84 protein-coding genes and 4 pseudogenes are annotated in these 89,323 nt (G+C 43.8%); 41 read left to right on the plus strand and 47 right to left on the minus strand.

The features are described 5' to 3' along the window. Positions 1-542: 542 nt before the first annotated feature. The 7 genes from AB4185_RS08345 (at position 543) to AB4185_RS08375 (ending at position 6,511) form a co-directional block, all read left to right on the plus strand. Positions 543-1,706 carry a threonine/serine exporter family protein gene (locus AB4185_RS08345; protein ID WP_004731486.1) on the plus strand — a complete coding sequence of 388 codons (1,164 nt, stop codon included), beginning with the start codon at positions 543-545 and terminating at the stop codon, positions 1,704-1,706. Positions 1,707-1,885: 179 nt separating this feature from the next. Continuing rightward, a complete protein-coding gene (locus AB4185_RS08350) occupies positions 1,886-2,224 on the plus strand; it encodes a zinc ribbon domain-containing protein YjdM (protein ID WP_108093111.1) in 339 nt (112 codons plus the stop codon). A 100-nt stretch (positions 2,225-2,324) separates the two neighbouring features. Beyond that, the gene (locus tag AB4185_RS08355; RefSeq protein WP_102441332.1) at positions 2,325-2,747 is read left to right on the plus strand and encodes an N-acetyltransferase; all 423 of its coding nucleotides are present in this window, start codon (positions 2,325-2,327) and stop codon (positions 2,745-2,747) included. A 47-nt stretch (positions 2,748-2,794) separates the two neighbouring features. Continuing rightward, entirely contained in the window at positions 2,795-3,289 is a 495-nt protein-coding gene (locus tag AB4185_RS08360; protein ID WP_108093110.1) for a GNAT family N-acetyltransferase, read from the plus strand. A 92-nt stretch (positions 3,290-3,381) separates the two neighbouring features. After that, positions 3,382-3,813 (plus strand): GNAT family N-acetyltransferase, encoded by a 432-nt coding sequence (locus tag AB4185_RS08365; RefSeq protein WP_372135326.1) that lies wholly within the window; start codon positions 3,382-3,384, stop codon positions 3,811-3,813. A 140-nt stretch (positions 3,814-3,953) separates the two neighbouring features. Continuing rightward, the gene (locus AB4185_RS08370; protein WP_372135327.1) at positions 3,954-5,315 is read left to right on the plus strand and encodes a DUF1800 family protein; all 1,362 of its coding nucleotides are present in this window, start codon (positions 3,954-3,956) and stop codon (positions 5,313-5,315) included. Positions 5,316-5,323: 8 nt separating this feature from the next. Beyond that, positions 5,324-6,511: a DUF1501 domain-containing protein gene (locus AB4185_RS08375; protein ID WP_017062670.1), complete on the plus strand. Its 1,188-nt coding sequence runs from the start codon at positions 5,324-5,326 to the stop codon at positions 6,509-6,511. A gap of 68 nt (positions 6,512-6,579) precedes the next feature. On the opposite strand, the gene AB4185_RS08380 is transcribed toward AB4185_RS08375, so the two are convergent. After that, the gene (locus tag AB4185_RS08380) at positions 6,580-7,191 is read right to left on the minus strand and encodes a LysE family translocator (protein WP_372135328.1); all 612 of its coding nucleotides are present in this window, start codon (positions 7,189-7,191) and stop codon (positions 6,580-6,582) included. Between the two features lie 102 nt (positions 7,192-7,293). Between AB4185_RS08380 and AB4185_RS08385 the strand changes: the two genes are divergently transcribed. After that, positions 7,294-8,175 (plus strand): LysR family transcriptional regulator, encoded by an 882-nt coding sequence (locus tag AB4185_RS08385; protein WP_372135329.1) that lies wholly within the window; start codon positions 7,294-7,296, stop codon positions 8,173-8,175. A gap of 63 nt (positions 8,176-8,238) precedes the next feature. Here AB4185_RS08385 and AB4185_RS08390 read toward each other — a convergent pair whose 3' ends face one another. The 6 genes from AB4185_RS08390 to AB4185_RS08415 all read right to left on the minus strand — a co-directional run bounded on the left by AB4185_RS08390 (position 8,239) and on the right by AB4185_RS08415 (position 14,170). Then, positions 8,239-9,183: an ADP-ribosylglycohydrolase family protein gene (locus AB4185_RS08390; protein WP_372135330.1), complete on the minus strand. Its 945-nt coding sequence runs from the start codon at positions 9,181-9,183 to the stop codon at positions 8,239-8,241. Positions 9,184-9,375: 192 nt separating this feature from the next. Next, the gene (locus tag AB4185_RS08395) at positions 9,376-10,302 is read right to left on the minus strand and encodes an amino acid ABC transporter permease (protein ID WP_372135331.1); all 927 of its coding nucleotides are present in this window, start codon (positions 10,300-10,302) and stop codon (positions 9,376-9,378) included. 128 nt (positions 10,303-10,430) lie between these two features. After that, complete coding sequence (locus AB4185_RS08400; RefSeq protein WP_017067595.1) at positions 10,431-11,240, minus strand: transporter substrate-binding domain-containing protein; 810 nt, start codon at positions 11,238-11,240, stop codon at positions 10,431-10,433. 12 nt (positions 11,241-11,252) lie between these two features. Further along, entirely contained in the window at positions 11,253-12,050 is a 798-nt protein-coding gene (locus AB4185_RS08405; RefSeq protein WP_009845515.1) for an amino acid ABC transporter permease, read from the minus strand. After that, entirely contained in the window at positions 12,050-12,796 is a 747-nt protein-coding gene (locus tag AB4185_RS08410) for an amino acid ABC transporter ATP-binding protein (protein ID WP_029224268.1), read from the minus strand. The genes AB4185_RS08405 and AB4185_RS08410 overlap by 1 nt, the downstream gene beginning before the upstream one ends. A 225-nt stretch (positions 12,797-13,021) precedes the next feature. Beyond that, positions 13,022-14,170 (minus strand): iron-containing alcohol dehydrogenase, encoded by a 1,149-nt coding sequence (locus AB4185_RS08415; protein ID WP_372135332.1) that lies wholly within the window; start codon positions 14,168-14,170, stop codon positions 13,022-13,024. Between the two features lie 193 nt (positions 14,171-14,363). On the opposite strand from AB4185_RS08415, the gene AB4185_RS08420 reads away from it, so the two are divergent. The 6 genes from AB4185_RS08420 to AB4185_RS08445 all read left to right on the plus strand — a co-directional run bounded on the left by AB4185_RS08420 (position 14,364) and on the right by AB4185_RS08445 (position 19,050). After that, entirely contained in the window at positions 14,364-15,248 is an 885-nt protein-coding gene (locus tag AB4185_RS08420; RefSeq protein ID WP_017062661.1) for an AraC family transcriptional regulator, read from the plus strand. Positions 15,249-15,817: 569 nt separating this feature from the next. After that, positions 15,818-17,065: a RidA family protein gene (locus AB4185_RS08425; RefSeq protein WP_372135333.1), complete on the plus strand. Its 1,248-nt coding sequence runs from the start codon at positions 15,818-15,820 to the stop codon at positions 17,063-17,065. A 213-nt stretch (positions 17,066-17,278) separates the two neighbouring features. After that, positions 17,279-17,635, plus strand: a complete 357-nt coding sequence (locus AB4185_RS08430; RefSeq protein ID WP_017062659.1) for a hypothetical protein — start codon at positions 17,279-17,281, stop codon at positions 17,633-17,635. Between the two features lie 94 nt (positions 17,636-17,729). Further along, positions 17,730-17,879 (plus strand): hypothetical protein, encoded by a 150-nt coding sequence (locus tag AB4185_RS08435; protein ID WP_017062658.1) that lies wholly within the window; start codon positions 17,730-17,732, stop codon positions 17,877-17,879. Between the two features lie 118 nt (positions 17,880-17,997). After that, entirely contained in the window at positions 17,998-18,462 is a 465-nt protein-coding gene (locus tag AB4185_RS08440) for an acyltransferase (RefSeq protein ID WP_372135334.1), read from the plus strand. Positions 18,463-18,531: 69 nt separating this feature from the next. Then, on the plus strand, positions 18,532-19,050 hold the full coding sequence (locus AB4185_RS08445; protein ID WP_017062656.1) for a GNAT family N-acetyltransferase: 519 nt from the start codon (positions 18,532-18,534) through the stop codon (positions 19,048-19,050). Positions 19,051-19,165: 115 nt separating this feature from the next. On the opposite strand, the gene AB4185_RS08450 is transcribed toward AB4185_RS08445, so the two are convergent. Next, complete coding sequence (locus tag AB4185_RS08450; RefSeq protein ID WP_017062655.1) at positions 19,166-19,612, minus strand: DUF417 family protein; 447 nt, start codon at positions 19,610-19,612, stop codon at positions 19,166-19,168. A 281-nt stretch (positions 19,613-19,893) separates the two neighbouring features. Here AB4185_RS08450 and AB4185_RS08455 point away from each other — a divergent pair, with 281 nt between their 5' ends. Next, on the plus strand, positions 19,894-20,256 hold the full coding sequence (locus tag AB4185_RS08455; protein WP_372135335.1) for a RidA family protein: 363 nt from the start codon (positions 19,894-19,896) through the stop codon (positions 20,254-20,256). A gap of 128 nt (positions 20,257-20,384) precedes the next feature. Here the strand turns inward: AB4185_RS08455 and AB4185_RS08460 are convergent, their stop codons facing one another. Then, the gene (locus AB4185_RS08460) at positions 20,385-21,971 is read right to left on the minus strand and encodes a BCCT family transporter (RefSeq protein ID WP_372135336.1); all 1,587 of its coding nucleotides are present in this window, start codon (positions 21,969-21,971) and stop codon (positions 20,385-20,387) included. A 476-nt stretch (positions 21,972-22,447) separates the two neighbouring features. On the opposite strand from AB4185_RS08460, the gene AB4185_RS08465 reads away from it, so the two are divergent. Next, positions 22,448-25,606, plus strand: coding sequence for a chitinase C-terminal domain-containing protein (locus AB4185_RS08465; protein ID WP_372135337.1), 3,159 nt, complete (start codon positions 22,448-22,450; stop codon positions 25,604-25,606). A gap of 257 nt (positions 25,607-25,863) precedes the next feature. Here AB4185_RS08465 and AB4185_RS08470 read toward each other — a convergent pair whose 3' ends face one another. Continuing rightward, complete coding sequence (locus tag AB4185_RS08470) at positions 25,864-26,118, minus strand: YgjV family protein (protein WP_010430226.1); 255 nt, start codon at positions 26,116-26,118, stop codon at positions 25,864-25,866. Positions 26,119-26,386: 268 nt separating this feature from the next. On the opposite strand from AB4185_RS08470, the gene AB4185_RS08475 reads away from it, so the two are divergent. From AB4185_RS08475 to AB4185_RS08485, 3 genes are all read left to right on the plus strand, one after another. Further along, on the plus strand, positions 26,387-26,977 hold the full coding sequence (locus AB4185_RS08475; RefSeq protein ID WP_372135338.1) for a DUF4136 domain-containing protein: 591 nt from the start codon (positions 26,387-26,389) through the stop codon (positions 26,975-26,977). A gap of 178 nt (positions 26,978-27,155) precedes the next feature. Then, positions 27,156-28,340: a D-alanyl-D-alanine carboxypeptidase family protein gene (locus AB4185_RS08480; protein WP_017091846.1), complete on the plus strand. Its 1,185-nt coding sequence runs from the start codon at positions 27,156-27,158 to the stop codon at positions 28,338-28,340. A 167-nt stretch (positions 28,341-28,507) separates the two neighbouring features. Continuing rightward, positions 28,508-28,801 carry a YkgJ family cysteine cluster protein gene (locus tag AB4185_RS08485; protein WP_017076090.1) on the plus strand — a complete coding sequence of 98 codons (294 nt, stop codon included), beginning with the start codon at positions 28,508-28,510 and terminating at the stop codon, positions 28,799-28,801. Between the two features lie 266 nt (positions 28,802-29,067). On the opposite strand, the gene AB4185_RS08490 is transcribed toward AB4185_RS08485, so the two are convergent. The 6 genes from AB4185_RS08490 to AB4185_RS08515 all read right to left on the minus strand — a co-directional run bounded on the left by AB4185_RS08490 (position 29,068) and on the right by AB4185_RS08515 (position 34,677). Next, entirely contained in the window at positions 29,068-30,750 is a 1,683-nt protein-coding gene (locus AB4185_RS08490) for a pseudouridine synthase (RefSeq protein WP_372135339.1), read from the minus strand. A 151-nt stretch (positions 30,751-30,901) separates the two neighbouring features. Next, complete coding sequence (locus tag AB4185_RS08495; RefSeq protein WP_004731417.1) at positions 30,902-31,522, minus strand: glutathione S-transferase family protein; 621 nt, start codon at positions 31,520-31,522, stop codon at positions 30,902-30,904. Between the two features lie 37 nt (positions 31,523-31,559). Continuing rightward, positions 31,560-32,591, minus strand: a complete 1,032-nt coding sequence (locus AB4185_RS08500) for an NADP-dependent oxidoreductase (protein ID WP_017078296.1) — start codon at positions 32,589-32,591, stop codon at positions 31,560-31,562. Positions 32,592-32,729: 138 nt separating this feature from the next. Continuing rightward, positions 32,730-33,320, minus strand: coding sequence for a TetR/AcrR family transcriptional regulator (locus AB4185_RS08505; protein WP_029405009.1), 591 nt, complete (start codon positions 33,318-33,320; stop codon positions 32,730-32,732). Between the two features lie 180 nt (positions 33,321-33,500). Then, complete coding sequence (locus AB4185_RS08510) at positions 33,501-33,974, minus strand: FKBP-type peptidyl-prolyl cis-trans isomerase (protein WP_017062642.1); 474 nt, start codon at positions 33,972-33,974, stop codon at positions 33,501-33,503. Between the two features lie 76 nt (positions 33,975-34,050). Continuing rightward, complete coding sequence (locus AB4185_RS08515; protein WP_017062641.1) at positions 34,051-34,677, minus strand: thioredoxin domain-containing protein; 627 nt, start codon at positions 34,675-34,677, stop codon at positions 34,051-34,053. 258 nt (positions 34,678-34,935) lie between these two features. On the opposite strand from AB4185_RS08515, the gene AB4185_RS08520 reads away from it, so the two are divergent. Then, entirely contained in the window at positions 34,936-35,571 is a 636-nt protein-coding gene (locus tag AB4185_RS08520) for an OmpA family protein (RefSeq protein ID WP_029235219.1), read from the plus strand. A 109-nt stretch (positions 35,572-35,680) separates the two neighbouring features. On the opposite strand, the gene AB4185_RS08525 is transcribed toward AB4185_RS08520, so the two are convergent. Next, positions 35,681-36,040, minus strand: coding sequence for a glutaredoxin (locus tag AB4185_RS08525; protein WP_017062638.1), 360 nt, complete (start codon positions 36,038-36,040; stop codon positions 35,681-35,683). Between the two features lie 89 nt (positions 36,041-36,129). Further along, positions 36,130-37,722, minus strand: coding sequence for a nitric oxide reductase transcriptional regulator NorR (gene norR, locus AB4185_RS08530; protein ID WP_017062637.1), 1,593 nt, complete (start codon positions 37,720-37,722; stop codon positions 36,130-36,132). 368 nt (positions 37,723-38,090) lie between these two features. Here norR and hmpA point away from each other — a divergent pair, with 368 nt between their 5' ends. Further along, positions 38,091-39,287 carry an NO-inducible flavohemoprotein gene (gene hmpA, locus AB4185_RS08535; protein WP_065583915.1) on the plus strand — a complete coding sequence of 399 codons (1,197 nt, stop codon included), beginning with the start codon at positions 38,091-38,093 and terminating at the stop codon, positions 39,285-39,287. Between the two features lie 158 nt (positions 39,288-39,445). Here the strand turns inward: hmpA and AB4185_RS08540 are convergent, their stop codons facing one another. Next, entirely contained in the window at positions 39,446-40,393 is a 948-nt protein-coding gene (locus AB4185_RS08540) for a TDT family transporter (RefSeq protein WP_017062635.1), read from the minus strand. A gap of 239 nt (positions 40,394-40,632) precedes the next feature. Beyond that, positions 40,633-42,039 (minus strand): H(+)/Cl(-) exchange transporter ClcA, encoded by a 1,407-nt coding sequence (gene clcA, locus AB4185_RS08545; RefSeq protein WP_017064484.1) that lies wholly within the window; start codon positions 42,037-42,039, stop codon positions 40,633-40,635. A 542-nt stretch (positions 42,040-42,581) separates the two neighbouring features. Between clcA and AB4185_RS08550 the strand changes: the two genes are divergently transcribed. The 3 genes from AB4185_RS08550 (at position 42,582) to AB4185_RS08560 (ending at position 45,819) form a co-directional block, all read left to right on the plus strand. Next, complete coding sequence (locus tag AB4185_RS08550) at positions 42,582-43,565, plus strand: GTP-binding protein (protein ID WP_372135340.1); 984 nt, start codon at positions 42,582-42,584, stop codon at positions 43,563-43,565. A 182-nt stretch (positions 43,566-43,747) separates the two neighbouring features. Further along, positions 43,748-45,034 carry a DEAD/DEAH box helicase gene (locus AB4185_RS08555; protein WP_372135341.1) on the plus strand — a complete coding sequence of 429 codons (1,287 nt, stop codon included), beginning with the start codon at positions 43,748-43,750 and terminating at the stop codon, positions 45,032-45,034. A 164-nt stretch (positions 45,035-45,198) separates the two neighbouring features. After that, positions 45,199-45,819, plus strand: a complete 621-nt coding sequence (locus AB4185_RS08560; RefSeq protein ID WP_017062631.1) for a LysE family translocator — start codon at positions 45,199-45,201, stop codon at positions 45,817-45,819. Positions 45,820-46,073: 254 nt separating this feature from the next. On the opposite strand, the gene AB4185_RS08565 is transcribed toward AB4185_RS08560, so the two are convergent. Then, entirely contained in the window at positions 46,074-48,101 is a 2,028-nt protein-coding gene (locus tag AB4185_RS08565; protein WP_372135342.1) for a PhoX family phosphatase, read from the minus strand. 254 nt (positions 48,102-48,355) lie between these two features. Between AB4185_RS08565 and AB4185_RS08570 the strand changes: the two genes are divergently transcribed. From AB4185_RS08570 to AB4185_RS08595, 6 genes are all read left to right on the plus strand, one after another. Continuing rightward, a complete protein-coding gene (locus tag AB4185_RS08570; protein WP_057623238.1) occupies positions 48,356-48,697 on the plus strand; it encodes a YggL family protein in 342 nt (113 codons plus the stop codon). Between the two features lie 266 nt (positions 48,698-48,963). Continuing rightward, positions 48,964-49,104 carry a hypothetical protein gene (locus AB4185_RS08575; protein WP_017067451.1) on the plus strand — a complete coding sequence of 47 codons (141 nt, stop codon included), beginning with the start codon at positions 48,964-48,966 and terminating at the stop codon, positions 49,102-49,104. Next, entirely contained in the window at positions 49,097-49,780 is a 684-nt protein-coding gene (locus AB4185_RS08580) for a spondin domain-containing protein (RefSeq protein WP_372135343.1), read from the plus strand. Before AB4185_RS08575 ends, AB4185_RS08580 begins: the two co-directional genes overlap by 8 nt. Before the next feature lie 9 nt (positions 49,781-49,789). Next, positions 49,790-50,470 (plus strand): spondin domain-containing protein, encoded by a 681-nt coding sequence (locus AB4185_RS08585; protein WP_102333497.1) that lies wholly within the window; start codon positions 49,790-49,792, stop codon positions 50,468-50,470. Positions 50,471-50,551: 81 nt separating this feature from the next. Continuing rightward, positions 50,552-51,283 carry a response regulator transcription factor gene (locus tag AB4185_RS08590; RefSeq protein ID WP_017067448.1) on the plus strand — a complete coding sequence of 244 codons (732 nt, stop codon included), beginning with the start codon at positions 50,552-50,554 and terminating at the stop codon, positions 51,281-51,283. 66 nt (positions 51,284-51,349) lie between these two features. Beyond that, positions 51,350-52,723, plus strand: a complete 1,374-nt coding sequence (locus AB4185_RS08595) for a HAMP domain-containing sensor histidine kinase (RefSeq protein WP_102333498.1) — start codon at positions 51,350-51,352, stop codon at positions 52,721-52,723. Between the two features lie 48 nt (positions 52,724-52,771). On the opposite strand, the gene AB4185_RS08600 is transcribed toward AB4185_RS08595, so the two are convergent. Beyond that, a complete protein-coding gene (locus tag AB4185_RS08600; protein ID WP_102333499.1) occupies positions 52,772-53,245 on the minus strand; it encodes an exoribonuclease R in 474 nt (157 codons plus the stop codon). A gap of 158 nt (positions 53,246-53,403) precedes the next feature. After that, the gene (locus AB4185_RS08605) at positions 53,404-54,333 is read right to left on the minus strand and encodes a DMT family transporter (protein WP_017064490.1); all 930 of its coding nucleotides are present in this window, start codon (positions 54,331-54,333) and stop codon (positions 53,404-53,406) included. A gap of 149 nt (positions 54,334-54,482) precedes the next feature. Here AB4185_RS08605 and AB4185_RS08610 point away from each other — a divergent pair, with 149 nt between their 5' ends. Next, positions 54,483-54,941, plus strand: a complete 459-nt coding sequence (locus tag AB4185_RS08610) for an Lrp/AsnC family transcriptional regulator (RefSeq protein WP_017062622.1) — start codon at positions 54,483-54,485, stop codon at positions 54,939-54,941. 169 nt (positions 54,942-55,110) lie between these two features. Here the strand turns inward: AB4185_RS08610 and AB4185_RS08615 are convergent, their stop codons facing one another. Then, positions 55,111-55,353, minus strand: a complete 243-nt coding sequence (locus AB4185_RS08615) for a hypothetical protein (protein WP_017062621.1) — start codon at positions 55,351-55,353, stop codon at positions 55,111-55,113. 269 nt (positions 55,354-55,622) lie between these two features. Beyond that, positions 55,623-56,198: a hypothetical protein gene (locus tag AB4185_RS08620; protein ID WP_372135344.1), complete on the minus strand. Its 576-nt coding sequence runs from the start codon at positions 56,196-56,198 to the stop codon at positions 55,623-55,625. Between the two features lie 96 nt (positions 56,199-56,294). Between AB4185_RS08620 and AB4185_RS08625 the strand changes: the two genes are divergently transcribed. Further along, entirely contained in the window at positions 56,295-56,978 is a 684-nt protein-coding gene (locus AB4185_RS08625) for an SH3 domain-containing protein (protein ID WP_372135345.1), read from the plus strand. Between the two features lie 436 nt (positions 56,979-57,414). On the opposite strand, the gene AB4185_RS08630 is transcribed toward AB4185_RS08625, so the two are convergent. The 6 genes from AB4185_RS08630 to napF form a co-directional block, all read right to left on the minus strand. Then, positions 57,415-57,552, minus strand: coding sequence for a TIGR02808 family protein (locus AB4185_RS08630; RefSeq protein WP_010430103.1), 138 nt, complete (start codon positions 57,550-57,552; stop codon positions 57,415-57,417). An 11-nt stretch (positions 57,553-57,563) separates the two neighbouring features. Then, on the minus strand, positions 57,564-58,145 hold the full coding sequence (locus AB4185_RS08635; RefSeq protein ID WP_009845456.1) for a NapC/NirT family cytochrome c: 582 nt from the start codon (positions 58,143-58,145) through the stop codon (positions 57,564-57,566). Positions 58,146-58,174: 29 nt separating this feature from the next. After that, entirely contained in the window at positions 58,175-58,636 is a 462-nt protein-coding gene (locus AB4185_RS08640) for a nitrate reductase cytochrome c-type subunit (RefSeq protein ID WP_017062614.1), read from the minus strand. Between the two features lie 125 nt (positions 58,637-58,761). Next, positions 58,762-61,251: a periplasmic nitrate reductase subunit alpha gene (gene napA, locus AB4185_RS08645; RefSeq protein WP_108186245.1), complete on the minus strand. Its 2,490-nt coding sequence runs from the start codon at positions 61,249-61,251 to the stop codon at positions 58,762-58,764. Next, the gene (locus AB4185_RS08650; RefSeq protein ID WP_019824440.1) at positions 61,248-61,553 is read right to left on the minus strand and encodes a chaperone NapD; all 306 of its coding nucleotides are present in this window, start codon (positions 61,551-61,553) and stop codon (positions 61,248-61,250) included. The genes napA and AB4185_RS08650 overlap by 4 nt, the downstream gene beginning before the upstream one ends. 23 nt (positions 61,554-61,576) lie before the next feature. Continuing rightward, positions 61,577-62,056, minus strand: coding sequence for a ferredoxin-type protein NapF (gene napF, locus AB4185_RS08655; RefSeq protein ID WP_017062611.1), 480 nt, complete (start codon positions 62,054-62,056; stop codon positions 61,577-61,579). 253 nt (positions 62,057-62,309) lie between these two features. Between napF and narQ the strand changes: the two genes are divergently transcribed. Then, the gene (narQ, locus tag AB4185_RS08660; RefSeq protein WP_017062610.1) at positions 62,310-64,040 is read left to right on the plus strand and encodes a nitrate/nitrite two-component system sensor histidine kinase NarQ; all 1,731 of its coding nucleotides are present in this window, start codon (positions 62,310-62,312) and stop codon (positions 64,038-64,040) included. After that, the gene (locus AB4185_RS08665) at positions 64,027-64,659 is read left to right on the plus strand and encodes a response regulator (RefSeq protein WP_017062609.1); all 633 of its coding nucleotides are present in this window, start codon (positions 64,027-64,029) and stop codon (positions 64,657-64,659) included. The genes narQ and AB4185_RS08665 overlap by 14 nt, the downstream gene beginning before the upstream one ends. Before the next feature lie 169 nt (positions 64,660-64,828). Here the strand turns inward: AB4185_RS08665 and dcuC are convergent, their stop codons facing one another. From dcuC to AB4185_RS08680, 3 genes and pseudogenes are all read right to left on the minus strand, one after another. Next, complete coding sequence (dcuC, locus tag AB4185_RS08670; RefSeq protein WP_016788598.1) at positions 64,829-66,196, minus strand: anaerobic C4-dicarboxylate transporter DcuC; 1,368 nt, start codon at positions 66,194-66,196, stop codon at positions 64,829-64,831. Positions 66,197-66,661: 465 nt separating this feature from the next. Continuing rightward, a complete protein-coding gene (locus AB4185_RS08675; protein ID WP_372135346.1) occupies positions 66,662-67,108 on the minus strand; it encodes a hypothetical protein in 447 nt (148 codons plus the stop codon). Between the two features lie 52 nt (positions 67,109-67,160). Further along, positions 67,161-67,855, minus strand: a pseudogene (locus tag AB4185_RS08680) (transcriptional regulator). 356 nt (positions 67,856-68,211) lie between these two features. On the opposite strand from AB4185_RS08680, the pseudogene AB4185_RS08685 reads away from it, so the two are divergent. From AB4185_RS08685 to AB4185_RS08705, 5 genes and pseudogenes are all read left to right on the plus strand, one after another. Further along, positions 68,212-68,745, plus strand: a pseudogene (locus AB4185_RS08685) (lipase); the annotation flags it as partial. Positions 68,746-68,804: 59 nt separating this feature from the next. Next, the gene (locus AB4185_RS08690; RefSeq protein ID WP_372135347.1) at positions 68,805-68,996 is read left to right on the plus strand and encodes a hypothetical protein; all 192 of its coding nucleotides are present in this window, start codon (positions 68,805-68,807) and stop codon (positions 68,994-68,996) included. Beyond that, positions 68,986-70,179, plus strand: a complete 1,194-nt coding sequence (locus tag AB4185_RS08695) for an outer membrane protein transport protein (RefSeq protein WP_372135348.1) — start codon at positions 68,986-68,988, stop codon at positions 70,177-70,179. Before AB4185_RS08690 ends, AB4185_RS08695 begins: the two co-directional genes overlap by 11 nt. 194 nt (positions 70,180-70,373) lie before the next feature. Beyond that, complete coding sequence (locus AB4185_RS08700) at positions 70,374-71,711, plus strand: efflux RND transporter periplasmic adaptor subunit (RefSeq protein ID WP_372135349.1); 1,338 nt, start codon at positions 70,374-70,376, stop codon at positions 71,709-71,711. Next, positions 71,698-74,775 carry an efflux RND transporter permease subunit gene (locus AB4185_RS08705; RefSeq protein ID WP_102333513.1) on the plus strand — a complete coding sequence of 1,026 codons (3,078 nt, stop codon included), beginning with the start codon at positions 71,698-71,700 and terminating at the stop codon, positions 74,773-74,775. Before AB4185_RS08700 ends, AB4185_RS08705 begins: the two co-directional genes overlap by 14 nt. Before the next feature lie 88 nt (positions 74,776-74,863). Here the strand turns inward: AB4185_RS08705 and AB4185_RS08710 are convergent. The 5 genes and pseudogenes from AB4185_RS08710 to AB4185_RS08730 form a co-directional block, all read right to left on the minus strand. Then, a pseudogene (locus AB4185_RS08710) lies at positions 74,864-75,615 on the minus strand (DUF481 domain-containing protein). Between the two features lie 191 nt (positions 75,616-75,806). Then, positions 75,807-76,708: pseudogene (locus AB4185_RS08715) on the minus strand (hypothetical protein). A gap of 275 nt (positions 76,709-76,983) precedes the next feature. Beyond that, positions 76,984-77,274, minus strand: coding sequence for a putative quinol monooxygenase (locus tag AB4185_RS08720; RefSeq protein ID WP_065584768.1), 291 nt, complete (start codon positions 77,272-77,274; stop codon positions 76,984-76,986). Between the two features lie 192 nt (positions 77,275-77,466). Beyond that, a complete protein-coding gene (locus AB4185_RS08725; protein WP_065584769.1) occupies positions 77,467-78,837 on the minus strand; it encodes an endonuclease/exonuclease/phosphatase family protein in 1,371 nt (456 codons plus the stop codon). Positions 78,838-79,116: 279 nt separating this feature from the next. After that, the gene (locus AB4185_RS08730) at positions 79,117-80,259 is read right to left on the minus strand and encodes a fatty acid desaturase (RefSeq protein WP_137002044.1); all 1,143 of its coding nucleotides are present in this window, start codon (positions 80,257-80,259) and stop codon (positions 79,117-79,119) included. Positions 80,260-80,425: 166 nt separating this feature from the next. On the opposite strand from AB4185_RS08730, the gene AB4185_RS08735 reads away from it, so the two are divergent. Further along, complete coding sequence (locus AB4185_RS08735) at positions 80,426-80,971, plus strand: N-acetyltransferase (protein WP_017062600.1); 546 nt, start codon at positions 80,426-80,428, stop codon at positions 80,969-80,971. 169 nt (positions 80,972-81,140) lie between these two features. On the opposite strand, the gene AB4185_RS08740 is transcribed toward AB4185_RS08735, so the two are convergent. From AB4185_RS08740 to AB4185_RS08750, 3 genes are all read right to left on the minus strand, one after another. Then, positions 81,141-82,166 carry a GGDEF domain-containing protein gene (locus AB4185_RS08740; RefSeq protein ID WP_017070587.1) on the minus strand — a complete coding sequence of 342 codons (1,026 nt, stop codon included), beginning with the start codon at positions 82,164-82,166 and terminating at the stop codon, positions 81,141-81,143. Between the two features lie 282 nt (positions 82,167-82,448). Next, a complete protein-coding gene (gene ylqF / locus AB4185_RS08745; RefSeq protein ID WP_372135350.1) occupies positions 82,449-83,393 on the minus strand; it encodes a ribosome biogenesis GTPase YlqF in 945 nt (314 codons plus the stop codon). Positions 83,394-84,289: 896 nt separating this feature from the next. Next, a complete protein-coding gene (locus AB4185_RS08750) occupies positions 84,290-85,288 on the minus strand; it encodes a hypothetical protein (RefSeq protein WP_133154074.1) in 999 nt (332 codons plus the stop codon). Between the two features lie 393 nt (positions 85,289-85,681). On the opposite strand from AB4185_RS08750, the gene AB4185_RS08755 reads away from it, so the two are divergent. Beyond that, positions 85,682-86,338, plus strand: coding sequence for an inovirus Gp2 family protein (locus tag AB4185_RS08755; RefSeq protein WP_086714178.1), 657 nt, complete (start codon positions 85,682-85,684; stop codon positions 86,336-86,338). A gap of 37 nt (positions 86,339-86,375) precedes the next feature. Here AB4185_RS08755 and AB4185_RS08760 read toward each other — a convergent pair whose 3' ends face one another. The 5 genes from AB4185_RS08760 to radC all read right to left on the minus strand — a co-directional run bounded on the left by AB4185_RS08760 (position 86,376) and on the right by radC (position 89,104). Then, positions 86,376-86,876, minus strand: coding sequence for a lecithin retinol acyltransferase family protein (locus AB4185_RS08760; RefSeq protein ID WP_102333512.1), 501 nt, complete (start codon positions 86,874-86,876; stop codon positions 86,376-86,378). Between the two features lie 102 nt (positions 86,877-86,978). Next, entirely contained in the window at positions 86,979-87,539 is a 561-nt protein-coding gene (locus AB4185_RS08765; protein WP_102333511.1) for a tyrosine-type recombinase/integrase, read from the minus strand. A gap of 211 nt (positions 87,540-87,750) precedes the next feature. Beyond that, positions 87,751-88,179, minus strand: coding sequence for a DUF2787 family protein (locus AB4185_RS08770; protein WP_017102422.1), 429 nt, complete (start codon positions 88,177-88,179; stop codon positions 87,751-87,753). Between the two features lie 26 nt (positions 88,180-88,205). Then, entirely contained in the window at positions 88,206-88,631 is a 426-nt protein-coding gene (locus AB4185_RS08775) for a DUF2787 family protein (RefSeq protein ID WP_102333510.1), read from the minus strand. Then, positions 88,628-89,104 (minus strand): DNA repair protein RadC, encoded by a 477-nt coding sequence (gene radC, locus AB4185_RS08780; protein ID WP_102333509.1) that lies wholly within the window; start codon positions 89,102-89,104, stop codon positions 88,628-88,630. The genes AB4185_RS08775 and radC overlap by 4 nt, the downstream gene beginning before the upstream one ends. Between the last annotated feature and the right edge of the window lie 219 nt (positions 89,105-89,323).

Below are 89,323 nucleotides of genomic sequence, written 5' to 3' on the forward strand. Positions count from 1 at the left end.
CATTATACGATGCACGCACATCGTCTTAACGAGTTTGATAATGCCACATCTAACTGAAAACGAAACCTTTTTCTTTCATTTTTATTCTAAGTGCTCGCATAACCACCACTCCGCTAGTTTTTCCATCATGTTCGGCGTTTTCAGAGTGAATAAAATGTGACTAAAATCTCTAAAAAAGGAGGGCGAGAAATAATAGTAAATGTCATGTTGCTTTTTGCGATAAATCCGCCTTAATTTATAAACCTGTTTCAGTGGTGCTTGGTTGTCATAAATCTCCTGAAAATTAAGGAATTTGGAGTGTTAACATAAACTGATTTTTATTCGTGTTTTAGCATCCGATAATAACAATCTGAATGCATAAATTTAACTTATCAGCCTGTCAAAACATTCAGTAAACTAATCCCAAATGAGTAGAGTTATAGACACTTATAAGCCTTTGCAGAAAAAAGTAACGAGTTCAGTTGATAATTCACGCAAAAGTCTCGTCATTCCGTCTATCGTTTGGTACATTTGCCGCACATTTTGTCTCCCCTAAAATACCCATGCCTTCTCAGTTCCGAATTAACAAAATTGTTGAAATTGGTGACACTCTTCACCGCAGTGGCTGTGCTCCTTACAAGCTAGAGAAATACACTCAATTCTATGCAAAAAAGCATGGTGTGGATGTGATGATCCAAGCAACGCCAACTGCGATTAACTATCAATTTCCAGACGATAACAACGCCGTTATTCTTAAGCGTCTAAAGCCTGCGTCAATTAACCTGAGTTTGTTGGCCAATACGATCATTCGTATTAACCAGCCAAGCAGTGAGCCTGTACCAGAACCTGTCGGTTACTCAAAATTTGTGACTGCACTTGCCAATATGGGTATTCCGCCTGCTTATTTGATGCTGGTGGGCAGTACGTTGGAAGCGGTGGGCTTTTCTGCGTTATTGGGTTTGATGGTGTGGGTATGTCAGCAAGTTCTTCATTCACGTCGTGCTATCGCGGTTGAGTTCATCTCGGCACTGCTAACCGGTATCTTCGTGGCGTTTTTGGCGAGCACAGGGTTGCCGATTCCGGTGTGGGCGTTGTGTATCGCCTCGATTGTCTTGTTTGTCCCCGGGTTATCCATAGCTAACGCATTAGAATGTTTGGCGTTTAATGACTTGGTTTCTGGTACCAGCTTGCTAGGGCAGAGCGCCTTAACCCTGATTAAGCTGTTTGTCGGGATTATCATGGGGCTCAACATCGGTGAAGCGATATGGGGACAAGCGGTCTCCATCGACTATACCAACGCGGTACCGATGTGGATGCACATATCTGGCTTGGTGCTGATCTCTGTGTCTATCGGTGTGATGTTCAATGCTCGCCCTAAAGACATCTTACTTGGTTTGCCAGTTGCCGTTCTCGGTATGTGGGGCCCATTCTATCTAGGTTTTGATAGTGGTTGGGTTGTCGGCACTTGGGTGACGACGGTTCTTATTACTTTGTACGGAACTTGGATTGCCAAGAAGATGGAGCTCACGGGTTCTATTTATATCGTGCAAGGGATCATCATCTTGGTTCCGGGTAGCCGAGTATTAGTGAGTGCCAGCCAGTCGGTGTTTGAACAATCGATTTTGCCTATCCCGAGTATTGGTTTATCGGCGTTATTCATGTTCTCGGCAATCGTGGCAGGGCAAATTACCGCTTACTCGATTTACTCACCAAAAGTCGAACGTTAAGCCGTTCCGCTTTTCAAACCTTTAAACAAACACAGCTTAGCGGCTGTGTTTGTTCGTTTTAGGTGCTGCTCTTTTTTGAAGACAATTAGCTCTCCGTAAAACTTGTTAGATTTATGCTCGCTAAGCCTGACAAGAGCCATTAAAATGGAACAAATTCTATTTAAATTAAGTATTAACGTATGTCTCTACCTCCTTGCCCGCAATGCCAATCTGAATATGTCTATCAAGACCAAAACAACCTAATCTGCCCTGAGTGTGCCTATGAATGGAATCCGGAAGAAGAACGTTTAGAAAGAGAAGCTGCGCGTGTTAAGGACGTGAATGGCGTTGTATTGGAAAGTGGCGATAAAGTTACCTTCATTAAAGATCTAAAAATTAAAGGCAGTTCTAGCGTACTGAAAATTGGTACTAAAGCGGTAATCAGACGAATTAATGAAGGCAAAGATCACCAGTTAGATTGCAAACTGGATGGTGGCGGTGAAATGCTCGTTACCGCGAAGTTCGTTAAAAAGCAATAACCATTGTTTCAAATAATTGTCGTAAATCTTCAATAAGTTTAAGTGGCTTCTCGGCCATACTGATTCGCATATTAAACCGCAATAATTTCAGAGAATTAATATGATCAGAGAATACCGCCCAGCCGATATTGAATCCGTTTTAGACATTTGGTTAACCGCCTCGATCAAGGCGCATGATTTTGTGGCTCCTGAGTTCTGGGAGTCGCAAGTTGGTAATATGCGCGACCTATATATTCCTGCATCACAGACCTATGTGTATCAAGTCAATGGTGAGGTTCGTGGCTTCTATTCACTTTACGAAGAGATACTAGCGGCGATCTTTGTCAGTACAGAGCATCAAGGCAGTGGTATTGGTAAGCAACTAATCCAACACGCGAAGCTTGAATGTCCGAACTTGTCTTTAAATGTATATAAAGAAAACCAAGCGACGATTCAGTTCTATTTGTCCCAAGGTTTTTCTATTGTGAGCGAACAATCTGATGAGCATACCGGACACCAAGAATACACCATGCACTTAGCTTAGGCTTGATAGCTAACCCCGGAAGAAAAGTAACTAGGAATCAACATTATATGGATATGGTTAAAGCTGCTCTTTCACATTCAACTGCCTTTCATCACTATGTGAATGCCTGTACCGAAGATGGGTTAGATATTTACACGGGCATTTCTGATGGCAGTGATGCCTATTTGGAAAGACGAATTGCTTATTCAAAAGGTGAGGGTTTGCCAGAAGGGTGGACGCCTGCTTCTACTTATTTTTGTTTCGAGTCTGGACGTATTCTTGGAGTGATAAGAGTTCGTCATGGCACCAGTCCGTACATTCACGATGTCATTGGACATATCGGGTATGAGACCCTGCCGCAAACCAGAGGACGGGGTATCGCAAGTCATATGTTGTCTTGGGTTCAACGGCACGTATTGCCCGAAAGCGCTATTATTACGTGTGATAGGGGCAATATTGCTTCGCAAAAGGTCATTGAGAAGTGCGGTGGACAATTCCTGAGTACCTTTTATTCAGAGCAAGATAAACACGAAGTCTTACGTTACCAACTAGAACCAAAATGAACATTTAAGCGTGGCATTTTTGGTTGTGTCGGGGGCTCCGAATTCCGGCTTAAACGAAAATGAAACCATAGCCAATTATTGTTGGAGGTATTTTGAAGTATTCAACAAGACCGGCTCAGTCATCAGATTATGAATTTCTGTTTGAGCTCAAGAAAGCCGCTGAGTTTGAACCGATCAAGGCCGTATTTGGCTGGGATGACCAAATTCAACGAGACATACACGCCGAAGAGTGGGCAGAGGAAAGGCCTGAAATCATTGAGTATCAGGGCAAAGCGATTGGCAGTGTGTTGCTGCAAGATAAAGGTGACCACTTCTACTTTTGCCGATTTTTCTTGCTGCCTGAATATCATGGTAAGGGTATTGGAAGCCAAGTTTTGACTGATTGTTTAGCTCACGCAGACAAGCTCAGTAAGCCAGTAGAGCTGTGTTATTTGCAAGGTAATCGAGTTGGGGAGTTGTATCTCCGATTTGGTTTTGAAATCACCTCGCAAAACGATCAGTTTGTGTGTATGTGGCGCAAGTAGATATACATTTAAAATGATCACACCGTGTCTGTAACTTGATAGGCACCTGACACTTATCTAACGTAAAACCTTGTAAAGCTCCCTATGCTTGATGACTAAGCGATTACACTTAGAAAAGATCGAGCGTAAGGGAGTGTGCAATGAATTATTACCCGACTTCAAAAATCGTGGGTGAACAAAGGTTTGGCTTTGGGCCAAAACTAGGTCAAACAACCTATTATTCTCCTGTAGAACAGTTGGATAAAAAGCCATTCGTTCACCAAGCTATACAAGACTTACCGAGTACTGAATCTACTCTGATTAAAGTAGGAGAGAATCGTGTACAACGAATGAAGGCCAAGGGTGACGAACAACAGATGCAAGCCACGAAGAAAGAAGCGCAGTCTTTTCTTCGAACGCAGTATCGACAACAAGCTCAAGCTCGCCACCTACAAAGTGTTGAAACTCCTTATGGTTTTCAAGAGCGCATCATTCAGTTTTGGAGCAATCACTTCGCCATCTCGGTCGATAATCGAAAACTGATGCCCTTGGCCGCCAGCATTGAAAACGATGTGGTTCGCCAGCATTGGAATGGTAACTTTGGCGAGATGCTGATGGCTTCTTCTAAACATCCTGCGATGCTTCTGTATCTCGATAATCAACTCTCGATTGGTCCCAATTCAAAAGTCGGAAAGCGCCGTAATAAGGGGCTCAATGAGAACCTCGCTCGTGAGATCTTAGAACTCCACACTCTTGGCGTTGACGGTTCTTATACTCAGCAAGATGTTATTGCTTTAGCAAAAGGCATTTCAGGCTGGGGCATTAAATTCAAATCTCCTGATGCTGGTTTTCGATTCGCTAATAATCTGCATGAGCCAGGAAGTATCACACTGCTTGGAAAGTCCTATTCTCAATCCGGGGTCTCGCAAGGAGAGTCGTGTTTAAAAACCTTAGCGACCCACAAAGACACTGCTGCGCACTTGGTTGATAAGCTTTGCCAGCATTTCATTGGCGACATATCTAAAGAACTCTCAGAGCAAATGGTTGCTGAATATCTGAAAGGCGAGGGAGATTTACTGCCTGTTTATCGCTTGTTATTGAACAGTGCTGAGGCGAGTAAACCTAACCCTAATCGTTTTAGACCGCCGAAGGAGTGGCTGTTTGCCGTTCTTCGTAGTGCCGATATTTCTTTAAACGAGAAACAGGCATTCAATGCACTCAACAATTTAGGGCAGCCTCCTTTTAAACCGGGTTCACCTGCAGGCTGGTCGGATCAAGACAGAGACTACAATAGCCCTTCGGCGTTGACTCAACGTATGCAAGTTGCGAATAGGCTTGCGTCTGCTGCAATAAAATCGGCTAAAGCGTCAGGAGTTAAGCCGAAAGCGGTAGTGGATAAAGTGATCGCGGGTTTATATGGCGATGCTATTGATGAACACACCCAAATTGTATTGAACAAAGCCGACAGCGCTGCAATGCAACTTTCCCTGTTGTGGCTAAGTCCGCAGTTTCAATATCGTTAGGAGTGGGTATGAAAAAGTCAGATTGTTCTCAGAATAAAGCGCCACATAGTATTAACCGCCGCCAGTTCATGGGTATTGCGGCGGCTGTTGGCGTCAGTGCGATGCTGCCATTTCCAAGCTTTGCCAAAACAGGTTCAGACAATATCTTCATTTGGGTATCACTGCGTGGCGCGATGGATGGTTTAAATGTTGTAGTGCCGCATGCCGATCCGGATTACTCTAATTTGAGACCCAACATCGGATTAAAACCTGAACAGCTAGTGAAGTTGGATGATTTCTTTGGGCTTCATCCATCTCTAAAGCAGTGCCATCAATGGTATGAGAGTAACGAACTCAGCTTTGTACACGCTTGTTCAACCGCTTATCGCGAGCGCTCACATTTTGATGGACAGAAGATATTGGAGAATGGCACTTCCGACCCGTTTAACACCGTAGGGTGGATTAACCGTTTACTCACGTTGAGCTCAGAAAAATACGATGGAATAGCGATTGATTCGGGCTTACCACTCATCATGCAGGGCGAATCGACCGTTGCAAGTTGGTACCCAAACCGCTTAAAAACACGTGATAAACAAACGGAACTGCTGGAAGAGTTGTTTCAAAGTGACCAAATGCTGTCTTCAAACTTTGAAAGTGTCATGAAGATAGATCAACTGGTAGGCGACCAAGGTGTCGGCAAACAGTTTAAATCATTGATGGGTAAAACAGGCGACATATTGTCGGCTGATAACGGACCAAACATCGCAGCGTTAGAACTCGGTGGATGGGACACTCACGCCAATCAAGGTAACGTAAATGGACGGTTGAGTAATCAGCTTAAAACTTTGGATGTTGGGTTAGCGGCTCTCAAGGCTTCACTTGGTGATCGTTGGCAGAAGACAGTGATCATCGCAGCCAGTGAATTTGGTCGAACAGCAAAAGAAAATGGCACTAAAGGAACCGACCATGGCACCGGCAACGTCATGTTTGTTGCAGGTGGCACGATGCCATCGTTGAAAGGAGCGGGTGGTAAGGTTATTGCCAATTGGCCGGGCTTGAGCCAAAGCCAACTATATGAAGGCCGAGATCTTAATCCAACGATTGATATGCGTTCGGTTATCAAGGGTGTGCTCAACCGACATTTATCGATAGAAGTGAAACAACTCAACGCTATCTTCCCTGATAGTGCCGATATTAGACCGATGAATCTTGTTTAGAGTTTTACCAAGACCCAGTTAGATGCGATTCAGTCGTTTGAATCGCTTTCTATTTCTGACTCGCTTGTTTACGATTTAATCGCCAACAGTGCTCCGAACGTCACTAAGCCAACCCCACACGCTTGATTGAGTCTTTTCTTGGCTCTCAATAAGTGCTTTTGTAACGTCTTCGAAGTGAAAAGCATGGCGACAACTCCAAACCATAATCCGTGAAGAAAAATCATATAAAGTCCATAGCCGAGTGCGACATGCTGGTTCTCTGCATCAGGTGAGATGACTTGAGTGAAGATGCTCAAGAAGAACAACATGGTTTTTGGGTTGAGCACGTTACACAAAAAGCCCTGGGCTAAATAGCGCCAAACACTGGTGCTTTGCTTCGTATCTTCCATCGGTGCAAGTTTGTTGTTTGCGCTCAGGATACCTTTTAGCCCTAGATAAATAAGGTAGGTTGCACCTGCGTATCTAATCATGTCAAACAGCTGCTCATTCTGTGAGATTAAGTAACTGATCCCAAGCATTGAATAACTGATGTGAACACAAATCGCTAAACTCACACCGATTGCAGTCCAAATCCCTGCTTGTCTTCCTTGATTGACACTGTTTTTCAAAACTAAAACGAAATCAGCGCCTGGGCTGATAACAATCAATAGTCCCAATACTGCTAGGATTAACCACTCCATAATGACTCCAACTCTTTATATTTGATGAGCCAGCATTGTATGGTTTTTTATTGCTGCCTATAATCGAAATGAATTTCATCTATCTGTGAGAAAAAATCACACATGAGACATTTGAAAGCATTTCATATTTTCCACGTAGCAGCGCATTCGAGCAGTTACAGTGATGCGGCGGATAAACTCAATATCACACATGGCGCAGTGAGTAAGCAGATCAAGGTATTGGAAAATCACTTATCTCACGCCTTGTTCTATAAACAGGGCAGGAATGTGTGTCTCACCAAAGAGGGGGAATTACTCAAAGGTTACACAGAGCAAGCGTTCCAAGCCTTGGAAACTGGAGTCCATAAGCTTAATCAGCTGAATCATCAAGCGTTGGAGGTTTCATGCGAACCCACATTGACCATGCGCTGGTTAATGCCTCGACTCGGTGATTTCTATAACGAATCCGGAATTGATGTTCGATTGTCGACTGCTGGTGGGCCTGTGAACTTGAATGCGACAGGGCTCGATATGGCGATTCGCCGAGATGACTTTAAATTAACCGAGCGTTACGAACAGATACCGCTAGTTGAAGAGTGGGTAGGCCCTGTGTGTTCCCCGGGTTATTGGCAGCAGGTAAAAGATAACTTAGATGATGTGAAATTACTGCACAGCAGTACACGGCCAGATGCTTGGAGTCATTGGGGTGCTATCACTATAGATAAAGTTAATGGTGGAGAGTGGTCAAAAGCTCGAGCGAACCAAACATTTGCACACTTCTACTTTTGCTTTCAGGCGGCTGTCGATGGGTTAGGCATAGCGCTTGGGTCTTATCCACTTGTCGCCGACGATCTTGAAAGAGGTAACTTGATCGCGCCGTTTGGCTTCGTACCTTCTGGTCACCAGTACATATTGCTCACGCAAGATAGCAACCATGAAGAGCCAGAAAGCCCGTTTGTTGTTTGGCTGAAGAATGAGTTATCGCAGTGTGTTCCAACTTTATAGGAACGACATCCGACCTAGAAGTGTGCTTGTCTTATGTCAGGCTCTAGTTCGTTGTTGTGGAAATCACTCAATAGGCAAAGACAGCACGCCACCATTGAGTTCGACTTGTTTTAGCCATTCGGTTGGAATTTCGCCATCTCCTTCGTAGAAACACGCCGCTAATACCGCGCCAATTACAATCGCACGACCGCAGCTGTCACCACCACATAAGATGTTGTCGCGAATGCCTTGTTGATAACTCTGAGCACCTGCAATGATGCGAATCAGCAAGGGGAACGCGGCACTCAGTTCACAATGCAATCCAAACTTCTTCGCGGCATCTGTAATCGAAAGCTCAGGATCAGCCAGTGCTTCGTCGATTTGATCGTGTATGAACTTGCTACAAGTTTGTCGCACCATTTCTACCGATTGCAGTGGAGAGTTGCCTTGAATTGCCGCTTGAACCAATAAGGTGATGGCTTGTGCCCATTCCACGGCTTTGTCGTTGTTGTTGGTCACTCGTACCGCACTCTCTACCATTGCTGGTAAGGTGTGAGAAGTATAAGTACATGCGATTAATGGAATGATCTTTGAGACTGTGGGGAGCTGCGTATCGTCTGCGCCACAGGCAGTAATCGGGGCGTCCTCTAGTTCTAATTGATGGATGTTCAACAAGCTCATACGCGTCGCTTTATCAATGTAACCTTGCCAACTGCCACCAAAATCAAACCAGAAACGGAAGTGCTTAATGTAACTCGCTTCATCGTATTTTTGGTTGTCGACTAAGCTATCGACCATCGCTAATAGCTGAGCACCATATTGCGATTGCTCGCCTGCGGTTTTTCCTTGGTGCGCAAAGTAGCCCTTGTCTTGATAATCGAACTGATTCGGTGAGCGAAATTCTGGCTCAAAACCCGCTACGTGTAAGATCCTCTCTTGGTCATACAGCCAGTGCAGCCCCATTGAAGCGGCGTCTCCAACCAATGCGCCGACAACGGCGTAAAAAGCTCTTTCTTTATGATTGTCCATGTTGAGCGATGTCCTTGAGAAGAATCAACGTAGTTCGATACGTTAAGTATAGTGATTAGACGAGTATTTTGCTGTGTTTCTAAGAATAAATATGAAGGAATAAATCCTGATTGGTCAATAACTTAAACCAATCAGGTGAAATGGATAAGGGCGATGAATAGTCTGGTGAATTCGTATTTTTGATTGGTGGTGTTATTGATGGTTGAGATAGGCACTAGAGCGTTGTTCAATGACTTTGAAAATACGTGAAAGGGTGAAACATAACGCGAAGTAAACCGCACCAACAATCAGCCAGATCTCGAAGATCAAACCGGAAGAGTTCGCCATTTCAGTGCCAACAAATGTCATCTCTTGAATCGAAATCAGGGATACAATCGACGTGTCTTTAACCAAGGAGATTGCTTGGCCAGCCAATGGCGGTGTGATGGCCGTTAATACTTGCGGGCCAACCACAAATCGATACTTAGACAATGCCGATAAGCCGAGTGAATCGGCCGCTTCCCATTGGCCTTTTGGAATACTTTCTAAGCCAGCTCGAATCACTTCTGCGATGTAAGCCGAAGAGAGCAAACCGATACAGATAACACCAGACGCCAAGTTTTCCCAAAGGTTAGCAGGACCAAACAGAAAGGCTTGAACAGCGTTAATATCGCCGTTGTGTTCACGCAAGATACTTTCTAAACCAAGTAATGGAATCAGTTGGTTTGAAACGAAAAAATAGAATATGAAGACAAACACCAGCGGCGGAATATTTCGAACCAACTGGATAAAAATCAGTGCAGGGGTACGAAAGAAAGTGATTTTAGAGTGCCTTGCAACGCCAAGTAATGTACCAAAAGAGAGTGCTAACACCATACTCCAAACACTCAAGCGCAGTGTCGCGATCAAGCCTTGGAAAAAGTAAGGAATATTGCCTTGAGAAGGCGGAATGAAAATCAGGGTAAACGCATCTTCCCAGCGCCACTGGTAGTTAATACCAACAGCGGAACGATAATAAAGCCAGCCTGCAAACACACAAATGACAGCTAGTAACACGCCATCTAAAAGGTTAAGGCGTTGATACCAAGGCTTCATATGAACGTTGGGCTTAGGTGTTGTTAATGCGCTAGTACTACTCACGTCATTCCTGTTTAAACGATAATAATTGATGTGTTGTGAGAGGTGGCTATGAGGTCATAGCTATCTCGTTGTTTTTAACAAGGCAGCGCTAACAATGCACTGCCTCGATTCACTAGCAAAAGTTCTGATTACTGACCTTGAGCAATCTGGTCTTGCCAATCTAGAGTAGAGAACCAGTACTCGTAACGCTCTTTCAACCAACCGTCTTCAGTACGTGCTTTGATCCACTCGTTGAAGAATTCTGTCTTGTCAGTTTCACCTAGGCGAACTGCAAATGCTTCATTACCTTTTGATAAGCGTTCTTCGAATGGAATAAATAGCGTGTCTGCGTTTTTAATCGCTTCGTGTTCTGGTTTCGGGCTAGACGCGATAACCGCGTGTGCGTTGCCGTTTAATACTTCTTGGAATGCTTGAGCATCGTCATCGAACTGTAGAACTTTCGCTTTAGGGAAGGTTTCACGAGCTACTTGCACTGTGAATGCACCACGACGCGCTGCAATTTTTACACGGCGAGAATCAAAATCAGAGATTTGTGTAAAACCTTCTGCTAGCTCTTTATTCGCTGCCAGTTGAACGCCAGAGTGCGAGTAAGGTTCAGTGAACAATACGCTTTTAGCGCGAGCTTCAGTGATAGACATACCGCCAATGATTACATCAAACTTGTTCGAAAGTAGAGAAGGAATAATGCCATCCCATGCCGTCGGTACGAATTCAACTTTCCAGCCAGAATCTTCAGCAAGACGTTTTGCTACATCGATTTCAAAGCCAACAAGATCGCCTTGTTTGTTACGCATCGCCCAAGGAACAAATGTCGACATACCAACGCGTAGAGAGCCACGTTCGTTTATTTTGTCTAGGTTAGGCGTTTCAGAAGCAAGTGCAGGCAAACTGACGGCAAGCGCAAGTAGGGCTGTAATTGCGGTTTTAAATAGCTTCATGCTGATAAATCCTTATTGTGTTCGCCAGTTAGCTCCGAGCTTATGCTCAAGCCAAGCTGCAACGGCAGAAAGTGAAAGTGTAAGTGCAAGGTAAATGATCGCCACAGAGAACCAAATCTCAAATGGCATCGCGGTTTCAGAAACTATGTTTCTGGCTTCGGTTGTTAGGTCAAAGATAGCCATGACACTCACAATCGAAGAGTTTTTGATAAGAGAGATCACTTCATTAGTCAAAGGTGGCAAGGTGCGTTGCACCACCTGAGGAAGAATCACATCCCAGTAAGTATAGGTCTTTGATAAACCCAAAGATTGAGCTGCTTCAAATTGTCCTCTCGCAATACCATTTAAACCAGCACGGAAGATTTCGGCGGTGTAAGCGCCTTGGAAAAGTGCTAAGGCTAAAACGGCAGTACTAAAGCGATCGAGCCCTAATACGGGGCCAAATACAAAATAGAGCAAATAAATTTGTACTAATAACGGCGTGTTACGAATCAACTCAACATAGCTGGTGGCTAAGGTGCGTCCAACCACAGAATTTGAGTTTCTCAATAGTGCTGTCGTTAAACCAATGATCAGTGTGGCAACCAAAGAAATCAAAGAGATATTGATGGTAACCAGTAGCCCTTCAACTAATTCTGCAGGCCACCATTCACCATCTTCATAGAAAGCAATATAGTCCGGCACACGCTCCCATTGCCAGCTGTATCCCATGGTTTGTGCACCAGAGTCGAGAATCCAAACAACAGCAGCCACCAGTACAACAATCTGTACCAAAGCAGATAGGGCGGGTTTAATAATTCGAATCAACATTAATAAGTCAGGATCTGATTTAGGAACGCTTGAGTACGTTCATGTTGAGGGTTTTCAAAGAGCGCTTGTGGCGTATTCGATTCCACAATTTGTCCTTCATCCATGAAGATAACGCGGTCGGCCACTTGTTTCGCAAAGCCCATTTCGTGGGTCACACACACCATGGTGATACCTTCGCTCGCCAGTTCAACCATCACGTCGAGCACTTCGTTGATCATCTCCGGATCAAGCGCTGAAGTGGGTTCATCGAACAAGAGTAATTCCGGCTTCATACACAGAGAACGGGCGATAGCCACACGTTGTTGCTGGCCGCCAGAAAGTTGCACTGGGTATTTGTTGGCTTGTTCTGCAATGTGCACACGCTCGAGATAGTGCATTGCTATCTTTTCGGCTTCTTGTTTGCTTTTTTTAAGCGTACGAATTGGAGAAAGAGTAAGGTTCTCAAGCACGGTAAGATGGGGGAATAAATGAAAGTGCTGAAACACCATTCCGACTTGGCCCGGTGTGTTGAACTTACTCGGGAGCACTTGTTCTAGCACGGAAAGTTCGCCACTTTCGAAAGGTTCTAGCTGATTGATGCAACGGATCAAGGTTGATTTACCCGAACCAGACGGCCCGCAAATCACCACTATCTCTCCTTGTTCAATATTTAAATCGATACCCTTTAGGGCATGAAAATCACCATACCACTTGTTAAGTGACTTAAACTTAACCATTTCCTTGAGATTGTTCAAATCGTTGTTCATACCTAGTAAAGAGACAGGTTTACCTTAACAATATAGAAATATGATTGCACATAAAATTAGGGACTTATGAGAATTTAATAGCATCTTGTAGGGCAAATTAAAAAGCAGCGCTCAAAATGAACGCTGCTTCTGTTGTACGAAAGAAAAAAGCAATGGGTTCAGTCAGATGTGAAAATTCATCGTTGTATGACCACTATCTTTACTTTCTCTCTATTTTCCAGATTCTTAGTGAATCGCAGACTCTAGAATCTCACGTGTTTTCTCTGGCGTGATTGCTTGATTCTCACCAAGTTGTAGGTAGCCGTGTGATTCAAGTTGAGCGACAACATTGTCAATCGCCGTTGCTTTGTTTGTTTCGTAGCCGTCAAACATGGTTGCTACGTCTAGGCTGTGGTAGAACGCTTCGATTGCAGCGATTGTGCGTTCTGCTAAATCAGCACCCGCTTCTAAGCCAAATACGTTACGACCCATTTGCTCTAGCTTGCCACGTTTCGCTTCGATTTGGTTACGAAGTAGTGAAGGTTGAACAATCGCAAGTGAGCGTGCGTGGTCTACGTGCCATAGTGCTGTGAACTCGTGGCCAATCATGTGTGTTGCCCAATCTTGAGGAACACCCGTACCAATCAGGCCGTTAAGCGCTTGGTTTGCTGTCCACATTAGGTTGGCACGCCATGCGTCGTTGTCACGCTCGTCGTATTGCTTACCCAGTACAAGTAGGTTTTTCAGCAGAGTTTCTGCGTAACCGTCTTGAACCATCGCGTCTGTTGGCATTGTGATGTATTGCTCACATACGTGTACCCAAGCATCAACTAAACCATTAACTAGTTGGCGTTCAGGCAGAGACTTCATTACATCTGGGTCCATTACTGCAAACTTAGGCTGCACCGCAGGGTTCATGAATGCCAGTTTTTCTTGAGTTGCTTTACGAGTGATTACTGCACCCATGTTAGATTCAGACCCTGTAGCAGGAAGCGTCAGCACTGCGCCGATTGGCGTCGCTTCTGTTACTTGGTGTTTGCCCGCTAGGATGTCCCAACCGTCACCGTCGTATTTAGCCGCTGCAGCAACATACTTAGAACCATCGATTACCGAACCACCGCCAACAGCGATAATGAACTCTGCGTTTTCTTCTTTAACAAGAGCGACTGCTTTGTCTAGCGTCTCTTTGGTAGGGTTTGCTTCAACGCCAGAGAACTCGATCCAAGAGTGATCTTTCAAAGATTCTACAACTTGGTCGTAAACACCGTTGCTCTTGATTGAACCGCCACCATAGATGACCAGTACTTTCTTCGAAGTATCAACCGCTTGGCTGATAGCGTTGATTTGGCCTTGGCCGAAATGGATAACAGTAGGGTTAACGTAAGTAAATTGCATCAGAGATTCCTTGTGTAAAGCGAAATTTGTTATTTTGGTTTATTGCTCAATTTCTATATTTGCATATTAGTACAGTAATCTAGGTCAATGAAGAGCTGTTCCTCCAAATAAATTGCCTATTTCTACAAACTTGATATTCTTCCTCTGCTTTAGCTTACTTACTCTTAGCACTTGGAATGGAAAGTCGCCACTTATGAAAACACTCGCTCAGTTGTTACAGTCATATGTAGAACACAAAGGTTGGGATGATCTCGAAGGGATCAGAGAAACTGAAATTAGCGGCGTGTGGTTGTATAGAAGCAGTGGAGGGAATCAGCGTCAGCCATTTACTTACCAGTCTGGCATTATCATGCTCGGACAGGGTAAAAAGAACATCTACATTGGCGAAAGGCCAGTGACTTACGCTGCAGGTGATTATCTTGTGGTGGGTGTGCCAATGCCGTTAGAGTGCGAAGCCTTGCCTGTTAATGGTGAACCATTGCTTGGCTTGTCGATTAGCATTGATTCTCAACGCTTGCATAGCTTAGTCAAAAAGCTCGAAGATCAAGGCTTCTTAGAGAGCTACTGCAACAAGCACAAACAGAACTCGAGTGGCTTAGAATCGACGCCAATGGAAGAGCAAATGCTAGAGAGCTTTACCCGATTGGTGAAAACGCTGCATTGCGACATTGAGGCCAACATATTGGGCGATGCCATGGTAACGGAGATTGTCTACCGCGCATTAACCGGTTCAGAAGGGCGTGTGCTGTTTGATTTAGCTCATCATGATGGCCATTACGCACGTGTCGCTAAAGCGCTGTCTAAAGTGCATGAAGAATACGACCAAACCATCACTGTTCAATCGCTCGCTGACGAAGCCAACATGAGCGTGTCTGCCTTCCACTATGCATTCCGTAATGTCACTTTTGAATCACCACTGCAATATTTGAAGAAGGTTAGGCTCAACAAAGCGAAAGAGCTGATTCAACTAGAAGGCCTGCGAATCAGCGATGCTGCACGTCGAGTCGGTTATTCTAGCCCATCCCAATTCAGCCGAGAATTTAAGCGCCACTTCAATACTACTCCAAGAGCGGTTTAGTTCTTCTTTCAACGAAACTATGTGTTGAGAGCTATAATGCCAAAAGCTATGGCGACGATTGCTCATATTTGTTGAATTATATGAGTAAATGTATCTAATCATAGGCATTGTCAGATTGTAGGTATTTGATTCTCGAATATATTATTAACGTACTTATATAAAATAAGCTCTCGAAAATAATTAATTAAATAGCCTAAGAGTTTATGCACAGGTATAGGGGAGAAACTCACTAACTTAGCTATTAACGAAGTTTTAGTGTGAACAACCTATCAAATATTATCTAAAATTCTGGAATTACTCACCGTACTATCAGAGAGAGTATTCAGGATTATTGAATAGACTTAAAATTAAAGATAATTTAGCAGTTGATAAAGCCTAGCACGACGGATAATTAGTCGTTTGATGACTAATTATTCTGTAACTTGCTGATTTATAGTCACCTTAGAGTCTGACGGGTATCACGTTTACCCTAAAATAATTCACTTAACATGGCGCTACTTTAATCATTCTTCCAAATACGATTGTTAAATATAAATACGTATACCTATTTTATTAAAAGGACAATACCGATGAGTAGCGATATCATTAAAATTTCAAGAAACACTGAAAACGCGCCAATTAATTCTGTATCTACACAAACGGTCGCTTTTTCTCATTATAATAACTTTTCTGCTCAACTTCCGATTGACCCTAAAACGGGTGAAATAGTCATCGGTGATATTAAAGATCAAGCAGCACAATGTTTGAATAATATTAAAGCGATTGTTGAAAGCATCGACCATGTTATGGATGATGTCGTGAAGATTCATGTTTTCGTTAAGAATATTTCTGATATCGATGCTATTGATGAAGTTTACAAAAGCTTCTTCTACAACAGTCTGCCAACACGCACTGTCGTGGGTGTCGCTGCACTGACAAACAGCGATGCGCTGGTTCAAATGGATGCTCTCATTTCTAACGGTGAAGGCACTAAACCACAAGCACCTTGCGCTCTAATTAAGGTATCAAGAAATACGGATAATGCACCTCAAAGTACTGTGTCCACGCAGACTGCTGCCTTTTCTCACTACAACAATCTTTCAGCTCAGTTGCCTATAGATGTAGCCACAGGTGAGTTGGTTGATGGTGGTATCGAAGCGCAAACAGCACAATGTCTATCAAACATCAAAGCTATTCTAGAAAGTATCGGTCATGTCATGAATGATGTGGTTAAAACGACTATCTACCTAAAAAATATCGCAGATGCGGAAGTGGTAAATGAAGTATGTGCTAAATTCTTCCCAAGCTACGTTCCTGCTCGTACTGTTGTTAACGCAGCTGAATTACCAATGGGTGCTTTAATTCAAATTGATACATCCATTTCACATGGCGACGGTACACCGCCGCAATTACCAGAAGACACTCGCTTACTGGTTATTGAAACCAATAATACTGTTTCTGCACCATTCATGCCTTATTCGCATACTGTTGCTTTCTCTCACTACAATCATATTTCAGCCCAATTACCTTTAGATCCGAAAACAAATGAAATCGTTGCTGGCGGGGTAAAAGAACAAGCGGAACAATGTTTAAACAATATTAAGGCGATAATTGAAAGCGTTGACCATAGCATGGACGATACGGTGAAAATTAATATTCAACTTAAGGATATTTCAGATATTGATGTGGTAAACGAAGTCTACACCACATTCTTTAATGCTGAGCTGCCTGCAAGAACGGTAGTAGGGGTTTCAGAAATCCCAATGAATGCTTTAGTACAAATTGATGCTGTCGTTTCTAACTGTGAAGGGACACCTCCACAAGACGTTGTTGCATAAATCAATTGAACCCTTCTCGATAATATCGATCAGATCTCGGTTTAGCTTCCAAATAGGGAGCAAACTCAACAGGCCGAGATCTGATCCGTTCACTTCATTACTCAAGTCCATCGAAGCGACACACCTAAGCTTATCCCGTAAACATGGTATTTATAAGGTTGAAGTGTTTTAATATGAAAAACGGACGCTTAACGTAATAAAGAAAACCAGTTTATGCAATTTCGAGCCATTTTACTGCTATGCCTTACCCTAATAGGGTGTTCGTCCAATCAAGAGTTGGTACCCGACCCAACAACCATCACGCTATTTTATGGTGATACATCCATCGCCGCAGGTGTTTTAGAGGATAAAACATTCAATTCAGTCCTTGCCGATAGGGTTGAAAGCGTTACGTTTTCGGGCTCAATATCAAAGAAAGACTCTGGCTATTTTGTCGATATGTTAGTGATTCGAGAAACAAAAGAGCCACGTTCAACACGACAGCTTAACACCTCGCTTCTAATGAAACCGGGAGAGTTAGTAGATGTTGGCGGCGTGAATAACGATGTGTTCAGGGTAATCCTCGAGTAACAAAAATAAGGTGTTCAATTAATCTGATTTTTTGCTTTACCTCAACCTAACTTCAAGTCTTAAGCTTCTCTTACTGATTAAGAAGGAGCTTATTATGCAAAATAACTACGTAAAAGAACTCGCCGTTAAAACTTACCAAGAAGACCTTCAAAAAGAGTACGTTAGATCTAAAGCTCAGCCATTCCACGCCCCAAGTTTTATCGGTGGGGTGCTGTTGTCAGTTGTGCTGGTGGGACTGTTTTAATTTATGCAGAATTTCTGATCCATTGCCAACTCTCAACATATCTATTTGCTGCACTTTAATGCTTACGGCACAATCTCTTAGGTTGAATTGTGACGCTAATGTCGAGAGGAAGTGAAGTATGGCAAGTCCAAGAGTATTAAAGTCACAGATTACTGATATTACCTGTGGCGAGAATGTCACTATCATCGAGCCAAGTAACGTTTATGGCTGTGAGCTTAAAGATGATGTGTGCGTTGGCCCCTTTGTTGAGATTCAAAAGAACACCGTGATAGGTGCGAGAAGCAAGATTCAATCTCACACCTTTATCTGTGAGTATGTGACCATTGGAAGTGACTGCTTTGTTGGTCACGGAGTCATGTTTGCCAACGACTTATTCAAAGAGGGCAAGCCAGATCCTAATCCTGAAAGTTGGGGGCGTACCTTGATAGCTGACAACGTCACGATCGGTTCTAACGCTACGGTTCTGTCTGTCAGCATTTGCGAAGGTGCAGTAATCGGCGCGGGCAGTGTGGTAACGAAAGACATCACCGAAAAAGGTATCTACGCAGGTAACCCAGCCAAGAAATTGAGAGGTTTACCGTAACCGTATTAATAAGCCGTGGTTCATGAATCATAAGGTGCGGCTTTTTAGGGAAACATTAGAGTATTTGTCATGGATGTATTTTTACACTTACTTCAACCGAATGACGCGAGTGCGCTTTTGGATTTTGAGGTCGAAAATCGAGAGTGGTTTGAGCAATTTATTCCAGTTAGGGGTGATAGCTTCTATTCAAATGCAGGTGTGACCGAGCAAATCACCAGCTTTCTAACTGAATACGAGAATGGTGAGATGATTCCTATGTTGATCAAAGACGCCAATGGCACTGTCTGTGGAAGAATCAACATCCGCGATATCGACCAGATCGCCCATAGTGGAGAGCTAGGGTATCGAGTAGGTCGTTCCTTTGCTTCAAAAGGCATTGCGTCTAACGCAGTAAAGCAGTTTCTACTCTATTTGGAGGAACAGACCAACCTTAAATATGTTGATGCCTATGCGTTAGTGGGCAATATCGGTTCCAACAAAATCTTATCCAATACCGGTTTTGAATTGGTCGAGTATGTTGAGAGCTACGCGGTGTTTAAAGGAGAACATCAAGATGCTAATTTTTATCGTAAGGTTTTAGCTGACTAGGTGACTATCAGTGCCTTATACATTAGAAGCTGGCAGCGTCCTTCTAGCCAGCTTCGAGTATTTTTATTTAAAGGTTTAAGGTTACTTCTAGGTTTGGCCACTTCTAGATTTACGGTTACTTCTGAGGTTTGTTATGTTCGATTACGCTAATCGCGATAGCCAAAAACAGGATATCTTTCACTAGGAAGAAGTTAGTGACTAAGATGCCATCCGATACTTTCCAAGCGTTTGGCGTTGTAACCAGGAAGCTAAGTGTCACAACAAAGATAGCCGATGCAGCAATGCCTGAGTAGAAAGCTACTGTCGGCTTCTTAAATCCAACGATCAATCCAATCGCGACGATGATCTCCGCGCCACCCACCATGTTAGACACAGCTTGTACTGAGAACAGATTGTAAAGCCAGTTCATTGCAGGATGGTTTGCGATTAAAGGCTCGATAAGCATTGCTTCGGTTGGCGTAAACTTGTAAATACCAATCCAAGCTAACACCAACGCTACGCCAATCACGCCTAGGTTATATCCCACATTACTCTGTTTTAAATCATAGGTTTGAACATGCATAAAAGTACTCAATTTAATAAACTCCCTGAATATGACCGCAATAGCTCAGATTAAATTTCGCATTGAGAATAATAATTAATATATTTATCTAAAAACTTAATAGGTAGCGACTTATTGTCTCGATAGGAACTCAAAGGCTAGTGATGTTGAGAACCAAAGCAATGGGTAGGCGATAGTGCTGTTCAAAAGGTAACGCGAGCTTTCTAATTTTTGTTTTCAATATTCATGATTTGGATTAGATTACGCTGATGTTCACCCTAATTATAAGAAGAGTATAACCAGTGAAAATTCATAGAATTAACCCGACCAAACGTTGGTCTGATGTAACTGTTTTTAACGGTATTGCAAGCTTTGTGGAAGTGGCAGAGACGGATACAACAGCAGGAATTAAGAGTCAGGTTCAGCAAATCTTCGAACAAGCCGAAGAAATGATGAATTTGGTAGACAGCGACAAATCTCGCGTATTGTCAGTGACTATTTATCTCACGGATTTCGCTAACTTTGATGCACTCAATGAAGTTTGGGAAGCGTGGTTCCCTGAAGGCTGCGCGCCAAGCCGTGCATGCGTGAAAGCAGAACTTGCTAATCCTGAGCTACTGGTTGAGATGTCGTTTATGGTTGCTGCGGGTGAAAAGTTTCAATAAGCCGAACTATCGATTGAAATAAGCTTCGTAGATAGAAGTAACGAACAGATAAAACAAAGCCACTCAGGTGAATCACTTGAGTGGCTTTTTAGTGTTCTACGCTACCCGAAACTAAATCGGGTCAGGTATTAAGCGATACCTTGATCTCTTGCCATCTGCTTCGCGATCTTCGGCGCGTGCCATAGACACGGGAGCAAGATAAACGATACCGGAACCGCTGTGATTACAATGAACGACTGTAGAGCGGAGATGCCGCCTGAACCCATCGAGATAAGTGTGATCGCTACCGCACCCATGATGATACCCCAGAAGGTACGTACCGCTGCGTTTGGCTCTGTCGTACCCGTCATTACCACACTGATGGTGTAAGTCATTGAGTCACCTGTTGTCACGATGAACGTGGTCGTCAGGATCAGGAACAGAATTGCAATCAGAGTTGGGAACGGCAGTTGCGCGGTAATTGCTAGAAGAACCGCCGGAAGGTTGAAGCCTTCGAACGCACTAGAAATCACACCTGGGCTCTCTAATTCAAACGCTAGACCACTACCACCAACGATGCTGAACCAGAAACACGTTACAAGCGGTGCAACGATGCTAATAGAAACGATCATTTGGCGAATAGTACGGCCACGTGAGATACGAGCAATGAAGATCGCCATCATTGGGCCATAACCTAAGAACCAACCCCAGAAGAACACAGTCCAGCCACCTAGCCATGCTGTATCTTGGCGGTATAGCGCCATTGGGATGAAGTTATCAACCATTTCGCCCATACCCTGCAGGTAGCCATCAACGATGAAGCTCGTTGGGCCAACAAGAAGGATGTAGCCGATTAGACACACAGACAAGATGATGTTGTAACGGCTTACCAGTTGGATACCTTTGTTCACGCCGCTCAAAGCAGAAAGCGTGTACATTGCGATAGCAAAGATAATAACAACACTTTGAGTTGCAAAGCTGTCTGAAATGCCAAATAGTTCGCTCAGTGCGTAGCTGATTTGTAGGCCAAGGAAGCCGATAGGGCCGATAGTACCTGCGGCTACAGCCACGATGCTGCATGCGTCGACAACGTTACCAACCCAACTGTTAATCGCTTTGTCGCCAAGTACTGGGTAAAGCAGAGTGCGAGGCTTAAGAGGAAGGCCTTTGTCGTAATGCAAGTGCATTAACACGATGGAAGACAAACCACCTAAGATTGCCCATGCAAGGAAACCCCAGTGCATGAAAGATTGTGATAGAGCATTGAACGCCATCGCTTGAGGATCTGCGTTGCCATACAGTGGCGGAGCTGAAACAAAGTGAGCGATAGGCTCTGCGGCTGCCCAGAACACACCACCGCCGGCTAGCAGCGTACATAGGACGATAGACATCCATTTAAAGGTGGTCATTTCAGGTAGGGCAAGCGTTCCTAAGCGAACGTGGCCGGTGCGACCTAGTGCAAGCACTAAACCGATAATGAAGTTGAGAAGTAGTAGGACTTGCCAGAAAGCACCGAACCACTTAGTTGAATAACTAAAGCCGATGTTTACAAGTTCGGACAACACGGAGGTGTTGGTGAAGGCTAGGATGACAAAGAGGGTTAAAAAACTGCCACTAAGCCAAAAGACTGGGTTTCCGAGTTCCAGTTTTTCACCCAAAGATTGAGCTTTATTGAAATCGATAGAAGTAGATTCTGCGTTGATGTTTTCGTTGGCGACTTGCGTCAAGTTGGACATTATTTCTTCGCTATATTTGGCTCTTTCGAGCCTATGTATTTCTCCCACACTTGCATTGGAAATGTGAGATTCGTCAAAAAAATCCGCGATACTACCACAATTGTTAAGAAAAAGTGGGCAAATTTAGAAAAGAAATCAGTTCTACGGCGAAATCAATCCCTTTTGGTTAGTTTTAAAACGAAATTTCAGAACGAACAAATAAAGCAGATATGAATAGAGTTTTGTAATTAAGGATACGAATTAGGCGATATTTTTTAGCGTACCGAAATAAATTTAATATTAGTTGTTCGTGCAAAATAAGTGTCGACTCATTGCATGCTATAAACAAATTAATGCGAGTCATTTTATAAATATCGAATATTTTAGGTGTTAAATTGGCACTGTTACCTACAGTTGTTTTGCGAAGAGATTTAAGTGATGAGAAATATGACACTTAAATTAAGCATCTTGAAACAATAACTTAAGGGACAGCTAACATGCACCTAAACCAAGGAAGAGTGGCCAAGAAGGTTTTTACACTCAGTACTCTCACCGCGTCATGCTTAATGGCGTTCAACAGCTACGCGGCTGTGGATTGTTCAACGTTAGAAGCGTGGGATTCCGCCACGGTGTACACCGGTGGTGATCAGGTTTCACATGACGGCAGCGCGTACTCAGCGAATTACTGGAATCAAAATAACAACCCGAGCCAATTTGAGGGTGACTATGCACAATGGAAAAAGATTGATGTGTGTAGTGGTGGCGGTACGCCAAATGAAGTACCAACGGCTTCATTAACGGCACCCTCTGCTTCTGACGTGATTACTGAAGGCGATAATGTTGTATTGAGTGCAACAGCACTAGATTCTGATGGCAGTGTGGCTTCGGTTGAGTTCTTTGTTGATGGCGCATCTGTTGCGGTAGTCACAGCGGCACCTTTCGAAGCGACTTGGGCTGCAACGTCGGGTAATCATCAGGTTTCTGTTGTTGCAACGGATAATGAAGGCGCAGCAAGTGTTGCAAGTGCGGTTTCTGTTTCTGTTGATTCAGCACAACCAGGGAATGAAGCACCGACAGTTTCAGTTGCACTTTCAGTGACATCTGTTGATGTTGGTGGTGTAGTCACACTGACAGCAACGGCAGCAGATAGCGATGGCACGGTTGATAAGGTTGATTTCTACGTAGCGGGTGCTCTTGTGGGCACTGCTGCAACGAGCCCTTACACGTTAGATTACACAACAACTCAAGCGGGTTCTTTAGCGGTTTACGCGAAAGCAACAGACGACCAAGGTGCGACTGCAGATTCTGCGTTGGCATCTTTGACCGTGAACGGCGCTCCAACAGTGAGCACATGTCGCCCTGATGGCTTATATCAAACTCAAGGTGTCGATGTTCCTTACTGTACAATTTACGATGATGAAGGCCGTGAGAAAATGGGCGCAGACCATCCCCGTCGTGTCATTGGTTACTTCACAAGTTGGCGTGCAGGGGATGACCCACAAGCTGCTTACCTAGTAAATGATATTCCTTGGGAACAACTCACACACATTAACTACGCTTTCGTGAGCATCGGTTCAGATGGCAAAGTAAACGTCGGTGATGTAAACGATCCAAATAACGCAGCGGTTGGTAAAGAGTGGCCGGGTGTGGAAGTTGATCCGGCATTAGGCTTCAAAGGTCACTTCGGTGCATTAGCGACAGCGAAGAAAAAACACGGCGTGAAAACGTTAATCTCAATCGGTGGTTGGGCTGAAACAGGTGGTCACTTCGCGACTGATGGCAGCCGTGTGGCTGATGGTGGTTTCTACACCATGACGACCAATGCTGATGGTTCTATCAACCATCAAGGTATCGAAACATTCGCGACTTCAGCGGTCGAAATGCTGCGTAAGTACCAGTTCGATGGTCTAGATATCGATTACGAATACCCAACCTCAATGGCGGGTGCCGGTAATCCATACGACAAAGACTTCATGGAACCACGTCGTCAATACCTGTGGGCTTCGTACCAAGTGTTGATGAAAGTGCTACGTGAGAAGCTCGATGCGGCGTCTGCGCAAGATGGCAATCACTACATGTTAACGATCGCAGCGCCTTCTTCTGGTTACCTATTACGCGGTATGGAAACATTCGATGTAACCAAGTACCTCGATTACGTAAACATCATGTCTTACGACCTTCACGGTGCGTGGAACGATCACGTAGGTCATAACGCAGCCTTGTTTGATACGGGTAAAGATTCAGAGCTAGCGCAGTGGAACGTATACGACACGGCGGCTTACGGTGGTATTGGTTATCTGAACACGGATTGGGCTTACCATTACTTCCGTGGTTCTATGCCAGCAGGCCGTATTAACATCGGTGTGCCTTACTACACTCGTGGTTGGCAAGGCGTAACGGGTGGTGAGAATGGTCTTTGGGGCCGAGCAGCACTGCCAAACCAATCTGAATGTTCAGCGGGTACGGGTGAAGGCGAGAAAAACAACTGTGGCCATGGCGCTATTGGTATCGACAACATGTGGCACGATACCGATCCAAAAGGTAACGAAATGGGCGCGGGTTCTAACCCTATGTGGCACGCGAAGAACCTAGAGAAGGGTATTTGGGGCTCTTACGCTGAAGCTTACAAGCTTGATCCTGTGAATGATCCTTCAGATGTTCTAACGGGCACTTACACGAGAAACTACGACAGTGTGGCGGTTGCCCCTTGGTTGTGGAACGCAGAGAAGGGCGTATTCCTTTCAACAGAAGATAAACAGTCTATCGACGTGAAAGCGGACTACGTTATCGACAAAGAGATCGGCGGCATTATGTTCTGGGAACTAGCAGGGGATTATAACTGTTATGTTCTCGATGCGAATGGCAACCGAAGCTCTATCGATACGACTGAGCAAGCGTGTAACAGCGGTAACGGTGAGTTCCACATGGGTAACACCATGACGAAAGCTATCTACGATAAGTTTAAGTCTGCAACACCATATGGAAACAAAGTAGCGACGGGTGCTATTCCAACAGAAGCGCTAGATATCGCGGTATCGGTTGGTGGCTTCAAAGTCGGTGACCAAAACTACCCAATCAACCCTAAGATCACGTTCACGAACAACACAGGGCAAGCTCTTCCGGGTGGAACTGAGTTCCAATTCGATATCCCAGTATCTGCACCTGATAACGCGAAAGATCAATCGGGTGGTGGTTTGACCGTGATTGCTTCAGGTCATACTCGCGCGGATAACATCGGTGGACTAGATGGAACCATGCACCGAGTGGCGTTTACGTTGCCTACATGGGAAGAGCTTCCAGCTGGTGGTGTGTATGAGCTAGATATGGTGTATTACTTGCCAATCTCAGGCCCTGCTAACTATGCAGTAAGCGTGAATGGTGTCGATTATGCCTTTAGCTTTGAGCAACCAGACCTACCATTAGGTGATATCAGTTCGGGTGGCGGTAACCCTGGCGATGGTGGCACAAACCCAGGTACATGTGATACAGCTGGTTTAGCGGTTTACCCAGACTTACCTCAGAAAGATTGGGCGGGTAATCCAAGCCATGCAAACACAGGTGACCAAGTGGTTCACAACGGCAGTATTTACCAAGCAAACTGGTGGACAAGTTCTGAGCCGGGCAGTGACGGTAGCTGGACCAAAGTGTGTTCATAGTATTGATTTGTTGATAGAGGTGAGAGCTTTCTATCCCCACCTCCTTAAACAAACCACTTAACGTAGAGTCAAACGCCGAACTCAATCCTGTTCGGCGTTTTTTATTCATGGTCTTACTATGTTTTACGCCCGCTATGTCCGAACGGTGAAAAAGTAGAAGGTAGTGAGCGTGTAGAGGAATAACAGATATAAAAAAGCCCAAATAGATCCGCTCTATTTGGGCTTTTTCAGAAATATTTGAAATGCTAATCGCTAATTTAAGCTTTCGCTGCTTTCATCGCTTCCGTTTTTTTTTCCTTTTGCATTTTTGCAAGGAAGTAGATGTTTACACAAGCGATGAAACCGTTGGTCGCGACCACTGGCCATGCGTCAATCATAACGCCGTATGCTGTAAAGAGAGTACAGCCAATAAAGTTAAGGACACGCAGACGAACGATATCTTTCATTGTTAATGAAATTGCGACCATAATAGATGCCGCGTAACCTAAAATTTCAACCATATTGAATTCCATTGTTTGACCCTCTTAAATTTGCCGATACTTTGTCGGTACCAATTCTTCTCTTCATGAGATGATTGAGGAAGCTCCGTGCCTCGAATGGTCTGGTTATGTTTAACGAGGTAGACTATACCAACTCTGTTTTTGTGATTAAACCCCCAAAACGGGCAGAAGTGAAGGTTAGCGATTACGCAAACGTTTAATGACCTTTCTATTAACATAATTACTATTTATGTTGGGAGGTTAATTGATATTTATTCTTATATAGGTAAGGAAGCCGCGAATGATAAAACGATCCATTTGTGCAACAAAAAGCATAAAAAAAACAGCGTTGTTGGCTTTGATAGCGATTGGACTGACAGCATGTACCACACAAGAAATGCCGCCAACGCACAATTATGGTGTGGTCACCAGCGGTGATTTTGAGTTCATGGAAAACGGAGTAACGACGTACTCGTGGCACCCTGAATCAGAGCAGGTTTACCTTTCTCAAAAATACGATGAGACCGTAGTAACCGATCTAGTGCGTGATGCGATTGAAGATCAACTCGCTACGAAAGGTTATCAACTGAATCAAAATGGTGCAGTTGGTGATGTTGTTGTCGGTTTTGGATTGGCCGAAGAATCAGAGTTAAATGATGACTCGATTTTCGATGCGATTAAGCTTTCAACGGGGGTGCCATTTTATGATGGTGACGGAAAGGTCGCCGAGAAAGGATCGCTGTACATTGCTTTTTTCGTACCTAACTCTCAGGTCGTACAATGGCAAGCATTAGCACAGTCTGGCATTCAACCTGATTTAGAGCCAAGCGAGAGCAAACAGCGTATTACTGGCTTTGTTGAAATGTTATTTAGACGCATGCCTGAGCGATAGAATTAGGCGTTGGATGCATTCGTTGAGTCAATATTAGTTGTTGAAAATATGGTCAGATCGCAGATTATACTTTTTTATTTGTAACGAATGGTACAAATACGTAAAGCAACGTAAAGTTCGCGCTTCTTTTGCTAGCATTTGTCTATACTGCTCAAAACGTTAACTTAGGTTTGATTCAATGAAACTGTTTTCCAAATACTCTCTCCCTCTATTAAGTATATTCATTGTAAGTAACGCAGCGATGGTAAGTAATGCAGCTATCGCAGCACCTTCTATAGTACCAAGCCCACCTAGCCTAGGCGCAAAAGGGTATGTGTTAATTGATTTTAATTCTGGTGATGTGCTGGTAGAAAAAAACGCACACACTAAGTTAAACCCTGCGAGTTTGACCAAACTGATGACTAGCTATGTGGCTGGGCAAGAGATGCAGCGAGGCAACATCTCTGCTGACGATCAGGTACGAATCAGCGAGAACGCGTGGGCGAAGAACTTCCCTGACTCTTCAAAAATGTTCATCGAAGTGAACACCGATGTAGCAATGATGGACCTTTACCGCGGACTGATTATTCAATCAGGTAACGATGCGAGTGTAGCGATTGCGGAACACGTTGCGGGCTCACAAGATGCATTTGTGGATCTTATGAACTCTTGGGCCACGTCTCTGAAATTAGAAAACACCCATTTTGCGAACGCGCATGGTTTAGACGCTGACGATCTTTATTCGACTCCTTACGATATTGCACTACTAGGTCGTGCGATTATTCGTGATTTACCGGATGTTTATGGCTTATACAGCGAACGCTCTTTCAGTTACAACGGCATCACACAACACAACCGTAATGGCTTACTGCGTGATAGAAGCTTGACGGTTGATGGCATGAAGACGGGCTATACCTCTGGCGCTGGCTACAGTTTAGCGAGTTCGGCGACACAAGGTGAGATGAGACTTATCGCGGTTGTTATGGGCGCATCAAGCGTTAAGAGCCGTGAGTCAGACAGCAAACAGTTGTTGAGCTATGGCTTCCGTTTCTTCGATACTCTAAACCCGCATCAGGGTGGAGATGAAGTCGCTGAAGAGAAGGTATGGTTTGGTGCTAAAGATACATTGAAGCTGGGTGTTGCAGAAGACACGTTTATCACACTACCTAAGTCAGACAGTAAAAAGCTAACGGCATCGATTGAACTTGATTCTGAGTTGAAGGCACCGATTGCAGAAGGTCAAACACTAGGTGTGGTTCATTACACAGTCGATGGTGAAGATGTGCAAACTCAGCCATTGATTGCGCTAGAGGCTGTTGAACAAGGTGGAATATTCAAACGTCTGATGGATTACGTTAAGTTGTTTTTCGCGAGCCTATTCTAAATAGGGTCGTTATTCAGCTAAAACGAGAAAACTTAATGGGCGTTGTGAGCAAATCACAACGCCCATTGTTATTTCTACATCCATGAAAACACCGTCATCTACTTTCTTTATTAGCCGTAGCGGACGGTTTCGATTACTATACGCAAAATTTAGCAGTGTAGTCACTTATGACCATAGAGATAAAGAACGTAACCGAACCTGAAGTAACTTGTGCCAATTGTCAGGCATGCTGTTGTCGTTTAGAGGTTATGATCATCACAGATACCGGCGTTCCTGAAGAGCATATTGCTTATGACGAGTGGGGCGGCGAAACCATGCTGCGCTTAGATGACGGTTGGTGCTCTGCGGTAGATAGAGAAACACTGATGTGTACTATTTACGAAAACCGACCTTGGATCTGCCGTGAGTTCGAAATGGGCTCTTACGAGTGTGTGGAACAACGCACAGATGTTATGGGGTAGGCGTCTGCAACATTGAAGCTAGTAACGAAAGTACGCTACCGGCCTGTGATAAGCACATAAAAAATTAAACTTCAGGGTTCTATATCTCAAGCAGATTTAGAACCCTGATGCGTTTAATGAGATAAAAACTCAACGAAACAATAAGTTAAACGAAATAAGAGCTTTAACGAGAAAAAGTTTTAATGGGACAAAAATTTTAGCGCGGTAATAGTTTCATAGCGGTAATCGTTTTATCGCGCTAATAGTTTTAGCACGATAAGAACAGCTTAAAACTCAGAAGGCACTTCAAATTCCATCCATTCACCGGTTGTTGGGTGAATCAGTTTTAAGTAGCCAGCATGAAGGTGAAGTCGTTCGCGTTTGTATCCGTATAAGTCGTCACCACGAATCGGTACACCAAGCCCTAATGGGTGAGCACAATGCACACGCAGCTGATGGGTACGGCCTGTTTTCGGATACAGATGAACCTTGGTTTTGCCATTATGAGTGCCAATAGCTTGCCAATAGGTGTCTGCGTTTCGGCCGTGTTCATGGCAAACCAGTTGTCTTGGTCTGTCTGTTATGTCACCGCGCAAAGGCAGGCTGATATCGCCAGATTTACCGTCGATTTCACCATCTAACAGAGCGGTGTATCGTTTCTCGACGGTTCTATCAATGAATTGCTTCTGAATGTGCTTGTTTGACTCCGCCGTGAGCGCCAAGATCAACAAGCCTGACGTCGACATGTCTAATCTATGGATGATCAAAGGCCCTGTCGCATTCGGGTAACGCGCTTTAATGCGTGTATAAACCGAGTCTTCGATAAACTTACCAGGAACCGACAAGAACTCCTCGGGTTTATTCACCACCACGATCTCGTCGTCTTCATAGACAATATCAAAAGACTTACCTACAGCAGGATTCACGATAAGCGGATTATCCTCTAATTCAATATCACTTAGCTGGTGGTCGAGGATCTCGAAGCTTTTGCTTTGGCAAACAGGGTATAGGTTTCCGTGCTGGCGAATGACAGCTGTTGGAGGTAATCCCCACCAAAACTCAGACAAAGCTAATGGCTTAAACCCGTGTTCAAAAGCAAAGTTAAGCAGCTTGGGCAGGGAACAGTCGCCAGAGCCTTCAAGAGCGTCTTTGCCATCTAACAATTCAAGTAGGCTCTTTGATTCGAGAGCTTGATTGATAAAGCGATAGTGAGAGAGACGTTGAGTTTCCAACTGTTCTGAAATGGCTTGGTGGTCTTGCTTACGGTTTTTCAGTTCGCTTTCGATCAAATCAACTTGTGATTGGCGCTCTGCGATCTTTTGCTTCCATTCGATACGAAGCGCTTTTAGGTCGCGTTTCTCTTGGCTACTTTGATTGCCCAGTTGTTTGAGCAAATTCGCCGCTGACTCTAGATTCCCCAATGCCTTTTCTTGATTGGCTTGCTCTCTGAGTTCGCTACGTTGAGCTTTATTCGCGGTCATCGCCAACTGAAAGGCTTCGATAGCTTGTGCTGATTCGACTGTTAACTCTTCAAGCTCAGCCACTAATACGTCTAGGTTGTGCGATTGTTGTAGCTTCTTAATGTCATCCGCTAGTTGTGATTGGTGAGCGAGGTTTGCACTATTGTGAGATTGAAACTGTTCTGAATCGAAGGCTGGTAGAACAAAGTTAATGTTGTTTAACTGAGAGGCCAAAGACGGATCTAACTGCAAACCTGAAAATGCAGAAAGGTACCCTAGCTCTTGAGTTGTTGGATCCTGAACAAGAAGAACAGCGTAGAGATTACCTTGCGAGGTTTCGTTTACACCACAGTCGGTGAGCGACTGTTGAAGCTGCAGCATAGCTAATTCACACGTAGGGTGCGGGGTATAGTAATACGGAAACGTAAATCGAGTGGGTAGCGATAAATCTTGGTTCGCTGATTGGTTTAAAGCGTGCAGTGGTGTGTATTGAGCAAGGTTTGCTGACATGAAGATCAAACTCTATGGCTGTTCAGTTAGAGTTCGGTATTGTTGTCGAAATGAAGGCAAATGAGAAGCCAAAGCGAAAGATAAATCGGCTTTGGCTTCATTTAGTTGCTTGTGCTTATCCTAAGTGCGTCCTAGCTTGATTGAAACTCGATCAGTTCGAGTGTTCTAGCTCTACTTGCTCTGCTTTTTGGTAAGCAGGGTGGTCAGCCAAAAGCTTACCGTATTTAGCAATGTTAGGGTAAAGCGCAGTTGCACCAAAGTTACCAACGATTTCTACGATGAACGACATCATGAAATCGGCACCTGTTAGTGTGTCTGCAACCAAGTAGGTTTTACCTTCAAGTGCATTATTCACGTAAGTTAAGATCTTTTGGTTTTCATCGTCAGCGTAGCCGCCAAGGAAATTAGTCTCACAACCGTCTTTCATCACAAAGATTTTAAGCAGCATCGGCAAAATACCTGAACTCTCAGCAAAATGTAGCCACTGTGAATATTCTACGTAGTCAGCTGTGCCGCGTGTTGGTGCGAACTTACCCTGACCGTATTTGTCGATTAGGTATTCCGTGATAGCGCCTGATTCAGTGATCACGATGCCATCGTCTTCAATGACAGGAGATTTACCCAATGGGTGAACGGACTTAAGCTCTGGTGGTGCAAGAAAAGTGACACTGTCTCGTTGGTATGGTTTGATCTGGTAATCTACCCCAAGCTCTTCCAACAGCCAGATGATGCGCTTTGAGCGTGATTTATTCAGGTGATGTAAAGTAATCATGATTCTACCTAGTTAACTAGCGGGTTCAGTTTTGAATTTATTTAGCTTCGTTTGTTTTGATAACAAGCTTACCGAAGTTTTGGCCTTCTAATAGACCCATGAATGCTTGTGGCGCCTCGTCTAGACCTTCAATTAGGTGCTCACGATAGTGCATCTTGCCTTGAGACAACCATTCGGTCATTTGAACAGCAAACTCGTTATAACGGTGCGCGTAGTCATCAAAGATAATGAAGCCTTGCATCTTAATACGCTTGACCAGCAGCGTACCCATCAGGCTAGATATGCGATCCGGGCCTTCAGGCAGTGATGTCGCATTGTATTGAGAGATAAGGCCACATACAGGAATACGAGCACCGGTGTTAAGCAATGGCATTACGGCATCGAAAACCTTGCCGCCAACGTTTTCAAAATAAACGTCGATGCCGTTGTCACATGCTTTAGCCAGTTGCTCCGCGAAGTCGTCAGCTTTGTGGTCGATACATTCGTCAAAGCCAAGCACGTCTTTCGCGTACTGACACTTCTCTTGACCACCAGCAACGCCGATAACACGACAGCCTTTTAGTTTGCCGATTTGTCCAACGGTTGCGCCTACTGCACCTGTTGCTGCTGCAACGACTAGCGTGTCGCCTTCTTTAGGTTGGCCGATATCAAGCAAGCCCATGTAAGCGGTAAAGCCAGGCATACCCATGATGCCAAGCGCGTAAGAAGGGTGCGTTGGTTCTTTTCCGAGTTTGATTAGGCCTTCACCGTTAGACACACCAAGATCTTGCCAACCTGTGTAAGCCAGTACCCATTCGCCAACTTCGTAATCAGCGTGGTTTGATTCTTCAACCTGACATACGGTTGCACCAACCATCACTTCATCAATCGCAACTGGGTCTGCGTAAGATTTAGCATCGCTCATACGACCACGCATGTATGGGTCTAGAGAAAGATAAACTGAGCGAAGTAACATCTCGCCGTCTTTAATTGTTGGTGCGGCTACTGACTCTAAACGGAAGTTATCTTGAGTCGGTGCGCCAATTGGGCGAGAAGCCAATACGATGCGGCGATTGTCTTGTTGAGTCATTGGATATCCTTAATTTTATATTATGTTCATTTGGAATTAGACCAGTCGTCTAGTCTTGTTATCTAAAAATCCCGCCGTCATCAAATTGATAAGAGGGCGGGTTATCTGTCGTCAATAAAGACTAAACACAGTACGTGGTTAGTTTTTACCTTTTAAAATCTGTTGGGTTAGGTTTAAAGCTGATTCTAAGCTGCTTGAGCTCTGGCTTAGTTTGCTTAACAAACTTGCGCCCAACCACATAGAATATAGATTTTGAGCGGTTTCATGGCTGTCTTCAACTTTAATGGAGCCATCTTCAATACCACCAGCAACACAGTGTTGTATCGTAGAGGTCACTTTTTCAGCTCCTTTTAGTAAGGCTTGACGCATAGGATCAGAAAGATCAGAAACTTCAGCACTGAGCTTAACGACTAAGCATTTATGAGCGTTACAGGTACCGTTTTCAATCTGTGACCATCGAGTGAAATAACTGATAATTCGCTGGTAATGGTTGCCTTCACCATGAACCAAAATAGTTTCAACCCTGCTGATGTAGGTCTCAAAATAGTGTTGGATCAGAGCCTCGCCAAATTGCTCTTTCGATTTAAAGTAGTGGTAAAACGACCCTTTCGGCACGTCCGCTTCTTTAAGCAATTGTGATAAGCCAACGCCGTTAAAGCCGTTGTTCACTATTAATTGGTAGCCAACATCTAAAACATGCAGGCGTGTGTCATTCGTTTTTTCGTTCATGGGCAGTACTATAAATTAAATTAGACCAGTCGTCTAGTGATCGGTTTTCGAGGGTATATTTGGTCGTTGTTACAGTAGCTAAATAGCTAAATAGCTAAATATCTAAAGAGGCTTCAAATGTTCAGATATAAAAAAGCCCCGACATAGCGCGTATGTTGGGGCTTAAATCAGTAACTTCGATTATTTGATAGAGATGAGTTCTACATCAAAAATCAGAGTCGATGATGGTGGGATAGGGCCTGAACCGCCTTTACCGTAAGCTAGAGTGCTTGGAATAAATAGACGAACTTTTTGGCCTTCAACCATGTAAGTCAAACCTTCTTGCCAGCCTTTAATTACTTGCTTAAGAGCAAATGAGATTGGCTCGCCGCGCTCAACAGAGCTGTCGAAAACAGTGCCGTCGATTAGCGTACCGTGGTAGTGAACCGTTACTTTGCTGTTCTTAGTTGGGTGCTCTGTGCCTGTACCTTCTTCAAGAACAAGGTATTGAAGACCGCTTTCAGTCGTAATCACGCCTTCTTTAGTGCCGTTTTCAATTAGAAATTGTTGGCCTTGTTCGAAGTTTTCTCCGCCAGACTTATGATTCGTCCAAGTACGGTAAATCATGAAACCCGCCAAAAGAAAGACAATGACCGGGATGACAAATTTAGACATAGTAAAACCTATTTATATTGAGTGCTGAATTTCGTAGTTAATACAAAATGTGTTAATCAGTTGACTAAAGCCGTGATTATGGTTGAGTCAAAAGGTAGTTGATCGTTTTTGCAATGCCAGCAACGTCTTGGTGACCTGCTGTTAGTACTTGGTATTTACCGTTGATGATAAAGGTTGGTACTGAGTTGATCTGACCTTTTACTGAGATCTCTTCTGCTTGCTTAACGTAGTCGAAAAGAGCGACTTGCTGTTCTTTATTCAGCTGGTATGGGCTAACCAAACCACGAGAAGTAAACGCTGTCTCTAGTGCTTGTTGACGCTGCTCAGGTGTTGCATCTGCACCCATTTGAACGGCACCAAATAGGTCGTCCATGAATGCGTGGTCAGGCGTCGCATCAAGCTGCATCACTGCTGTGTAGTAGATCATTGCGCTGATTTGAGCGCTTTCGTTGAACGTCACGTGCATCTTGCCAATAGTTTGGTCTGTTAGAGATTCAATCTCTGGAATGGCACTTTCCATTTGACGGCAGTGACCACAGTTAAGAGAGAAGATTTCAGTGATCGGAGACAAGTTAAATTCTGTTAGAGCAGTAGGAAGCGCTTCGTATTGAACGCCTTTTTGTGGCTCGTCTGTTTCACTACAACCCGCGATAATGAGTACGGCAGCGAGTGCTGTGATGAATTTAGTAAATGGTTTAAACATAATGTTTGCTCTAGCGTTGAGAAGTCGTGAGATTCTAACTATTTAGTACGAATTGGAAAACAATTATAAGGTAAATAAATGCAAACAGTTCGAACTAGCGGCTGAAGACAAGCTAGTAGACGGTTAACTGTGATCAACAGCACTTTTTGGGGTTCTGCTTTCTTTTCGTCTAAAGTTTTTCCCTCGGTGCCGATATAGACATTAGTGAATGGTTTATCTGCATGAGTGGTTGGTGAAGTAATGAGATATTTAGCGATAATGTTAAGCATAGCTTTGGCTGGGTGTGAAGCCACGTCACCAACTGACTTACTTGGCGGTGACATGCTAGAGACTGCACCACAAACCGATTACGACTTGATGCATCCTGAATGGGGTGTGGTTCAAACGACTCATGTAGCAAGCAATCGTGGGTACTCTATCCAGAGTAGCACTCATCAACACAGAACCATCACGACCAACTACGGACGTGGCGTTTCGACTAACGACCCACTGGAAGTCTTTTTAAGACAAAACCGCATCGATTTTGAAGTGTTGCCGGGTAACCATGTGATGGTAAAGCTTGAGCAGCACGTGAACTTTAAAACAGGTTCAGCATTCCCTGAGCCAGCGTATAATCAATGGCTAGATACGCTAGGCAGCTACCTTGCTCAACGCCAAGATATTGATGTGGTGATTGAAGGGCACACCGATAACACGGGCACAGATCGAATCAATGATCCGCTTTCAGAGCAGCGAGCAAAAGAAGTGAAGGCTCGATTAGAGAGTAACTACGTATCAAGTCGTTCCATCTATACTCGTGGCTTCGGTGAGTATGTTCCAGCTTGCACCAACGCTTCTGCGCAAGGCAAGGCGTGTAACCGCCGTGTTGAATTGATGCTGATTGTCACGAAGTAGTCGTTTGAACTTTCGCGCCCAATTTGAAGCGATTAACGCCAAATAACAGACATAAAAAATCCCTCACATTCGAGGGATTTTTTGTATCTGACTTTTGTTGCTTTATTGCTTATGCAAACTGCTTTTCTAAGTAAGTCACGATATCTGAAGATTCGTACATCCACTCAGTTTTACCGTCTTTTTCGATACGTAGACAAGGCACTTTCACACGACCGCCGCCAGCTTCAAGCTCAGCACGGTGTTGCTCGTTGTTTTTTGCATCACGAAGTTCAAATTGAACCGACTGACGTTTCATCGCGCGGCGCACTTTCACACAAAATGGGCACGCTTCGAATTGGTATAACGTGTGCGTTTTTGCTTGCTCATTTACTTTGCTTTGTTCTTCTTGAGAACGCTTCACACCACGTGGGCTGAAAACAAAATTCAATAACAAGATGACACGACCTAAGAACCAACGGATAAACTTCATAACTCTCTCTACATATTTAAAATTAGCGTTACAATTTGCAGCATTATATACACAAGTTTTGTCAGATGCTCGCAACAAACCGCTAATATCTATTTTGTCCGTTCGATCGTATGAGACTTAGCCACATTTAGCCCTAAACGCTTAGACAGTCGAGTCAGATTTGCTCGGTCTGTTTTCAGAACTCGCCCTGCTTGTGCCCAGTTAAAGTTGGCATCTTCCAACACCTCAGTAATGATACTGCGTTGAAAATCGTCCGTTGCACCACGTAGCCCTGCAGAAAGGTCGATCGTTGGTGTCGATAATGGTGTGTTTTTCACCTGAGTCGTCGCAATTGGCTGATCTTGGTCTAGAGGACCACAATCTTCCTTGGTGATTGTCACCAGGTTTTTATTGGTGCTGCGCGCTAACGCTTTCAATGCGGAACGACTGATCACATGCTCAAGTTCACGCACGTTACCCGGCCAACCATAACGGTTTAGGAAAGAAAGAACGTCGGAGCGGAACTTAACTTGGTTGATACCAAGCTTACGACGAGCTTGTTCTAAGAAGAAACCCGCTAATAGGCTGATGTCGTCACCACGATCTTTCAGTGCTGGCACCGCGATAGGATACACACTCAATCGGTGGTACAAATCGGCTCTGAATCGACCGTCTTCAACTTCTTGTTTTAGATCTCGGTTTGTCGCTGCCAATACTCGCACATCAATGGTTTGAATGTTGTCTTGGCCAACCGGTTGGATTTCGTTGTTTTGCAGCGCACGTAGGAGCTTACTTTGAGCGGCCAAAGGCAATTCACCAATCTCATCAAGGAACAGTGTGCCACCATCGGCTAAAGCAAATTTACCTAAGCGGTTTTTGTCTGCGCCAGTGAACGCGCCACGAACGTGACCAAACAGTTCACTCTCTACTAAGTTTTCAGAAATTGCAGCACAGTTTACGTAGACGAGTGGGTTACGTTTACGTTGAGATTGGTGGTGCAGGGTGCGAGCCACAAGCTCTTTACCAACCCCGGTGTCACCATGAATCAAGATATTAAACTCAGATGGAGCTACAACAGCGATGTCGTTCTTAAGCGCGACCATGGTGTCACTGTTACCAATCAACTCACCGCCGTCACGTTCCCACGCTTCTACGTTCAATTCTTCGAGTAATTGCTTTGACTGTTTTGCTTGATGCTCAAGTTGCGAGAAGGTCAGTGCCATCTGCATGGTTGAGGCTGCAATAGCTGCCAGTACTTCAAGGTTACGCGCCGGAATATTCGCGAAGACATCAGGTTTCAAGCTGTCTAGAGTCAGAATACCTAAGAGCTTATCGCCAAATAGCAAAGGCAAGCCCATACAAGCATGCATTGGTAAATCGCCATCATGGTCAATAAGCAAACCATCGAAAGGATCGGGTAAGGAGCTGTCAGCATCGAAACGAACAGGAGAGCGAGACGCGCAGATCTCTTCAAACCGTGGGTGTTCTGAAATGATAAAGCGACGACCGAACGTATCTCGGCTGAGCCCTTGCATTGCGATAGGTACTAGCGTGTCGCCTTGAAGGCTTAAAAGCGCGACACAATCACACGTTATGGTTTTGCGAATGGCATCGATCAGGCGATTGAAACGATCTTGATCGTTGACACCACTTGCGAGGCCAATGGTCATTTCCATGAGGGTAGATGCGGAGATATCTTGCATAAAAAACTCTAACTGTGTGTGTTTATCTACATAATAGAGTCTTATTGACTTAAAAAAAAGGTCTTTTTGACATTTTTATAAGATGAGTTTTGAGAAGAAAACCAGTAATGACGGGGATTGATAAAGTTGGCACTGATTGTGCAGAAGATACAGAGAAGCCCAATTATAGCGCTGATTAAACAGACTATTCTTGATCTCAATCAATCAGGTTGCATTAATCAGGTTTCGCGATTTTTTGAAATGAAAACGAGTCAAAATAACTCAGTTTCTAAAAATAACTAAGGTTTCAGAAAATCGATAAGTCATTCTTAATTTTTAGTAGTCAAAATGACATATAGGTCATAAGGCTCAGTGTTCGGAGTAAATTCATGCTTAACAATGCACATATCGAAATCATCAAATCTACTATTCCTCTACTTGAGAGCGCAGGCCCAGCTTTAACTCAGCATTTTTATCAACGTATGTTCACGCATAACCCTGAGTTGAAAGATATCTTCAATATGACTCACCAAAGAACAGGTCGCCAAGGCGTAGCACTGTTTGAAGCTATCGCGGCATATGCAAAGAACATTGAAAATCTAGCAGCGTTAACAACTGCCGTTGAACGTATTGCTCAGAAACACACAAGCTTTAACATTCAACCAGAGCACTACCAAATTGTTGGTTTGCACCTGATTGAGACATTACGTGAACTAGCTGCTGACGCCTTTACTCCAGAAGTGGAAGAAGCATGGACAGCCGCTTACCTATTCTTGGCGCAAGTATTCATCGATCGTGAAGCTGAACTTTACCTACAGCGTAAGCAAGCTGTTGGTGGTTGGGAAGCAGCGCGTGCGTTTGTGATTGCAGACAAAATCGAAGAGTCAGCGCTAGTAACAAGTTTTATCCTTCAGCCAAAAGACGGCGGTGAAGTTCTGGATTACACACCAGGTCAATACATCGGTATCGAAGTGAAACCAGAAGGCTCTCAATACAGCGAGATTCGTCAATACTCACTGTCTGATAAGCCAAACGGCAAGCAATACCGTATTTCTGTTAAACGTGAAGGACAAGGCCAAGAGACACAAGGCGTTGTATCTAACCACCTACACGATAAGGTTGCTGTTGGTGATGAGGTTAGCCTATACGCACCAGCGGGTGACTTCATGTATCAAGAGCGCAGCAAGCCAGTAACACTTATCTCTGCAGGTGTTGGTGTAACGCCAATGCAGTCTATGCTTGAGTTCCTAAACACGGAAGATAAAAACGAGCCAGTACTTTACCTTCACGCTTGTGAGAACGTAGGCCAACACTCTTTCACGACTCGTGTTAAAGATATTGTTGCCGACAAAGGTTGGGAAGCGAAAACGTGGTACATGAACAAAGATGAATCTGCATGTGAAAACACGCATCAAGGTCAAATGGATCTAGCGTCTATCTCTGATACTAAAGGCTTTGAAGAGAGCGATTTCTACATCTGTGGTCCTGTTGGTTTCATGAAGAACATCGTAGAGCAGCTAGATGCAATGAAAGTTGACCGTTCACGCGTTCACTACGAAGTATTCGGCCCTCACGCTAACTTCTAATAGGTCTCGGCATTTCTAGTAACACTCGCCTGAACTATTAATACCTTGCCTATTCAAAGGCCTCACAGTGTGAGGCCTTTTTGGGTTTGGTTGGTTTTGTCTGACATCATCGACTACTGCAGAACACGATGGTTCAGCTAAGATCTTTTCGCTTCTATCTAAGAACGTTTCATCTTCTTGGACATGTAGTCGGAATCGAAAAACTCAGGCCAGTACATTTTTACGTAACCACCGGCAACCCAAATCACTAGAATGGTGGCGATGGTTAGCTCAAAGAAACCAAACTTGTGTAGCCAATACCATTGTGGGTATTCCGCGCCGAAAAATGTAGTTAGACGATGCATGGCAATAGCGCTGATCACAGATGGGAAGGTGACGGCAGCAATCGAAGGTTGGAACTTCAAACGCATCAGGCGGATGTAACACAAGTAAATCAACAAAGTCATGGTGATGGCAATGCCCGCCAATGCACCTGTTAGAATCGGGTCTGGGTTGTCGAAGTTAACCAAGTAAGCGGCTAAAGATAAGTTAACCGGAGCTGCCATGATAGCGAGTGTTGGTCTTGCTCGGCGAGGAAGATTGCCTTCGAACACCAAGCGGTACAACACCACTGGCAACATAAGGAAATAGATACCAATACAAGTGACCGCAAGTGTTTCTGAAAATACGGTGTGCCCGAACTGTGTGCCAGCTAAGGAACTGCTGATCAAACCGACCGGATACAGAAACCAACTCGGTACAATGTTCGACATTTTGAAGTTGATGATCTGAAAACTGAAGAACAACACCATCATGGTAAAGTGCAGCAATAGCGCGCAGAACCAAACTGGGTAGGCGATAGCTGGCGATATCTCGGCTAAATAGTCGCACAGAATCAGTAAAGCCATGCTCATTGGTGCCATCAAGCTTCCGCTTAACGGGTGGCGAATATCATTAAGGAAGGTATTAAAGCTCGTTAAATAGCGCAGTAAAACAGGCAGCAATAATAGCGCGCCGAATGCAGCGAGGTAGGGACGAATTATCTCACCAATGCCCGGGATATATAACGCCCAAGCTTGTCCTAACCCAATAACGCCAAGTGCTAAAGACGCCTGAGATGGCGGCACATTTTTTACTTGGGTTAATCTTCTCCAGTTCAACGACTTGCTCCGACTTAGTTAATTACAGAATATTGGACTATTTGCCTTAGTTAGAGTGTGTAGGTCTTCCATCAATAGATTTTGAGGGCACTCAACTAATTTTGAGTGGATGATACCAAGTTTAACGTTTGCTTTTTTGATTTTGATACGGAATCGGGAGATTAAGCACGTTGAATGTGTGCTTTTGTTTCATGAGTCATTTGTAATTAACGTACTTCCTCTTGTTGAGGGAGATCTTGTTGTCTTAGTTTTTCGTTTTTCAGCGTACGGTTAAGCAGTTGACTGTAAATTGGCTGCCCACCTAACATTTGAGCAATGATTACCGCACCTAAGCAGGTGATGATCAACGGCAGGATCAGGTAGTAGTTATTGGTCATTTCGATAACCAACAGTATGCCAGTGATAGGCGCTCGCACGGTGGCGGCAAATAATGCTCCCATGCCAGCAATTGCAAACATACCCGGTTCAATATTCAGTTCGGGAAAGAATGCCGCTGCGATAAGCCCGAACGCATAACCAAAGAGTGTTCCTAGCGCAAGCATTGGTGCAAAGATACCGCCTGGCGCACCAGAGCCGAAACAAAGCAGGGTAGTGAGGACTCGGCCTAAGAAAATCAACAACAACACATTGGCGCTGTAGCTGCCATTCGTGATGTTCGGGATGATACCAATACCACCACCAGTTAATTCAGGTATATAAAGGAGCAACAAGCCAAAGCAACCGCCAAGTAGGGTGCCTGTCATCAAGTAGCGTTTACGGTCATTCTTGTGGATCGCCACAAACAGGTCTTGGGAAAGCGTAATCAGTTTATTGAAAATCACACCAAACAGGCCGAACAACACACCTAATAATAAGAATAACCAAAGTGCGTCGAGTTCAGGCGGCTGGTACTGAGGCATTGTGATAACGGCAGATTGGCCATTGATAGAACGAAATACAATGTTGGCTGAAACTGCTGAGATGATGACGGCTTTGATTGATATGAGTGAGTAGCGAAACTGCGGTCTCATCTCCTCGACTACAAACATGATGCCTGCCAGTGGTGCGTTGAATGCGGCGGCTAAGCCACCAGCGGCACCTGAAGCCAACAGTGAGTGGCGAGTGTCATCATCTTTGACTCGAAAGATATCGGTGACCATGCGACCAATACTGCCGCCCATTTGAACGGTTGGCCCTTCGCGGCCTAAAACCATACCAGAGCCTAACGCGCCCATGCCGCCAAAGAATTTTACGGGTAATACTCTCCACCATCGAACAGGGCGCATGCCGTCCATTGCCCCTTCGATTTCAGGGATACCTGAACCGGCAGCTTCTGGAGCAAAACGGTGAACGAGGAAATAGCCAATAAAGGCAAATGCCGCACTAATAAGGAAAGCAGCAAGCCACAATGGTAAATGGCTACCGATTTCATCTTTCAGCCAATCGGTACGAGTTTCTGTGATGAAATGAACCGCAACTTCGAAATAAGTACCCACAACGCCCGCAAGTACACCCACAATACAAGAAAGAAAGAGAACGGAGGCTGGGGTCTTATCTCTTGAGAGAAATTGATTGATAGCATCCCTTGGCATTTTTGCTAGTAAGGACTGCTTAATTTTCTCTCTTCTGGTCATAGAAATAAGTTTCCTGAATGAGTTAAGGCGGGGTTGCATTAAATTATACGCTTCCTCTGCATATCCTATAGCAACAAAGATGAAAAGTTGAATTTCATTTATGGAATGTGCGTGTTACATAAATGGAATCTATGGTCAATAGTGGAATCACCGTCACAGTTTTGATCGATTCTCTGGCGGCGGCTTGAATATCCCCAAAAATGAACCATAGTTAAATCGTAAAGCAACATAACGAACCGCAAGGAGAAGTGAGGTTTTACACACAATTTGGATGGATTCAGAAACAAAGTTTTAGTTCCTCGTTAAATGTTCAGGTCGATATTTAAGGCTTCCTGATTCGCGAACTCACGATTGAGTAACGAGGGTGAGGCGTACTGAGTAAGTACGCCTTTAGTTCGTCTGGAGCATCCCATTTTCATCGTTCCCCCCTTTTCTAGTGACACCCATACAACTTCTGGCTTAAATCATTCTCCGTATAAACAAGCGATTGGGGTCAATTTCTCCGTGATTGTGTATATACTCCCTTAAAAAGGAGAACTGATATGACTAAAAAAGTTCCTACAAACATCATTACGGGTTTCTTGGGTGTTGGTAAAACGACAGCCATCTTAAACCTGCTAAAAAATAAACCTGAGAATGAAAACTGGGCTGTTCTGGTTAATGAATTCGGGGAAATCGGCATTGACGGTGCATTGATGACAGATCAAGGCGCTTTGATTAAAGAAGTGCCGGGTGGATGCATGTGCTGTACTGCGGGCGTGCCTATGTCAGTGGGTATTAATGCCTTACTTCGCCAAAAGCCAGACCGTTTATTGATTGAGCCGACAGGGCTTGGTCACCCTAAACAGGTTATAGCGACACTGACTTCCGATCAGTACACACCATATGTCGATTTAAAAGCGACGCTTGGTTTGGTTGACCCACGAAATCTGTCTAATGAAAAGTACACCTCGAATCAGAATTTTAATGATCAACTAAATAGTGCAGATGTGATTCTTGGTACTAAGGTTGACCTTGTTCATTCTGAAGACATCGATGTGTTCAATGATTGGGTGACGGATCAAACGCCAGCAAAAGTCTTCCATAAGCTAATTCACGATGGTGAAGTGCCATTGGAAGTGTTAGACATTGAAAGAGTATACGGCAGTGCTTCATCTCATATTGAAGCGCATCATCACGATCACGCTGAACAAGAGCCTCAATTCCAACTTCCTCCTGGTGAAGCTTTCATCCGTAAAGAGAATAAAGGACAGGGCTATTTCAGTTGTGGTTGGTTGTTTGGCGCAGAGCATAAGTTCGACTTCGATGCGCTATTCTCTATGTTGTCAGATCTAATGGCCGAGCGTGTAAAAGCTGTCGTGAACACCGACCAAGGTTGCTACGCATTCAATGTGGCGAATCAAGTCGTGTCTGTGAACGAAATTACGCTTGATGGCTTTGAATCTCGACTGGAAGTGATCGACTCGCAGCTCATGCCATGGGGCGATCTCGAGCAGATTCTACTCAAGCTGTGTGGCATCAAATAGCCCTGTTTTTGCTGTTTGAACCAAGGATCTTGGTGTTTACCTCGTTGAAGGCGGGATAAACACCAGATTAAATGAGAAAGTTTGCGTTATATCACGATAAATGTGAGATAAATCACTCTAATTACTTTATAGTGCTCGGCTGAAATAAGAATGTAGGCTGTCTGCTTAAGGAACCCGTAACAATGTCATTTTCCTCTCAAGGTTTTGCTCCTGAATTAGTCAAAGCGTTGACTGAGTGTGGTTATGAAAAACTCACTCCAATTCAACAAAAAGCGATTCCAATGGCTCGTAAAGGCCATGATATTTTTGCTACTGCTCAAACCGGTACGGGTAAAACAGCGGCATTTTCATTGCCTGTTATCCAACACCTTTTGAACAGCGGTAAAAAGGCGTCTAGAGGAACGGCTCGCGGCCTTATTCTTGCTCCAACTCGTGAGCTTGCTGCGCAGATCGCTCAAAACATTAAAGACTACGTTAAATACACAGATCTAAGTGTTTCTGCGGTTTACGGTGGTAACAAGATGTCTTCACAAGTTCGTCAACTAGAACTGGGTGTGGATATTTTGGTTGCAACACCTGGCCGTTTAGAAGAGCACTTAGAAGCGGGTAACGTGTCTATTGCTAACCTAGAATTTCTAGTATTTGATGAAGCTGACCGTATCCTTGATATGGGCTTTATCAATGCCGTTCGTAAGATCATGTTGGATGTAGAAACATCACCGCAAATCATGATGTTCTCTGCAACGACTTCTACTCAGTTAAACCAACTGTCTGTTGATATTCTGCGTAAACCAAAACGTATTAGTGTTGAGCGCGAAAACTCAACGGCTGCTACTGTCGGCCACGTGGTTTACCCAGTGGATCAAGAGCGTAAAACAGAACTGCTTTCTGAGCTGATTGGTCGTAAAAACTGGCGCCAAGTGCTTGTTTTTGTTAACTACAAAGAAACAGCGAACGATGTAGTTAAAGAGCTTAAGCTAGACGGCATTAAAGCAGTACTGTGTCACGGTGATAAAGCGCAAAGTGCTCGTCGTCGTGCTCTAGACGATTTTAAAGAAGGTAAAGCGCGTGTAATGGTAGCAACCGACGTTGCGGCTCGTGGTCTTGATATCGAAGGCTTACCACACGTAATTAACTACGACATGCCTTTCCTAGCAGAAGACTATGTTCACCGTATTGGCCGTACAGGTCGTGCAGGTAAGCAAGGTCACGCTGTCTCTTTCGTTAACCGCGAAGAAGAGCTGACTGTCGTTCAAGTTGAAAAACTGATTCAACAGCGCATTCGTCGTGTTGAACAACCGGGTTATGAACCGAAGAAACGTGATGCTTACATCGAGAAGCTGAACACTAAATCGGCTTACAAAAACCGTCAGGGTCGTAAGAACAACGCGAACGAAGAGCCACAAGATCAAGCAAGCGCTGAACGTCGTTTGACTATGATGAAGCGAATTAAAAACCGTCGTAAGTAATTACGGTTGGTGATTGAAAAGAGCCACTGTTATGTGGCTCTTTTTGTTTGTATTGATCGCAATATTGTTTATTGTCATTACTGCTTCGTTTCAACCTCGCTTCATTTCAAGCCCGATCAAGAAACAAGAACTAATAAATAAAAACAAGTCGATAAGGTAATAATATGGATAGCGCACTACTTTGGGCTTTTATTCCCACGTTTTTCTTCGTGTCAATCACGCCCGGTATGTGTATGACTTTGGCGTTGACACTTGGAATGAGTGTTGGATACAAGCGTACATTATGGATGATGATCGGTGAACTGGCTGGTGTCGCTGTGGTTTCTATTGCCGCGGTATTGGGTATCGCTTCGATCATGTTGAATTACCCATGGCTATTTACGGGCTTTAAATTTGTTGGTGCGGGTTACCTGTTTTATTTAGGCGTTCAGATGTGGCGTTCGAGAGGCAAACTGGCGATCAGTACTGACAACCAAACAACAAAAGTCAGCAATGATTGGGACTTGGTGGTTCAAGGTTTTGTCACTGCAATTGCGAACCCAAAAGGCTGGGCGTTTATGATTTCTTTGCTGCCTCCTTTTATTAACAGCAATAAAGACTTAGCACCGCAGTTACTCATTCTCGTGTCGATCATTCTGGTTTCTGAGTTTGTTTGCATGACTTTATACGCGACCGGCGGTAAGAGCTTAAAACATATGCTCGGCAAGGCGGATAACGTTAAGTTGATGAACCGTATTGCTGGTACGTTGATGATGGGTGTTGGTGTGTGGCTGTTCGTGAGTTAATTCTGAAAAGCGATAACGGTTAGAGATCTCCGACTCAGTCGTCCCTCCTTCTCGAGGATGACTAGAGCTTGGTATGACGAGCTCTTTGGATGATGATAAGTTTTTAAGGCTTGGTTCCTTACTTAAACCGAAGAATGCATAGAATATAAAAAGAGCAATAGGGCATTTGGCCTTATCGCTCTTTTTGATTTTACTGAGCTAGCGAACAGAAACTAGATAACAGAAATGTTTCTGATCTTAGCTAGATTTGCGTATTAAACCGCGATTTCACCGCCGTCTTCACGACGAATCACAACCGTAGATGCTCTTGGACGAACATTGCCTTGAGTTTGTGCTGTTGCATCTTCAGACGATGGCCAGTTTGCAGGGTGTTGAATGTTCACAAACAGTGATTTGAAATCTGGGCTGATGGTAAAGCCAGTCACTTCACAACCGTTTGGACCCACAAAGAAGCGTTTAAGCTGTGCTTGGTTGTTTGCATCAATCACCGCACTGTTGCCGTTGTCATCCGTTAACTGAGATGGAACCACTGCCAGCATTTGGTCATTGGTGTAGCCAGTTACTTCGTCTGCGCCGTTATCTGTCTGAATCCACAAGATGCCACGAGCATCAAACGCTAAGCCGTCAGGGCTCGCGAATTGGTTCATGTCTGTTAGACCAGAGCGGTTAATAGACTTGTCTTCCACTGCTGGTGAACCAAATACGAAGATATCCCAATCGAACTCGCCTGCCGTTTTGCCTTCATCCCAACGGATAACATGACCGAACTTGTTGTCTACGCGAGGGTTCGCAGAGTTCGCTTCTTTACGCTTGTTGTTATTAGTCAGCGTTAGGTAAGCCGTACCCGTCATTGGGTCAACAGAGCACCATTCAGGGCGATCCATTGGCGTTGCACCAACAAGGTCGGCAGCGCCTGCTGTATTGATGATAAGCGCTGCTTGAGAGTCAAATGAATCACCTAGCTTACCGCCGTTTGTAGTCTTGCTGCCCAACGTTAGTGGTAGCCAAGTACCTGAACCATCATCGTTGAACTTAGCCACATACAGCGTGCCTTTATCCATGTACTTGTCACCCGCACTTAGGCGATTACTCGGTTCTGCGTCACGCGGGTCCCATTTCTCTTCAGAAACAAATTTGTATAGGTATTCAAAGCGAGAATCGTGACCAGAGTAGAATACGATTGGCTCGCCTTCGGTCAACTTACCAAACGTACAGCCTTCGTGACGGAAACAACCCAGTGCAGAACGTTTCTTAGCGCGAGAGTTTGCTGTGTATGGGTCGATTTCAACAATGTAGCCGTGACCGTGTGCTTCGTTACGGTAATCGTCCATTGCTGACTCACCTGTTGGTGTTACGTCAAAGCGAGCAAATTCGTCTAGGCGTTCTTGTTTGTCACCAGAAAGTGTGTCCCAACCGTAACGTGTTTTGTCGGTAGCGATACCAATACGTTCTTGCGCTGGTGTTGTCTCGCCTTTGTTAACGAAATAACCCGGCCAGTTTTCTTCACACGTTAGGTAAGTGCCCCATGGTGTGTAGCCATTACCACAGTTGTTCAACGTGCCACGAGCTTGGCTGCCGTCTTGTGAGAACTTGGTTTTGGTAAATTCACTGTGTGCAACAGGACCAGACAGATCCATTACGGTCGCGCCTGTGTAGCGGCGGTTCAGAGGATCGTTATCGACCATCACCCACTGGTTGCCATCAAGTTTTACACGAACCACACTGACGCCGTGAGCGTTGATCTCTTTGCGAACTTCATCAAGGCTAGGGCGGTTGCCTTCATCGTATGTAGGGCCATTAGCGTGAAGTGCTTTTTGGTCGATGTATTCGTGATTAATCACCAACAAACCGTCGTTGCTGTTGCCATTAAGCGGGAAGAAGTGCATGCCGTCGTGGTGCATGCCCAGTGAGTTTGCTTGATCTTGTGCGTTGTTGGTTCCATCTTTTAACCAAGCATTGCCTTGTTTGTTAAGTGGCGTGCCCCAAGGAACCAATACTTGTGCTGTATAGCCTTTCGGTACGACAACACTGTCAGTCAATGAGCCTTTAACCGATTCGAATGCAAGTGTAGCAGTGCTTTTTTGCGGTGCGCTATATGATGCTGTCGCCGCGTGCGCTGTGCTGTGGCCTGCTAAACCAAAAGCACCAAACGCCGTCATTGCACTGATGCCTAAACCGCCTTTGAGAACATTTCTTCTTGAAAGGTTCGCATCTAAAACTTCTTCGAAGGGTTTGTTTTTGCTCTTATTAAAACGAGTGCTATCAAATGTTTCCTTGCTCATCTTTACTGCTTCCTATTGGCTGATTTTATTATTCGTTATTCATGACTTACCCACCTACTAACTAATTGGTTAATAAGTTGGGTCAATGTGTGACTAATCGTGAAGCAGTTAAGTGACAGATTTTTATAGATTTGATTAAGGTTTTGTTTCTGTAGCACGATTTTTGCCATTAACACCCTTGTGTAATACAAAACTCTTGGGGATTGATGTGGAACTGTGTATAAATGCTTTATCAAACGAAAAGAGAGGCAGTTATGAAATTAGATAAAATCGAAAACAAAAATCGTCGCCTACGCAAAAAACTATACCTAGGTGAATTCGCGATTCTGGGTTTTGAAGTAAGCTGCAAGACATCGATTACTGATTTTGATCAATACGATGTGTTCATTGATGAGTTCATTGATTTCATCGACAGCATCGGTCTATGCTTTGGTGGCGGTGGCCTAGAGCTGTTTGAAGGTTTCTTATGTTCTATCGAGCGTTACCGATCAGTAACTGAAGCAGAACAACTGCAAGTTGCACAATGGCTTGAAGCGCGTGCTGAAGTAACGAAAGTTGAAGTAAGCGAGCTTATTGACGCAAACTACGCGTTCTAAATTGATGTTGTACTGTTAGCTCGATTGAAAGGCCAAATACGGCTTAGGAAAGAGTAACAACAGTACGCTAGAATAAAGGCCGAATCGTTAAATCGATTCGGCCTTTTTGCGTTTTATTCGTTCCATTTCTATTCTTTATCTTCTTTTCTATCCCTTCTGACGTAAATGATAAATTGATATTTTTCGATTAAATATTAGGACTTTATCGCTATTTTTATTTGCAGTAATAAGTTTGGATAAACTTGTGAGAGTTTTATGAGAATTCAATGAAGTTGCTGATAGATTTGATCGTCATTCTTAGAGTCAACAACACCACAGTTCGTTCTGGCAAAGGTAACGGTATATCGCTGTTATTCGTTTTGTTGGCAACGATAGGACTCGATAAAGGATGGAATCAAAATGAATAAACGTACTCAAATCAGCTTAGTGATCAGCTCGGCTATGTTGGCCTTCGGAGCGGCTCAAGTTCAGGCTGCTGAGCTTGAAGTCACTGTCACTAATGCAACGAAAGGGATCTACTTTACGCCTATCTTAGCGGCGGCTCATGACTCAAGCTTGTTCATGTTTAGAACGGGTGAAACGGCTTCTTCGGAACTAGAGTCCATGGCCGAAGGTGGCGATATTTCAGGTTTATCTGGTGTCATTGCCAACGCGGGAGGCGTGGTGGTTGAGAACCCAGCGGCCGGCATCCTCAATCCAGGCGTCGCAACTACGTTTGATATCAGTATTGGTGATTTAGAGTACCTATCATTGGGTGCAATGTTGCTGCCGACAAACGACGGCTTTGTTGGTCTAGATAGCTGGAAGATCCCAACTCAAGCGGGCACCTACAAAGCGACTCTAAATGGTTATGACGCAGGCACAGAAGCCAATGATGAGCTGGCGGGCAGTATGCCGAACCCTCCATTCATTACCTTTGGCGCTGGTGGCACAGGTGTAGAAACGGCAGTATCAAACGCTAAGGTTCATATTCATCCAGGTAACATTGGTGATGGTGATGCGGCGGGCGGCATCAGTGACCTCGATAGCAGTAGCCATCGATGGTTAAACCCTGTTGCAACTATCACCATTGTTGTGAAGTAAGGGGGATGTATGAAAGCTAGAATTCTATTTATCGCTGCATCAGTAGCTGTGTTAGCGGGTTGTCCGGACGATGACGACGATTACTATCGCTATGATGTGAGTGTTACTAACCTCACCCCCAATCAACCAATGTCACCACTCGCGGTGTTGACTCACAATACGAATTTTGATCTGTTTGAAGTTGGGCAAAGTGCCTCTGTCGATCTGGAATACTTGGCGGAAGGGGGTAGTAATGCACAATTGCTTGCGCTCAGTGACAGTGACGCCAATGTTTATCAAGGCACCTCAGGCAATGGACTGATTCTTTCAGGTGAGCAAGACACGGTGTCGATTCGTGTCGACCCAAATCAAGAAGGATATATCTCAGTTGCTTCCATGTTGGTGAACACCAATGATGCGTTTGTCGGCGAATCCGGATTATCGCTCAAGTCATTAGCGGTGGGTGATACCTTTACCATGAACATGAATGTTTGGGATTCGGGAACTGAGCTGAACGATGAGCTTGCTGCAACCATTCCGGGACCAGCAGGCGGTGGTGAAGGTTTTAATACCACACGAGACGACACCGATATAGTGAGTTTTCACTCTGGCGTAATCAGCCAAGATGATGGCCTTACGACCTCTACTTTAAGTGCAAATCATCGTTTCCTTAACCCCGGTGCAAGAATCACCATTACTCGAACTCAGTAACAGGTTGAAAGCACGATGAAAGAATTCCTGCTCTGTTCCGGTCAATTGAAAGGTGGGCGGACTCAGAATAGAGCAGGGATCATGAATAGTGCTGCGGTAAATTTGATGGCAAACATATTGTTGGTTGAAGACGATGATGACTTGGCTGAACTGGTGCAGATGCATCTTAAGTTCCAAGGGCATAACGTAATCAGAGCTAATGTGATTGAAAAGGCTCAGGCGCTCTATAAAGAGGGTCATTTCGATTTGATCGTACTGGATCGTGGCTTACCAGACGGTGACGGACTCGATTTCTGTCGAATGTTGCGTCAGCAAGAGGATTGGACGCCAGTACTCATGCTAACCGCAAGAGACGCTGAGTTAGATAAGGTGTCAGGCTTAGAAGCCGGTGTTGATGACTACATAACGAAACCTTTCAGCGTTCTCGAGTTTCAAGCAAGAGTGAGGAACGTGCTTCGCCGTTTAAGCCATGTCGAATCAGCGACTCAAGAGGTTGTGACAGCAGAATCGATTATGAATTTTGGTGTGCTCACTATTCAACCTGAACGCCATCAGGTGTCACTCAATAACCAAGACGTACCGCTGACAGCTACCGAGTTTACCTTACTTCATTTCTTAGCAACCCGCCCGGGGCGTGTGTATAGCAAAGACGAGCTGCTCGATCATGTTTGGAATACTCATCACTCTGGCTATCACCATACCGTGTGTAGCACAGTCAACCGTCTAAGAACCAAGCTTGCGATGCCGAATAGTGATGATGATTTCATTAAAACCGTTTGGGGTGTTGGTTATAAGTTTGAGTCGAAAGCTTAGGCCTATGTGTCGCGTCCGAAGTTTACTAAAAGGCCAGTAAGACCTAAGAGCCATCGAGGAGAGAACATGAGTTTCAAATCGCGTTTAGTGTTGTTCACCAGTTTGTGGTTTCTGCTCGTGAGTGTGGTGATTGCTTATACCTATAATTGGCAAAAAGAGACCATAGAACAAAGAACTAAGCAGAGCTTACACAAAGAGCTCGCGGTTCATATGCGCGATGATAACCCTCTGATGATAGGGACTGACTACAACCCCAAAGCCCTTAAATCCATATTTCATACCTTGATGTTGATTGGTCCCGATTTCGACATTTATTTTCTCGACAGCCAAGGAAACATCACGACGCACGCTGCGCCAGAAGGCACTGTGTTAGCCAACCAGATAGACTTAGCACCCATTCAACAGTTTTTAAACGACGAGCCTTATCCCATTCTGGGGGAAGATCCGATAAATCCGGGGGCTCGCAAGGTATTTTCCGTGGCAGCGATTGAAGAGCTAGGTTCGACCGTTGGCTATCTGTATGTGTTGATTGGCAGTAATCGCCATACCGTGATTGCTAATTCGCAAGTCGACACACCTTATATGGCGCTAGCAGGACTTATGCTGATCTCTATCTTAGGTTTTGCGATTGGGGCTTACCTGCTCGTGAAGCGCAGCCTCTTAAACCCTATCGAAGAAGTTACAAACAAGCTGCAACAACAAGCAGAGCAAGATTTTCGATTGGACCCGAACTTCATTCATCAAGTACCAGAATTGGTGCCGATTGCACGCTCGTATCAGTTGATGGCGAAGCACATTCAACAGCAATTTTTGCAACTTGAATATCAGTCGTCACACCGCAGACAAAGCTTATTACAGCTCAGTCATGATTTGAAAACGCCATTGTCGAGTGTATTGGGGTATCTAGAAACGTGGAGGATTCAAAACCCACATTCGGATCCACTCATAGATGTGGCATATCGCAATGGCAACAAGTTATCTGAACAGCTCCATTCGCTGTTAGATAGCGCCAAGAAAGATAACCCGGTACCCACATATCAATACGCTTCAATCGATTTCAATGGGCTGATGAGCGAATGCTTAGAAACGATACAAAGCAAATATCGCCATAAAAATGTTGAGTTGAACATTAATATGCCTATTGGAATCAAGGCTGTGGGTGACAGTGATCTGCTTGAGAGGTTGATTTTGAATCTGTTAGATAATGCATTGAGGCATAGCCCAAGTGGCACTGTGGTGTCGTTAGATGTTGGTTTTGAAGCGGATTCCAAACGGGTGAAGGTGGTGATTCATAATGAGGTTGAACTGGAAGCGCCGAATGGTTCTTTGGGAATAGGAACCAAGATCGCGCAGTCGATACTGATGTTACATCACAGCGTGCTAGAAACAACAAAGGCAGAGAACTCCTTTCAGCAAAGCTTTTATTTGCCTTCGGTATAGCTCTGTCTGCCTTCGTTTAGCTCGATGTATACTTACGTAGAACTAACGTTAGGCGTCTTTTCTGTCTTCGTTGCCTTCGTTGCCTTCGTTCACTTTCGCGTAGAAGTGAAGTAGCTCAGTTAATTCTTTAACCCAGCCAAACGCATCTTTAGGTGCGTTGTTTAAGATCTTTTCTACTTTCTCACAGTGCACTTCGATTGCGATTGCTTCTTCAAGGTTGAAAGAAATTGAGTAGAAGTGCCAAAGCAGTAGGCGAGTCATTCGCTCGATGTTCTGTTGCGAGTTATCCGACTCTGAGAAGGCGAGGTTCACTTCACCAAGCGCGATAGCGGTCATTCGAAGCATTGCGTCAAATTTTGCTGATTGCATGCGCTCTTCGCTGGTGACTTCTTCTTGCTCGAACGTAAACAATTCCGTCATTGCATCTTCAGGAACAAGGCGATGAATCATTCTTAAACTAAATTCTTCTAGTTCATGGCGAGGCATGGTGATTAAGCAATTTAAGGTGTAGTCGCGTTGCATGGTGTTCTCTTGGATCTGCAAAAAGGTCGGACAGTTTAATGGAGAAGCGAGCTCAGAAAAAGCAGATTTTAGATAAGCCTACGTTTGTGGGCTTATCTGTGTACTACAAGCCCTAAAATCGATGCTTAGGGGAACTGTATTTAGGTTTGAACGCAGTATCAGGCTTTGCTATGGCTTGGCGGTTGGTACTGCATCGACTGGTCGTTTCTCATGAATATGTTGCTCGCGACCAAACTGCCGATGCAAATAGAACCAAGGGCGAGCCAAGTCATCGCATCAGGAATCTCGTTGAATAGTGGGATCGCCAACAAGGTCGCCACTGCGGGTGTTGCACTGCCAAAAGCGGCAGAGCGTTCAGCCCCTAAGGTATTAACCGCATAAAGGTAAGTGAACGCAGCGATTAAACCCGCCCCAACGCCTTGCACTGTTGAATGAACGGCAAGCTCCGTGAAGGGCCAATTAGCGATTGGTGTGTCCATTAGGTGGCTTGGGAGGGTTCCAGTCAGGATTAGGACGAGTAAAAGCAAAGTAGAACAGAGAGAAATAAAACCGGCACTGACTAACGCATTAAGATTAGCGACACGGGCTGAGATGGTGAACATCGCCCACATTAAGCTTCCGCATAAAAACAACAAATGACCTTTGGTGTATTCGAAGTTGAAGCTGCTTAAGCTACTCCCTAAAAACAACAGTATGCCGAGCAAAACCAAACCTAAACCAACAACACGATGTCGGCTGAGTGGCTGCTTAAAAAAGAGTACCGCAATTCCTGTAACGAACAGAGGAAGCGTGCCCGGAACAAGAGCACTGCCATGAGATACCGGAACAAACTGCATGGCCGTTCCGGCAACAAGCAGATAAGGTAATCCGCTACCTACGAACATACCCGTTAGATACCGTTTAGGGACGACGGCAATTGCGCTGCGTGCTTTCCACATCAAAGGCAATAACACCAAAGCCGGTATGAGAAATCTTGTGAGAGCGATATCGGCAGGTGTTAAATCTGAATTTGCGCCGCCTTTAAGAGAAAGAAAAAAGCTCGCCCAAATGAGTAGGGTGACAGTAATAGATAAGTAGCCAAGATTCATAATATAGAAGGAGAGTGGGTGATGACTCATTATGGAACAGTTGGTGTGCCACAGGTTGGCAAGTTTTGGCTAAACTTGAACTATCGTTGATGATTTCTGCTAATATTCACCAAATAATTAACGGATTTAACTAATGTTTGGCATTTACTATGGATAGAATTGATAGGCATCTTCTCGAACTGCTACAAAAAGATGGCAGGTTAACCACGGCTGAACTTGCTGATGAAGTGGGTTTATCACCTTCGCCTTGTGCAAGACGAGTCAAAAGGCTAGAAGAAAAGGGCATTATTGACGGTTATCGTGTGAGCTTGTCACGAGAACAAGTCGGCATCGCAATGAGTGTGTTTGTTGAGGTGAGCCTAAACAACCACCAAGAAGTGTCGATAGATAAGTTTGAGGCGGCTGTTGTAGAGATGGAAGAGGTGATCAGTTGCCACGTTGTATCTGGGGCTTATGACTATTTGCTAGAAGTGGTTAGCCCGAACTTGATGGCCTACGAGGCATTTACAAGAAAACTTCAAAGGCTCTCTAACGTGAAAGATATTCATACCCACCTTGCGATAAGACAAGTAAAAGGCAATGCACCACTGCCAATTTATACCGATTAAGCCAAACTCTGAGCAGTAACACGAAGGCAGAATGAGCTGAAAACGAAATGGTTTACTCCTGAAGTAGAAGCGCGGTCAATATCAAAAATCATCCATTAAGTGTCAGGCTTCAGGCAATAAAAAACGGAGCACCTCGTGAAAGGTACTCCGTATATGATAGGTGCAAAACTTAGTGATACTTAAAGTTAGAGATTGAACAATCCCCAGTTTGTGCATTAATTCTGAATGAAAAAGCATGTGAATGATAATCCACGCCGTCATTCCAAATTGTCTCTCCAAATATCTTACATAGCTCTAGCTCACTTACTGAACCGAACTCTTCCATGTGTTTAGCTACAGATAAAAGTTTACCTCTTATCTCTGCAGTCCATTCCGTGTTACTCAAGCAGTTGAAAGCCATAGTCTTTTGCATATTACCTAGCCAAAATGTTTCTTGTTATTAAGTTATATGAAGATTCATGATAACAATTTTCTGGCGTTTGTAAATCTATTTTGTGATGAATATCTCACATACTCGCTTGCATTGGTCGGAAATTGAACTTCATTGTTGATAGATAGCACATTACTTTTACAACCTATTGATAAAGCTTTGATTAACGAGTTCTTAGAATATTATGAATGGGATTGAGCATATTTATCGGAAAAGTCCAGTCGAACGAGTGAGAGAATCTAATGGTGATTTCAGTTTGATGCATCGTTTGCTGGTTGGTTTATGTGGCGCGCTTCATCAATCATCGTCGCTTCTCTGCGGTATTTTGAAGACAGCTGACGGAATTTTTCACTGAGTGTATGGAGATCTCGGGAGAGTGATTGTGAGCTTTGGACGTGCACCTTTGCGCTTTCTGCCTGGCGTGGGAGTTTTGCTTTGGTGCAGTGTTTGGCGACGGCTTGCCATGAATACGCTAGAGAGTCAGCGCCTTCAAGTTCACTAGACACAAAATACGCCTGTTGTAGCAAAACCTCGGAGACGTCATACGCGGTATTCATATGACTATTGAGCTGCACATTAAACCTTTCTTCGTACTTTGCCCAAAGCTCAATGATCTGCTTTTCATTAAAGTGTTTAGATAACAATGTCTGTGACTCATAGGTTGAAAGAACTTGGTTGAACTCTTTGGTGTACTGACTATAGCGACCTTCAAAAGAGAGCTGACGATCCAACAGTGTTTGCCAGTTTTCACGGTCACAATGATTCGCTAGAGCGACATTAGCACTCAAAGTTACGCTTACAATGATAACTTTCCCCCCAAAACTCATGACTTTCCTCTACTTACCGTGCGCTCTATTGAGAGTATAGATGAGCAGCAGCATGAGTTGATGTACACTTGAGACATACCTATAACGGAAGAGCTGGTGGATTTGATGAAAAAAGCGCTGATCGCTTTACTTGTGTTGTTGATATTGGGCGGAGGGGGAGGAGCGGCATACTACTTCTTAGTCATGAATAAAGACCCAATCCCACAAGAGAAAACGGAAGAGCCGGAGTTAGAAGCTACCGAGCAATCTGAATCTGACCTCGTACCCATCATGGATCTTCAGCCTGAACCAGAGCAGACGGAATTTTACGTTTTGGAGAGAAAGCTAGAAGTGGTCGAGCAACCTGAAATTGATGGCTTGATAACGGATTACCTCTACAAAGGGGAAAAGGTGGAGGTACTCGAGAAACAGGGAGAATGGGCACGTATCTCAGACTATATAGTCCTTAAAGAAGGCGGCCCACAGACGGCGGAATGGGTCTCTATGTCAGGCTTATCGAATGATGAAGTCATTATTTCGGAAAAAGAAAGCAAAGAGATATTGGATTCCTATTTGGTTAAGTCTGATGACCTCAAGATCCATCAAGAAAAATTCCGTAATTCGGTGGCTAAACTGATCTCTGAGGGGGAGTGTGCCCCAAGTGATTTTGAAGAATTAGGCGGATGGGTGAAATCTGTTAAGTACAGCAATCGAGATGTCTATTTTATTTATTGCGGCGGACTGTCTCTTGAAAATAAAATTTATTTAGATGTAAATACAAACGAAATATTTACGAAGTAAAAATCGCCCCATTTTAAGTGTTGGACGTATTAATATTCTTTAGGGTTACCGTTCATAAGTAAAATTTTTGAAATCTTACTTTATCGCAGAGTGGGCTTCTTTATTGGCACCTCATTATATTTAATCCGATATAAGCAGTATCTGGCTATTCCGTTTAAACAATGGGTCTACAGTTTTTATGGTATGAGAGTATTGTTGTCGGGATTCCGTAAAGCAGGTGCTGCCGATTTTTGATAAGGAAGATGTCGATAAAGAGAACGTCGATCCAGAAGCTTCGGAAAACCAAGCTTAACGTTTTGCCTCTTACTTAACAGTAGGAATACCTTAACAGTCGAAATACGAAGCACCAGACAATAAAAAAGCCACTGAAATCAGTGGCTTTTTCGTATCAACTCATATCAGAATTATCTGGTAGAAGTTGATGGAATCTCGATTGTTAATCGATTTCTTTGTCTTTACCCATAGATAAAATCCAAAGAGATACGGCTGCAACACCTGCAAAGCCACCAAGAATGATAACTGGCATAGCGCTGTAACCTAGGATGTGCCAAATTACGCTTTCTAAAGTACTCATTCAATCGCTCCTTATTGCCAGCCTTCAACGCCGTGCATGTCTGGTAGTTTGTGTGCAATACCTTTGTGACAGTCTACACACGTTTTTTCACCAGAAGCTAGCGCAGTCGAGTGTTGTTTCGCACTACGGGGGCTCTGCTCTGAGAAGTCCATGTAATCGAACTGGTGACAGTTACGACACTCAAGTGAATCGTTCTTCTTCAATCGAGCCCATTCGCGTTCCGCTAGGTGAGCACGACGTGCTTTGAACTTTTCTTCAGTATTGATGGTTTTCGCAATAAAGTGTGCGTATAGCTCTTTAGATGCTTGAACCTTACGAACAATTTTATCTGTCCATTCATGAGGAACGTGACAGTCTGAACAGATAGCACGAACACCAGAACGGTTAGAGTAGTGAATTGTCTCTTGGATTTCAGCAACGATAGGTGCGTGACAGCCAGAACAGAATTCTTCCGTGTTGGTTGCCTCCATACCCGTGTTGAATGCACCCCAGAACAAAAGACCACCCGAGAAACCCAAGAACAAAACAACGCCTACGGCTGCTTTGCTTGGTGTCGCAAGTCTTTTCCAAAACGCTTTAAGTAATTTTATCATATATAGCCTCTCTTACAGTCCGGCTACGATTAACGCAGTGAATCTACAGGTTTGAACTCGTTCTCAACTAGTGGCTTAGCATTAGCTTGAGGTACGTGACACTGTAGACAGAAGTAACGACGAGGTGATACGTCTGCAAGTACCGCATCTTCACGGTTCATGTAGTGAGTTACACTCACTTTAGTAGCACCCATTTCTTTTGCGTTTTTCCAGCTGTGGCAAGAAAGACACTTGTTAGCGTTAAGAGAAACTTCATAGCTACGAATAGTATGAGGCACTAGAGGTGGTTGGTATACGTAGTCACTCTCAAGTACTTGGTCACGAGGGAACTTTTTGAAGTCATCTGCTGCGCGAGTTGCTTCAAGTTCACTTGCACCACGTAGAGATTCTACGCCACCAATGCCGCCTGGGTTATCCAGTTCAGCTTCAGCTTGAACTGCACCAGCTAGCAAAAGACCAGCTGATAGTAGGGCAGTAATCAGTTTTTTCATGGTTAATTTCTCCGCCTAAAGGCTAATTCTTTGAGTGGACTACTTCTTTCAAAAAGTAACGAAAAAAGCAGTCGCAATATTAAAAACGTCAGATCTACGAGCTAAGTGGTAAGAACATATTGTCCTTAAGCGACCTTAGTGATCTTAACTGGACACTTCTTGTAATCCGTCTGTTTAGATAGAGGATCCGTTGCATCCAAGATCAACTTGTTGATCAGAATTCTTGCATCAAAGAATGGTACGAATACCAAGCCTTGTGGTGGACGGTTACGACCACGAGTTTCAACACGAACGCGTACTTCACCACGTTTGTTTTCGATAAGAACTTCATCACCACGGCGAAGACCACGAGCTTTAGCATCAGCAGGGTGGATGTAACAAAGTGCATCCGGTACTGCTTTGTAAAGTTCTGGTACACGACGAGTCATAGTACCTGTGTGCCAGTGCTCAAGAACACGACCTGTACATAGCCACATATCGTATTCATCGTTTGGTACTTCAGGTGGCGCTTCGTATGGTGCATTGATGATCAGTGCTTTACCATCTGGTTTGCCGTAGAAGTCCCAATCAGAACCTTTCTTAGCATATGGATCTGAACCTTCTTTAAAGCGCCATAGTGTCTCTTTACCGTCAACAACAGGCCAACGTAGACCACGAACTTGGTGGTAGCGATCGTATGGTGCTAAATCGTGACCGTGGCCGCGACCAAAGGCTGCGTATTCTTCGAATAGACCTTTTTGAACGTAGAAACCTTGAGCTTGTGCATCGTCGTTAAGCTCTTGAGCTTCAGACAGTGGGAATGCATCAACGTTGCCGTTTTTGTAAAGCACGTCGTACATGGTTTTGCCACGGTACTCAGGCATTTCCGCAACCAGTTCTTCACCCCAAACTTCTTCAATAGTGAAGCGCTTAGAGAATTCCATGATTTGCCATAGGTCAGACTTAGCTTCACCTACAGTTTTCACTTGTTGGTACCATGCTTGTGTACGACGCTCTGCGTTACCGTAAGCGCCTTCTTTCTCAATCCACATTGCTGTTGGAAGGATGAGGTCAGCCGCTTGAGCTGTTGCCGTTGGGTACGGGTCAGAACATACAATGAAGTTATCTGGGTTACGGTAACCTGGCAGACGTTCAGTGTTGATGTTTGGACCCGCTTGCATGTTGTTGTTACACATTACCCAGTAAGCGTTGATTTTACCGTCTTTCAACATACGGTCTTGAAGAACAGCGTGAGCGCCGGGTACCGGTGGAATGGTGCCTTCTGGAAGTTTCCAGATATCTTCTGCAATTTTACGGTGTTTAGGGTTAGCAACCACCATATCGGCAGGTAAACGGTGAGCGAATGTACCAACTTCACGCGCTGTACCACACGCTGACGGTTGGCCAGTTAGTGAGAATGGGCTGTTACCTGGAGTAGAAATCTTACCTGTAAGAAGGTGGATGTTGTACACAAGGCTGTTCATCCATACGCCACGAGTATGTTGGTTCATACCCATAGTCCAAAGTGACATTACTTTGATGTTTGGATCGGCATATTGCTTAGCCAGCTTGATAAGGTCTTCTTGAGATACACCTGACATTTCAGACGCTTTCTCAACTGTGTATTCAGCAACAGACGCTTTGTAGTCTTCGAAAGAGATAGCAGTCATTTCGCCTGAGTTAGGGTTTGCGGCTGCTTTCTGTAGTGGATCATCGTCACGCAGACCGTAACCGATGTCTGTCGTTGCTTGCTTGAAGTTCGTGTGCTTGTTCACGAAGTCCCAGTTAACGGCATCGTTTTGAATGATGTAGTTAGCAATGAAGTTAGCAATTGCTAGATCTGATTGAGGTTCGAAGATGTAACCCGTGTCTGCAAGCTCGAAAGAACGGTGGTAGTAAGTAGACAGTACGTTTACTTTAACGTGTGGGTGGCTTAGACGACGGTCTGTAATACGAGTCCATAGTACTGGGTGCATTTCTGCCATGTTTGAACCCCACAGTACGAATGCGTCTGCGTGTTCAAAGTCATCGTAACAACCCATTGGCTCATCAATACCGAAAGTGCGCATGAAGCCTACTACAGCAGAAGCCATACAGTGACGAGCGTTTGGATCTATGTTGTTTGAACGGAAACCCGCTTTCATCATCTTAACGGCTGCGTAGCCTTCCATTACTGTCCATTGGCCTGAACCGAACATACCAACACCTGTTGGACCGTTCTTCTTCAGTGAAGCTTTCCATTTCTCAGCCATCACGTCGAACGCTTTGTCCCAAGATACGGGTGCGAAATCACCATCTTTATGGAACTCACCGTCTTTCATGCGAAGTAGAGGAGTCTCAAGACGGTCTTTACCGTACATGATTTTTGAAAGGAAGTAGCCTTTAATACAGTTAAGGCCTTTGTTTACAGGAGCTTCTGGATCGCCTTGAGTCGCAACCACTTTACCGTTTTGAGTACCTACTAGTACTGAACAGCCCGTACCACAAAAACGACAAGGCGCTTTATCCCACGTGATTTTTGTTTGATCAGAGCTAGCAATCAGGTTGGTTGCTGTTGCCGGTAGAGTTACACCTGCAACGGCTGCCGCTGATGCAGCTGCGTTTGCTTTCACAAACGCACGTCTTGTCATTTTCATACTTCACCCTCAAGTTGAGAATTGTTGCTTCCAGTTTCTAAATCCGTTTCGTCCAGTCCAGTCTCGATTTGGTGATAAACCAAAGCTGTCCCTAAAACGTTCGTAATATTATTAATTTCTTCGATGGTGTCCGTTACAAAACCTTGGTTCTCGGTTTCTAGGACCACGATGATTTTGCCTTCAGGGCTGCTGCCGTAAATCTCTGCATTATCGAATTGCTCGATTTGTGCTTTGATCTCGTCTAGATGCTCTGGGCTCACATGCACGACTAAACTTGATATATGCACTTCATTTAGTGCCATAAATTGCTCTCGTTATTTTTGTTTTATGCATTACTCACAAGAATAGCCGAAGTAGGGCAAATTGCTACGCAGGCCCCACAACCGCTACACTCATCTAACTCGATTTTTGGTAGAGCAACACTGCCTGCTCTAAGTTCAAATTGAATGGCCATAGGTTCACACATGTCACCACAGCTTCGGCATTCAACATTTTGTTGCGCTAAACACTTATCAGAGATTTGTGCTTTTGCTTGCCAAGGCTCTCCTTGCTTTGGCTTAAAAATGGGTTCGGGACAAACATCTGCACATTGATAGCAGAACGTACACTCATCAATAGAGAAATCTACAGTGGGAAAACCACCATCGCCTACAATGATTATCTTAGTCTCACAACTCTCGATGCATTTACCGCAGCGAGTACAGTCATCTGTAAAGCTTTCTAGGCTGTCAATCCAAGGCAAACGAATCTGGCTTGAGTCAACTTTTCGTCTTGAAAAAAGACGGCGTTTTGATAGATCTACCACTAGATACCTATAGATGTTACTAAGATGTTGTAATTGTAGGTCATTATTCTATTAATATCTTGTAATGAGTCCTCACAAGTAGTGTAGTTTTAGAAACAATTGTATAAATACCCCCTAAGGGCTAATTGGGGGCATATATTGTCTTAGATCAATAAATTACGGAGCGAGTGATCACATATTGAATGGAGCTATGATTTTTGATGTGTGACAATACGATATCGCTGGCAAGTCATTTATCAATAGGAAGGCACTTTTGCTTATAAAACCGGTTTCATCTGTAACAAGTACGATAGCAAAATCTTTGCTCTCTATACTGCTGTTGTCGGTTGCTACGACTGGCTTTGCCATCTTTACTTTGGCTTCAAGTTTGAATGATGCGGAAGCGGTTAACGTGGCCGGTTCAATGCGAATGCAAAGCTACCGTTTAGCCCATGATATTCAAATAGAATCTGTCGATTATGAATCTCATATTCGTGAATTCGAAAGTTCTCTTTACTCGCCATCCATGACTAATTTGGTCAGTTGGAATGTTCCGACAGACATCACAGAAGATTACTATTTAATTATCGGCCGTTGGCATGAGCTAAAACAGGTCTTGAATAGCGAAGAGCGCGATCACTATCTCGTGTTGGTTGAAAACTTCGTGGCTGAAATCGATGGCTTCGTTTATAAGCTGCAAGAGTTCTCTGAAGACAAGTTAATAAAGTTAGCGTGGGCTGGTGGTATCGGCCTTGGTGGGATTCTGGTCATATCTCTTTTTGTTGTTCACTTTGTACGTAAACAGGTTGTTAAACCGCTACATGCTCTTGTCGGTGCGAGCCAAAGAATCAAAAACAGCGACTTCGAGGTAGAACTCAAGGTGACCAGTAACAACGAAATGGGCATTTTGACCAAAACCTTCAACTCGATGGCCAAAGATTTAGGCGTGCTTTATCGAAACCTTGAAGATGTGGTGGATGCAAAGACGATTGAGCTGCAAAATGCGAACCAGTCGCTGCAGGCACTTTATAACTCGTCACAAGAGCTCACGGTGACGCGTATTGCTCCTGAAAACTTCCGAGCTATCTTGCAGCATCTCGTGAGCTTGGAAGGGATTGGATCACTGAGGCTCGAGATTGTCGATAACTCAGGCCGTTCATTGATTATGGATGAAGGTTACGATTCGAATTTAGACTACGAAAAGTTTGAGATGAAACTCGACGATAACGAACTTATTCTCGGCTATTTATACTGTTCATATCACCACGGGCACTCAACTAAAGCTCTGATCGAAAGCTTCATTCAACTGCTATCGAGAGCGATCTACTACAATCGTGCTCAAAAGAAAGCTGAACAGCTTATTATCATGGAAGAGCGTGCCACGATTGCACGTGAACTCCACGATTCATTGGCTCAATCACTGTCGTACTTGAAAATTCAAGTTACACTATTAAAGCGTGTGATTGGCAAACTGCCAGAGCAACAGCACCGAGAGCAATCTGAACAAATCGCGTCTGAGATCGGAAACGGCTTAGCCGACGCTTATACCCAGTTAAGAGAGCTACTCACCACATTTAGGTTGACCATTAAAGAGGGCAACTTTGGAGACGCCTTAAGTACCATGCTTGAGGCGCTCAGCGAGAGAACCGATGCGAAGATTAACCTCACTAATAATCTCTCATCGATCGAGCTTGATGCGCATAGTCAGGTTCACTTGCTTCAATTGATTCGTGAAGCAACAATAAATGCAATAAAACACGCCAATGCCGACTTGATAGATGTATGCTGTATCGATGAGGACGGTGAAGTATTAGTCGTGATAAAAGATAATGGAGATGGCTTTGACTCAAGTAGTTCCAAGGTGAACCACTACGGGATGAGCATTATGCAGGAGCGTGCGGCAAGACTGAATGGCGACTTGACGATTGAAGCGGCGCAAGGTGAAGGCTGTACAGTCATATTGAAATATAAAAGTTTGAAGGAAGTTAAAGTTGACGATTTGTAAAGTAATGCTGGTTGATGATCATCCATTGATGCGCAGAGGTATAAGCCAATTACTGAGCTTTGAAGACGAATTCGAAGTGATTGCAGAAGCAAGTAACGGCACTGAAGCGGTTGCTCTTGCTCATGAAGAAGAACCTGATTTGATCCTTTTGGATCTCAATATGAAGGGCATGTCTGGTTTAGATACCTTGAAAGCACTTCGCACTGACGGTTCTAGCGCAAACATTGTTATTCTAACGGTTTCTGATAGCCCTGCAGACATTGAAGCGATTGTAAAAGCAGGCGCTGATGGCTACTTGTTGAAAGACACTGAACCCGATGAGTTAATTGAACTGCTTAAGCAAGCACACAGCGGTGACAAGGCTTACAGCAGTGTGGTTGCTCGTTACCTAAATGATGCTGGAAGCCGCAATGATATCTTCGAACAACTGACTGAACGCGAAATGCAGATCCTTCAAGAAGTCGCGAAAGGTTACCGCAATAAGCAGATCGCTGATCACCTGTTCATTTCTGAATCGACAGTTAAGGTACATATGAAGAGTCTACTGAAAAAGCTGCAAGTGCCTTCCCGTACCGCTGCCACGGTTCTGTATCTAGAACGCTATGGTGAAATGAAGTAGGGCTTGGTCCTTTGAGATAACACTATTTCAAGCCTGACTGTTTATACATGTCTCGATAGTTTTGACGATGTGAGAAAGTGACATTAAAAAAGGCGCTGAACTTACTAAGTTCAGCGCCTTTTTATTAGGGCATTTTATATCCAAATAATCATGTCTGTTTTACTGACAATTAAGCTGCCATTGGTACTAGAACAAGCGTACCGAAGATCACCGTGATAAGACCACAGATTACTGGTACTGAAGTACGTTTAACGACTTCAAACGGGCTGATTTTACCCATGCCAGAAGTCGCTACAATTACACCCGAAACAGGAGAAATTGTACGGCCTAAGTTAGACGCTTGAAGCATTGGGATGATTAGGAACGCAGGGTTCAAGCCCATTTTCGCAGCAAGTGACGGAGCCAGTTCTACGAATGCATAGAATGGCGCGTTACCAGAACCTGTCGCGATAGCAGCAGCAACTGTTAGACCAGTCAGGATAAGCATTAATGCGATACCGCCAGCGCCAGCTGATTCAGCAAGGCCGATTAGGTTATCAATTGCACCGATAGACATTAGGCCCTGAGCAAATACACCCGCCGCAACCAACAGCATTACTACGCCTTTAAATGCTTCGGCCATACCTTGGTAGCAAGAATCTAGGTCTTCTAGTGTTTTTTCGCCGTCAAACTTCTTCACAACGTAATCGATAACAGCGCCCACGAAAATTGAACCTACTACGATGGTGTAGATATCAAGTGAAAGGCCCGGAATGGTACGACCGTTGAATAGAAATACTCCAAAAATAGGTAAGAATGGAAGAGCAGCATAAAAAGCCGGCGCATTCGTTTCAATTTCTGAAACGTCTACTTTTTCCATTGGCGTGTTTTCTTTCTTATCTAGGTATTTGTTCCAGAAGAAAGCCGCACCCGCCATCACGATGATCGCACAGATAGAAACAGGCAGTACCGTTTGAACAGCAAACACATCAAGAGACATACCTGATTTTTCTGCTGCGATAACCACATCACCCGACGTTGGTGAAAGAATGATTGCTGCAGGTGATGCACAAACCGCCACCGCTGCTGGACGAGAAATACCCATTGCCGTCATCATTGGGAATAGGGTCGCCATCAATAGCACGCCAAGGCCTGTTGCAGAACTTACTGCTAGAGACATTAGACACGCTACGATGTAAGCCGCAACAAGAAGTACGTATGGAGATTTGATAGCAGCAAGCGGTTTAGAGAATTGTTTTACTACCACATTGTTTGCGCCGATATGCGTCATGTAAGAAGCAAAGCCACAAAGAAGCATGATTTGCATGCCTAGGCCGCCTCCACGGTACTGAAGCATGTACTTAACGAATTCTAGTGAGTCGGTAACCATGTTACCTGTTGAAGCGACCTTAGCTGGTAAGACTGTGTGACCAATAAGGCCAGTAATAAGAAGTAGGGCAAGGCCAGCTGTTAGTAATACACCTGCCGCTTTATAGCCTTTCACAATAAAGTAACCAACAGCGATAGTAATCACTAATCCGATCAAGAGCTCTAACATAGAAATCTCCACAAAGTTTAAAAAATATAAGAAAGTGTTTCAGAATATGACAATGAATGTACAGAAAACTGCACTGTGGCACGAGGCATAGTTGAGGTTGATATGATCTAAGACAAACATTTTCTTTGATGTTAATTGTGGTTGTAAATCATGAACAACTACTGTTGTTTAGATGTTAATAAACAAATTATCTATCTCAATAGAATATAACTTGGATCACCTTTATAGTGAGGAGTTGTATACAGAGGTGTGGATTTATAAATCTATGACTTTTGGAGCCTAACGTGCAGAACTAAAAAGAAGTGTGTATTTTTACATGATATCGGATTAATTTATGAACTGATGCCTACTGGGAATGGAAAGTTAAGTAGGCTTCAGCGAGAGTTGAATTGATGTGGAAATGCATAGCTCCTAACGTATTGGCTTAAGTACAGCTACTGACCGAAATAGTTGATAGTTAAACGATTAGTTAATGTTCAATTCAGGATCTACATTCGAGTAAGTGGGCAGGTCGGCGCATATCACTTTTTTACAAAAGTGAATCATTCCGCGCTGAGTGACCAATAATAATTCATCATTATTTAGTGGGATATAAGCCATGGCATCTGAAGAAAGCACTGCACCTTCACTGATCATCACCTTTTCGTAAAATGTGAGCTCTCTATTTGGTATGATTTGTTCATGTTGAGTCTCGTCTAAAGAAATGTCGTGTTGGGTTACCACGTAAGTACCTGACGACGCAAAGCCAGCTTCTTTCGTAGAGACATATAACAATTCATAGCTGTTATTCTTCTTAAACTCGATATTAACGGCAGCTTGATTATAAATGACTTTTTCTTGTGGGTTGACCACCGAGGCTGTGTTGGATAAATAATGATCTTTAAGATAACTTTGAGGAATAAAGGTTGTCATCTATCCGGCCATAATACCGATTATGGCGATTGCAACGAAGATCTGTTTTTCTTTATTCACAAGTCACTCCTTTAAATTCACTTGGGAAGCTCAGAGATTTTCCTGAATTATCGATGATGATTTTTTTTCCCTTATATTCGTAAAGCGTCACGTTGAATAACTCATTAAAAGTGAACTCGTCGGATTCGATTTTACAAGAGATAAAATGTTGACCCACGAGATCTTCGCCTAGGCTATTTCTATCTAAATAAGAAAACAGATAATGGGATAAACCTGCAGCCACTACAAATAATGCAACCAGTGCTAACACACTGTTTGTTTTTTTCGTAGCGGCCGTTGTCTCGGTTGGTGATCTTTCTGGCGCTGTGTTGTCTTCAGGTTGTTTCGTTTCTTGTATTGGTTGCGATTGAACTATACGCAGCGCGCGTTCTTTGTCTTGTGTCACTTGTCCTGCAAATCGGTAGCCTTTACCGCGCTCAGTGACGATGATCATCCCCCTCTTATCTTCTAACGCTTTTCGGCAAATCGAGATGGTTTGCATTAGGCTGCCATCTTCAACGTAGATACCTTTAGACACCCACACTTGTTCAATAAGAACTTGGCGCGTGTGGGTCTCGAGATAAAAAACTTAAGTAGCTCTGATTCGTTAGAACCTATTGGGTACGTACGACCTGTCTTAAAGTGATGGATTTCACTCTCTTCTAAATTGACCTGTATATCATCATTGATAATAAATTCAGCAGATATCTGGGTTCTCATTGTTATAAGCGTTCTCACTTAAATATAACAAATACCACTATAAATATAAACTCACTCACTTTGTCTTATTTTATGTTTAAATAATTGAATTTGTTTGATTATCCCTCTTTTCATATTCCCTTATAAACCTTTTTGAGGTTGTTTAATGTGGTTTCAGGTGCTTGCCGCCAGTCGCTATTAGATCATTAACGGGTGACGCTGATTTAGTGGGTGTGGGTTAACTGCTCAAATTTCTTACGTAGTTTTATCAACGTGTCATTCCAACTCTGTGTTGCCTTGCTCTCTACGAATAAAAGTCGAGCTTACCTCCGACTCAATCGGCAATTCAAATAACGATAAATCGCATGACCACACCAGTTAAATGCGAAAGCTACGAAGGAGCTGTTTTGAAAGATTTCAATAAGCCGTATATATGTGGACTAATTACGCTTGCCTTACTCGGCTGTCAGTCTGAAGACTCGGCTCAAGATGCCGTATTGATATTGGTTCCCTACAACATTAATGAATTACCAAAACCGAACGATGGTTATGGGTATGACGAGGATGGAACAATATCCGGTGTCGGTGAAGACGTTGTCGTAATGTCATCGACTAACGACGCGTATTATCAGGACTACAACAACTCATACGCAGCCCTAGACGGTTGGGGACTTTGTGCAGAACCGATTTTGATTCCTCTAAAAAGTGTTAATTCTGATAAACGTTATCCACTCAATAACGAAACCTTAGCCGGGAATGTTGTATTAATTGATGAAATAACAGGTGATGAAGTTGACACTCAAATATCGGCCGATGGTTCCAATATAATTATTCAGTGCGAATCAGGATTAAAAGAGGGGACGACTTATTCGATCGTTGTTACTGACGGGGTACAAAGCGTGATCAGATCGAACTCGGTGGAGTCATAAGAACGACAACCGGTGGACACGGTACGTATTTGTTTCCTTATGAAGGCCCCGTTGATGAAAATGGCCTACCGGGTATGCCTGGCGAAAATATGTCAGATGTACGTGAAGCCGTGACAACCCAACAATTAGCTGTTGCTTCGATGGTGATGACTGACGGTTCGCTTGTTGTCATTAATAACGAAGACCATATCGAAACAGAGGTGCCTCAAAATGAAGAATAAACTTTTTTTGGGCACTGCAGTTGCTCTTGTTCCTTGCCTGATTAACGCGGCCGGTTTTCAACTTAACGCACAGTCCGTAACAGGGTTAGGTCGTGCATTCGCGGGTGATGCTGTTATGGCCGATAGTGCGGCAATTGTGGCTAAGAACAGTGCTGCGATGGCTTACATCGAGCAACCAACACTCTCTGTCGGCGCTATCTATATCGATAGTGGTATTGATGTGTCGAGTGTTAGCTACACGCCAATGATTGGTGATACTGAAATGTTAGATGACCAATCATTAGACGCAGGGACATTAGTTCCGAATATTCACTATGTGCATCCTATCGAAGGTTCTAAGTTTACTTTGGGCGCAATAGTCCATTCCAATTTCGGTACTGACGTTGAGTTTGACGAGTCGTTCGAAGCGGATGAGTTCGGAGGGAAAACAGCGCTTTCCAGTATCAATGTTGGCTTCGCTGTCGCTTATGAGATCTCTGAAAAGCTCAACTTAGGTGCTGGTATTGATGTTATCTACGGTGAAGGTGAAATTTCGCGTCAAGGTTTACTCGGTGTTGATGCTGATGGATTTGGCTTGGGCGCCAATATTGGTGCTACCTATCAAGTTAATGAGAATAACAAATTTGGTATTTCCTATCGTTACAGCCCAGATATCGAAGTGGAAGGTGACATTACCAAAGGCGGTGTCCCTGCCGACAAGATGAACGTACCTCTACCAGACACTCTAGAGTTTTCCGGTTGGCACCAGCTCAACGAACAGTGGGCTTTTCACTACAGCCTGCAATGGGTGAATTGGTCTGAATTTGACTCGCTAACATCTGACTCTTATGACGACTCTATTAAAGAGTATCAATGGAAAGATGCAGGACATGTTTCTGTCGGTGGTACATACAGCATGTCGAAAGACATCGTTCTACGAGCGGGTTACATGTACGACATTTCCCCAACTGACGAACTCACATCGCTCTCTATTCCTGATGTTAACCGTCACTGGCTCACGGTCGGAGGGACATATAACTTCACCAATGCCAGTTCTGTGGACGTTGGAGTCGGATTTATCATCGGAGAATTACAAGATATTGACGAAAACCTGACGACGATTCCAGGAACGAGTTCCAATATAACTGCTGATGTGACTGCCGATGCTCTCTTGCTTGGTGTTCAATATCAACATCGTTTTTAACTTTTACTTTGGAGTTCAGAACGTAAAAATTTAGGAATCATATAAAAATTGTAGGGCTCGACAGTGAGTTGAGCCCTTTTCTCATTATTAGCTGTTTTAGCATTATTTAAATAGCTGGAAGCTCATTAAGTAAGAAATAGCTGCTTAGAAAAACGTTTTAATTCAGACGAATTCAACGGTTATGGTTATTAAAAATGAAATTTACAAAGCTTAGTAAAACAATCTGTTTGGCACTGTTTGCCTTACATATCTCTCCATCGTTTGCCCAAGACTCAAACTTGATTCCTGTGACTATCGAAAAAGCGCACAAACAAGCATTCACATCTTCAATCAACGAGGTTGGCAAAATCAGGGCAACGGATTCTGCTGCATTGACATTCAGTGCCTCCGACAAAATTCTCAACATCCATTTCAAAGATGGAGATTCAGTTAAAAAAGGCGAGTTGATCGCTCAACTGGACAATACCAAAGCGAAAGCCGATTTAGACAAAGCAAGAAGCTCTCTAGCGTTAGCAAAGTCGAAATTAAAGCGAGTACAAGAATTACTAAAGAAACAGCCTGACTCTATGTCTCAACAAGATGTGGAAGAACTGGGCGAACAGGCGAACCTAGCCGCAGCTGATTTCCGTCAGAAAGAAGCGCTGATGAATGACTATTTATTGGTAGCACCATTTGATGGGCAGTTAACTAACTTCACCCACTCAGTGGGCAGTAAGATTGATAGCGCAACCGCGTTGGTGAGTTTGATTAAACTCGATCCTGTCGAAGTTCAGTATTCCATTGGACAATCGGATTTAGGCAACGCAAAACTTGGGCAGAATGTCTCTATCCAAGTTGATGCTTTTGTCGATGAAGCGTTTTCTGGTGTGGTGGATTACATTGCCCCCACGGTTGATGAGAGTTCAGGTCGCGTAGAAGTACACGCGCACGTGACCAATCCAGATCATCGCTTAGTTCCGGGCATGTTTGCCAAAGTAAGCCAAATGACGAGCGAAGACACGACTCAAATGGTGGTTTCCCAAAATTCCGTTCAAGCAAAAAATACACAACGTTTTGTATGGATTGTGAATGGCGAAAAAATCGAGCAACGCATTGTTGAATTGGGCGTGAATACTAACGATGGGTATGTCGTTGTAGAAAGCGGATTGAAACTGGGTGATCAGGTCGTAGTGACGGGACAGCAGAACCTAAAGAAAGCGTCTCTAGTTAAGGTAATGAACCCTAATGCGGAGCAGAAAACGGTTGAGTTAATAACGGAGCCGGTAGATAAAGTGGTCACTAAGCAGACCGTTAAGCCCGAGGTAGAAAAGACCGAAACACAGATTGATGAAGCACATCCGGTTGAGCCTTCGGTTGATTGGACGGAAGCAACAAAAGGTGTAGACGAAGCGGTCAACGAAAATAACGAGCGTGCGGAAACTAATGCGGCCGCTGAGCAATCATCGAGCGAAATCCAAAGCCAGGAAACTCACAGCAAGGAAATCCAAAGCAAGGAAGCCGCAACAAAGGAGAATCTGAATGAAGCTTCCTGAGATTTGTATCAAGCACCCTGTGTTTGCGTCTGTTCTGAGTATTACCATTGTTTTGCTTGGGCTTTTGTCGTTTCAAAAGCTCTCAATCCAATACTTTCCTGAACATAAAACACCGTCGGCGACTGTAACCGCGGCGATCAATGGCGCGAGCGCTGAGTTCATGTCGCGCAATGTGGCAGATAAACTGATCACGGCGGCAACAGGCTTAGACAGCGTGAAAACCATGACGACCGATTGTCAGGAAGGAACGTGTAATCTAAAAATCATTTTTGAAGATGACATTAATGACGTCGAATACACCAGCTTGATGAACAACCTGCGTAGCAGTGTTGAAGCGATTGGTGATTTTCCTCCGAGTATGACGGATAAGCCAACGGTAACGGATGACTCTTCTGATACCAGTATGCCGAGTAACATCATCACGTTTGTGAATACCGGCAAGATGTCTAAGCAAGACATGTATGACTACATTAGCCAGCAAGTTGTGCCCCAGTTTAAGCACATACAAGGTGTGGGGGGGATTTGGGGGCCGTATGGTGGCAGTGAAAAAGCGGTGCGTGTGTGGTTACAACCAGATCGAATGATGGCGCTCAATATGAGTGCATCCGATGTGGTTGGAACATTAAGCTCATACAATGCGACATTTACCGCGGGTACTATCAAAGGTCAGGTGCGAGATTTCTCCATTAACCCAGTCAACCAAGTGACCAGTGTTGATGATGTGCGAGATTTGGTGGTTCGTGTCGATAACGGCAAAATCATTCGCATTGGCGATATTGCTGAAGTAAAAATGGGTGAGGAGAGCCTTACACCGAGTATTCTTCGTGTTGACGACAACTTAGCTATGTCGATTCAGGTACTGCCACTGAAAAGTGAAAACCCAGTGACGGTTGCCAATAAGGTTAAGAAGCAAATAGACGTGATTCAACCTCAGTTGCCTGAAGGCATTGAGATGAAGATGGTCTACAACCAAGCTGATTTTATTAAAACTGCAATTGACGAAGGCTTCATGACTTTAGTTGAAGCGATTGTTCTGGTTTCAGCCGTTGTCGTGTTGTTCCTTGGTTCAGTTCGTGTGGCGTCTATTCCTATTATCACCATTCCTGTGTGCGTAATAGGCGTATTTGCCGTCATGCATTTACTTGGATTTAGCATCAACGTACTGACGATTCTCGCTATCATTCTCGCCATTGGTTTGGTGGTTGATGATGCGATTGTTGTGGCTGAAAACTGCTACCGTCATATCGAAGAGGGTGAAACGCCGTTCAATGCTGCAATTAAAGGGTGTCGAGAGATCGTATTTCCAGTGATTGCGATGACGCTGACTTTGGCCGTTGTTTACTTACCAATTGGCTTGATGGCAGGCCTAACCGCCGATCTATTCAGGCAGTTCGCGTTCACGCTTGCAGCAGCGGTGATCATCTCTGGGTTTGTGGCGTTAACGCTCTCACCAATGATGAGTGCTTACTTAATGAAGCCAGTATCAACCCCGGCGAAGTGGTATCAAAAAGTTGATGCGAAACTGAATGTGTTATCGGATTTATACACGAAAGAGTTAGGCAAATGGTTTGATCGTAAGGCTCTGATGAGTGGTATTGCTTTAGTGCTGATCGCTTTATCGGCCTTAGCGGTTTGGACAATGCCTCAAGTGTTGCTTCCAACGGAAGATACTGGTTTTGTTGAGGTCACTTCAACGCCTCCTACAGGAGTCGGACGTCAGTATCACCTAGACAACAACGAGCAACTCAACAGTGTGTTCAAAGGTGATAATTCAGTAGAAGCGAATTTATCTTACATCGAAGGGACTCCGACCAATCACGTTTTATTGAAATCATGGGGCGAGCGTGACCAGTCAGCTGATGAGTTGGTGAACGAGTTTATCGCTAAAGCGCAAAGTTCGGTCTCTGCTTATGGCATGTCTTTCAAGGTTCGCTCGGCTGATAACTTGAACATTGCCACTAATATGATCCTAGAGTTAACGACGGTTAACCGTGATACCACCGTATTGTCGGAAACGGCGAATGAGGTGGTGGAGGCGCTTGAGAGTTATGAGGGCGTGACCAACATTAAAAATTCGATGTTGCGTGACCAATTGCGTTATGACTTGTCGATTGACCGCAATGCTATCGTATTGTCTGGTGTGGATTACAGTAATGTCACCAATGCGCTATCTACTTTCTTAGGATCAGTGAAAGCGGCAGATCTACAAGCGGATGATGGCTATACGTACCCAATTCAAGTTCAAGTAAATCTTAGTGATCTTGGCGATTTCAAGGTGCTCGATAAGCTGTACGTGGATTCACAGTCGGGTCAAAGGCTTCCTTTATCTCAGTTTGTATCAATCAAGCAAGTGACATCGGAATCTAATTTCAAGACGTTCATGGGTAAAGACAGTGCTGAAATCACCGCGGACTTGATGCCCGGATATACGGCGAGCGACGTGAAGGCATACATTGATGACACGGTACCAAGTCTGTTGAAACCTGCTCAGAGCTACGAGTTCAATGGCGTAGTTAAAGACCTGGTTGATTCAACCGCGGGCGCACAAGTGCTGTTCGTATTGGCGTTGATTTTCATCTTCTTGATCTTGGCGGCGCAGTTTGAAAGCTTTGTTGACCCAATGATCATCTTGCTAACGGTTCCATTGTGTATTGTGGGCGCGATTTTGACGCTTTCGGTATTTGGTCAAAGCCTCAATATTTACTCGAAGATAGGATTGCTGACACTGGTTGGTCTCGTGACCAAACACGGTATTTTGCTGGTGGAGTTTGCCAACGAGAAACGCAAATCTGGCGCGAGTGCGAAAGAAGCGGCGATCAGCAGTGCACGTTCAAGGTTACGTCCAATCTTGATGACCTCACTGACGATGATCCTCGGTTCATTGCCATTGGCACTGGCGGATGGCCCGGGTTCCTTAGGTCGAATCAATATTGGTTTGGTTCTGGTCGGTGGCTTGTCTGTCGGAACTTTTTTCTCATTGTTCTTAGTGCCAGTCGCGTATGTCGGTATGGCGAACCTAAAGCAAATGGATTTGTTGACTCGATTGAGAACGAAACCAGCGTAGCGAGATGTTTTAGGTTTAGCTAGATACTTCAAGGCCCTCATTGTGAGGGCCTTTTGCTGTTGTGGGCTAGATTAAGTGAGGAGAGCGGTTAGAAGTCGTAGTTTAGATTCATTGAGCTGTAGATTTCGGCGTTACTTTGGTCTGATGCGACAGTGGTGTTGTAGATGTATTCGGTATCAAAAGTCAGCGCCAAATTGCCCATCAATATGTTCTTTAGATAGCCTTTGAGGTTGTAATTGGTGTTCTCTTCACCGTAAGCCATGTTAGCCGTTGCCCACATAGAAAACGTTTCTGTGATCGTCAGAGAGCCATCAACACTGGCATTCACGATTAGTTCATAGTTCTCTTTGTTCGGGAACTCTTCATCGGAGGATTGCCGTTGACTGATTCGGTAACCCGGACCAGCAGAGCCTTGAAGTTTGATTCTTTCAGTATCATAAAAGTGGCGACCCAATCCTGTAGCCGTTATAAATTGCTTACGATAAGTACCAAAGTGGTCGTGTTCAAAACGTGTTGTTGCGACCAAATAGGTGACTTCGTTCAAGTCATAGCTGATGCCATAGTTGGTGGTATAGCGATTGGTGCCGTCTTCATCGTTTTCAGCATCGGTATAGTAGGTATCAAACTGAACTCGTTGGCCCCAGTTCTCTTTTTGTATCCAACAGAGATTCCAGAGTTGATCGACAAAGATGAACTGGTGTTTTGCGAGTAGATAAACCCGAGCTTGGTCAGGGGCGTAAAAGGGGATTCTTCAGTTTCTTCTTATACCTCAGAAGCTTCGCTTAATACAACGTCGTCCTCGAGTACTACTTCTTCAACCTCTTCTCCAAATACGGGCATAGAGAACGCGATGAGAAATAGAGGCAGCTTTGCTAGGGAGCGTGTGTATAAAACTGTGTTTGTTAATGGGCGCGTTGTTTGTGGGATAGCGTGTGTCGACATAATGATTTGGTATATAAGGTGATTGGACACGACGAACGCAAGGCTAGTCGTGAAGAGCCGTAATTGATTGAATCGAAAATGCGCGTGAGTTATGACGCCATAGGCAAAGGCGAAAAAATCGTTTTTATCGCAGAGAATCCGTTACCTCGATGAGGATTGAAATCTTCAATGTGGACAAAAAATTCAAGTATCTCAGAGGGTTTATCGTCTTCGATTAACAAGAACTCAAGTAGTCCTTGTTCGACATGGCATGAAACGATGGTTTCGCTCGATTGATCAGCTGAAATCTGTTCAACATTGATCACAACGCTCGTCTCGGGTAACACATTGAAAGCATCTTGCGCGCACTTAAGAATACAGCTGCAGACATACTCTCGATATAAGGCATTGCCTTCAGAAACAGACATCGTCTCAAGCTTCACTTCACCTTGGCACAATACCTTTTTTCTTTAGGGATCACGTTATGTTTATTGACCTGAATATTGATTTCTAGCAGGTGACCATTCTTATAGGTATTAAAGTTATGGTTAATCAGCTTAATGTCGACTACCGCAGCGTTAATCGGGTTTTGTTGAGCTTCGGAAAGGGCTGATAGTTTTGCTTCACTATCGTTGTTTAATATACCTTTCGATAATTGGTTGCCCTTGGCCCAGTAGCTGTAGCTGTAGCTTTGAACCCAATGTACAAACTCTGTCTTGTATTGCTCGATGTCTTGTTCGGCGGCACGCTCAATATTGTTGGTGAGGGTGTACAATTTCGACTTGTTGCCTAGCAGCATATCTAGCCAGCTAGGCTTGTACTCATCGAGTGCTTCCATGGCTTTGACTTTATGATCGAATCGAACTGTTGGCATTACCGGAGCAGGCTCCATCGCAATCGACTCCCAATTCATTTTTGGGGCCGGAATGGTATGCACGGATTGGATTAAGTATAGGTGCTGATTGAATAAGTTCACTTCACTTACAGCGTCCTCAAGTTGTTTGGTATTCATCTACATTCCTGTCGACTGTTGTTCTTGTAATTTGGCGCTTAGTTTATGGTCAAAGCGCGCGAACAGCATTTAAATGAATGTGAATGATCTTTCGTGAGGTTACTTGATATTGGTTTAGGAATATTTCGACTGTGGAGAGATTAGCTTCTGTTTATGAGGGAGGAAGCGGCACATCGAGCCTGGCACAAAATGAACTCGAAACAACATGACAGGCAAGAAAAGCGAAACCCTGCGTTGAAAGCAGGGTTTTTATTGAATCAGTACTGAGTGACTGGTTAGGCAATGTGCGTCATTTTGTTAATCACAAAGGTTTCAATACAGTTTTCAGTCGCAGCCATGTACTCGGCGATGTGTTGGCTCGCTAAGTGTTTCTCTAGATGAGCTTCAGAATCCCAGTTCTCATGAAAAACGAAGTGAGCAGGGTTACTGTTATCTTGATGGAGGTCGTAGTTGATACAGCCTTCTTCGGAGCGGGTTTTATCGATCAATTTAATCATCTCTGATTTAACTAGCTCAGTTTTATCTTCTTTAGAGACGATCGTTGCAATAATGGTTAGCTTAGTCATTGTGAATTCCTAGGGCAATAAATCTCTGGGTCCGGGTAATATAAGTATCTATAAACCAAAGAAAAAGATACGATCTATCCAATGACTATGGCTGTTTGTGTCCATAATTCTCTTTGTAATCGCGAGATTTTTAATGAATTACGCTCATAAGAAAGCCCGACACTAAGCCGGGCATTTTAAAAAGTGAATGAATTAGTTACTGAAATCAGCCTTTACCCAGATCATGCGGTGGTCAGATGAAACATCTTTACCGTTACCATAATCACCAATTCGTGAGTCATTGAATAGCTTGCGTCCTTCTTCATAAGAAGCGGCCCAGTAAACACCAGAATCAACGATGTTAAGTGTTGCTGAAGGCAGTGCGTAATCTACAGCAAGTCCAAATGTTGAAGTGATACGGTTCGGTTGTGGGTGAGACGATGATTTATCTACCGCATGTTCAGCTGCGCCATAACTTGTTGGATACAAGCTGCCATTGGTGACGTCTTGGTTAACTAACGAGTCGTTATGCAAATCTTGCATTACAGAGCTAATGCCGTCGCCATCAACAGGATCTAGGTTTTGGTCACCCATCATAACAAAGTGCTTGCCTTGCTCTAGGCCACCTGTTTTTCCAGTGTCATCATAGATGAACGACTTGTTTTGGATGTATTGGTGCCAGAAGTCGACTTCCGCTGCGTTTTGCTCAATGTTCTTACCCACATCAAAAGCTGGAGGAGTAGGGTGTGACATCAACAAGTGAACGGTTTCTGTCCCGTTTTTAGTTGGAATTAGGATCGGCGCGTCAACGTGGTTTTTTGACGATAGACGAACTTCTTCCCATTCAGCTGCTGTGTACCACTCGTCGCCACAGTTCATGCCGACAGGGAACTTACTAGGATCATCACAAACTGTGATTGTTGGGATGGTTGCACCTTCAAGATCTTTCCATTTAAATTCTTGGAATGTGCGAGTGTTGGCCGTGTCTATCTCATATTTAGACATTAGAGCAAACGCATACTGACCATGGTAGAAACCGAAGCCCCACGCATCACCGGGAAGTGTTCCAAAATTACCGTCATTGTCTAAATCAAAACCAAATTCGTTCAACAAACCTGTATTGGTCGAGTAGCTTTCAAAATATGGATATGAAATTGGTTCTAGGTTCGCGTCGCCACCTGCACCTTCGATACTTTGAGCAACAGAAAGGTAGTTCTTCTGGAAGCCTTCGAGCGCTGATTTGTCGGTACCAGTACCATTATTGTTAAATTCAGCCATCATCAGCACATCAGGTCGATTCTTTTGAATCACGGCAGCGACGTTGCGGATCTGGATAACCTTGGCAGCTGTTACTTTGTCAGCGTCATCAATCGTGTTATCCAAATAGTCGGTTACTAGTTTTGTTTGAGCGCTTGGTTCAATCTGCATTTCTGTTACAAGGTCTTCGAAGGTGGCACGATCAAAAGACAAGTTATAAGTCGCGATCTTTACTTCTTCAGGTTGAACGTAATCTGTGTCACTGCTGCAACCAATCAAAAGTGCAGAAGAGATGGCGAAAGCGATAGATGTTTTTAACAATTTCATAAAGTGGGTCCGCTAAATGCTGAAAGAAATTTGGGACGCGCATGTTATGAGATGGATATCATTCTGTAAGTGATTCTTGTCACAGGCAAGGCTCTGAAGTGATATCTTGTTGCATTGAAAATGTGACATTTGGAACTAGTGTCTGTAATTAGAATAAAGACTTAAAATTCATAAATTTAATTAGAACTGTGAATTAAAAAAGCCCTCATAGCAATATAAGGGCTTCAGAATAAGAATCAAACTGTGTTGTTATTGGTGTGTTAAGCGTATTTTTTTGCTTTAAGCATATTGTTCCACTGTCATCGCCCAATTTTTCTTCTGTTGTTCGAAATTCATTTTGATTTGCTGATAACGAACCTTAAGAACAGAGTGTTCGTACTTCTTCACAACGTCTTCGCGCTTGCTTTCAAGTAGCTGTTTTTTAACTTCGTAATATTCGTTCATGTTTGATACTAGAGCATCAAACTCTTGTTGAAGCTTCTCTGCGATTTGTTGCTTGTCGGCACGATGCATGATTTTTTGCTGGGTGCGTTTAAGTAACATTGACGCTTCAGCTTTCTCAATACGAGCTTGAGGGGTTTTCTTAAGCTTACTTGCCAGTCCCATCAACGAAGCACTCTTAATCAACCATTTTGTTGGATCGTATTGCCACCAGTAGATGCCGTTACGGTAGTCGTTCTCAAAGATGTGGTGGAAGTTGTGGTAGCCTTCGCCGAAAGTGAGTACTGCTAACACACCGTTATCACGCGCTGTGTTTTTGTCAGTAAAAGGTTGGCTACCCCAGATGTGAGCAAGAGAGTTAATAAAGAATGTTGTGTGGTGGTTAAGTACCAAACGAACTGCACCTACGATTAACAACATGCCAATCACGTCACCGTAAATCACACCTAAAGCGATAGGAACACCGAAATTCATTAGTAATGCTAACAGAACATAGTGCTTGTGCTGCCACATAACAATCTTATCTTTTTTAAGGTCACGGCAGTTTTCGTAGTTTTCGTACATTGAGGTGCTGTAATTACGAACCATCCAGCCAATGTGTGAGTACCAAAATCCACGTTTTGCAGAGTATGGGTCTTTGTCGTTGTTATCGACATGCTTGTGGTGAACACGGTGATCAGAAGACCAGTGTAGCGCGCTGTTCTGCAGGGCAAATGCACCACCTAATGCAAACAGGAATCTTAGGCTTGAATGCGCTTCAAACGCTTTATGTGACCATAAGCGGTGATAACCTGTCGTGATTGAAAGGTTACAGAACGTAAAGCAGATTGCTAGCCATATCCAGTGCTCCATGCCATAGCCAAAAAAGTAGCCATAAACGGGAGCCGCTACAACAGCAAGCAGCATACTAAAAGAGAACACAAAAATATTGAGCCAGATTAATGGCGGCTTTTTTGTAGATTGTTTGTCGGCACTATTCATTAGCAAATTTCCATTGGGCTTACATCTGTGCGCTAGAATATCAGCGTACACGTGTAAGTCAATATTGAAAGTGTAAACGTGTATTAGTATGTTTTGCTTAAATATTGTATAAAGGTAGTGTGAAATGTAGTAGCAAGTCATAAATGGAAGTACTAAGGGCTAATAAATGGAAATTAAGGTAGCTGAATATAAAGATTATGAGCGGATTGCCCAATTACACGCGGATAGCTGGAAGCTATATTACCGTGGCATTCTTGCTGATGATTACCTAGAACATGATGTTTTGGAGGACAGATCTGTTATTTGGCAGACTCGTTTGATTAATCCTCCTTTCAACCAACATGTTTTATTGCTTGAGGAAGGCGGTTTACTGGTTGGTTTTGTCTGCGCGTTCGGTAATCACAACTTTGAGCGTGGTACGTTCATCGATGCGTTACATGTAGATAATAATTATCGTGGACGAGGTGTAGGCAAGCGTCTGTTGTCTGAATTGTCGAAGTGGTTGCAGCAATACTATTCGGACTCAGGGCTTTACCTAGAGGTGATGTCTGAGAACCACCAAGCGATTGCTTTTTATCAGGCGATTGGTGGCAAAGAAGAACTAGAGCAAGTTTGGAACGCACCATGTGGCAGCCAAGTGAATGAAAAAGTGATTTCTTGGAGCTCTCCCGTTGAACTTGAACAGAAAACAGCGAGCGTTGTGTATTCTTAGTCGATTCTTGTTGAATACTGTTTTTTTGCTGAGTAGCAGGTTCTTAACGAAGCTATTTTAAAGCAGAAGAACAAAGACAAAAGCCCCGAGTATTAAGTTGCTCGGGGCTTTTTTGATTGAATTAGTGGTCGTTTTAATGATTCGCAAAGATGCGTGAAATATTGGGCGATTAATCACACCATGTGATCTTATTCCTACCGCCTTTTTTCGAAATGTAGAGTGCTTGGTCAGCGTCGTCGATAAGCTGCTCGACAGAACCAAGGGCTTGAGGGGCATGTTTCACACCGATTGAAATTGTTACTTCTAATCTAAGGCGAGTAGGGGATTCTAAAAGGGCATTAACCAGCGATTCAATTGAAGCCTCGGTTTCTCCTTGGACCAGCACCAAAAACTCTTCACCGCCGTATCGAAAGCAGTTACTGCTAGTCGGTAGTCGTTTTTGAATCTCATCGGCCAGTTCTTTAATCACCATGTCACCCATTTGATGGCCGTAGGTGTCGTTAATCGATTTGAAATGATCAATATCTATCATGAGCGATGTAATGGATCGCTGACGGTCTATGCTCGGTTCTATCACCTGATGAAGATAAAGGCGGTTGTAGCAGCCCGTTAGTGCGTCTTGATAGGAAAGGGCCTCGAACATATTAGATTGTTTGCGAAGCTGAATCGCTTGTTTGCGGAGTTGCTCGGATTGAGCGAAACGTTTGTGTACTTCCAGGTCACGTCTAACACAGGCCGCTGAGATTAGGATGTAAGCCGAGATATAAACGGAAATTGTTTCTATTTCATGCTCTGGCTCCGCTTCATAAAGCAGTGGCGCAAGGCCGATGAGATAAGCCAAAAAGATAAACGACAGCGTAGATATACTGTATCTGGCTGACAATCTTGAAAACGTACCAATGTAGATCATCACTAAAATGATGCCACCTTGGTAATCGAAGTTGTTCAGCTCGATGGCTAGTCGACCGACATAGACCAAGAAAAGTGAGCTAATTACAAGGAAGGCACTTTCTACGAGTTCCAAAACGTTGGGTTTGTTTGTAATACAGTATCTGGCGGCGGCCATCATCAATAAAAAAAGTATGACTCGGAAAATGATAGGCGTAATGCACTCGCTACCAAAGTGGATGTAGTCGGTGACGATAAAAGCACAGAATATTGAGATAGGGATGTAGATGAAATTTATGTACGGCAAATAAATTTCATTATCGAAATAGGTTTTAAATCTTTGATTCTTGAACCCAGAATAAGAGCGCATTGAGAAATTAGCCGAGATTGATACACAATAATTTGCGTAGTATGTCACAGTCTTTGGGATTGTAAACGACCATTTCTATAGATTTGTCAGTATGTTAGCTAGATCAACAAACGGTAGCGGGCAATATTCACGCTCTATTATCGATAGAGCGTGAATATCTAGAGGCTGGTGTAAGAGTGGTAAACAGAAATTAAAGCAGATTATAAAAACTAATCGCGATTAACGCTTGTTCTTCAGGTAACGCTTACGACGCTCTTCTTTTTTCTTAATCTGTTGTTCCGCTTTCAGCGCAGCCGCTTCTTCAACTTCGATCAGCTCTTGTGTGATCATTTCTGGCAACTCAAGCGTTACCTTACCTAAAGTGCCATTACGCAATTCGTGAAGCAGGATTTCTGAACATTTGTGAATGTCGATATGACCACCGGCACGAAGTGCACCACGCTTACGACCAATTGCTTCCATCAATTCGATGTCAGACTCTGGCAGATCTTCAATTTGGTAACGCTCTTGCAAAAGGTTAGGGTACTGCTTTGCTAGGTACTCTACTGTGTAAAATGCCACTTCATCGTATTCCATTGCTGTATCTTTTACAGCACCTGTTGCAGCCAAGCGGAAGCCACTGTGTGGGTTTTCTACTTTAGGCCAAAGGATTCCTGGAGTATCTGAAAGGATCACGCCATTTTGCAGATTGATACGTTGTTGGCGACGAGTTACCGCAGGTTGGTTACCAGTAACCGCAATCGTACGTCCAGCCAAGCAGTTGATGATGGTCGATTTACCCACGTTCGGGATGCCCATGATCATTGTACGAATGTTTTTGCCCATCTGTTCACGGTGCGGTGCCAGTTTACGTACCAGCTCCATAACGTGGTTAACTTCTTCTTTTACGCTAGTCGTAATCGCAATCGCTTTAACGCCTTGCTCCTTCTCGAAGTGCTCAATCCAACGTTGAGTCAGTTCAGGATCTGCAAGGTCACGCTTGTTTAGCACTTTTACACAAGGCTTATCGCCGCGCAGTGAAGAGATCATTGGGTTTTCACTACTGAACGGGATACGAGCGTCCAGTACTTCGATGATCACATCAACTTGTGGGATAACTTCTTCGATTTCTTTACGGGCTTTATGCATGTGACCCGGAAACCATTGGATTTTACTTGCAACCATATGAAAAATATACCTTTTGTTTTTATGGTAAATCTGATGGGGTATCAGGTGGGGTACCAAAAGAAAAAATCAGATAGTGGGGGGACTAGAAGTATTTTTACGACCACCTTAAGCCCCATCAACATTGTTGTGATCATTTTAACACTTTAACTGTTTGGACGAAAATCATAGTCAATTTAATAAATTTCACTTAGGTAGGTGGAAGCTGTCTGCGAAATACATCATTCTACTTGAACGGGTTCAGCTCATCAGATTGTTGGTTGGGCGTAACTGGAGTCCAGACTAAATTTTAGGAGTTTTAACGGGTGTAGGAATACCCAGGAGGCATGTGCTGATTTATTGATATATAGCTGAAGAGAAGGCTAATAAAGATAAGCTCTGCCGACACTTTAGGCAAGGACATAAAGAGTATCGCAAAGGTAAAAGGATTAAAGTTGTAGCTATTATGAGGGTACTGTAAATTAGATAAAGGCGTCGCAGAGAGACAACCTTGAATATACTGATGCCTTACAAAAGGCATGAAGGCACGGTTTACAGCCGACAATGATCGTTATTTTAAGAATCTCGAAGCGATTGGCAAAACATTAGATGCTTAATTGCAGGCCGAAGAAGTGTCTCGAGTTTTTGGCAATGAGCCTTCATGTTCAGAGAAATATGCGTGGTTACTTAAATGGTGAAGTTTCGCTTTTGGACTTGAATTCGGTTTTTTAACGTATAACTATGGGCACCAGATGGACGAAAATAAAGAAAAGCCCTATAAATAGGGCCTTATTGAAGGTTGTGAATTGAGGCTGAAAGCAGTTAGTATTCTGATTTTCAGTGTTGACTTTTTTGTTATTTAAAAAAAGGTTTGATTTTTTGTTAACGAGAGTGTCGCATTGCAACCACAACTTGTGCTATTTCAGTTGCTCAAAGCGCATATCAATGAGATTTTTTATGATTTCATTGATGCTACTGTCTTCTTGTTCGACCAACCACATCAATCGCTTTTTCGTCCTGTCTGTCATCGATACGCTATAGGGCCTCTTACCATTACATTTATCTCGAAACTTTTTTTGACTCCATGCGCGCTTCATTTTACCAATCAAGAGTGATTTACGATCTGGCTTATCGTGAAGCATATCGAAAATCGCAACAATAGCGGCTCTTTTGTCTTGTTCGCTTGAAACGCTCCAGACTTTTGACTGAAGTCTGTAACCTGTATCTTTTATATACTTCCATGACCAATTGCTTTGAGCTGTTTGGTTTTCTTCAAGCCAGGCTGACATTCTCGTATCTTCCAGAATGGACTCCCAAGTGTTTAGCAGTGTTTGAATAACTTTACGCTGCTGTGATAGTTCTAGTTCGGAACTCCGAAAGCTATCAATGATATTGCTTTTCCTTGCAGTGAAATTATTACTCATTGGCTTAAAAGCGTCATGTGATAATCCATCAAAGTTTCTGCCAATATCAAGATCGAGGCCAAAGTCATGTAGTTTTATTTTGTTGGAGTTACCTCTTCTAAGCTGATCTCGAAACTTAATTCTGTCAAATATCTTGCTTTGTTCCCTCAGATAACACCATACCCAGTTACAGAAACGTTCATCTGAGTTATGGAGCCATAAAAAATCCTCACCAGATAGTTGACAGTTTTGAAAATCAGTCTTCATTTTCTTAATGTGATTACTGTTAATTTTCCCATTTTTTTCTAGGTAGGATAATTCCTGTCTAAGAGCATTCAAACATTCTTGAACGCTACTGAAACCTTCCACCGATTGAAAAGTATCCTGATTAAGGGCTTGATTTAGGTAGTTGATATAGAAGCTGCATTCGCGGAAGGAATAAGCATTAAATGGTTCTTTAGGTACGTGAAAAGCCATAGTTGATATGCCTCTGTCGTTAAGTTCAGTATCCAATATATATCATTAATTATAATTACTGTGTAGTAATTTTAGTGATATATATGTGATTTTTTGGTGGTTATTATGTGGTTTTAGTGTGAGTTATTAGTGAGGTTATTCTGCATTTTATTGTGGCAATTCATTGGTATTGTTGCTCTGAACGGTGAGCGGAACTAGGCTAGATGTACATAACTTCTGAGTGGATTACAGGACACCCGTATTACGTGCAGCATTGTCCTATAAGGTTTGTGACCAAGTAGCTGAAGAGCAGGAGTGTCGGTATGACTATTATCTGATAGTAAGGTGGGTAACTATAAGCGTTACACCTACCCTAAGTAGGTGATAGAGATAAGGTAAAAAATAAGATGAGTGGGGATACCTGTAGATAAACAACACAGGAACTAACTCATGAAAGAATCAACTTACCATGGACTAACTATTCAAGGTTCGCAGGAAGAAAATAACATGCTCTATCTCGATAGATTGCTTACTACAATGAACAGTGCGCTTGAAGAATACACGCGAGTGTACGCTATTCGAATTGATCTCAGATTGCCAGTCGATGATAGTTTCTTTGATTGTCTTAGCCGAGATGAAATTGTTAGTTATAACCTTAGACGAACAAACTTGATGAAACGCTTTACAGAGTCTTTAAGCGCCAGAATTGAAGCTCAGGCGCGAAAGATACGTGGAGAGCGAAAAAGAGTACATTCCTGTAATGTCAGGTATGCTTGGGTAAGAGAGCGTGATACATCATGTAACGATCATTACCATTTAGTTCTGTTTCTCAATAAAGAGCGCTTTTGCAAGGCAGGTGACTACTCAGGGCAAGATAGCTTAGCCGCTTTAGTGATAAAATCCTGGGCGAGTGCGCTTGGCTGTGCAGCCGAAGATGTTTGTCGTTTGGTCTACTTCCCGAGAAATCATGGTTATCACCTGGATTCAAACCACAAAGATTTTTCTTATTGGTACAGTAAGCTGTTTTATCGAATTAGCTATCTAGCAAAGAAGAGAACTAAGCGCTATGGCGAGGGGCATCGTTGCTTTGGCTGTAGCACTAGGTAACCTCGACTAAGAGATTAAAAAAGGGGAGAGAATCCCCTTATCCTTTGTGACGATCCCTCAAGTCCCACACGCGCCATTGACTCGCTTGAATGTGCAAAAGAGCGTCACGTTTAAGCTGAGTCAAGGTGAAGGTATTTGAGAAGATGTCACCACTTAGGCAGTGGCTACAGAACTGATGGCAGTTTTCATTTAACAGGGAATAGTCTGTTTGTACATCAAGCATAGCGCCTGCTATTTGAACAGTAGACTCATTGCCAACGGCTCTACCTTGGGCGTTGCAACTGACGTAAATTGAAAGGGCTGTGGTATCTGCTAGAAACTGACGAATTGATGCAGCTTCGATAAGGCCTTTGCCATTACGATGGATGATACGTCCATTTCCCATGTACACACCTGAATGCTCAGCATATCCAAATGCGAGATCGCAATACACAATGCTCCCCCTTACTGGACCGTCGGTTTTCCAGAATAAATTTTGGATTAAACTTTTCGATAAGCTGCCTACAACAAAGCTCCCTATTGCGTGATATGGATTCATGTTATTTACCTCTCAAATGTGATGATAACGAAACTCAAAAGGGCTCTGAGCTTAATGTTAATAAGGGATTAGCGGTCCCGCCCCCTGAGTAAATGATTAGGTTTAAAGTTCAAGAGAAACAAAGTCTTTATCGACTTCATCTTGAGTGATTCCTATATAGCGAAGTGTGACTCCCTCAGATGTGTGACGAAGCATTTTCATGACACGTCCTATATCTTTTGTGGATTGATAGAGAAAGTAACCTCGCGTCTTTCTCATCGAGTGAGTACCTAAAGCGATATTCAGTTCTTGGCCTACTTGCTGAAACGCCATTGACACGGCGCGTCGTGAGATTGGCTGGGGTGGTTTGTTTTTCAACTGTTGGCATCGGTGGGATTGAAACAAATAGATGTGGTCGGGATGTTGCTCTCTCAACCTAGCAATATGCTGCTGCGCTTTGGTATTGAGTTGAATGTTGGCGAGCTTTCCGGTTTTACTCTCTCGAATAATGACTCGGTCGCCATGAATGTCTTCAAAGCGAATCGACAACAAATCAGAAATCCTCAGTGCTAGGTTTAATCCGATATGCCATACATCGGCCATTTGTGGATGACAACGAATACTCAATAAGTGACCAACCATACGTATGGTGTCATCGTCTTTAATTGCTTGGACTTCAGCCATAGTCTGCTTCCTTTTTTGTCTGTAGAAGGGTGTTTTGGGAAGCACAGAGCAGACGATATTAAAGAACCCTTATACAGCAAGGGATGGAAGCTTCCCGTTTTAACAATATGGGAAGCAGCCTCGTTTTGGCTCTGTGCTGGTGGTTGTGCTGAATGTTTGTGATATGAAGTGGAGCGGGACGGTTAGTGGATAGGGTTGCTACGAGTGATGATTAACTGTACTCAACCTGAACTTGGTCGTAGGCGTTCATTTCTACATAAGCTAGAAAGTTACACTCCCACATTTCATATAGCTCGGTTGTTTCTTGCAGGTACATACCAAGCCATCCGCTGAAACGAGCGAAAGCGACGTTGTTAGCAAAATCAAAAGCCAAGTCAGGAACGAGCTCTGGTGTACCGGTTCCCACATAAACAAGGTCAGTGATTTCAATAAGAGCGATATGGCTATCTTTGATATCTACCGTAATAGATACAGGGTGAAAGCCGCCGTCCTTCGGGTGGTAATTGGTATCTTGAAAACAGATGGTCATTTTTCCTCGGTAATTAACATCATCAATAGATCGTTTGATTAAGTCTTTCAGTTGATGTGAAGGCTTAGCTCGCTTGCACGCGAACATAGCCAGATTGGCTGCTTGATTCATAGGAACCTCTTTGAAATAAGTTAGGATTAACGAACGGATATGATGTTGATTGAGATAGCCGGTTGCGTGATGAGAGTGTGAGTGATGGCTTTAAGCCAGCTAGCAAGTAAGGTTTGAACTTCTGGCCGTTGTAAGTTGCACTGCTTAATCTCTGGGTGGTAGAACCAACACCCTGCGAAGTTGAAATACAGCGATAACTCTTTTTGTGGCTTACCAGTAACCATCACATCAAAGGTGGCAATAAAGCGAAGTTGCCAAGGTGTTTTGCTTGATGTTCGCTCTAATTGAATTTCGATTGGTTGAAAGCGACTATTTATATCTTTAGAGCGTATGTTTAACGCTACCCGCTCGACTGTATTGGGGATGACGTTTTCAGACATAAGTGCTTCAAGAAAACAATGCATGGGACTAACGAGTTCATCATTTACCCCAGAGATAGAAAACTTATTCATATCCACCCCTTTTCTGCAAATGACACATAATCCTCACCCACAACGATGTGGTCCAACACTCGGATATCCACCAGCTTGAGAGCATCTACTAAACGCTGTGTAATGCGTCTATCTGCTTGAGAGGGCTCAGCAATACCTGAAGGATGGTTATGAGCAAAAACGACGGCAGCAGCGTTATGGTTTAGTGCTGCTTTGAGTACTTCGCGTGGGTAAATAGAGGCAGCATCAATGGTGCCAAAGAACAACTCTTCAAAACTGATCAATTGATGTTGGTTATCAAGAAACATCACCGCAAACACTTCTCGGTCATGAGCTCCTAATTTGAGTTTTAAGTACTCTTTGACATTAGTTGGGTTAGTGAACGTGCCTTCACGTTTGTATTTTGCAGCCAGTGCGTCGGCTGCACGTTCTAGCAGTTCATTTAACTCTGAAGTTTTAAATGGGTAATCGTGTTGGTTGTTGGCGTTACGCATAAGAGCTCCTTGGGTTATCTGTTTGGTTATGCGTACTGATGAAATATATCTGAGAGCATTTTGAATCGGGGTGTGAAGGAGAGTATTTCCAGAGACAGGTAAAAAATAACTCTCTTGCCGTTGTTATGTAGCAATCGCAATAGAGCGACGAATGAACAATCAACACAATTAGCTGGTGCAAAGGATGTATCGGCTTTTCAGTCTCTGGAGAGTATAAAA

This window comes from Vibrio sp. 10N.286.48.F5, assembly GCF_041469785.1.
Taxonomy (GTDB): domain Bacteria; phylum Pseudomonadota; class Gammaproteobacteria; order Enterobacterales; family Vibrionaceae; genus Vibrio; species Vibrio crassostreae_C.

Excerpts from the sequence above, each read along its gene's own strand:
- AB4185_RS08460 (WP_372135336.1), bottom strand. The coding sequence starts at position 21,971 with ATGTCCAACTTGACGCAAGTCGCCAACGAAAACATCAACGCAGAATCT.
- AB4185_RS08495 (WP_004731417.1), bottom strand. The coding sequence starts at position 31,522 with ATGATTACTTTACATCACCTGAATAAATCACGCTCAAAGCGCATCATC.
- AB4185_RS08620 (WP_372135344.1), bottom strand. The coding sequence starts at position 56,198 with ATGAGTTTTGGGGGGAAAGTTATCATTGTAAGCGTAACTTTGAGTGCT.
- AB4185_RS08465 (WP_372135337.1), top strand. The coding sequence starts at position 22,448 with ATGCACCTAAACCAAGGAAGAGTGGCCAAGAAGGTTTTTACACTCAGT.
- napA (WP_108186245.1), bottom strand. The coding sequence starts at position 61,251 with ATGAAAATGACAAGACGTGCGTTTGTGAAAGCAAACGCAGCTGCATCA.
- AB4185_RS08730 (WP_137002044.1), bottom strand. The coding sequence starts at position 80,259 with ATGAATAGTGCCGACAAACAATCTACAAAAAAGCCGCCATTAATCTGG.
- AB4185_RS08440 (WP_372135334.1), top strand. The coding sequence starts at position 17,998 with ATGGCAAGTCCAAGAGTATTAAAGTCACAGATTACTGATATTACCTGT.
- AB4185_RS08410 (WP_029224268.1), bottom strand. The coding sequence starts at position 12,796 with ATGAACAACGATTTGAACAATCTCAAGGAAATGGTTAAGTTTAAGTCA.
- AB4185_RS08390 (WP_372135330.1), bottom strand. The coding sequence starts at position 9,183 with ATGGACAATCATAAAGAAAGAGCTTTTTACGCCGTTGTCGGCGCATTG.
- AB4185_RS08400 (WP_017067595.1), bottom strand. The coding sequence starts at position 11,240 with ATGAAGCTATTTAAAACCGCAATTACAGCCCTACTTGCGCTTGCCGTC.
- hmpA (WP_065583915.1), top strand. The coding sequence starts at position 38,091 with ATGCTTAACAATGCACATATCGAAATCATCAAATCTACTATTCCTCTA.
- AB4185_RS08350 (WP_108093111.1), top strand. The coding sequence starts at position 1,886 with ATGTCTCTACCTCCTTGCCCGCAATGCCAATCTGAATATGTCTATCAA.
- AB4185_RS08425 (WP_372135333.1), top strand. The coding sequence starts at position 15,818 with ATGAGTAGCGATATCATTAAAATTTCAAGAAACACTGAAAACGCGCCA.
- AB4185_RS08360 (WP_108093110.1), top strand. The coding sequence starts at position 2,795 with ATGGATATGGTTAAAGCTGCTCTTTCACATTCAACTGCCTTTCATCAC.
- AB4185_RS08485 (WP_017076090.1), top strand. The coding sequence starts at position 28,508 with ATGACCATAGAGATAAAGAACGTAACCGAACCTGAAGTAACTTGTGCC.
- norR (WP_017062637.1), bottom strand. The coding sequence starts at position 37,722 with ATGCAAGATATCTCCGCATCTACCCTCATGGAAATGACCATTGGCCTC.
- AB4185_RS08565 (WP_372135342.1), bottom strand. The coding sequence starts at position 48,101 with ATGAGCAAGGAAACATTTGATAGCACTCGTTTTAATAAGAGCAAAAAC.
- AB4185_RS08760 (WP_102333512.1), bottom strand. The coding sequence starts at position 86,876 with ATGAATCCATATCACGCAATAGGGAGCTTTGTTGTAGGCAGCTTATCG.
- AB4185_RS08700 (WP_372135349.1), top strand. The coding sequence starts at position 70,374 with ATGAAATTTACAAAGCTTAGTAAAACAATCTGTTTGGCACTGTTTGCC.
- AB4185_RS08450 (WP_017062655.1), bottom strand. The coding sequence starts at position 19,612 with ATGCATGTTCAAACCTATGATTTAAAACAGAGTAATGTGGGATATAAC.
- AB4185_RS08500 (WP_017078296.1), bottom strand. The coding sequence starts at position 32,591 with ATGACTCAACAAGACAATCGCCGCATCGTATTGGCTTCTCGCCCAATT.
- AB4185_RS08640 (WP_017062614.1), bottom strand. The coding sequence starts at position 58,636 with ATGAAAAAACTGATTACTGCCCTACTATCAGCTGGTCTTTTGCTAGCT.
- AB4185_RS08630 (WP_010430103.1), bottom strand. The coding sequence starts at position 57,552 with ATGAGTACTTTAGAAAGCGTAATTTGGCACATCCTAGGTTACAGCGCT.
- AB4185_RS08610 (WP_017062622.1), top strand. The coding sequence starts at position 54,483 with ATGGATAGAATTGATAGGCATCTTCTCGAACTGCTACAAAAAGATGGC.
- AB4185_RS08775 (WP_102333510.1), bottom strand. The coding sequence starts at position 88,631 with ATGAATAAGTTTTCTATCTCTGGGGTAAATGATGAACTCGTTAGTCCC.
- AB4185_RS08600 (WP_102333499.1), bottom strand. The coding sequence starts at position 53,245 with ATGCAACGCGACTACACCTTAAATTGCTTAATCACCATGCCTCGCCAT.
- AB4185_RS08480 (WP_017091846.1), top strand. The coding sequence starts at position 27,156 with ATGAAACTGTTTTCCAAATACTCTCTCCCTCTATTAAGTATATTCATT.
- AB4185_RS08415 (WP_372135332.1), bottom strand. The coding sequence starts at position 14,170 with ATGCAATTTACTTACGTTAACCCTACTGTTATCCATTTCGGCCAAGGC.
- AB4185_RS08595 (WP_102333498.1), top strand. The coding sequence starts at position 51,350 with ATGAGTTTCAAATCGCGTTTAGTGTTGTTCACCAGTTTGTGGTTTCTG.
- AB4185_RS08635 (WP_009845456.1), bottom strand. The coding sequence starts at position 58,145 with ATGATAAAATTACTTAAAGCGTTTTGGAAAAGACTTGCGACACCAAGC.
- AB4185_RS08385 (WP_372135329.1), top strand. The coding sequence starts at position 7,294 with ATGAGACATTTGAAAGCATTTCATATTTTCCACGTAGCAGCGCATTCG.
- AB4185_RS08650 (WP_019824440.1), bottom strand. The coding sequence starts at position 61,553 with ATGGCACTAAATGAAGTGCATATATCAAGTTTAGTCGTGCATGTGAGC.
- AB4185_RS08575 (WP_017067451.1), top strand. The coding sequence starts at position 48,964 with ATGAAGTTGCTGATAGATTTGATCGTCATTCTTAGAGTCAACAACACC.
- AB4185_RS08765 (WP_102333511.1), bottom strand. The coding sequence starts at position 87,539 with ATGGCTGAAGTCCAAGCAATTAAAGACGATGACACCATACGTATGGTT.
- AB4185_RS08435 (WP_017062658.1), top strand. The coding sequence starts at position 17,730 with ATGCAAAATAACTACGTAAAAGAACTCGCCGTTAAAACTTACCAAGAA.
- AB4185_RS08615 (WP_017062621.1), bottom strand. The coding sequence starts at position 55,353 with ATGCAAAAGACTATGGCTTTCAACTGCTTGAGTAACACGGAATGGACT.
- AB4185_RS08470 (WP_010430226.1), bottom strand. The coding sequence starts at position 26,118 with ATGGAATTCAATATGGTTGAAATTTTAGGTTACGCGGCATCTATTATG.
- AB4185_RS08720 (WP_065584768.1), bottom strand. The coding sequence starts at position 77,274 with ATGACTAAGCTAACCATTATTGCAACGATCGTCTCTAAAGAAGATAAA.
- AB4185_RS08675 (WP_372135346.1), bottom strand. The coding sequence starts at position 67,108 with ATGACAACCTTTATTCCTCAAAGTTATCTTAAAGATCATTATTTATCC.
- AB4185_RS08490 (WP_372135339.1), bottom strand. The coding sequence starts at position 30,750 with ATGTCAGCAAACCTTGCTCAATACACACCACTGCACGCTTTAAACCAA.
- AB4185_RS08405 (WP_009845515.1), bottom strand. The coding sequence starts at position 12,050 with ATGTTGATTCGAATTATTAAACCCGCCCTATCTGCTTTGGTACAGATT.
- AB4185_RS08520 (WP_029235219.1), top strand. The coding sequence starts at position 34,936 with ATGTTAAGCATAGCTTTGGCTGGGTGTGAAGCCACGTCACCAACTGAC.
- AB4185_RS08375 (WP_017062670.1), top strand. The coding sequence starts at position 5,324 with ATGAAAAAGTCAGATTGTTCTCAGAATAAAGCGCCACATAGTATTAAC.
- AB4185_RS08735 (WP_017062600.1), top strand. The coding sequence starts at position 80,426 with ATGGAAATTAAGGTAGCTGAATATAAAGATTATGAGCGGATTGCCCAA.
- AB4185_RS08705 (WP_102333513.1), top strand. The coding sequence starts at position 71,698 with ATGAAGCTTCCTGAGATTTGTATCAAGCACCCTGTGTTTGCGTCTGTT.
- AB4185_RS08355 (WP_102441332.1), top strand. The coding sequence starts at position 2,325 with ATGATCAGAGAATACCGCCCAGCCGATATTGAATCCGTTTTAGACATT.
- AB4185_RS08755 (WP_086714178.1), top strand. The coding sequence starts at position 85,682 with ATGAAAGAATCAACTTACCATGGACTAACTATTCAAGGTTCGCAGGAA.
- AB4185_RS08770 (WP_017102422.1), bottom strand. The coding sequence starts at position 88,179 with ATGAATCAAGCAGCCAATCTGGCTATGTTCGCGTGCAAGCGAGCTAAG.
- AB4185_RS08725 (WP_065584769.1), bottom strand. The coding sequence starts at position 78,837 with ATGAAATTGTTAAAAACATCTATCGCTTTCGCCATCTCTTCTGCACTT.
- AB4185_RS08510 (WP_017062642.1), bottom strand. The coding sequence starts at position 33,974 with ATGTCTAAATTTGTCATCCCGGTCATTGTCTTTCTTTTGGCGGGTTTC.
- AB4185_RS08580 (WP_372135343.1), top strand. The coding sequence starts at position 49,097 with ATGAATAAACGTACTCAAATCAGCTTAGTGATCAGCTCGGCTATGTTG.
- clcA (WP_017064484.1), bottom strand. The coding sequence starts at position 42,039 with ATGACCAGAAGAGAGAAAATTAAGCAGTCCTTACTAGCAAAAATGCCA.
- ylqF (WP_372135350.1), bottom strand. The coding sequence starts at position 83,393 with ATGGTTGCAAGTAAAATCCAATGGTTTCCGGGTCACATGCATAAAGCC.
- AB4185_RS08370 (WP_372135327.1), top strand. The coding sequence starts at position 3,954 with ATGAATTATTACCCGACTTCAAAAATCGTGGGTGAACAAAGGTTTGGC.
- AB4185_RS08590 (WP_017067448.1), top strand. The coding sequence starts at position 50,552 with ATGAATAGTGCTGCGGTAAATTTGATGGCAAACATATTGTTGGTTGAA.
- AB4185_RS08695 (WP_372135348.1), top strand. The coding sequence starts at position 68,986 with ATGAAGAATAAACTTTTTTTGGGCACTGCAGTTGCTCTTGTTCCTTGC.
- dcuC (WP_016788598.1), bottom strand. The coding sequence starts at position 66,196 with ATGTTAGAGCTCTTGATCGGATTAGTGATTACTATCGCTGTTGGTTAC.
- AB4185_RS08505 (WP_029405009.1), bottom strand. The coding sequence starts at position 33,320 with ATGAACGAAAAAACGAATGACACACGCCTGCATGTTTTAGATGTTGGC.
- AB4185_RS08475 (WP_372135338.1), top strand. The coding sequence starts at position 26,387 with ATGATAAAACGATCCATTTGTGCAACAAAAAGCATAAAAAAAACAGCG.
- AB4185_RS08515 (WP_017062641.1), bottom strand. The coding sequence starts at position 34,677 with ATGTTTAAACCATTTACTAAATTCATCACAGCACTCGCTGCCGTACTC.
- AB4185_RS08445 (WP_017062656.1), top strand. The coding sequence starts at position 18,532 with ATGGATGTATTTTTACACTTACTTCAACCGAATGACGCGAGTGCGCTT.
- AB4185_RS08550 (WP_372135340.1), top strand. The coding sequence starts at position 42,582 with ATGACTAAAAAAGTTCCTACAAACATCATTACGGGTTTCTTGGGTGTT.
- AB4185_RS08560 (WP_017062631.1), top strand. The coding sequence starts at position 45,199 with ATGGATAGCGCACTACTTTGGGCTTTTATTCCCACGTTTTTCTTCGTG.
- AB4185_RS08430 (WP_017062659.1), top strand. The coding sequence starts at position 17,279 with ATGCAATTTCGAGCCATTTTACTGCTATGCCTTACCCTAATAGGGTGT.
- AB4185_RS08345 (WP_004731486.1), top strand. The coding sequence starts at position 543 with ATGCCTTCTCAGTTCCGAATTAACAAAATTGTTGAAATTGGTGACACT.
- AB4185_RS08585 (WP_102333497.1), top strand. The coding sequence starts at position 49,790 with ATGAAAGCTAGAATTCTATTTATCGCTGCATCAGTAGCTGTGTTAGCG.
- AB4185_RS08605 (WP_017064490.1), bottom strand. The coding sequence starts at position 54,333 with ATGAATCTTGGCTACTTATCTATTACTGTCACCCTACTCATTTGGGCG.
- AB4185_RS08380 (WP_372135328.1), bottom strand. The coding sequence starts at position 7,191 with ATGGAGTGGTTAATCCTAGCAGTATTGGGACTATTGATTGTTATCAGC.
- AB4185_RS08525 (WP_017062638.1), bottom strand. The coding sequence starts at position 36,040 with ATGAAGTTTATCCGTTGGTTCTTAGGTCGTGTCATCTTGTTATTGAAT.
- AB4185_RS08420 (WP_017062661.1), top strand. The coding sequence starts at position 14,364 with ATGAAAACACTCGCTCAGTTGTTACAGTCATATGTAGAACACAAAGGT.
- radC (WP_102333509.1), bottom strand. The coding sequence starts at position 89,104 with ATGCGTAACGCCAACAACCAACACGATTACCCATTTAAAACTTCAGAG.
- AB4185_RS08555 (WP_372135341.1), top strand. The coding sequence starts at position 43,748 with ATGTCATTTTCCTCTCAAGGTTTTGCTCCTGAATTAGTCAAAGCGTTG.
- AB4185_RS08570 (WP_057623238.1), top strand. The coding sequence starts at position 48,356 with ATGAAATTAGATAAAATCGAAAACAAAAATCGTCGCCTACGCAAAAAA.